Here is a 115,343-nt window from a genome sequence, read left to right as displayed (position 1 = left end):
CGCGCCGCTGCTGGCGCAGGAGGCGTCGTATTTCGCGGCGTCGGCGAGGATCGTGAGTTTCTCGATCAGTTGCATGCAGAAAACTCGAACACTGTTTTTATATACAGTAATCTGCAGGCCTCGTGGCAGGCAAGCGCTTTACCCCACTTGAGCGTGGAGCGGCACCATGAAACCCTGCCTGAAGCGCAGCGTCATATGCGCAGATTGATCAAGGAGATCGCTATGCAACGACATGACACACACAGCAAGCTGATTGGTTATCTGTTGTGGATTTTCGGTTTCCTCGGCTCGCACCGCTTCTACTACGGCAAGCCGGTGACCGGTACCATCTGGTTCTTCACCCTGGGATTGCTCTTCATCGGATGGATCATCGACCTGTTCCTGATCCCGGCGATGGATCGCGAGGCCGATTTGCGCTTCACGGCGGGTGACACCGACTACAACGTCGCCTGGATTCTGTTGACCTTCCTCGGCGTGTTCGGCGTGCACCGGATGTATCAGGGCAAGTGGATCACCGGGATCATCTACCTGTTCACCGGCGGCCTGTTTCTGGTCGGCGTCCTCTATGACTTCTGGACGCTGAACACGCAGATCTCGATCAAGAACGCGCAACGCGGTTGAGCCTGTCTCAATAGGCGCTGCGCGCAGCGCACCCTACGGTTTGCTCGTCGTCCCGTAGCCCGGATGCAATCCGGGGACATTATCCGAGAAACGAAAAGGGCATCCCATGGGATGCCCTTTTTCATAACGCTGGCTGGATCAGTCGTCGCTGTCGTCGTCGTCCGCGCCGTCGACCTTCATGCCCAGTTCCTTGATCTTGCGCGTCAGGGTATTGCGACCCCAGCCGAGCAACAGCGCGGCGTCGCGGCGGCGACCGGCAGTGTGCTTGAGGGCCGTCTCGATCATGATGCGTTCGAAGGCCGGTACGGCAGTATCGAGCAGGTTGGATTGGCCGCGTGCCAGGGCCTGGTCGGCCCACAGGCGCAGGGCCTGCTCCCAGTTGGTCACCGGTGCGGCGTCCTGCGGTTGGGTCAGCAGCTCTGGCGGCAGGTCGTCGACGTGCACTTCGCGCCCGGAGGCCATGACGGTGATCCAGCGGCAGGTGTTCTCCAACTGGCGCACGTTGCCCGGCCACGGCAGGTGCTTGAGGTAATCCTCGGTCTCGCTCTTGAGCAGCTTGGGCTCCACTGCCAGCTCTTGCGCAGCACGGGCGAGGAAGTGGTGGGCCAGGGTCGGAATATCCTCGCGACGGTCGGCCAGGCGCGGGATGTGGATGCGGATGACGTTGAGACGATGGAACAAGTCCTCACGGAACTTGCCGGCCTGCACCAGGGTTTCCAGATTCTGGTGGGTGGCGGCGATGATGCGCACGTCCACTTTCACCGGGGTGTGGCCGCCAACGCGGTAGAACTCGCCATCAGCCAGCACACGCAGCAGTCGGGTCTGGGTGTCGGCCGGCATGTCGCCGATCTCGTCGAGGAACAGGGTGCCGCCATCGGCCTGCTCGAAGCGACCGCGACGCTGGTTGGCCGCGCCGGTGAAGGCGCCTTTCTCGTGGCCGAACAGCTCGGATTCCATCAGATCCTTGGGGATTGCCGCCATGTTCAGGGCGATGAACGGCGCCGCCGCGCGCGGGCTGTGGCGGTGCAGGGCGTGCGCCACCAGCTCTTTACCCGTGCCGGATTCACCATTGATCAGCACGGTGATATTGGAATGCGAAAGCCGGCCAATGGCGCGGAACACCTCCTGCATTGCCGGCGCTTCGCCGATGATTTCCGGGGTGCGGGCCTGCGCGGCGGGCGCAGCCAGGCTCTGTTGCTCCTGGGCATGCTGGAAGGCGCGCTTGACCAGGGAGACGGCCTCGTCGACGTCGAATGGCTTGGGCAGGTATTCGAAGGCGCCGCCCTGGTAGCTGGCTACCGCGCTGTCCAGGTCGGAATGCGCGGTCATGATGATCACCGGCAGGCGCGGATACAGCTCGCGGATACGTGCCAGCAGGTCGAGGCCGCTGGCGCCTGGCATGCGGATGTCGGAGATGATCACGTCCGGTTGTTGGCGGGTCAGGCGGGCGAGTACACCGTCTGCACTGTCGAAACTCTGGGTGGTCATGCCTTCCTGTTGTAGGGCCTTTTCCAGTACCCAGCGGATGGAACGATCGTCGTCGACAATCCAGACGGTTTCACTGCGGCTCATGGCGTGGGCGCTCCTTGTTCCAGCGGTAGGAAGATCGAGAACACGGTGTGGCCGGGGTGGCTCTCGCATTCGATCAGACCCTGGTGCTGGCTGATGATGTTCTGGGTGATGGCCAGGCCCAGGCCGGTGCCGTCGGCACGACCACTGACCATGGGGTAGAAGATGGTTTCCTGCAGCTCCGGCGGAATACCGGGGCCGTTGTCGATGATCTCGACCTTGACCACCAGGCGATGGCGGGTGTGACCGATGGTGAACTGGCGAATGGTGCGCGTGCGCAGGCTGATGCGGCCCAGGCCCATGTCGTGCCTCTGCCCGGCGATGGCCTGCATGGCGTTGCGCACGATATTGAGCACGGCCTGGATCATCTGCTCGCGGTCGATCAGTACATCGGGAATGCTCGGATCGTAGTCACGCACCAGGGTAATGCTGCCCTGGCTTTCCGCCTCGATGAGGTTGGCGACACGTTCGAGCACTTCGTGCACGTTGGTCATCGCCAGTGACGGCAGCTTGTTCGAACCGAGCATGCGGTCGACCAGGTTACGCAGACGGTCGGCCTCCTCGATGATGACGTTGGTGTAGTCCTTGAGGTCTTCGTTGGGCAGCTCGCGCGAAAGCAGCTGTGCCGCGCCACGAATACCACCGAGCGGGTTCTTGATCTCGTGAGCCAGGCCGCGCACCAGCAGTTTGGTGGTCTCCTGCTTGGACAGCTGAGCCTCCTCCTTGGTAATACGCAATAGGCGGTCGCGCGGGTGCACCTCCAGCAGCAGCAGGGTCTCGCCCTTGCTGTACAGCGGGGTGACGGCGTAGTCGACGGTGAGCGTCTGGCCGGTGACCGAGGTCAGTACGGCTTCGCGCTTGTTGAACGGGTGCGCCTGCTCCACCGCCTGGCGCAGAGACGATAGTGCCTCGGGCGATTCGGTGAACAGTTCGCTGATGAACTGACCATGGCTGCGCTGACCGCTGACGGCCAGGAGCATTTCCGCCGCCGGGTTCATGTACTCAAGGCACAGTTGGCTATTGAGCAGCAGGGTGGCGGTGGTCAGGTTGTCGAGTAGCAGGCGGTGCAGAGCGTCGTTGATAGTCATAGGCAGTGCGTTCCGGCAATGGGCAGGAAAATGCAAGAAGCAAACCAAAGCCCCGAAAAGACGCATGTTTTGTGCGCTTTGCCAGGTTTTGGCCGCCTAGCGGCGCTGCTGGGCGAGGAGCTGCGACCCAAAACAGGGACAGCTTAGGATGTGGTGCGTTTTATTGCACCATTATGGTGCTATGTGATCAGAAGAAGGGCAGGATGCTGACGTCTTCCTTGGGCTTGTCCTTCAGTGGGCATTCGGGGCGAACGCCGTATTCATCCTTCTTGCAGGGGTTGACCTTGCGTTTCTGCGCCAATGTCATGCGATGCATGTGGAAAGGCTGTGCGGGCGTGCGCTCGACGATGAGCCCGGCGCTGTCGATGATTTCTGCCACCAACTGGTGCGTACCGCGGTCGATGTGCTGCAGAGAGAAGACCGGGCTGCGGCTCGCCTCGCCCTGAATCTCGCCGTCGAGCAACAGGCGATAGCTGTGGCCGGGGAGCAGGCTGGGCTCGCTGTTGAGCGTGACGATCATGTCGCCTGAGCCATTGTGGATCGAGGCATCCGGCTCCGGCACGATGATGCGCAGCAACTGATAGTGCACGGTCTGTTTGGTGACCGCGGGTGGGGCCATGCGCACCGTGCTGGCGGGCGGGGTCGTCTGCATGTTGTTGGACGGTGCCAGGATCACCCGCTCGGCACTGCTGCTGCGCGGTTTGTCGGTGAATACACGGTTTCCCTCGGCGTCGATATAGGTATAGACCTGGGCGAGGGCACCTTGAGTCATGAACAGCAGGCAGAGCAGCAGTGCGCGCATCGTAATCAGTTCGCAGGTCTTGGAGTGGGGCGTGGCGGCGTTGCGGGTTGACGGGCAGGGCTGTTGACGCTAATGCGCTGCACGGTGAAGGTCTCGGTGTTGCTTTGCTGGATGATGCGCTCGCCAGCCACGACGGCCACTGCCAGGCTGTGCTCGCCCCGGTCGACGTTGGTCAGTTGCAGGCTCGGCACGTTGCTCGCCTGGCTATAGGGTTCACCATCGAGAATCAGGCGCAGGCGGTGGCCTGGCTGCAGGCGTGGTTGGATGTTCACGCCGACGATGAAGGTGCCGTTGTTGGCGCGCATGGCTTCTTCGTCCGGGATACCGGTCAGGCTCAGCACGGCGTAGGGTGCCTCGTTCTGTACGGAGGTGTTGCTGCTATCGACCGGCACGCTGGGTGTCTGCATCTCGACCGTATTGGTTGGTGGCAGCTCTACCGTCTCGGCTGTGGTGCCATCCGGCGGCTGATTGGTGAAGACCGTGTTGCCGTTGGAATCGATGTATTTGTAGATCTGTGCGCTGGCCGGCAAGGTCAGGGCAAGTAGCAGGCAGGCGATTAGCGGGCGCATGGGCCAATCCTTCCTCGAATGATGCGCTAAGCCTTGCACTGCTGTTGGTTCCTGGCAAGCGCAGGGCGCTATGGCTGTGACGTTTGGCTACAAATCGGCTCGGGATGGGTATCGGTTGTGTAGGGTGCGCATCATCGACCCTGAGCCGATACCGCAGGTAGTGCGCACGGCGCACCCTACCGGGAAATGAAAAGCCCCGCCAGGCAGTGCCGGGCGGGGCTTTCGAAACGCGCCACACGAAGGCGGCGCGAGACTGGCTTAGACGCTGTAGTACAGGTCGTATTCCAGCGGGTGCACGAAGGTGCGCACCTTGATTTCTTCTTCCGATTTCAGCTCGATGTAGGCATCGATGAAGTCGTCGGAGAATACGCCGCCCTTGGTCAGGAACGCGCGGCCCTTGTCCAGCTCTTCCAGGGCTTCTTTCAGGCTGCCGCACACTTGCGGGATCAGCTTGCCTTCTTCCGGCGGCAGGTCGTACAGGTTCTTGTCGGCTGCATCGCCAGGGTGGATCTTGTTCTGGATACCGTCGATACCAGCCATCAGCAGGGCAGCGAAGGCCAGGTACGGGTTGGCAGCCGGATCCGGGAAGCGCGCTTCGATGCGGCGGGCTTTCGGGCTGGAAACGTACGGGATACGGATCGAGGCGGAGCGGTTGCGAGCCGAGTAGGCCAGCATGACCGGTGCTTCGAAGCCCGGAACCAGACGCTTGTAGGAGTTGGTCGACGGGTTGGTGAAGCCGTTCAGGGCCTTACCGTGCTTGATGATACCGCCGATGAAGTACAGAGCGGTTTCCGACAGACCGGCATAGCCTTCGCCAGCGAAGGTGTTCTTGCCGTCTTTGGAGATCGACATGTGCACGTGCATACCCGAACCGTTGTCGCCGTACAGCGGCTTCGGCATGAAGGTCGCGGTCTTGCCGTAGGCGTCGGCTACGTTGTGCACGCAGTACTTCAGGGTCTGAACTTCGTCAGCCTTGGCGACCAGGGTGTTGAACTTCACACCGATTTCGTTTTGGCCAGCGGTGGCCACTTCGTGGTGGTGAACTTCGACGACCAGACCCATTTCTTCCATGGCGTTGCACATGGCAGTACGGATTTCGTGGTCGTGGTCGCACGGCGGAACCGGGAAGTAACCGCCTTTGACGGCCGGACGGTGGCCTTTGTTGCCGCCTTCGATGTCGGCGTCGGTGTTCCAGGAACCTTGCTCGGAGAAGATCTTGAACATGGAACCGGAGATATCGGACTTGAACTTCACTTCGTCGAAGATGAAGAACTCAGGCTCCGGGCCGACGAATACGGTGTCACCGATACCGGTGGACTTCAGGAACTCTTCAGCGCGCTTGGCGATGGAGCGCGGGTCGCGATCGTAGCCTTGCATGGTGCTCGGCTCGATGATGTCGCAGACGATGATCAGGGTCGGCTCTTCGGTGAACGGATCCAGTACGGAGGTCTCGTCGACCGGCAGCAGGATCATGTCGGAGGCTTCGATGCCTTTCCAGCCATGGATGGACGAACCGTCGAACATCTTGCCGTGCTCGAAGAAGTCTTCGTCCAGGGCGTCACGGGCCGGCATGGTCACGTGGTGCTGCTTGCCCTTGGTGTCGGTGAAGCGCAGGTCTACCCACTTCACGTCGTGTTCTTTGATCAGTTGAACAGCCTTAGACATGTTGTCCTCCAGGTGGAAAAGGCTCTTATCGATAAGCCTTGAAGATGCGGTGAAGCCCGGCGGGATAGTCCTTCAGGGCGACCTGCCTCACAAGGGAGCAAATTGCATGCCAGTGCCCTGTAATGGGCAGAGTGCCCGAAACTCAGGCGTTCCGCTGCTTGCGGCGGTTTTTCAGGAGGATATTTGCACCATTAAGGTGCTGTTAAATGCGGGCGCGCATGTTTTTGGTGCGTAGAGCTGAGGTCGCAGTATTTTTGGTCAAAGCTTGAGCAATTTCCGCTATAATCCGCGCCCCTGTTTTTTCGTCCCGTCGAGCGGGCGCTCTATTCATGAAGCTGATCGTCAAAGTTTTCCCGGAAATCACCATCAAGAGCCGCCCGGTGCGCAAGCAGTTCATCCGCCAGTTGGGGAAGAACATTCGCTCCGTGCTGCGCGATCTCGACCCTGAGTTGAAGGTCACGGGTGTTTGGGACAACCTCGAGGTGGAAACGCTGGTCGACGATCCCAAGCTGCTCGCCGAAATGACCGAGCGCCTGCGCTGCACACCGGGCATCGGCCTGTTCCTCGAAGTGAACGAGTACCCGTTGGGCGACCTGGACGACATCACCGAACACTGCAAGCGTCATTACGCCGATCAGTTGCCGGGCAAGATCTTCGCCGTGCGCTGCAAACGTGGCGGTAAGCAGTCGTTCAGCTCCATGGATGTCGAGCGCCATGTCGGCAGCCGTCTGCGTCTGGAGTGCGGCGCCGCCGGCATCGACCTGAAGAAGCCGGAAGTCGAAGTGCGCATGGAGATTCGCGACCAGCGCCTGTTCGTCGTGCACCATCGCCATGAAGGTCTCGGCGGTTACCCGCTGGGCTCGCTGGAGCAGACCCTGGTCTTGATGAGCGGTGGCTTCGATTCCACCGTCGCCGCCTACCAGATGATGCGTCGCGGCCTGGTTACTCACTTCTGCTTCTTCAACCTCGGCGGCCGTGCCCACGAGTTGGGTGTAATGGAAGTGGCCCACTATCTATGGCAGAAGTTCGGTCGCTCGCAGCGCGTGCTGTTCGTCAGCGTGCCGTTTGAGGAAGTGGTCGGCGAGATCCTCGGTAAGGTCGATAACAGCCAGATGGGCGTTATTCTCAAACGCATGATGTTGCGCGCCGCTACCCGTGTTGCCGAGCGCCTGGAGATCGAAGCGCTGGTGACCGGCGAGGCGATCAGCCAGGTGTCGAGCCAGACGCTGACCAACCTCGCGGTGATCGACTCGGCCACCGACATGCTGGTGATGCGTCCGCTGATCGCCAGCCATAAGCAGGACATCATCGACACCGCCACGCAGATCGGCACCGCCGAGTTTGCCAAGAACATGCCCGAATACTGCGGTGTGATTTCGGTCAACCCGACCACCCGTGCCCGTGGCTACCGCGTTGAGAGAGAAGAGGCCCAGTTCGACATGGCCGTTCTCGAACGTGCCCTGGAGCGTGCCACCCAATTGCCGATCGATCGCGTGATCGACGAGCTGGGCAAGGACATTCAGGTCGAAACGGTCGCCGAGGCATTGGCTGGGCAGATCGTTATCGATATCCGTCACCCCGATGCCGCCGAAGATGAGCCGCTGGCCATCCCGGGGGTCGAGGTACAGGCGCTGCCGTTCTACGCGCTGAACAACAAATTCAAGGAACTGGATGAGAACCGCCAGTACCTGCTGTATTGCGACAAGGGCGTTATGAGCCGCCTGCATGCCCATCACCTGCTGAGCGAGGGACATGCCAATGTGCGCGTTTATCGTCCGGCATAGAACGCCGGGGCTTAATGGTGGAAGTATCCGCCATCGCCCTCCCGACCGTTCAGCTCGCTGATCCCCTTTTCTTCATATTCGTCGTCCAGGCTGGGCGACACACCGAATCCTCTGATCGAGATACACACAGTGATCGAAAATCTGCGCAACATCGCCATCATCGCCCACGTCGACCATGGCAAAACCACCCTCGTCGACGCCCTGCTGCGTCAGTCCGGCACCCTGGAACGTAACGAGCTCAACGACGAGCGCGTGATGGACAGCAACGACCAGGAAAAAGAACGCGGCATTACCATTCTGGCCAAGAACACTGCCATCAAGTGGAACGACTACCGCATCAACATCGTCGACACCCCCGGCCACGCCGACTTCGGTGGCGAAGTCGAGCGCGTGATGTCCATGGTCGACTCCGTACTGCTGGTCGTCGACGCCCAGGACGGCCCGATGCCGCAAACCCGCTTCGTGACCAAGAAGGCCTTCGAAGCCGGCCTGCGTCCGATCGTCGTGATCAACAAGATCGACCGTCCGGGCGCGCGTCCTGACTGGGTCATGGATCAGATCTTCGACCTGTTCGACAACCTCGGCGCTACCGATGAGCAGCTCGACTTCCAGGTCGTTTACGCCAGCGCCCTGAACGGCATCGCCGGTCTCGACCACACCGACATGGCCGAAGACCTGACCCCACTGTACCAGGCCATCGTCGACCACGTGCCGGCGCCGAACGTCGACCTCGACGGCCCGTTCCAGATGCAGATTTCCGCGCTGGACTACAACAGCTTCCTCGGCATCATCGGCGTTGGCCGTATCGCTCGTGGCAAGGTCAAGCCGAACACTCCGGTCACTGCCATCGACGTCGACGGCAAGAAGCGTAACGGCCGTATCCTCAAGCTGATGGGCCACCATGGTCTGCACCGCGTTGACGTTGAAGAAGCCACCGCTGGTGACATCGTCTGTGTCAGCGGTATGGATCAGCTGTTCATCTCCGACACCCTGTGCGACATCAACCACGTCGAAGCGATGAAGCCGCTGACCGTCGACGAGCCGACCGTATCGATGACCTTCCAGGTCAACGACTCGCCGTTCTGCGGCAAGGAAGGCAAGTTCGTCACCAGCCGCAACATCAAGGAGCGTCTGGACAAGGAGCTGCTGTACAACGTGGCCCTGCGCGTTGAAGAAGGCGACAGCGCCGACAAGTTCAAGGTCTCCGGCCGTGGTGAGCTGCACCTGTCGGTACTGATCGAAACCATGCGTCGCGAAGGCTTCGAAATGGGTGTTGGTCGTCCGGAAGTGATCATCCGTGAAGTCGACGGCGTCAAGCAGGAGCCGTTCGAGAACGTCACCATCGACATCCCTGAGGAATCCCAGGGCAAGGTCATGGAAGAAATGGGTCTGCGTAAGGGCGACCTGACCAACATGTCGCCGGACGGCAAGGGCCGTGTGCGCCTGGAGTACAACATCCCGGCTCGCGGTCTGATCGGTTTCCGTAACCAGTTCCTGACCCTGACCAACGGCGCTGGCATCCTGACCTCGATCTTCGACCGTTACGACACCGTCAAGCCGGGCAGCATGTCTGGCCGCCAGAACGGCGTACTGGTGTCGATCGACACCGGCAAGGCGCTGACCTACTCCCTGGAAACCCTGCAGGCGCGCGGCAAGCTGTTCGTCGAGCACGGCCAGGAAATCTACAACGGTCAGATCGTCGGCCTGAACAGCCGCGACAACGACCTGGGCGTGAACCCGACCAAGGGCAAGAAGCTCGACAACATGCGCGCTTCGGGCAAGGACGAAACCATCGCCCTGGTACCGCCGGTTCGCTTCACCCTGGAGCAGGCTCTGGAGTTCATCCAGGATGACGAGCTGTGCGAAGTGACACCGAAGTCGATCCGTCTGCGCAAGAAGATCCTCGACGAAGGCGAGCGCACCCGCGCTGCCAAGAAAGCCAAGGCCTAATCGCCATCGGATAGCGTCGAGTTGTAAATGAAAAGCCCCGCCAGAGCGATCTGGCGGGGCTTTTTGTTTCTTGTCGGAGCCCGCTTGCGGGCGATCCTGCCGGTGTGAGGCTGATAGGCCGTAGCTTGGGTTGAGCGTAGCGATACCAGAGATCTAGCCCCTGCAATAACTACATCTGTTATGCCGGTCTGCCTTCGCGTTCCTCCCGCTCGCGCTTCAGCTCGCGATATTCGCAATAGTGTTCATAAGCAGCTTTGGCCACGACCGCGAGGCCAATGGTGGCGAGGATGTTTTTCAGCATAAGGCTCTCCAGTTATCTCAGGCAGGATGGGCTTATTTCCAGGCCATATCCTTTCCCATCGCTGTTCCTACCAGGCCGAACGACAGCTGTTTTCCGGGCTGTCGAGTGGCGCTAGAACGTTGCTGATATTGGTTGTCGGCAGATTGATCGTGTGTCCGCCGGCCACCAGTTGCAGGCGATTGGCCTGGCGCAGTGCCTTCCAGAAGCCGGGGAAGTTGGCAGCACAGGCGCGGCAGTCGGTGAAGAAGGGGTTGCTGTAATGCTCGCCATCGACGATCACGTCGAAGCTGCGCTCGCCCGACATCGCACCTTCTTCCGAACTGTACTGTTTGCCGGCGATGGTGGCGTAGGCGCGCACGGCACCATCTTCCTCGTAGTCCGGGCAGGAAATGTTCAACTCATTACCATTGCCGTCATCGACCAGATGCTCGCTGACGCCCATGCCCCAGCCGGATGTCCATTCGTAGGTTCCTGCGTTGGTCGTGCTGCAGACGAACAGGCTGCACAGCAGCAGTGTGATCTTCCCTTGCATGATGTTTCTCTCCGTTGTGTTGAATCAGGCGTGGCGGGGGCGCAGAAAGTCGCTCAGGCGCTTCTTCATGATTTCACTGCGCGTTGCGGTTCGGGAGTCGAGAGCGTCGCTATGGCACTTGGGGCAGGTGCTGTGCCAGTCGATGCCGATCATGAGGCAGTCGCTCAATGGAATCGTGGTGCCTTGCCAGTTGCAGGCAGGGCAGCGGAATGTGCGTGGCTGAGGTGGTATTGGCATGAAGCGACTTCCCTTGCTCGTTATGGGAAGTACTCTGCGCCGGGGGCGCGACAGATCGTGTCGCTGTTGTCGCGTCGCTGAAATCAGTGCCGCCTGCACGGCTTCCTTTGATATGGTTTGGCCATCAGTCAAAGGAGGCAACATGTCGTTTCAGGAGCTCAAACAGCGCCATCGTCAGGAGCGTGACGCTCAACATTCCAACCTGCGTTTACGTGTACATCGTGCCTTGAGTTGGCTCGACCGCGCCGAACAGGCTGACGATCTCGATGGCCGCTTCATCTTCCTGTGGATCGCCTTCAATGCGGCTTACGCCACCGAGATCGACGATCATCTGCGGCTCTCCGAGCAGGAAACCTTCAAGGCCTTCCTGCAGAAGCTTTGCACGCTGGACAAGGCCAAACGCATCGACGCACTGGTTTGGCAGGAGTTTTCCGGCAGCATCCGCGTGCTGCTGGACAACCCCTATGTGTTCCAGAGCTTCTGGGAACACCAGAGTGGCAAGATCGATGAGGCTACCTGGAAGAACCGTTTCGCTAGCGGCAAACGTGCAGCGCAACAGGCACTGGCCAGTGGCAACACACCGGCATTGCTCGGCGTGCTGTTCAACCGGTTGTACACCTTGCGCAACCAACTTATCCACGGCGGCGCCACCTGGAACGGCTCGGTAAACCGCGACCAGCTACGCGACTGCACGAGCCTGCTGAGCAAGCTCGTACCGCTGATTATCGAGTTGATGATGGATAGTGCGGATACCTTGTGGGGGGATGCTTGTTATCCGGTGGTGAAGTGAGGGTGGAGCGCTAAATACCGCAACCTTGGTGATCATTCCTGTGCGGCTACCCACTCAAACGAGCCCCGTCATGCGATTGCGAAGTCTGAATTGTTAAGATGTAAAATCAACCACATATATGGTGTAATTTCATCCACTAACTGGGTGGATTTACATCTATGTATCCGCGGAATATTCAATCCTTCGCTCTTGAGGCCCTGACCGACTCGCCCGTGCTACTGGTCAATGGTGCCCGGCAGACGGGCAAGAGTACGCTGGTGCGCAGCTTGCGCCCCGATGTGCGCTATCTCACCTTCGATGATCCAGCTGTGCTGGCGGCTGCGCAGGCTGATCCCTTCGGTTTTATTGCCGGGCTCGATGGCCCGGTTTGCCTCGACGAAGTACAGCGAGCCCCCGGCATCTTCCTGGCGATCAAGGCGGCGGTTGATCAGCAGCGCAGTGCTGGGCGCTTTCTCCTGACCGGCTCGGCCAATGTTCTGCTGTTGCCGCAAATAGCCGACTCCCTCGCTGGACGCATGGAAGTGCTGGAGCTTTGGCCGTTGGCGCAATGCGAGATAGCCAGGCAGCCGTTCAGCCTGATCGAGCGTCTGTTCTCGGGAGATTTTGCCGATCACTATCCATTCGAGCGTGGCGATTTTATTGGGCGCCTGTTGGCCGGTGGGTACCCCGAAGCGCTGGGACGTAGCAGTGGACGTCGCCGGGAGGCCTGGTTCGACAGCTACCTGGCGACCATCCTGCAACGAGACGTGCGCGACCTGGCGCAGATCGAAGGTTTGACCGAGTTGCCGCGTCTGCTGCAACTGCTTGCAGCGCGCAGTGGTGGTCTGATGAATGCCGCCGAATTGTCACGTAGCTCCGGTATCCCTCAGACCACGCTCAAGCGTTACCTGGCGCTGCTGGAAACCCTGTTTCTGATTCGCCAAGTGCCAGCCTGGTCGTCCAACCTGGGCAAACGCCTGCAGAAATCGCCCAAGCTATTCCTCTCCGACCACGGCCTGATGGCGCATCTGCAAGGGCTGGGGGAGGTCAGTCTGAAGGCGGGCCTGGGCTTGCCCGGCGATTTGGTGGAGGCTTTCATCCATGCTGAACTGGCCAAGCACCAGAGCTGGGCTGAGGCGCGTACGCGGTTGATGCATTACCGAACGTCCACGGGCGTTGAAGTGGACTTCGTGCTGGAGAACCGTCGCAATGAACTGGTCGGTATCGAAGTAAAAGCCGCCACCAGTATCAGCAGCAAAGACTTCAATGGCCTGCGCCACCTGCGTGAAACCGCGCCCGAGCAATTCAAGCGCGGCGTGCTGTTTTATACCGGGGAGCAGGTTGTGCGCTTCGATGAGCAGTTGGTAGCGGTGCCGATGGGGGGGGTGTGGGGGGCTAGATAAGTTCGGGTAATTTGGTTCAGGCCACGGTTCTCGACGCAGAATATCGTGGTCTGTCCCGGTTCTGCCGGTTCTGCATGTGTTCCAGAGTTTCTGGGAGCACCAGAGTGGCAAGATCGATGAGGCTACCTGGAAGAACCGTTTCGCCAGTGGCAAACGCGCGGCGCAACAGGCACTGGCCAGTGGCAACACACCGGCATTGCTCGGCGTGCTGTTCAACCGCTTGTACACCCTGCGCAACCAGCTCATCCACGGCGGTGCCACCTGGAACGGCTCGGTCAACCGCGACCAGCTACGCGACTGCACGAGCCTGCTGAGCAAGCTCGTGCAGCTGATCATCGAGTTGATGATGGATAGTGCGGATACCTTGTGGGGGGATGCTTGTTATCCGGTGGTGGTTCGGTAGGGAGTCGTGGAGTGCTTGATGCTCGGCCGAACGATCAGCAACTACCAGCACGATTGCGTGCTGGTAGTTGCTGATGACGGATTGTGATCCGTCGGCGGATCTATCTTCGATTGATGATCTGCTCGAGCGTGGAGGCAATATCCTGTATCCGCTCTTTTTTGCTGCGGGGGATGACGTGGTCGGTATCGCAGTTGTCTCGCAGCAAGTCATGCCCGCGTTTACGCATGTTCTCCAGTTTATCTTGGGCGTCATCGCTGGAGGTCTCGGCGAGGGCTGTTTTCAACTGGCCGAGCCTTTCCCGTGCCGTCTGGAAAATCTTTGCTTCGGAGCCGACCATTTGCATGAAGTCGAGTTCCAGTGAGTGGAGCAAGTCGTGGGCTTCTTGGCCTTTGCGATGCTGTTGGCTGAATGCCTGATCCAGTGCTGTCACTACGGCGTCGAACTCCTTGTGCAGTTCTTTCTCTGCGGAGGATGGGCGATCCCACTCCTGCATGATTTCGTTCAGGCTTTTGCCGTAGTAGAGGATTTCTTCGCGGTTTTCCGAGCTGTAGGCGCTGATGCCTTCGTAGGGCAGGTCGTAGTCTTCAAGGTGTTGCTGGATTTCGTCGAGCACGTCCCGTAGGGCTGACAGCGGACGTAGATCTGCTTTGTTGAGTACCACGTACAGAGGGCGGTTATCGGCGTGGTTAACCAGAAACTCCAGATCGTTGGCTGGCAGGGTGCCGTTGCTGTCGAGGGCGACGAGCCAGATAACGGCGTGTGCCTCGCTTAGGGCGGCACTGGCAGTGCCTCGGTCGGCAAGAGTGTCGGCCGAGGCTGAGGCCGCGGGATCGTAGCCGGGCATATCGACAAAGGCCAGGTGCTCGAGGCTTGGCATGGACGACTCAATAACTACATGGGGCATGACGTCCTTGACGTTGAAACCCATGTTGGAAATGAAATCGTGGGTCAGCTCGGCATATTCCTCCCTAGACAGTTCAACATGTGCACCCTTGCTGGTATGTCCCTGGATGGAGAGCGCCGAGCCTGGCATCACATAGGTTGGTATAGCGGTCACCGGCTGGATACCTTTTGCCAGGAGCTGGGACTCTTCCTTACGCATGAAACTGGTGACGAAGGACGACTTGCCACTGCTGAATCCGCCGGCCACGGCGACCAGGAATTTGTTGCGCAGGGCCGGGGAGTGGCTCAGCAGCTCTACGTGCAGACCGATGGATTGACCCTGTTGCAGGGCCGCGGTAGTGATATCGGCGGGCAGTTCAAGGCGTTGTACGTCTTGGGCGAAACTCTCTGCTAGCCAGGTTTTTAGCTCCGCCAGCGCTGGGTTTTCTGCAGGTTTGCTGTTGAGGATGTTGCAGACCAGGCTGTAGCGCTTTTTGACCAGCTCGGCGTCTTCGCTCAGCTTACGGTGATCGCCACGCAGTTGCTCGTGATCCTCTTGCAGACTGAGTTGTGCTTCGAGTAAGGCGTTATGTGCTTGCTGAAGTTGTGCATGTTGTTCTTGCAGCGCGCCGAGGCAGGCAAGGGTCTGTTGCAGTTTGGTCAGGTGCTGTTCGGCTTGTTGGCGCAACTGTTCATGTTCGGTTTGCAACTGTTCATAAGCATTGTTGCGTGTGGCCAGGCGCTGCCCCAGCTCTGAATGGTCGTGACGTAACTGGCCGTGGGTTTCTTCCAGAGTGCTATGCAGGGCTTGTAGTTGGGTATGTGCGGCATCCAGTTGAGCGTGGATGGCTTGCAGTTTCTCAAGCTCGGCCTGCTGCTTTGCGTGTGTCTGAATCAGCAGATTGTGTTCGTTAGTGCGTTCGAGCAATTGCTGGGTCTGGTCGGTATGTTCCGTCTGCAACTTCGCTAGCGTGGCTTGCTGCTCTGTGTGCGCCTGAGTCAGCAGGTTGTGCTCGTGAGTGCGTTCGAACAATTGCCGGGTCTGCTCGGCATGTTCTGTTTGCAACTGCTGGTGAGAGGACTGCAACTGCCCCAGCTGCGTATTGGCAAGGCCCAGTTCGCCATTGATCTTCAGCAGTTCGGCCTCGCTGGCCTGAAGGTGAAGACGCATGCGAACACTGTGTTCGTCCGATTCTGCAACCTGCTGCTGTATGTCCAGCACCAGCGCCTTGCGGCCCCAGGGCCAGAGGCTTTTAAGGCGTTCCAGGCTCGGTGCAAGTTGGGGGAACAGCAGTTGCTCAGACATGCTGCAACTCCTTCAATTCGGCCAGGAGTTGGTCGTAGCGTTGCAGAGTCTGATCCCGGTGCTGAATCTGTTGCTTGATGCCGTTGAGATGGCTTTCGTAGTGAGCGAACAGCTTGCTGCCAATATCTGCATTTTCCAGGCGCGTACAAAACTCTCTGGTAATTCTTCCCGACTGCTCTCGGGCGTCGGCTTTGAGCTTACCGTTGTAGTAGCTCAGTGCCATTTCTTCGAACTCTCGTGCCTCGCTGCCTTTGAGCGTGCCGTTTTGCATAAGTGCTGATGGCAGTGGCGGCAGTGTCGGGGTGTCGAAGTATCTGAGATTCTTCACCGCCGCATGGACAGATTCGGCTAGACGCAGGCTGTCGATGTCTTTGTCTATCTTCTCTTCGGCGTTGCGCAGAGCTTCCAGAATGGCTTTTTCTAAGGTTGTAGTCAGTCCCTCGCGAGCATTGTTGACCTCTACTGTCAGAATTTCGGAAAATTCCGAGTGAACTTTTTGCAGGACATTACGGATTTCTGTGGCATTGATAGTTTTGACTGTCTCGCTGCGACTCTCTTTTCCGCCTACTCCAAAAAGCCTAGCCCCCCAGGCGACTAGCCCATCGCGGTCTACTTCATATGAGCGGGTATAGCTGCTCTTGGCGCTTGCCGTTGTCTGTTCAAGAACATTAATCCGTTTCTGTATCTCGCCGCCTATTCTGTTGGAAAGGCCGTCGGCGACTTTTTCGGCCGTAGTATCAACAGCTAGGTTGGTGACCCTGACGGCCCTAGAGCGGATTTTCTGGAGTTGCTCAAGCTGTGCTTCGAGGCTATCCGCCTTGGCATTTAGCAACTCGTCACGATTCTCTCCGACCACTTGCGGTGCTTGGGTGAGGCAGCGCTGCAAAGCTTGGCTCTGGCCTACGAGAAATGCGTCGATCTTCTCTTCGGTAATGCTCTGTTTGCGGTCAAGGACTAGCTCGAGCGTGTGTCGGCTCTGGCTGATACCGGCCATGGCTCCGAGCTGCTGGCTGGCTGCGCTCAGTGTTGTGCATTCCTCCGGGTAGTTGCGGCTCAGCAGGCCGCCGACATGGCGGGTGTTTTCGTCCCAGGATGCTTCTGGCTGGGTGGCGAGTGCGTAGGCGACGCTGGAGGTAACGACCAGACGTTTGCTCAACTGACGCTTCAGGGTATCCAGGCCGTGGTTACCGCTGGGAAGGGCTTCCAGGGTGTTTCTTGCCTGTTCCGCGAGCGTCCGGTGCAATCCCTCCAGTACGCTGTTCAGACGGCCGCCGTGTTTTTCCCGCTCGCTACCGAACATCTGCCCGTCTATCTGGCTGGCGACCAGAAACACCTCGCGTACGCCGTCTTTGTAGGCCAGGCGGCCCATTAGCTCCATGTCTTGCTGGTTGAGGAACTGACCGGAAGGGCTGACCACGAATACCACGTCGCAGCGATGCAACTCCTCCATGGTGCGCTCTTCACGGGAGCGGATGGGATCGTTGACGCCGGGGGTGTCCACGACATCCACGCCTTGCAGGGCGGGGAGCGGTAGATAGAGCGACAGGCATTTGGTGAAGGGGGTGAATTTGCCCTCTGCGCCGACGTAATCGCTCAGTCGTTGTTGCAGGTCGTCGATGTCATGCCCGTCGATGCGTTGTGGCTGGTTGTCGTGGGTGAGCAAGCCGCCAGCGGCCTCGATGCGTGCGTACATATCCTTGGCCCCACCCAGGCGCGGATCTGCGTTCAGCTCGTTGGTGATTTTCTTCTTGATCCGCTCGGGGTCGCTGACAGTAGTGGCCCTGGTTCCGGGCCGAGCCGCTTTCTCCTGAGCCTCTTTGACGGCTTTTTCAAGTAGCTGCTGGAAGCGCGCGTCGTATTCCTCGGCCAGTAGGTGCATATCTTCGACATCGGCCTGGGTGAAGTACTCCACCTCGGCATAGGGCTGCTCTTGCTGCGTATGCCGGAGTACGGTCAGCGAGGCGGTCATGGGCGTGGCAGCTTTGGGCAGTACATCCTTACCCTCGAACATCAGGGCATTGAGCAGAGATGACTTGCCCGCCTTGACCCGTCCGATAATACCGACGCGCAGATTGCGGCCTTCCTCGGCCATGGCCAGAGCGTCGTGGCGTAGGGTTTCAGGTTTGATCGGAGCCGCTTCGCTGTCAAAGATGCCGTCGGTGAAGCCGGGGCCGGGGTATCTGGCCACTATGTCGTTGAGCTTCTGCATGCGGCTGGTGAGTTGTTCGATGCGTTGTTCCAGAGTCATAGCGTGGCCTTGAGCGAAGGAGGGTACGGCTGGCAAAGGGCTACGAGCCGTACGAATGGTTCAAAGATGGGTTTGCGCCAGTGCTCGTAGTTCTGCGGTGGAGTCTTTCAGAAGGGCGATAAGGGCTTCCCGGTTGGCAGCACTGGCCTCCTGATTGAGCTGTTCGAGCACGTCTTTCTGTGCCTTGATCTGTTTGTCGAAGGCATCCGCGAGCATGCCCAAAGCCTGCTCCTGGGCTTGGCTCAGGAAAGTGGCGATCTCTGGGCGCAGCCGGCGTTCTACATCCGGTAGGAGTTGATCACGGATGGTTGTTTTGGCCTGTTCCAGCTTCTGCCCTTCACTGATACGTCCGAAGATGCCCCCAAGAATACTGGGTAGGAGGGCTGTTGCGACTTGAAGGATCGGGATAGGAATGAACCGGCCGGCAGCGATGGAGATCGTAGTCAAGGCACCTGTCGGCAGCCTGCTCTGCTTGCTATCGAGCATCGACAACAAGTTGGGTAGTAACTGTGCCTGTAAAGTACTCAGCAGGCTGTCCGTCCAGTTCTGTGACAGGTGCAGTTGGCAGTCCAGCGTGTTGTTGGTGCGTTGGCAGAAGTCCTGCACCATCTGCGCAGAGATGCCGTCGGTGGCAAGTTTCAGGCTGCTGGTCAGGCTGCTGCGTACCTCGTCGGAGATGATGCGGGAGAGATCGTCCTGGCTACGCAGGGCCGCTCGCGCCATATCGTCGATGGCACCTGCCAACTGGTTGCGAACATGATGCAGTACGTTGTTTACCTGCTCATCCAGGTTACCGTTGCGGGCTGCCTGATGTTGACGGTCGCGCTCTTTTTCCAAGCCATGTAGGGCTTGTTCCAGATCATTTATTTTGCGGGTGTTGCTGGCTTGATCATTTTGCAAGCTGCCAAGAGCGGTGCTCAGCAAGTTGTCCAGCGCGAGATTGTGTTGCTGTAGTACGGGTAGGAACAGTGAGCGAAACAGCTCGTCAGGTTCGATGTCGCTGAGCATATGTTCTATGTCGGCGTTATCGCTTTGGCTGACGGTGCAGACAATGCTGGGCAAACCTTCGTCTTCCAGTTGTTCGATGATGTAGTCACTGATGCCTTGCACATCGCTAAGCGGTTTCAGATCGGTCTTGTTGAGGCAAACGGAGAAGCTACGGCCGAGATGGCTGACCTCATCCATGTTGCGAAGGATTTGTTTGTGCAGTGATCCTTCTTCCACGCTGACCACGAACAGGTAATGGCAACCTTTACCGATGTAGTGAGCGATGGCTTTGTTGTGTGCGTCCAGTGGCGAGTTGAAACCTGGCATATCGACCAGCACTAAAGGGTGGAGCACCTTCAATGAGGGGCTGTCGATATACACGCGAACCAATTGAAGCTCGGCTGCCCGAGATTGGATCATTGATAGCTGATCAAGAGGAAATTCTTCACTATGGCCATCGTTGAATAGAGCTTCTAATCGTTCAGTGCTGGCATAGCGTAGCTCGCTGGGAATAGCAGTTTCCGGTCGAATATCTGTAGGCAGGATTTTGCGACCAATGATGGTGTTGAGCAGAGTAGACTTCCCTGCGCTAAATGCACCAACCACGGGTATCAATAGTTCTCGATTTTGAATTGCTTCCTGTAGTTCTAGAGTGCTTTGGGGCTCGTCAGGAATGCTCACGCTATTTGCTTTGATTTTTTCAGTTAGCTCTCGGGTGTTATGCAAGAGGTTTAGAAGGTGTTTTTGTGCTTTGAGCATGGAGATTCCGTATGCCAATCGGTTAGTAGAGCAGTGAGGGGCGGATCACGATTATCCCCAGCTCAGTAGGCGTGGGATGACCTATGGATGTTTGGGGCGAAGAAAGGGGCAGGCCGCCCCCTAACCAGCTATCGCTAAAATTCGACAACGATAGAGAGCTTCAATGCGGTTTGAGACTTCTCAAGAGATTTATTCACAACGCTTGCGTCAATACCGCCTTTGCATATTTTGCTCATGACTTTTAGTTTGGCCTTAGTGGACGCATCAAACATACGTTTCATATCCTGAGTAAGGTCAAGTGTAAAATCATGCCTGAGGAGCGTGTTTGATTTGATTCTGCGCATTTCGTACATGCTCCGGAACATGTCATCTTTGTGCAGGTCGTAGAACGTCAAGATTTCTTCGGCTGCAGCGAGATCAGGTTCGCCGCCAGTTGCTTCGGCTGCCAGGCTGAGGATCTTCTCGTTAATCGCGTTTTCTTCCTCACTTGTTTTCCGTTTGAATGAGGCATCGGCAGACACTACGGGTGCTTTTAGGCTTCCATCGACGTTGATGTCGGATTGATCCTGATTTTGAATGTGGATCTTTTCAATGTTCTTGACTGCTACCTTTTTTGCGCCCAATGCGATGCATAATTGAACCCAGATCCTGAATTTACGGGTTGCATGGTCACCAGCAAACTCGTCCAGAGGGCCAAATTGATTGGTGTAACCAGTTTTGGCGAGAACATTGCCTACGCGTATCTCGGTAGCTGGTACGTAGGTGATTAGCTCATTGATCTGTTGCGCAGAAAGATCAGGAATGACGATCATCCTACTGTCTATCTGTGGTGTCATGAAATTTTTGTATTCCACAATCGAGTCTTGTTTTAGATCTGCAAGCAGTTCATTGTCAACGAAGAATATTTTCTGCGTGTACGGCTCAATCATGGGATGTTCTCCGAGAGAAAATCAGGGTGTGAAGTGCTATTAACAATGACGGCCAGCGCATGACCTGCTTTAGGCGAGTAATGTCGTGCAATTGATCGGCAGAAAGTTCACGCCTCATCAGCTTGCTGCCGTCCTCTAGTGCGGCGGGGGCAAGCCGACGTTGATCGTCCCAAATATTGAATATCAAAATGACGGGGGCTAGGCGCCCGCTGTGATCTCGTGTCAAAGGCCTTACGGTTATAAGGCAGTCACCGTGATGACCTATTCGGCAATCGAGGCTGCTGGTACCAAGTCTCCAGTGCCGGCCATAGTTCGACAGACTATCATTGATTCGCAATAACGTAGCGCGTTCTGGTGCGTCGGTTTCTAATTCGCGGTATTCGCCGGGATCCTTGCTGCTCAAACATGGATTTTTTCCCGAGTTATCCAGGCTCTGCGCATACAAATAGACGTTGTTACGGCAGTTGTGCTGCGCAGTCATCGATAATGTCCTCAATCAAACGAGTAGCGCTGCTCGGATCTAGCAGGTTGGCAGCATAAAAATAGCCGGCCACCTTCCCGAGGTGCTCCCGGATTTCGCGCATACCGTCGTCCTGAAGGATTTTTTCTCTTACACGCGAGGGCTCGAAGTCTTTCCATTTCGAGTTATCCAAGTGTGCTCCAATTATATGGATGCGCTTACTTTCTTTATTGGATATTTTCAGTCTTTCCACCGTGTGTGCGATATCGGTTCTGACCTTGCGGAAATATTCTGTATCGTCAAATTTGGCCAGCGTTATTATGTAGAAAATGTGCTTCCTGGTCTCTATTTCGGTTAGCCAGTTATTTAGGCGGTCATCTCCTGCGGGCATGTCTAGCAGCTCCTGGATTTCATGGGGCTGTCCGTCGCGACTGGTAACTTTAAATTTGCTATAGCGCCTGATAGAAGATGTTTGTTCTTTTTTGTCAGAGGTCGGAGGGGCTCCACGTAAACAGGCAATGAATGTGGTCTTGCCTGCGTCTTGTTGGCCCCATATTGCGATATCTCCGAGGGATGCTTTAGTAGGCTTGTCTTCTTTGTCTCCGCTGCGTTTGTAGTAGGCGGTTGCCGCAGCGGCTAGGCTGGTTAATGCGACCCCGGCGATGATGAACGGAAGCATAATGTTTGCCTTTATCTAGGTTATGTTGCTGGCTGTAGTGGTAACACTGGTGGGCTCAGAGATTGCGTATGGTGTGTAAAGCTGCTCTAGCTTGGCCAATCGTCCCTGGATGGTGTCAACCCAGCTTTTCGGCTCCAGCACCCGCACGTTCTCCCCCAACCCAAACACCCACCAAAGCGTCTCCTGATCATCCGGCACCCTGGCGCGCAGGCGTTGCCAGTCGCTGCCTTCCAGTGGTTCCAGGCTTTGTTCCGGGCTCAGTGGGGTTTCTCCGAGTAACCAGGCGATCTGCGGGGAGACGTCGGCGATCAGTTCAACCTGCTCGATGGGGGCTGCGCTGTTGAGGTCCTGGCGGATGTAGTGGCTGATCTCGAAGTCAGGGCGTTCGCGTGCTGGCTCGCTTAAGGCTTCGGCCTGCTGGATGCGGTGCAGGGCGAATTGGCGCAGGTCGTCGTAGCCGTCGACGCTGGCGATCAGGTAGCTGATGGAGTGGCGCGAGATCAGGCCGGCTGGGTGCAGTAACAGCGGTTTGGTAGCGCCCTTGCTGCGGCTCAGGTAGTGAACGCGTAACTGCTTGCCTTCAAGTAGGGCGTTGGAGGCGTGTTGCCAGACGGTGTTGTCGATTTCGGCCGGCAACAGGGCTTTGCTGTTGGGTAGGGCACGCACGCGTTGTGCCCAGTGCGCGAGGCTGTTTTCGCTGTGGCTATTCAGGCTGTTGCGTGCCCTGTTGAATTGCGGTGCGAGCAGGTCGAGGACGCTTTGCGGCAGCAGGTTTTGCAGGTGGCTTTCGGCCAGGTACAGTGCCAGCGCTGTAGAGGGCTCCATGTCGCGCAGATCGATGGGCGCGTCTGGCGAGTGGCACCAGTGTTTGGCGCCGTGCTCTTTTTCGTCTTCGTTTTTGACCAGTAGGTTGAAGGGCGTGGAGAGTTTTTGCAGGTCGCGCTGAACTGTGCGCAAGTCGACCGAGAAGCCACGCTCGCAGAGTTTTTCATGCAGTGTGGAGGTGCTGTGGTAGCGGGGAAACTCAGGTATCAGACGCAGCAGATTGAAGAGTCTGAGCAGCGTGTCTTTTGCTTCTGGCATGACCAACGGCCTTGTCTTATTGATCCTTTCGCCGGTAATCCGGCGTCATGCTAGTGGCACTTTAACCCTGATTGATGGCTATGTGCTAGTTGGCTTTGCCAGGGGGCAGATAAGGATCGGTTGGCGATTAGCTGATTTTGCAGGGCATGCGCGACAAGCTGTGTCGCGCATGAGTGAGGACGGTATGGCGGGGTGCCTCTGGCAGCATCGAATCAGGTTCTGAATACACCCAACCCGCTTTTCAGGTTGCGTGCGGTGTTGCCCAGTTCGGCGGCGGAGTCGTTGATCGCGTCGACGTCCTGGCGGGTGTGTTCGAAGGCACTGCGCATCTCGCCCAGGCGCCCGGACATGTCGGCCACGGCGTGCTGGATGTGCGCGCTGCTGGTCAGCGCCTGTTCGACGTTGAGGTTCACTTCGGCCATCTGCCGCACCAGGGTGTCGAGGGCGTCCAAGGCTTCGTCGGCGTTGCCTGCCAGGACACGCGAGCGCTCGGCGGTGCTGCCCATGCGTTGGGCGATCTGGCGGATGGCGCCGGTGACCTGATCGATCACCTTGTGCGCGTCGGCCAGTACGCTCTGGGTCTGGCTGGCCAGCTTGCGCACTTCATCGGCGACCACGGCGAAGCCTCTGCCGGCCTCACCCGCACGTGCGGCTTCGATGGCTGCGTTGAGGGCCAGCAGGTTGGTCTGCTCGGAAATGCCGGCAATCATCTGCAGCACCTGGCCGATCTGCTGCGCTTCCTGGCTGAGGCGGTCGAGGTCGCCGGCCAGCTCGATGCTGGAGTGGGTGCTGCCGTGCACGTCGGCAATCAGCTTCTGCAGCTCCTGGTGGGCGCGGCTCAGTTCGGTACTGGTGCGCTCCAGATTCTGTCGCACCGCGCCAGCATGGCTGGAGGATTCGCCAGCAGCCTGCTGGATCGAGTGACCGTGTTGGTCGACATCGGCCAGTTGCTGGGCTGCCTGCTGGATCTGTTGGGTGATGTCGTCGGCTCGGTGCAGGAATGTCTCGGCCAGTTGCTGGTTGCTGTCTGCCATGCCCAACGCCCCGGACAGGGTTTGTCGCAGATCCTGCAGCAGGCCGGACAGACGAGTGCCCATCTGGCCGAGTTCGTCATTGTTGGTCACTGCCAGGGGGCGTGACAGGTCGCGGTTCTGCGCGATCTGGTTGAGCTGACCAGTGAGCTGGCGGATCGCCTGAACCAGCATTCGTGTGGCCAGCCAGGACAGCAGCAGGCCGACAGCCAATGTCACGGCACCGATCAGCAGCAGGCTGTGCAGGCTGTCGGTGATGGCTTGCTCGAGGCTGGTGAGCGTGACGTCCACGCCCACTACATAGGGCTGTCCGCTGGCGGTGCGCATCGGTAGGAAGATCGAGCGGAAGGTGCCGTAGCTGTCGGTGTATTCATCGAACTGTGCCTGGCCACTGCGTGCAGCCTGTATCACCGCGGGGCTGGCATCGGTGTATTGCTCCAGGTGCTCGCCGTAGATGCCGCCGGCGAGCTCCTGCTCGCTGGCGGCATCGGACAGGTAGAACACCTTGCCGGAGGCGTCGACCATCATGGTGTAGGCGAACTTCAGGTCGACTTCCTGAACGTACTGGCCCAGGTTGCGCACCTGTGCCATGTACTCGCCGTCCCGCAGGCCGTCGGTCGTACGCGCGCGTTCCAGATAGTCATTGCCAAGTAGGCGCGGTACCGCATGGGCCGCTGCGCGCAGGCGGTTGTCCATCTGCGCGCGAATGTCCTGGGATTTCACATACTGGGCGTAGCTGATGAAGGTGGCGATGCTAATCAGGTTGACCAGAGTGAAAGCCAGCAGAATCTTCGTCTGCAAGCTCAGGGAGCGCGGCGACAGCATGAAGTCAGTTCCATCTAGAGAAGTGTCTGGCCGTTCTTGCGACAGCCCCATCATTGTTTCGGAACAATCTGACACAACTTGAATGGCGAGTGGCCATGTCGCGAGAGAATTCTTGCTGCCTCCCTGTGGCTGCAATGGTCATGAAAAAGCCCCGGCGCTCGATGAGCGGCGGGGCTTTCTTCACTGCCCGGTGGGGCGACAGGCCAGCAGGCCGTAGGCTGCCAGCCCGATCACCAGCAGCAGGCTGAGCGTCATTACTCGCCCGCTACCTGGCGCAGCGCTTGTGCCGGGGTGTCGTCGAGGTTGTTGAGCATGCGCTCGCTGTACCAGTCGAGGAAGTTGATCACGCCGAACTCGTAGGTCTTGGAGTACGGGCCAGGCTGGTAGGCGGTAGAGTTGATACCACGCTGGTTTTCCTCGCCCAGACGGCGATCCTGATCGTTGGTGGCATCCCACACCTGGCGCAGGCGCGCCACATCATAGTCAACGCCCTCCACCGCATCCTTGTGTACCAGCCACTTGGTGATGACGATCGTCTCCTGGGCGCTGATCGGCCACACGGTGAAGTTGATCAGGTGATCGCCCATGCAGTGGTTCCACGAGTGCGGCAGGTGCAGGATGCGCATCGAGCCTAGATCCGGGTCGGTGATGCGGCCCATCAACTTCTTGCTGCCCTGCTTACCGTCCATGGTCATGGATACGGTGCCTTTGAGCAGCGGCATGCGCACGATGCGGTTACGCAGGCCGAAGCTGGCGTGGGCGTAGGGGATCTTGTCCCTATCCCAGCGGGTGGTGCACTCGGCGACCTGATCCTTGAACGCCTGGCTGGCACGCGGGTCGGTGACGTCGTCCCATTCCAGCAGGGTGTTGAGCAGCTCCGGGTGCGAGCCGTTGCAGTGGTAGCACTCGCGGTTGTTCTCGATCACCAGTTTCCAGTTGGCCTTCTCGTGCATGGTGCTCTGCACCGCGACCTTGGTGTTCTCCATGTCGTACGGCTCCATGTAGTGAGCCAGGGTCGCGAGGAACTCGTCGATGGCCGGCGGGTTTTCCGCCAGGCTGATGAAGATGAAGCCGCCAGCGGTCTTGCACTGCACGGGTTTCAGGCTGTAGTCCTTGAGGTCGAAGTCGGCGCCCATTTCGGTGCCGGCGAACAGCAGGCGGCCGTCCAGCTCATAGGTCCACTGGTGGTAGGGGCAGACCAACTTGGCCACTTTGCCCTTGTCGGAGACGCACAGGCGCGAGCCGCGGTGGCGGCAGACGTTGTGGAAGGCGTGAATCTGGCCTTCGGCGCCACGGATGACCAGGATCGGGTTGTCGCCGATCTGCAGGGTGAGGAAGTTGCCCTTGGCCGGGATCTCGCAGGTCATGCCGGCGATCAGCCATTCCTTATGGAAGATCTCTTGCATGTCGACCTGGAACAGGCGCTCGTCGTTGTAGAAGGGCTGCGGCAGCGAGAACGTATGGTCGCGTTCATGCAGCATCTGCGCAGTGGCCTTGCGGACGGGCTCCAGCGGGTCGCCCAGGCTCAGGTTTTGGGTGCAGTCCATGGTGGCTCCTCATTGGCGGGCGCTGTGCGCCTGCCGGAAAAAGTGGCTGTTACGGTTGTGCCGCAAGGTCTCGATCGTTCGCTGTCGCCTGCAATGGGCGAGCATGCTTGGTGAGGCGGAGTGTGGAGCCGGCAGAGGGGCAAACCTTATCCATGGGCGACATGGCCGAATGCGTTTCCGACGCGTCAGGCCCCGTGCTATCAGGCAGGTCGCGATAAGCATGCGGATGTCGCTGGCAGATAAATGACGAGCAGCTGCCTTTCGCACAATCCGTGACATATGGGCCGATATCCGGCCGCGTGGAGAGCCGTTCATGACCACCAACGCCTTCCTCAACCCGGTTACCACTCAGACCTGGACCAACGGCCGCCACCTGGTGCGTTGCGTCAAGGTGATCCAGGAAACCTGGGATGTGCGCACCTTCTGCTTCATGGCCGATCAGCCAGTGCTGTTCTTCTTCAAGCCGGGGCAGTTCGTCACCCTGGAACTGGAGATCGACGGCCAGCCGATCATGCGTTCCTACACAATTTCCAGTTCGCCTTCGGTGCCCTACAGCTTTTCCATCACCATCAAGCGGGTGCCGGGTGGCAAGGTATCGAACTGGCTGCACGACAACCTCAAGGAAGGCGACGAGGTGCCGGTGCACGGTCCGGTCGGGCTGTTCAACGCCATCGACTTCCCGTCCGACAAAGTGCTGTTCCTCTCCGGTGGGGTCGGCATCACGCCAGTGATGTCGATGGCGCGCTGGTTCTACGACACCAACGCCAATGTCGACATGGTCTTCGTGCACAGCGCCCGTTCGCCGAAGGACATCATCTACCAGCGCGAGCTGGAACACATGGCGGCGCGTATCAATAACTTCAGCTTGCACGTGATCTGTGAGAAGCATGGTCTGGGCGAAGCCTGGGCGGGCTATCGCGGCTATCTGAACAAGCCGATGCTGGAGTTGATCGCGCCGGACTACTTGGATCGGGAAATCTTCTGCTGCGGTCCGACGCCCTACATGAGCGCGGTCAAGCGCCTGCTCGAAGCCGCCGGCTACGACATGGCGCGTTATCACGAAGAGGCGTTCGGCCCGACGCCGCCGGAGATTCGTGCCGAGGTCAAGGAGCTGGCCGCCGAGGCTGCTGACGCACCGGAAGTCCCGATTGGTGAACTCAATCAGGTGGAATTCACCAGCACCGGCAAGAGCATCCGCGTGGTGCCCGGCGAGACCGTGCACGCAGCCGCCGCCAAACTTGGCCTGCATATTCCCAAGGCCTGTGGCATGGGCATTTGCGGCACCTGCAAGGTGATGAAAACCGCTGGCGAGGTGGAGATGGAGCACAACGGCGGCATCACCGACGAGGATGTGGCCGAGGGCTACATCCTGTCGTGCTGCAGCGTGCCAAAAGGGGATGTAGCGATCGATTATTGATCGCCATGGGATCTGTTTCCCCGGATTGAATCCGGGGTACGTCGCGGCTAGAGCTCCTTCCATGGAGCCCTATGCTGTGGGTCAGGCGCTCATCACCTCGCGGATATCGGCTGCCAACTGACGCACACGCGCTTCGTCGGTATCCCAGCTACACATGAAGCGCGCGCCACCGGCACCGATGAAGGTGTAGAAGCGCCAGCCGCGGGCGGTCAGGGCGGCGATGGCCGGCTCCGACAGTTGCAGGAACACGCCGTTGGCTTCTACCGGGAACATCAGGCTGACGCCCGGCACGTCCGCCACCAGGTTGGCCAGCAACTGCGCGCAGTGGTTGGCATGGTTGGCGTAGTTGAGCCAGACATCGTTCTGCAGGATGCCAACCCAGGGCGCGGACAGGTAACGCATTTTCGACGCCAGCTGGCCGGCCTGCTTGCAGCGATAGTCGAAGTCTTCGGCCAGATCCTTGTTGAAGAATACGATGGCCTCACCGACGGCCATGCCGTTCTTGGTGCCGCCGAAGCACAGCACGTCGACGCCGGCCTTCCAGGTCAGATCGGCCGGGCTACAGCCGAGGAAGGCGCAGGCATTGGAGAAGCGCGCACCGTCCATATGCAGGTGCAGGCCCAGCTCTTCGCAGACCTGGCTGATGGCGCGAACTTCTTCCGGACGGTACACGGTACCGACCTCGGTGGCCTGGGTGAGGGTGACTACGCGTGGTTTCGGGTAGTGGATGTCCTGGCGCTTGAGGGCGATTTCGCGGATCGCCTGCGGGGTCAGCTTGCCGTTCTCGGTCTTGGCCAGCAGCAATTTGGAACCGTTGGAGAAGAATTCCGGTGCACCGCACTCGTCGGTCTCGACGTGGGCGGTCTCCGAGCAGATCACGCTGTGGTAGCTCTGGCACAGCGAGGCCAGGGCCAGGGAGTTGGCGGCGGTGCCGTTGAAGGCGAAGAACACCTCGCAATCGGTCTCGAACAGGCGACGGAAGTGATCGGCGGCGCGCGCCGTCCACTCGTCATCGCCATAGGCGCGCTGGTGGCCCTGGTTGGCCTCGGCCATGGCGGCCCAGGCTTCGGGACAGATGCCGGAGTAGTTGTCGCTGGCAAATTGCTGGGCATTGTCGGGCATTGGCGCGTTCCTTCTGAAAAGCCTGCCGGCGGAGCTGCCGGCGAAAGGCGACACTTTACCCCCGGAGCGTTGCGCTGAACCTCCGTAGCGGCGACGAGTTGTTGTGTCGATGCGTACTGTCGGGTCGAAGTGTGGCCAACCGTTCGGCCTGCAGATGGAACTTGAGCTGTCTTGAGGGGTTCACACCTACCAGAGGGCGGCACTCGATCCGCCCTCCGCAATCAAGAGAAGGAGTTTCATATGACCTATCGTCACCTGCTCGCCCTTGCCCTGCCGCTGGCCGTGGCGCTGCCCGTTTCCGCCGCCGAGTGGTCGGCGCAGGCCAAGAACGAGTTCGTCCAGCAGTGCGTGGCTGGTGCCCCAGCAGGCTACGAAGATGCGCAACTGAAAGCCTATTGCGATTGTGCGGCCGACAAGGTTAGCGCTGAGTTCAGCGAGGCCGAGTTGCAGGAAATGAGTCGCCAGTCTCCGCCTGACCCTGCCATGCAGCAGCGCCTGGTGAATGCCTCCAGCAGCTGCGGAGAGAAACTCAAGCCATAAGTGGCTGAGTAAATAACGTGCGCTTGCGCCGGAGCCCCGCGGGCTCTGGCCTGGCGCCGGGTTTCCACAGGCAGTGCACAGTGGCGCCCACAGTATTTGTGCACAAGCCACGTCTATCTATTTGATCCTGTTCGATTTTTAGCCTTTTCCCTATAGGCCGCGGCAGCCCTGGCCGCAAGCGTTCGTCGAACAGCCTATGCACAGTTTCATCCACATCTTCTGTGCATATCCCCAAGCGGTTTTCCTTTCTTGCTCGTGTCGCTGGTGGATAAGCCAGGGTGGTGGTGCGGGTGTATGGATATTGAACGCAGCCCTGCATCGCAGTGAATGCAGGGCCGGCAGCAATCTGCTGACAGTTTTTCCACAGGCTAGTCCACGGCTTCTGTGTATGGCTGATGTTGTTAACTGGTTGATATCGATCAGGAAATAACCTTGTTGCGGGAGCCCCTGCCATTCCTGGGATCGGGCGTTGTATGCACGGCTTATCCACAGCTTGATCCCCGTGATTTGTGCGCAAACCGACGAGCTGATGTCGGTGCGCCTGATTGCGACAGGGGCATGTCGCAAACGAATGCTCTCGCGGCGTTGGCAGGCATTTGAGCGGGCAGGTGCGGCCCTACCATCGCTGCACAGGGCCTTGCTGGCCCGCCCGTCCAAGACCGCCGCCCACAGGCGCCGCAGGAGAACCGAGATGTTCAGCAAGCAGGATCAGATTCAGGGTTACGACGACGAGTTGCTCGCGGCGATCAATCAGGAAGAGCGCCGTCAGGAAGAGCATATCGAGCTGATCGCCTCGGAGAACTACTGCAGCCAGCGCGTGATGGAAGCGCAAGGCAGCGGCCTGACCAACAAGTACGCCGAAGGCTATCCGGGCAAGCGTTATTACGGTGGTTGCGAATATGTCGACAAGGTCGAGCAGTTGGCCATCGACCGCGCCAAGGCCCTGTTCGGCGCCGACTACGCCAACGTCCAGCCGCACTCCGGTTCCTCGGCCAACAGTGCCGTTTACCTGGCGCTGCTCAACGCCGGTGACACCATCCTCGGCATGAGCCTGGCCCACGGCGGTCACCTGACCCACGGTGCCAAGGTGTCGTCCTCGGGCAAGCTGTACAACGCCGTGCAGTACGGCCTGGACACCGCCACCGGCCTGATCGATTACGACGAGGTCGAGCGTCTGGCCGTGGAGCACAAGCCGAAGATCATCGTCGCCGGCTTCTCCGCCTACTCCAAGACCCTCGACTTCCCGCGTTTCCGCGCCATCGCCGACAAGGTCGGAGCGCTGCTGTTCGTCGACATGGCGCACGTCGCTGGCCTGGTCGCCGCCGGTCTGTACCCGAACCCGATTCCCTTCGCCGATGTGGTCACCACCACCACGCACAAAACCCTGCGCGGCCCGCGTGGCGGCCTGATCCTGGCCAAGGCCAACGAAGAGATCGAGAAGAAGCTCAACTCCGCGGTGTTCCCGGGTGCCCAGGGCGGCCCGCTGATGCACGTCATCGCCGCCAAGGCGGTGTGCTTCAAGGAAGCCATGGAGCCTGAGTTCAAGGCCTACCAGCAGCAGGTCATCGACAACGCCCAGGCCATGGCCAAGGTGTTCATCGAGCGCGGCTACGAGGTGGTCTCTGGCGGTACCGACAACCACCTGTTCCTGCTCAGCCTGATCAAGCAGGGCCTGACCGGCAAGGAGGCCGACGCTGCCCTGGGGCGTGCCGGCATCACCGTGAACAAGAACGCCGTGCCGAACGACCCGCAGTCGCCGTTCGTGACCTCGGGCATCCGTATCGGCACGCCGGCCGTCACCACCCGTGGCTTCAAGGTTGCCCAATGCCAGGCGCTGGCAGGCTGGATCTGCGACATCCTCGATCACCTCGGCGATGCCGATGTCGAGGCGCAGGTGGCCAAGCTGGTGGCCGGGCTGTGCGCGGACTACCCGGTGTATCGCTAAGCCAACCCTTTCTCTCGGCCCCTCTCGCGTAACGCTGAGAGGGGAGTAGAACCCTGGAGCATGCCCATGCAACGTTATTCCGGCTTCGGCCTGTTCAAGCACTCGTTCAGCCACCATGAGAACTGGCAGCGCATGTGGCGTAACCCGACGCCCAAGCCGGTGTACGACGTGGTCATCGTCGGCGGTGGCGGCCACGGCCTGGCCACCGCCTATTACCTAGCCAAGGAATTCGGCGTGAAGAACGTCGCGGTGGTGGAAAAGGGCTGGCTCGGCGGCGGTAACACCGCGCGCAACACCACCATCGTGCGTTCCAACTACCTGTGGGACGAGTCCGCGCAGCTCTACGAGCACGCCATGAAGCTGTGGGAAGGGTTGTCGCAGGACATCAACTACAACGTCATGTTCTCCCAGCGTGGCGTCTACAACCTCTGCCACACCCTGCAGGACATGCGTGATGCCGAGCGTCGCGTCAGCGCCAACCGCCTCAACGGCGTGGACGGCGAGCTGCTCGATGCCAAGCAGGTCGAGGCGGAGATTCCCTACCTCGACTGCAGCAAGAACACCCGCTACCCGATCATGGGCTCCACCGTGCAGCGTCGCGGTGGCGTTGCCCGTCACGACGCCGTGGCCTGGGGCTACGCACGTGCCGCCGATGCTTTGGGCGTCGACCTGATCCAGAACACCGAGGTGATCGGTTTCCGCAAGCAGAACGGCGCGGTGATCGGTGTGGAAACCAACAAGGGCTTCATCGGCGCCAAGCGCGTCGGCGTGGTCACCGCCGGTAATTCCGGGCACATGGCGGGGCTTGCCGGCTTCCGTCTGCCGCTGGAATCCCACCCGCTGCAGGCGCTGGTGTCCGAACCGATCAAGCCGATCATCGACAGCGTGATCATGTCCAACGCCGTGCATGGCTACATCAGCCAGTCGGACAAGGGCGACCTGGTCATCGGTGCCGGTATCGACGGCTACAACGGCTATGGCCAGCGCGGTTCCTACCCGACCATCGAGCACACCCTGCAGGCCATCGTCGAGATGTTCCCGGTGCTCTCGCGGGTACGCATGAACCGCCAGTGGGGCGGCATCGTCGACACCTGCCCGGACGCCTGCCCGATCATCTCCAAGACCCCGGTGGACAACCTGTTCTTCAACTGCGGCTGGGGCACCGGTGGTTTCAAGGCCACGCCGGGTTCGGGTCATGTGTTCGCCGCCAGCCTGGCCAAGGGCGAGATGCACCCGCTGGCCAAGCCGTTCTCCATCGACCGTTTCCACACTGGCGCACTGATCGACGAGCACGGCGCCGCTGCCGTGGCTCACTAAAAGCGCGCGTAGCGCAAAGCTGATGACCCTCTCCCGCTTGCGGGAGAGGGTGCCCGAAGGGCGGGAGAGGGTGCTGAGTTCGGCACCGCAGCTCCCAGTAACTGACTCGGGGGATGGCGTGCATAGAGCAGCCCTCTCCCCCAGCCCCTCTCCCGCAAGCGGGAGAGGGGAGTAAAGCAAGCGGAGGCTCCACCATGCTGCACATCTTCTGCCCCTACTGTGGCGAATTGCGCTCCGAAGAGGAATTCCACGCCAAGGGCCAGGCGCACATCGCCCGCCCGCTCGACCCCGATGCCTGCAGTGATGCCGAGTGGGGCGAGTACATGTTCTTCCGCGACAACCCGCGCGGCATCCATCATGAGCTGTGGGTGCACGCGGCCGGTTGCCGCAAGTATTTCAACGTCACCCGCCACACCGTGACCTACGAGATCCTCGAGACCTACAAGGTCGGCGAGAAGCCCTCGGTCACTGCCGCCGCGGCCACCGACAAGCAAGCCGTGGTAGAAGGAGTAACGGCATGAGCCAGGTCAATCGTCTTGCCAAGGGCGGTCGCATCGACCGCAGCCAGCCGCTGAGTTTCACCTTCAACGGCCAGACCTATCAGGGCTTCGCCGGCGACAGCCTGGCCGCCGCTCTGCTGGCCAATGGTGTGGATATCGTCGGTCGCAGCTTCAAGTATTCGCGGCCGCGCGGCATCGTCGCCGCAGGTGCGGAAGAGCCCAACGCCGTGCTGCAGATCGGTTCCACCGAAGCCGCGCAGATCCCCAACGTGCGTGCCACCCAGCAGGCGCTGTACAGCGGCCTGGTGGCCAGCAGCACCAACGGCTGGCCGAGCGTCAACACCGACCTGATGGGCATTCTTGGCAAGGTCGGCGGCGGCATGATGCCGCCCGGTTTCTACTACAAGACCTTCATGTATCCGCAGAACCTGTGGATGACCTACGAGAAGTACATCCGCAAGGCCGCAGGCCTGGGTCGTTCGCCCACCGAGGTCGACCCGGACATCTACGACCAGCTCAACCAGCACTGCGACGTATTGATCGTCGGTGCCGGCCCTGCCGGTCTCGCCGCTGCGCTGGCTGCCGGTCGTAGCGGTGCGCGGGTGATCCTCGCCGATGAACAGGAAGAGTTCGGCGGCAGCCTGCTCGATACCCGCGAAACCCTCGATGGCAAGCCCGCCGCCGACTGGGTGGCGCAGGCCATCGCCGAGTTGAAGACGCTGCCGGAAGTGACCCTGCTGCCGCGCGCCACGGTCAACGGTTACCACGACCACAACTTCCTCACCATCCACCAGCGTCTGACCGATCACCTCGGTGAAGTCGCACCGATGGGCCAGGCCCGCCAGCGTATGCACCGCGTCCGCGCCAAGCGCGTGGTATTGGCCAGCGGTGCCCATGAGCGGCCGCTGGTGTACGCCAACAACGATGTGCCCGGCAACATGCTGGCTGGCGCCGTGTCGACCTACGTACGCCGTTATGGTGTGGCGCCAGGGCAGGAACTGGTGCTGTCGACCAACAACGATTATGCCTACCGCGTAGTACTCGACTGGCTCGATGCCGGCCGCAAGGTCGTGGCTGTCGCCGATGCGCGCAGCAATCCGCGTGGCGCCTGGGTCGAGGAAGCACGTGCACGTGGCGTGCGCATTCTCACCGGCAGTGCGGTGATCGAGGCGCGCGGCAGCAAGCGCGTGACTGGCGCGCGTATCTGCGCCATCGACGTCAAGGCTCACAAGGTCACCAGCCCCGGTGAAGTGGTCGACTGCGACCTGATCGTCAGCTCCGGTGGTTACAGCCCGGTGGTGCACCTGGCTTCGCACCTGGGCGGTCGCCCAGAGTGGCGCGAGGACATCCTTGGCTTCGTGCCGGGCCCTGGCAACGGCATTCAGCAACGTGTCGATGCCGGCGCGGTGAACGGTGTGTTCACCCTCGGTGACGTGCTCGCCAATGGTTTCGAGGCAGGCGCCAAGGCGGCTGCCGATACCGGTTACAAGGCCGTCAGTGGCAGCCTGCCGAAGGTCGAAGCGCGTCAGGAGGAGGCGACTCTGGCGCTGTTCCAAGTGCCGCACGACAAGCCCACGGCACGTGCACCCAAGCAGTTCGTCGACCTGCAGAACGACGTCACCGCCGCCGGTATCGAGCTGGCGACGCGTGAAGGCTTCGAGTCGGTCGAGCACGTCAAACGCTACACCGCACTGGGCTTCGGCACCGACCAGGGCAAGCTGGGCAATATCAACGGCCTGGCCATCGCCGCGCGCTCGATGGGCATCAGCATCGTGCAGATGGGCACCACCATGTTCCGTCCGAACTACACGCCGGTGACTTTCGGCGCCGTGGCTGGGCGGCACTGTGGCGCACTTTTCGATGCCAAGCGCTACACCGCGATGCAGGCCTGGCATGTGAAGAACGGCGCCGAGTTCGAGGACGTTGGCCAGTGGAAGCGCCCCTGGTACTTCCCGAAAAAGGGTGAGGATCTGCATGCCGCCGTGGCGCGTGAGTGCCTGGCCGTGCGCAACAGCGTGGGTATCCTCGATGCTTCCACCCTGGGCAAGATCGACATTCAGGGCCCGGATGCGCGTGAGTTCCTCAACCGCGTCTACACCAACGCTTGGACCAAGCTGGACGTAGGCAAGGCGCGCTACGGCCTGATGTGCAAGGAAGACGGCATGGTCTTCGACGACGGCGTCACCGCCTGCCTGGCCGACAACCATTTCGTCATGACCACCACCACCGGCGGCGCTGCCCGCGTGATGGAGTGGCTGGAGATCTACCACCAGACCGAATGGCCGGAGTTGAAGGTGTACTTCACCTCGGTCACCGACCACTGGGCGACCATGACCCTGTCCGGCCCCAACAGCCGCAAGCTGCTGGCCAAGGTCACCGATATCGACCTGGACAAGGACGCCTTCCCCTTCATGAGCTGGAAGGAAGGTCTGGTCGGTGGCGTACCGGCGCGGGTGTTCCGCATCTCCTTCACTGGTGAGCTGAGCTACGAGGTCAACGTGCAGGCCGACTACGCTCTGGGCGTGTGGGAGCAGATCATCGAAGCCGGCAAGGAGTTCGACCTGACGCCCTACGGCACCGAGACCATGCACGTACTGCGTGCCGAGAAAGGCTTCATCATCGTTGGCCAGGACACCGATGCCTCGGTGACCCCGGACGACCTCAACATGGGCTGGTGCGTTGGTCGCACTAAACCTTTCTCCTGGATCGGCAAGCGCGGCATGAACCGCGACGACTGCCTGCGCGAAGACCGCAAGCAGCTGGTGGGGCTCAAGCCAATCGACCCGAACAAGGTGCTGCCGGAAGGTGCGCAACTGGTGTTCGACCCGAAACAAACCATCCCGATGCAGATGGTCGGTCACGTCACCTCCAGCTACATGAGCGCGGCGATGGGTTACAGCTTCGCCATGGCGGTGGTCAAGGGTGGCCTCAAGCGCATGGGCGAGCGTGTATTCGCGCCGCTGGCCGATGGCAGTCTGATCGAAGCCGAAATCTGCAGCTCCGTGTTCTATGACCCGAAAGGGGATCGCCAGAATGTCTAACGTCAACGTCTACCAACAACGCCCCGTCGATATCGCCGGGCAGTCTCCGCTGCACCATGCCGGCCTGCACGAGCTGGTCGGCAAGGGCCGCAAGAACGCCGGCATCACCCTGCGCGAGAAGAAGCTGCGCGGGCACCTGGTGATCCGTGGCGATGCCAGGGATGCCGCCTTCTCCGGTGCTGTACACAAGGCCCTGGGCCTGGAGCTGCCGGTGGCGCTGACCCTGGTAGCCGACGGTGATACCTCGTTGCAGTGGCTGGGTCCGGATGAATGGCTGCTGATCGTGCCCGGTGGCAGTGAATTCGAGGTCGAGCGCCGACTGCGCGCGGCGCTGGATGGTCAGCATATCTCGGTGGTCAACGTCAGCGGCGGGCAGACCCTGCTGGAGTTGTCCGGGCCGAAAGTGCGCGAGCTGCTGATGAAGTCCACCAGCTATGACGTGCATCCGAGCAACTTCCCGGTCGGCAAGGCGGTGGGCACCGTGTTCGCCAAGTCGCAGCTGGTGATTCGCCATACCGGCGAAGACACCTGGGAGCTGGTGATCCGCCGCAGCTTCTCCGACTACTTCTGGCTGTGGCTGCAGGACGCCAGCGCCGAGTACGGCCTCGCCGTCGAGGCCTGATACCCGTAGGGCGGACGACGCTGTTTTCGTCCGCCATGACGCGGGGGCCGCGAGGCGAAGCGTCATCCACCCTACGCCCGAAGACTCAGATCACCGAGGGCCCGAGCATGAGCCGCACCCCCGATACCTGGATTCTCACCGCCCACTGCCCGAGCGTGCTCGGTACCGTGGATGCGGTGACGCGCTTTCTCTTCGAGCAGCGCTGCTACGTCACCGAGCACCACAGTTTCGATGACCGGCTGTCGTCGCGTTTCTTCATTCGCGTCGAGTTTCGCCAGCCTGACGGATTCGACGAGGCGGCCTTCCGCGCCGGCGTGGCCGAGCGCCTGGCCCCCTTCGACATGCAGGTCGAACTGACCCCGCCGGGCTACTGCGCCAAGGTGGTGCTGATGGTGTCCAAGGCCGACCATTGCCTTAATGATCTGCTTTATCGCCAGCGCATCGGCCAGTTGGCCATGGACGTGGTGGCGGTGGTGTCCAACCACCCGGATCTCGAACCGCTGGCGCGTTGGCACGGCATTCCCTACCACCATTTCCCGCTCGATCCGGCCGACAAGCCGGCGCAGGAGCGCAAGGTGCTGCAGGTGATCGAGGACACCGGCGCGGAGCTGGTGGTGCTCGCTCGCTACATGCAGGTGCTGTCGCCCGAGCTGTGCCGCCGGCTGGACGGCTGGGCGATCAATATCCACCACTCGCTGCTGCCTGGCTTCAAAGGCGCCAAGCCTTATCACCAGGCCTACCAGAAGGGCGTCAAGCTGGTCGGCGCCACGGCGCACTACATCAACAACGACCTCGACGAGGGGCCGATCATCGCCCAGGGCGTGGAGGCGGTGGATCACGCGCACTACCCGGAAGACCTGATCGCCAAGGGTCGTGACATCGAGTGTCTGACCCTGGCCCGCGCGGTCGGTTATCACATCGAGCGTCGGGTGTTCCTCAACGCCAACCGTACGGTGGTGCTTAACGCCTGAATGCATCGTCCACTCGAGAATTGGTGGGCTAAAGCGGAACGCCGCTCGGCCCACCCTACGGTAATCACCTCACTCGTAGGGTGCGCCGCGCGCACCAGGGATCAACGCAAGAACATCGGTGCGCATGGCGCACCCTACGGGAACCGCCCTGCCAGGCTTTACCGGCGGTGACCGGCAACAGACGAAAGAAGCTCCAGTGCAAGGCCGCGCGGCCCATCGGTCGCGTCTTGTGTCCACAACAAGAAAGGAGAGTTACGTATGTCTGGTAATCGTGGTGTGGTTTATCTCGGTACGGGCAAGGTCGAAGTACAGAAGATCGACTACCCGAAAATGCAGGACCCGCGCGGCAAAAAGATCGAGCACGGGGTCATCCTGAAAGTCGTCTCCACCAACATCTGCGGCTCCGATCAGCACATGGTGCGCGGTCGTACCACCGCACAGGTCGGCCTGGTGCTGGGTCACGAGATCACCGGTGAGGTGATCGAGAAGGGCCGCGATGTCGAGCGCCTGCAGATCGGCGATCTGGTTTCCGTTCCCTTCAACGTCGCCTGTGGCCGCTGCCGCTCCTGCAAGGAACAGCACACCGGTGTGTGCCTGACCGTCAACCCGGCGCGCGCCGGCGGTGCCTACGGCTACGTCGATATGGGTGACTGGACCGGCGGCCAGGCCGAATACGTGCTGGTGCCCTACGCCGACTTCAACCTGCTCAAGCTGCCGGATCGCGACAAGGCCATGGAGAAGATCCGCGACCTGACCTGCCTGTCCGACATTCTGCCCACCGGTTATCACGGTGCGGTCACTGCAGGCGTTGGCCCTGGCAGCACGGTGTATATCGCCGGTGCCGGCCCGGTCGGTTTGGCCGCCGCTGCGTCGGCGCGTCTGCTCGGTGCTGCGGTGGTGATCGTCGGTGACGTCAACCCAACGCGCCTGGCGCATGCCAAGGCTCAGGGTTTCGAAATCGCCGACCTGTCCAAGGACACCCCGCTGCACGAGCAGATCGCCGAACTGCTGGGCGAGCCGGAAGTGGATTGCGCAGTCGATGCCGTGGGCTTCGAAGCCCGTGGCCACGGCCATGCCGGTGCCCAGCAGGAAGCGCCTGCCACGGTGCTCAACTCGCTGATGGGTGTCGTACGCGTAGCCGGCAAGATCGGTATTCCCGGCCTCTACGTGACCGAAGATCCGGGCGCGGTGGATGCGGCGGCGAAGATCGGCTCCCTGAGCATCCGCTTCGGCCTCGGCTGGGCCAAGTCGCACAGCTTCCACACCGGCCAGACCCCGGTGATGAAGTACAACCGTGCGCTGATGCAGGCCATCATGTGGGATCGCATCAACATCGCCGAAGTGGTCGGTGTGCAGGTCATCAGCCTGGACGACGCGCCGCGCGGTTACGGCGAGTTCGATGCCGGTGTGCCGAAGAAATTCGTTATCGACCCGCACAAGACCTTCATCGCTGCATGAGTGTAAAGCGCAGCCCAGGTGGCTCCGGGCTGCGTTCGTTTCACGGCATGGGCGCAGTGCTTGCGCCTCTTTTTGGGGAGCCTGCGGGTTCCCCTTTTCTTTGCCTGGTGAAGTTGCGAGGCGTTCTGCAGGGTGTTCTGGGGGCGCTTAGGCTGTGCGCATCGATCCATCAATTATGAGCATGGCGCCATCCCGGATTGCATCCGGGCTACAGGTGAGCATCACGGCTGAAGCCACCCCCACAATGGCATTTCCGTGTTCACCTCCAGGCACGCATGCGCCAGGTTATTGCAGCCCGTACTTCTTCACCTTGTCGAACAGCGTGGTCTTGGCCAGGCCCAGTGCCTGGGCTGCCTGGCTGAGGTTGCCAGCGTGACGCTCCAGCGCTGCGCCCAGCAGGTTGCGCTCGAAGGCTTCCACCGCTTCGTTGAAACCCAGTGCGTGGCTGTCAGCCTGGCCGCTTTTCTTGAATACCGGCAGGCCCAGGGCGAAACGCTCGGCAACGTTGCGCAGCTCACGCACGTTGCCCGGCCAGTCGTGTGCGGTCAGGGCCGCCAGGGTGTGGCGATCCAGTTCCGGCACTGCGCGGTCGAAGCGCAGCGCGGCCAGTTGCAGGAAGTGTTCGAACAGCAGGGCGATGTCTTCGCGACGTTCGCGCAGCGGCGGCAGCTCCAGGGTCACCACGTTGAGCCGGTAGTACAGGTCGCTGCGAAACTCGCCGCGCTTGCCCAGCTCGTCGAGGTCGGACTTGGTGGCGGCGATCACCCGGCAGTCGACCTCGATCGACTGGTTCGAGCCGAGGCGTTCCAGGCTGTGTTCCTGCAGCACGCGCAGCAGTTTGATCTGCAGGCCCAGCGGCATGCTCTCGATCTCGTCGAGAAACAGGCTGCCACCGTCGGCGTGTTCGATCTTGCCGATGCGCCGCTTGCCGGCGCCGGTGAAGGCATGTGCCTCGTGGCCGAAAATCTCGCTTTCGAACAGGCTCTCCGGCAGGCCGCCGCAGTTGAGGGCGACGAACTGCTTGCTCTGCCGGCGGCTGAAATCGTGCAGGCAGCGGGCGACCAGCTCCTTGCCGGTGCCGGTCTCGCCTTCGATCAGCACGTTGGCGTTGGTGTCGGCGACGTTGGCGATCAGCTCGCGCAGTTGCTGCATGGCCGGCGAGCGGCCGATGATGCGCTGCTCCAGTGCCTGACGCCCGGCCAACTGGCGGCGCAGGGCACTGACCTCGCGGGCCAGGCTGCGTTGCTCCAGGGCGCGGCGGGCGACGTCGACCAGGCGCTCGGGGGAGAAGGGCTTTTCCATGAAGTCGTAGGCCCCGTCGCGCATCGCGCCAACGGCCATGCCGATATCGCCGTGGCCGGTGATCAGCACTACCGGCAGGCGTGCGTCGCGCTGCTTGAGGCGGGTCAGCAGTTCCAGGCCATCGATGCCGGGCAGGCGAATGTCGCTGATGACGATGCCGGCGAAATCTTCGTCGACCCGTTGCAGAGCTTCTTCGGCGCTGCCCACGCCGATGCTGTCGATGTCTTCCAGAGCCAGCGCCTGCTGGCAGCCGAGCAGCACATGGGGATCGTCTTCGACGATCAGGACGGTCAGGCTGTCGCTCATGGTTGCGGCTCTCGTGGGTAGGGCAGGGTGAGCACGAATGCGGTGCCGCCTTCGTCGGGATGGCGCACGGTCAGGCTGCCACCGGCGGCGGCTGCCAGGCTGGCGGAAAGGGTCAGGCCGAGGCCGAGGCCTTGCTCACCGGGTTTGGTGGTGAAGAACGGCTCGAACAGGTGTGCGCGGGTTTCCGGGGCAATGCCAGGGCCATTGTCGCGCACTTCCAGGCGATAGCAATCGGCTTCGGCGCTGCCACTCAGCCACAGCTGGCGGTCGACCTGATCGCGCATGGCATCGAGGGCGTTGGAGATCAGGTTGACCAGAATCTGCTCCAGACGAATCTGTTCGATGGCCAGGCGCACGTCGTCCTGCTCGGGGTGCAGATAGTCACGATGGATCGTCATGCTGGTGCGTTGCAGGCGCGGGTGCAGGAGCAGCACCGCCGCGTCCACGGCCTGGCCCAACGAGGCCTCGCCACTATCTCCCGCGCGGCGGGCGAAGGCGCGCAGGCTGCCGGTGATCTTGCCCATGCGATCGACCAGTTCGCCGATGTTCTGCAGGTTGCTGCTGGCGACATCCAGCGCGCCACGCTGGAGGAAGCGCACGGTGTTGCCGGACAGCGTACGCAGCGCCGCCAGCGGCTGGTTCAGTTCATGGGCGATGCTGGTCGACATCTGCCCGATCACTGCCAGTTTGCCAGCTTGCACCAGTTCATCCTGGGCCTTGCGCAGGGTGGTCTCGGCCTGCTCGCGTTCGCGCACCTCGGCTTGCAGGCGCTCGTTGCTGGCCTGCAGGTCGGCGGTGCGCTCGGCGATCTTGCGTTCCAGCTCGTCGTTGGCGGCCTGCAGTGCTTCGCGGGCGGCCAGGCGCGTGGCGATGACCTTGCGCCGCTCGTTCCAGGCAATCAGCAGGAACGCCAGCAGCGCCGCCGCCACGGCCGCCAGCATGCCGTGAATCATGGCGGCGCTGCGTTGTTCCTGTAGCGGGCTGAGCAGGGTCAGGTGCCAGGGCGTGTCTTCCAGGCGGCGAGTTTGCAGCAGGTAATTGGTTGGCGTGCCAGCGGTGGCGAAGCTGACCTGCTCGATGCCGTCGTCCAGTGGCGAGCGGTTGAACAGCTGCAGTTCCTCCAGCGCGGCCCAGTGGTATTGCAGGCTGCGTGCCAGGCGCTCCTTGGTCGCATCATCGAGTGGGCGTACGGCCTTGAGGCGCACCATCGGATCACTGGCGAGGATGATGATGCCGTTCTCGTCGCTGACGTAGGCTTCCAGCAGGGCGCGCTGCCAGCGCTCTTCGAGGGCATCGAGGCGTACCTTGACCACCGCCACGCCGATGATGCGCTTGCCGTCGCGCAAACCGTGGGCCAGGTAGTAGCCAGGCTCGCCCGTGGTGCTGCCGATACCGTAGAAGCGGCCGGGGCGACCTTCGATGGCGTCCTGGTAGTAGGCACGGAACGACAGGTCTTCGCCGAGGTAGCTGTCGGCTTGCTCCCAGTTGCTGGTGGCGATCACCCGGCCATCCGGGTCGAGCACGTAGATGGCCAGGCTGCCGCTGCGTTCGTTGAGGCCGGCCAGGTACTGGTTGACGTGATGCCGACGATAGGCCGTGGGCGCCAGCAGCAGGCGCGAGACGTTGCCTTCCAGCTCCAGCAGGCTGGGCAGGTAGGTGTATTTGGTGATTTCGCTTTCGACGGCGCGGGCGTTGAGCTCCAGTTGGCGCTCACCGTTTTCGGCCAGGGCGCGGATACCGGCGCGGTCGCTGATGTGGTAGCCGGCGTAGCCACAGCCGAGCACCAGCAGCAGGAACAGGAGGATCAGTGACAGATGGCGGAGCAGGCGCGGTTTCACGATCAGGTCGGCGCGAGGGCTGATGGACAGGCATTGCATCATAGTCCTCCCCAGGCTGACCAGTTGCTCGACGCGTAGGGTGCGCCATGTGCACCGGCTGTGGTGCGTTGGCATTGGTGCGCACGGCGCACCCTAGCTGTGCGGTCAGTGCTGGAGGATTTTCGCCAGGAACTGCTGAGCACGATCGGAGCGGGCGTTGATGTCGCCGAAGAATTCCTCCTTCGGGCAGTCTTCGACGATCTGTCCGGCGTCCATGAAGATCACCCGGTCGGCGACCTTGCGTGCGAAGCCCATCTCGTGGGTCACGCACATCATGGTCATGCCTTCATGAGCCAGTTGCACCATGACGTCGAGCACTTCGTTGACCATCTCCGGGTCGAGCGCCGAGGTCGGCTCATCGAACAGCATCACCACCGGATCCATGGCCAGGGCACGGGCGATGGCCACGCGCTGCTGCTGACCGCCGGAGAGCTGGCCCGGGTGCTTGTGCGCGTGGGCGGACAGGCCAACGCGGTCGAGCAGAGCCAGACCCTTCTTGGTGGCTTCTTCCTTGCTGCGGCCGAGCACCTTGATCTGGGCGATGGTCAGGTTCTCGGTGATGGTCAGGTGCGGGAACAGCTCGAAGTGCTGGAACACCATGCCGACGCGCGAACGCAGCTTGGGCAGGTTGGTCTTCTTGTCGGCAATCGAGGTGCCGTCGACCACGATGTCGCCCTTCTGGAAGGGCTCCAACGCGTTGACGCACTTGATCAGAGTCGACTTGCCCGAGCCGGACGGCCCGCACACCACGACCACTTCGCCCTTCTTCACCTCGGTGCTGCAATCGGTCAGCACCTGGAAGTCCCCGTACCACTTGTTGACGTTCTGGATGGAAATCATACGGCTAACCTTTTTTGCAGGAGCTTGACCAGGCGCGAGGCGGCGAAGCTGATGGTGAAGTAGACCAAACCGGCGAAAATCAGAAACTCATGGGGCTGGCCCAGAATGTCGCCACGCGAGCGTGCGGCATTGAGGAAGTCCATCAGGCCCACGGTGTACACCAGCGAGGTGTCCTGGAACAGGATGATGCTCTGTTGCAGCAGCAGCGGGGTCATCTTGCGGAAGGCCTGCGGCAGGATGATCATGCGCATGCTCTGCCCATAGGTCATGCCGAGAGCCGAGGCAGCGCCCATCTGGCCCTTGGGAATGGCCTGGATGCCGGCCCGCACGATCTCGCAGAAGTAGGCCGCCTCGAACATCACGAAGGCCACCAGGCACGAGCTGAACGCGCCTACGGGCGTGTCCTCGCCGGTGATCCAGCGCAGGATGAACGGCACCGCGAAGTAGAACCAGGTGATCACCAGCAGCAGCGGGATCGAGCGGAAGTAGTTGACGTAAGTGGCGGCGATGTTCGACAGCAGCTTGCTGTGCGACAGGCGCATCAGGGCCAGCACGGTGCCCAGGGCCATGCCGCCGATGATGCCCAGGGCCATCAGCTGCAGGGTCATCGCCATGCCTTCCCACAGGCCCGGCAGGGCGGGGATGATTTCGCTGAAATCCATCATTTACCCCCTACGGAGATCAGGCCGGGCACGGCGACTTTCTTCTCGATCATGCGCATGATCATCATCAGGCTCATGTTCAAGGTGAAGTAGATCAGCGTGGCCAGGGTGAAGGCTTCGAACAGGTTGGCGCTGAACTCGGCGGTCTGCTTGGTTTGCGCCAGCAGTTCCATCAGGCCGATCAGCGATGCCACCGAGGAGTTCTTGAAGATATTGAGGAACTCGCTGGTAAGCGGCGGAATGATGATGCGAAACGCCTGCGGCAACAGCACGTTCTTGTAGATCTGCGGCAGGCGGAAGCCCATGGCGTAGGCCGCGGCGGTCTGACCCTTGGGCAGCGCCTCGATACCGGTGCGCACCTGCTCGCAGACCCGCGCCGCGGTGAACAGGCCGAGGCACACCACCACCGACAGGTAGGCCGAGGTGGCCGGGTTGAGATCCTGCTTGAACCACAGCTCCAGCGGCTCGGGCAGCAGATCCGGCACCAGGAAGTACCAGAGGAACAGCTGCACCAGCAACGGTACGTTGCGGAAGATTTCCACGTAGGCGGTCGCCAGGCCGGACAGCCAGCGGTTCGGCAGGGTACGCATGACGCCGAGCAGCGAGCCCAGCGCCAGGGCGATGATCCAGCCAGCCAGGGCGATGGCGATGGTCCAGCCCAGGCCGGTGATAAACCAGTCCAGGTAGGTCTCGCTGCCGATGCCGGTGGACTTGAAGTAGATACCCCAGTCCCAGTTGTAATTCATTACGGTCTTCCCCTCTGCTGAGGAAAGGATCTGCTGCGCGTCGGCCCTGCTGCGTTGCTACGACCAACGGGAATAACAGCCGTAGGCTGGCCCGGAGGGTGAACAACGCGAGTCAAGCAGGCTCTGGTTCGCAAGATCTTGAATACGTTTACGGTGGCGAAGGCTGAGAGCGGGCAATGGTTGCCCATATCCGCCTGGGCGGACGGTCTCGGCTTCGTCAGGAATTAGGTTGGGGAAGCCGCTGACTTCCCCGGAGTCCCCGCGCCGTCACGCCTTGTGAGCGTGGCGGCGCATCACCGTCAAATCTGTTCTGCGGATTTGTCGGTCGGGTTGGCGATCAGCTTCTTCAGCTCGTCGCTCATGGGGAAATTCAGGTTCAGGCCCTTCGGTGGGACGGGCTGCTGGAACCACTTGGTGTAGATGTCGTTGATCTCGCCGGAAGCGAAGGTGTCGCTGATGGCCTTGTCGACCACTTTCTTGAAGCCGGCGTCACCCTTGCGCACCATGCAGCCGTAGATCTCGAAGGACTGCGGCGTGCCGACCACGGCCCAGTCGTCCGGCTTCTTGGCCTTGGCCATTTCGCCGGCGAGCAGGGCGTCGTCCATCATGAAGGCGACGGCGCGGTTGGATTCGAGCATCAGGAAGGACTCGCCGTGATCCTTGGCGGAAATCACGTTCATGCCCATCTTCTTCTCGGCGTTCATCGACTTGATCAGGCGCTCGGAAGTGGTGCCAGCGGTGGTCACCACGTTCTTGCCCTTCAGGTCTTCGAAATCGTTGATGCCGCTGGTCTTCTTGGCCAGCAGGCGGGTGCCCACCTCGAAGATGCCAACGGAGAAATCGACCTGCTGCTGGCGCTCGATGTTGTTGGTGGTGGAGCCGCACTCCAGATCGACGGTGCCGTTCTGCACCAGCGGAATACGGGTCTGCGAGGTGACCAGGTTGTAGCGCACCTTGAGGTCGGGCATGCCCAGTTCCTGCTTCAGCGCTTCGACCACTTTCAGTTGCAGGTCGTGGGAATAACCGATCGGCTGACGGGAGTTGTCGCCGTAGTAGGAGAAGGGGATGGAGGAGTCGCGGTGGCCCAGGGTGATGGTGCCGGAGTCCTTGATCTTCTTCAGGGTGCCGGTCAGTTCTTCGGCCATGGTCGGGGTGGAGATGATGGCGGCGGCAATGGCGGCGCCCAGTACACGGTGGAGAGTACGCATCTGTCGAATCCTCGATGTTGTTGTTTTCTGCGGGCGCTCGCTGGCGCTTTGCGTCTTCGGAAGTCTTTCGCATTCCTGTCGAGGTAAGAGCAGGTTGTGTGCCAGCCTTTATTTTTGATTTAAGTAATTGATTTATAAGGATTTAATTTTAATTTGAGAAGAGAGTTTGTTCGGCCTAGCGAATGCCGCCCGGTGTGGCGTTCGGAAACCCGAACGAGATGCCCGCTCGTAGGGTGCGCTGTGCGCACCGCCTCACGATCACAGGTGGCAATGGCCGGCCAAAGGCAGAAATGGCCAGTCGCGCTGTGGATCTGCAGTCTGCTCAATTGGTGGGCTGGCGGCGCTCCGCTTCATCCCACCATTGCAACTGCCATTGCCAGAAAGGCTGATCGCGCTTGCCCGTTACCGCTCAGTCTGTCCGCGCAGCTGTTCGATACGCGCATCCTTGTCCCGCCACAACTGGCTGACCCAGTCCTGCATCTGCTGGCGGAACGCCGGGTCGTTCTGGTAATCGCCCTGCCACAACGTCGGGTCGAGTTCGCGTGTCTGGATATCGATGATCACCTTGGGCACCTGGCCGCTGAGCAACGCCCAGAAGCCCGGCACATGCTTGTCGGGGTAAACCAGGGTGACGTCCAGTACCGCGTCGATCTGCTCGCCCAGGGCGGCCAGAACGAAAGCCACACCGCCGGCTTTGGGCTTGAGCAGGTAGCGGTAGGGGGATTGCTGCTGAGCCTGCTTGGCGGGCGTGAAGCGAGTGCCTTCGAGGAAGTTGACCACGGTTACCGGCAAGCGCTTGAATTTCTCGCAGGCGGCCTTGGTGATTTCCAGATCCTTGCCTTGCATATGCGGGTTCTTTTTCAGGAAGGCTTTGGAGTAGCGCTTCATGAAGGGGTAATCCAGCGCCCAGAACGCCAGGCCGAGAAAGGGCACCCAGATCAGTTCCTGCTTGAGGAAGAACTTGAAGTAGGGCGTCTTGCGATTGAACGCCTGCACCAGGGCCGGAATGTCGACCCATGACTGGTGATTGCTGATCACCAGGTAGGAGCTGTCGCTGCGCAGTTCGGCGTTACCACGGATGTCCCAGCGCGTTGGCGTGAGCAGGGCGAAGATGCGCTTGCAGTTCTCGGCCCAGAACTCGGCCACCCACATCACGCCGCGTGAGCAGGCATCGCGTGCGCCTTGCCCGGGCAGGATGAACTTGCCGAGGGCGATCAGCAGCAGCGGCCCGATCAGGATCAGGGTATTGGCGAGCAGTAGAACGATGTTGGCAAGGCCGGTCAGCAGAGGGCGCATGTCGACTCCATGGCGGGCGGTGAAGCGTCATCTTATGCAAGCGCGGCGCTTTGCTCAAAACACCAGGGGCTGGCCTATTGCCAGGTTAAGGTCTATATGCCAATGATCGTCGCCACGGACACCTGTCCAGGGAAGGCGCTCTCACCTGCCGGTATACATCATGCTCAAGCGGATCGCCGTCGCTGATCTACGCGTCGGAATGTTCATTCAGGAGTTTTGCGGATCCTGGATGGATCATCCTTTCTGGAAGTCCAAATTTCTCCTCAACTCCGAAAAAGATCTCGCTCGTATTCGCGACAGTGCAATCAGTGAATTGTGGATCGACGTCAGCAAGGGCAGCGATGTCGCCGCCGGTGTGCAGGCTGCCAGCGAGGCCGAGGTTGAGTGCGAGGCGCAGGCGCGACTGTTGGCTGCCATCGAGCCACCCAAGGTCAAGACATTATCGCTGGAGCAGGAACTGCAGCAGGCTGTGAAGCTCTGTGCCCGCTCCAAGCAGGCGGTAATGGCCATGTTCAGCGATGCGCGCATGGGCCAGGCGCTGCAGTTCGAACAGGCCGAGTCGCTGGTCGAGGAGATTTCCGATTCGGTAATGCGCCATCCCAATGCGCTGATCAGCCTGGCACGGCTCAAGCACGCCAACGAATACACCTACATGCACTCGGTGGCAGTCTGCGCCTTGATGATCGCTCTGGCGCGTCAGCTCGGCCTGCCCGAGGCGGCAGTGCGCGAGGCCGGATTGGCCGGGCTGCTGCATGACATCGGCAAGATGGCGGTGCCGCAAGCGCTGCTGGACAAGCCAGGCAAACTCACCGATACCGAGTTCGCCACGGTGCGCCGCCACCCGGAAGAGGGCGGCAGCATTCTCATCGCCAGCAAGCAGGTCAGTGCGCTGGTGCTGGACGTCTGCCTGCACCATCACGAGAAAGTCGATGGCAGTGGTTATCCGCATCACCTGCAGGGTGACCAGATCAGCCTGCTGGCGAAGATGGGCGCGGTCTGCGACGTGTACGACGCCATCACTTCCAATCGCCCGTACAAGCAGGGCTGGGATCCGGCCGAGTCGATCCGCAAGATGGCCGAATGGAAAGGCCATTTCGACGAGCTGGTGTTCCAGGCCTTCGTCAAGACCGTCGGCATCTATCCGGTCGGGGCGCTGGTGCGCCTGCAAAGTGGTCGCCTGGCGGTGGTGCTGGAGCAGAATCCCAAGGCGTTGCTGGCACCGAGGGTCAAGGTGTTCTTCTCGGCCAAGTCACGCATGCCGTTACCGCAGGCGGTGGTCGACCTGAGCAAGCCAGGTATCGAGGATCGCATCGTCGGCCGCGAGCCGGCAGAGGAGTGGGGGTTCGAGCGGCTCGATGAGTTGTGGAGCGGGCTTTCCCTGGAGGGGCAGGGGCGTTAGCCACGCAGCACCCTGTAATCCTTTTTCGGGAACATGCCGCGCTCGCCACAGTCGGAAGTGCGGTCAACCTGAGCATGAGGATTCTTCCGTGAAATACGCCCTGCTTCTACTGGCCGCCGCTATCAGTATGCCGACGTTGGCCGATGAGCAGCCCGACCTGTATGGCCGCTACGAATTGATCAAACTCCCCGCCCTGGGGCAGACCCTCAAGGCCAAGATGGATACTGGCGCCATGACCGCTTCGTTGTCGGCCAAGGACATCGAACCGTTCAAACGCGATGGCGAGGATTGGGTGCGCTTCCGCCTGGCTGTCGAGGGTGCCGAAGACACGCTTTACGAACACCCGCTGGTGCGCATCGCCGAAATCAAGAAACGCGCCGAAGAGGCGGGTGACTCGGCCCCGCAGGAAGTGGCCTATTCACAGCGTCCGGTGATCGAGATGCCGATCTGCCTGGGTGATGAGGAGCGCACGATCGAGGTCAACCTGACCGACCGCAGTACGTTCAGCTATCCCCTGCTGATTGGCGCCAGCGCCATGCGCGATCTTGGTGCGGCGGTGAACCCCGCCGAGCGCTACACCCGCGACCGTCCCCAATGCTGAGTTAATTGTCGCATTTCGGAAAAGGCTGATACTCATTGGCCATTACACTCGACGAGAGTGTCCCGTAGCGACTTCCCTGACTCTGGGGGCGACGGGCCTGCTTTTTGCTTTTAGCAATTCTTTGTTGCCTGCCATCCCTGGCGGCAACCCTACGGGCCGTCGCGGAGCGACGTCAAAAATTGCTCCAGGCAATTTTTTGCCAGGCCAGTAGGCCCAACAGGTCGCTGAGGTGTCGCCATGACAGGAGTACTCAAGCCGGGTGTACGGCTGCTCCAGCGTTTCGGTTTTGCCCACAAATTCCAGCTGGTGTTTCTGCTGTTCGCATTGCCGCTTGGCTATGCCTTGTGGGTGATCAGCAACGATTACCTGGCGCGGCTGCAGTCCGTCGACCAGGAGGTCGAGGGCGCCCAGGCGCTCGAGCGGATGGCCCAGGTGCAGCAGGAGCTGATTGCCCAGCGCACCCTGCTGGCGCGCTGGAAGGGCACCGAGAAAGCTGCAGAGGGGCTGCTGCAGCAGCGCGAAGCGCAGCTCGACGAAGCCTTGCAGAAGGCCGCCGAACCGCTGCAGAGCAAGCTGGTCAGTGACGAGGCGCGCCAGCATTTCCAGGCGCTGCAAGGTGAGCGTGACAGTCTGCGCGCGGCCGGCCTGGCCAAGGTGGCACTGCCCGATGCGCTGGAGCGTTACCAGAAAGCACTGCTCTATCTGATCGCACTGCGTGAGCAGGTGGCGACCGACAGCGCGCTGATTCTCGATCCGCGCCTCGATACCTACCTGATGATGGAGCAGATCACCTACATCATGCCGCGTCTGCTCGAGCAGCTCGGCACGTTCGCCGCCCAGGGCCATGGTGCGGTTGTCTCGCAGCATTTCACCCTGCAAAGTCGGGTGCTGATCCGCGACCTGCGTCGCAGCCTCGATGAGCAGCGGGCGCAACTGGTCAAGGCGCAGACCACCCTGTCGCGCGAGGCACCGCAGGCCATGCGCCAGCTGAGTGCGCCGTTCGAGGCCTCGCTCAAGGCTTTCGACGAATTTCTCCAGCAGATCGATCGCGACATGTTCGAAGCCAGCCCCATGGCGCTGACCCCCGAGCAGTTCGTGCAGCGGGTCGAGACCCTGGAGACGCAGTTGCAGGCGCTGCAACAGGCGCTCTATCAGCAGTTCTCCGCCAGCCTCGGGCACTACCGGCAGCAGGCGTTGCAATCGATGACCGAGGTGATCGGTGCCTTCGTCGTGCTGGCCCTGCTGGCGATGTACCTGCTGATGTGCCTGAATGCCTCGATCCGCATCAGCACCAGCAACATCATCGAAGCTGCGCGAGGGCTACTTGACGGTGACCTGCGTGTGCGCATGGAAGTCAGCGGCCGCGATGATCTGGCCGCCATCGCCCAGGCACTGAATACCGCGGTCGAGCAGATGCGCCAGTCGCTGCAGGGCGTCAATCAGGAAAGCCAGCAGCTCGATGGCACGGTAAAACTGCTCGGTGGCCAGGCGCGCGATGCGCTGGATGCGGTCGAGCAGCAACAGGCGCAGATGAGCCAGATCGCTACCGCGGCCACGCAGATGGCGGCCACCGCGCAAAGCGTGGCGCAGAGCTGCGAGCAGGCTGCCGTCGAAGCGCAGCAGACTCGCGAGGTGGCGCTGGGCAGCAACCAGCGTAGCGAGCGCACCAGTGCCAGCATGCGCCAGCTCAGCAGTCGCCTGAGCGACAGTGCCGAAGCGTTGCAGCAGTTGCGCGAACAAACCCAGCAGATCAACCGAGTGGTCGAAGTGATCAAGGGCATCGCCGAGCAGACCAACCTGCTGGCGCTCAATGCCGCCATCGAAGCGGCGCGTGCCGGCGAGGCCGGGCGTGGTTTTGCCGTGGTTGCCGACGAGGTGCGCTCGCTGTCCAAGCGCACCCAGGATTCCACTCAGGAAATCGCCCAGACCGTGGACGATCTGCAGCGCGTGGTTGGCCAGTCGGTGACCTTGATGGAGAGTGCCTGCAAGCAGGCTGATGGCGATATCGGTAGCGTGCTGGCCATGAGTGATGACCTGCAGGCCATCGTCGACTCGGTGCAACGCGTCACCGATCGCCTGGCGCAGATCGCTACTGCCGCCGAGCAGCAGGCAGCCACGGCCGATGAGGTCAGTGGCAATATCCAGCAGGTGGATCAGGCTGCCGGACAATTGCTCGACGGTGCCCAGGCGGTGAGCAGCGCTGCCGAGCAGTTGCGTCGGGGCAGTGAGGGGCTGGCGCAGAATACCCGGCGCTTCAGGCTGGACTGAAAGGTTGCTGGCCAGTGACCACGCTGGGTTGAGGCCGGGTTGGCCAAATCGGTTGCCTTGGCGTCGCTCCAAGGCTGACCGTTCGGCGTAACTCTGCTATAGCTCTGTCCTGCGTTCGTCCGTTGTTTGTCGAAGGCCTCACCTTAAAAGAACAAGCAGGAACCCCAGTATGAAGACCGTCGCCGAGATTCTCCGTAACAAGCCAAACGCCTATGTCTACAGCGTCGACATCGATGATTCCCTGCTGGTGGGGTTGCAGGTCATGGCCGAGAAGGGCGTGGGGGCTCTGGTGGTGTTGTCCGGCGGTCGCCTGGCGGGGATCGTCAGCGAGCGCGACTACGTGCGTAAGGTCGCCCTGGCCGAGCGCTCGATGCTCAGTGCCAAGGTCAGCGAAATCATGACCCGCGAGGTCATCAGCGTCGGCCCGCGTGACACCCTGCAGAGCTGCCTGGAACTGATGACCGAACGTCGCCTGCGCCACCTGCCGGTGCTGGCCGAGGGCGAACTGATCGGCCTGCTGTCCATTGGTGACCTGGTCAAGGAAACCATCGCCGAACAGGCCGACCTGATTCGCCAGCTGGAGCAGTACATCCGCGGCGAGATTCCGTAAGGCCTGTTCTCAGTGAGTAGTCCGGATGCAATCCGGGAAATCGCGCCACCTATTCCCCGGATTGCATCCGGGCTACGAGGCCAGCCACTGTAGGAGCGGATTTATCCGCGAAATCGCGGTGTAACTGCGGGCGACTACTGCGTGCAGGCACGCTTAGGCCGGTTTGACGTCAGTGTCCCGTAGGGCGGGTGAAACCCGCCAATACCTCACTGGCGGGTTTCACCCGCCCTACGGCTATCCCTCGCTTGACGCTGGCCCCCGTGCTCGGCAGTCTCCCGCAGTCGAATTCCAGGTGCAGGACGCCCGATGCCGCAGATACTGATAGTCGAAGACGAAGCCGCGATTGCCGATACGCTGGTCTATGCCCTGCAGGCCGAAGGCTTCGTCACGCAGTGGACGAGCCTCGGCGGCGAGGCGCTGACGCTATTGGAGAACGGCGCTTTCGACCTGGCCATCCTCGACGTTGGCCTGCCCGATATCAGCGGCTTCGAAGTCTGCAAGCGCCTGCGCCGTTTTTCCGAGGTGCCGGTGATCTTCCTTACCGCGCGCAGCGAGGAGATCGACCGCGTGGTGGGCCTGGAAATCGGGGCCGACGACTACGTGGTCAAACCTTTCAGCCCGCGTGAGGTGGCCGCTCGGGTCAAGGCCATCCTCAAGCGCGTCGCACCACGTGAAACGCCGGCCGCCAGCGCGCCGAGCGTCTTCCAGATCGACGATGCGGCCTTTCGCATTCACTACCACGGTCAGGCACTGAGCCTGACCCGTCACGAATTTCGCCTGCTGCGCACGCTGCTCGGCCAGCCGCGCCGGGTCTATTCCCGTGAGCAGTTGCTCGATGCCCTCGGTGTGGCCAGCGAGGCCGGCTACGAGCGCAATATCGACAGCCATATCAAGAGCCTGCGCGCCAAGCTGCGCGTCATCGCCCCTGCCGAAGAGCCGATCCAGACCCATCGTGGTCTCGGCTACAGCTACGAGCCGGAGATCTGAGTCATGCCGCTTGGCGTGCGCATCTTCCTCGTCTACTTCCTCTTCGTCGGCCTGGCCGGCTGGTTCGTGCTGAGCACGGTGATGGACGAGATTCGTCCCGGCGTACGCCAGAGCACCGAGGAAACCCTGGTCGATACCGCCAACCTGCTGGCCGAGATTCTGCGCGACGAGGTCAAGGCCGGCACGCTTGGCCAGGGCCGCCTGCACGAGGCGCTGGAGGCTTATGGCCGGCGTCAGCCGCAGGCCAGTATCTGGGGGCTGACCAAGGCCGAGGTCAACCACCGCATCTACGTCACCGACGCCCAGGGCATCGTCCTGCTCGACTCCACCGGGCTGGCGGTCGGCCAGGACTACTCGCGCTGGAACGATGTGCTGCTGACCCTGCGTGGCCAGTACGGCGCCCGTTCGACCCGTGAAGACCCGAACGACTCCGATTCTTCGGTGATGTATGTCGCTGCGCCGATCAAGGATGGCGAGCAGATCATCGGCGTGGTGTCGGTGGCCAAGCCCAATCGCACTCTGCAGCCCTATATCGAGCGTTCGCAGACGCGCCTGGGTTGGCTCGGCGCGGGGCTGATCGGTCTTGGCCTGCTGATCGGTGCGCTGCTGTCCTGGTGGCTGAGTGCGGCGCTGGGCAAGCTGACTCGCTATGCCCAGGCGGTCAGTGAGGGACAACGTGCCGAGGCACCGAACGTGCGCGGCGGTGAGCTGGGCCAGTTGGCCAAGGCGGTGGAACGCATGCGCACCGAGCTGGAAGGCAAGGCCTATGTGGAGCGCTACGTACACACCCTGACCCACGAACTGAAGAGCCCGCTGGCGGCCATTCGCGGTGCCGCCGAACTGCTCGAAGGCGATATGCCGGCCGAGCAGCGCCAGCGCTTCGTGGGCAATATCCAGCAGGAAAGCGCGCGTCTGCAGAACCTGATCGAGCGGTTGCTGCACCTGGCCCAGGTGGAGCAACGCCAGGGCCTGGAAGAGCGCATCGCCGTGCCCTTGGCACCCTTGGTCGAGGAACTGCTGGAGGCGCAACAGGCACGGATCACGGCGGGTGCTCTGCAGATCGAGCAGGCTCTACCGGCAGGGCTGAAGGTTCTGGGCGAGCGCTTTCTGCTACGCCAGGCGCTGGCCAATCTGCTGGATAACGCACTGGATTTCACGCCTACTGGCGGCTTGATCCGTATCACCGCCGAGCGCCAGGGCGAGCAGGTGCTGCTGCGCCTGTTCAACCAGGGCGAAGCCATTCCCGACTATGCGCTGGCCCGTCTGACCGAACGCTTCTATTCCCTGGCCCGACCCCATGGCGGGCGCAAGAGCACCGGGTTGGGGCTCAACTTTGTGCAGGAGGTGGTTGATCTGCATGGTGGTGAATTTCAGATCGGGAATGTCGAGGGTGGTGTGGAAGTGCGGCTGACGTTGCCAGGTACATAAGCAACGTAGGATGGGTAGAGCAGAGCGAAACCCGTTGGTGTTTGTTGTCCTGGGTATCGCTTAAATCAATCCTGGCTATTCGCTTGAGCGTCTTATTAAGTTGCGTGTGGCAACTACTTCGATAAGGTTGGGTAGCTGTTTTGCGTACCTGATCATAAATTTAATGTGGTCTTTATAGAGGCTCAGCTTTTCCTTGTAAAAGTCACCTGCAATAATCGACCTTCCCGAAGGTAGCATTAATGAGCCCATTGCTATTATTGATGCGTGGCTATAGCCATTGTAGAAATTCTTTGCTTGCTTGAGCCATTCTTTCCCCTCAATTAGTCCTAGGGTGTCTGCGTTAAGTAGAACGTTATCGATTGCTTTGTGAGGTCTTGTGTTGTTCCTGTTTTGCTGATAGGCATCGTAAAAATTAACTGGCTTTGCCTCTTTGCTCTTATCAATTATGATGTTGCGATCAGCGCTCAGAAGTATCGCTAGGCATAATGATTCATAGGAAATTCTCATGGTGTTTCCTGATGAATTTACATGTCCTTCAATCAAAAGCCTTGTGGCTGTTGCAAGGGACTCTATAGCCATAAAAGCGAATTCTTTTACCCATTTATGTTTTTGATTTTCAGAGTCGCTGAAATAGTGCTCAAAGCATGAATTGCTTTGTTCAAGAAGGTTGGCAATTATTGTTATTTCTGAGTCGAACTCTGAGCAAAATTCTGCTACTGAGCGATCAGTTACTAGAATGTCGCGGATACTCAAGTCTCCATTAATGGTTGTTATCCCGGGTTTCGCTACGCTCTACCCAGGCTACTTTCTTGGCTGTATTCGTGGTGGTTTCTGAAAGCTGCTGAAGTTTCTACTTTCGGACATCTATGGTGAGAAAGTCGAGCGGCTTGATCCATTTTAGGTAGTGTCCGACAAAATACTACGCACGCCGGTTTTATTAATTAATGATTTCTTATCTGACCAGCCCAGAAGGTAGTTGCCTCCATGGGAAACTGACACCTTCGTTATTAGGTCTCGGTCGGGGAGTTCCGGGAAAATAGCTGAAGGGTCGTTTGTTGCTACTGCGATCACTGAATTTGTTGCGGTTGGCGGTTTGAGCCAAAATCTACTGTCGTAGGCAAACGATAAGGCTACGCCGAGTACTGGTGCTTTTTTGCAAATGTAGTTATTTAAAGCGCCATCTATTTTCTTTGTGCCTAGCTTGGTGTCGACGGATGTGGCGTTTGGTGAGTAATTGGATAATGGGTTGTTGGAATTTATTTGCGTTACAATCAGGCAGCCATTTTTTGAACGCACGATTATGGAGGGAAGCTCTTTTATGTGAAACACGGTGCCTTGTGTTCTTCGGTTTTCTGCGTATTTTTTTGCTAGCTCTAGGCTTGCATGCATACAGCCTTCAGAGTAGCGGGTTATCCATGTAGAGTGCCATGCATTTCTGCCGGTGAATACATAGTAAAGCAGTGTGGTAGATAAGCTTTCTACTTCTGAATTCGCAAGTTCAGGAAAATTACTTTCTTTGAAGCTTAGGAGTTCTGTCATTTTCAAGAGCCTAGTTGCAAATAGGCACCAAATGATGCATGGCTATCGAACGGGTGTGGTGGATAACATTCCTTGTCATTCTTCTGTTCCCTTTTCCATCTTGTTGGCTGACGCTAGGACGGAGCTATTGGCTGGTTATACACCAAGTGCGATGCGTAATGGCAAGTGGCTTTTAGGTGCATGTGGGAATGACGACACTATGGAGCCTTGGGCTCCCGCCTTCGCGGGAGTGACGGTAAGTGGTTTTGCAGGATTGCTGCGCTTCACGGGCGGCAATGATCGCGGATAAATCCGCTCCTACGGGTTGGTGGCGTATTTAGCGGTTGGCAGGCGGTCAGGTGGGGTGCGGTTAGGTGGATGAAAGAGCGTCATCCACTCTGCGAGGGCGATGGATTTGTAGGGTGGGCAACGCGAAGCTTGCCCATCGATGCGGGGGCAGACGTTCGGCCGCTTATATTTCCAGCGACGGCGCTTTTAGTGGCAAACGCAACAACTCCACCTGCCACCAGGTCGGCAGCAGACGGCGTACGTCCGGGCGGGCGAAGCGGTCGTCGATCAGATAGAGCACGCCCTGGTCTTCTGGCGTGCGAATCACCCGTCCCGCCGCCTGCACCACCTTCTGCATGCCGGGGAACAGGTAGGTGTAGTCATAGCCATTGCCGAACAGGGCATCCATGCGCTGGCGGATTTCTTCGTTGATCGGGTTGAGCTGGGCCAGGCCGAGGGTGGCGACGAAGGCGCCGATCAGGCGTTCGCCGGGCAGGTCGACGCCCTCACCAAATACCCCACCGAGCACGGCGAAGCCGATGCCGCGTCCGCCGATCTGGAAGCGTTCGATAAAGCCCTGACGCGCCGCTTCGTCCATCTGCCGTGATTGCGTCCACACCGGGATCTGTGGGTGATCGCGGCGTAGTTCCTGTAGTACCTGTTCCAGATACTGATAGCTGCTGAAGAAGGCCAGGTAGTTGCCGGGGCGTTCGGCGTATTGGCGCGCCATCAACTGGCAGATCGGCGCCAGCGAGGCGTCGCGGTGCTGGTAGCGGGTGGACAGGTTGCGTACCACCTGTACGTGCAGTTGTTCGGCGCTGAAGGGCGAGGCCACATCCAGACACTGGGTCTCTTCCGGCAGGCCGAGCAGGTCGAGGTAGTAGTGGCTGGGGCTGAGGGTGGCGGAGAACAGCGTGGCGCTGTGGGCGTCCTCGAAGCGCGGGCCGAGGAAGGGCGCCGGTAGGATATTGCGGATGCACAGGGTGGAATAGCTGCGCCCATTACCGAATTCATCGCGGTTGATATCGAACAGCGAGTGGGGGCCGAAGCTTTCCGCCAGGCGGCAGAACAGCATGGCGTCCATGTAGAAGCTGAGCAGCTCACCACCATTGCCTTCGGGCTGGTCGGTGAGCAGGTCGGTAATGGCGCTCACTGCCTTGCCCAGCGCGGCGAGCAACAAGTCCGGCGCCAGCGGATAGACCTGATAGGGCACCTCTTGCTCGCGGTGTAGTTGATCCCAGTGGCGGTCGACCCGTTCCAGCACGCTCTTCAGGCGCTTCGGTGCGTCGCGGCACATGGCCTTGAAACGCGCCTGATCCAGCTCGGCGCTGTACATGCCGCGCCCGCGCTCCACCAGGTTGTGCGCTTCGTCCACCAGCAGGCAGACGCGCCACTGGTTGATCAGGGTGAGGCTGTGCAGCAGGGCGCCGAGGTCGAAGTAGTAGTTGTAGTCACACACCAGCACGTCGCTCCAGCGGCACAGCTCCTGGCTCAGGTAGTAGGGGCATACGCCATGGGCGATGGCGATATTGCGTACCGCCTGCTGATCCAGCCAGCGTTCCTTGAGTGCCGCGCTGCGTGCTGCCGGCAGGCGGTCGTAGAAGCCCTTGGCCAGTGGGCAGGAGTCGCCATGGCAGGCTTTGCTCGGGTGCTCGCAGGCCTTGTCGCGAGCGACGTGCTCCAGCACACGTAGTGGGGTTTCCGGTTCACGCAGGCGTTGTAGGGCATCGAGTGCCAGGCGCCGGCCTGGCGTCTTGGCACTGAGGAAGAACAGGCGGTCGAGCTGCTGGCCGGGCATGGCCTTGAGCTGCGGGAACAAGGTGCCGAGGGTCTTGCCGATGCCCGTGGTGGCCTGCGCCAGCAGGTAGTGACCGTCGCGTGCGGCGCGGTACACGGCTTCGGCCAGTTGCCGCTGGCCATGGCGAAATTCACCGTAGGGGAAATTGAGGTTTTCCAGCGCCTGGTTGCGTGCCTGCTGGTGCGCCTGTTCCTGCCGCGCCCAGTGAATGTAGCGGCGGCAGTGCAGGGCGAAGAACTCGCCCAGCGACGCAGCGCTGTAGCGCTCGCGAAATACCGTTTCCTGCTGGGTCATGACGTTGAAGTACACCACCGCCAGATCCAGTTCCTCGAAGCCCTGCTCCTGGCATAGCAGCCAGCCGTAGATCTTGACCTGCGCCCAGTGCAGCAGGCGGTGGTTGGCCGGGATGCGCGCGACGTCGCCTCGGTGGGTCTTGATCTCTTCCAGCAGGCGAAACTCGGGGTCGAAGCCATCGGCGCGGCCGCTGACCGTCAGCCCCTCGAACTCGCCGATCAGTGGCAGCTCGGCCACGTAATCCGGACCGCGCCGGCCGACCACGGTGGCGTGCCCGGCCATGCCTTCGGCTGCGGTGGGCGAGGGGGTGAAGCGCAGGTCGAGGTCACCTTCCTTGGCGGTGAACTCGCACAGCTCGCGCACGGCGATGCGCAGGCTCACTCGCTCCACTCCACGTAGCAGACGCTGACCGGCATGCCGTGCTCGGCGCAGAAGGCCAGCCAGCGTTTCTGGTTGTCCTGCAGGCGGTCGCCGGGGCCTTTCACCTCGATCATCCGGTAGCGTCCCTCGGCGGGCCAGAACTGGATCAGGTCAGGCATGCCAGCGCGGTTCTCGCGGATGTCGGCCAGCAGGCGACGGAACCAGGCGGCCAGGTGCTGCGGAGGCAGGCAGGCCAATGCCTGTTCCAGGCGCTCGGCGTCGAGCAGCTCCCAGAACACGAAGGGTGACTGGATGCCGAACTTCTCGGCGTGCGTGCGGCGCATGGCCTCGATGTAGCTACCGTCGTCCAGACGTGCCAGACAGGCGGCGAATAGATCACTGCGCCGTGCATGGAAGTCGGCGCGGTGCAGATCCACCGGGCCGGTATGAAAGGGGTGGAAGAAGGCGCCGGGTAGCGGGGCGAAGATCGCCTCCCAACAGAGCAGGCCGAACAGCCCGCAGATCAATGTGTTCTCCACGTAATGCACGGGCGCATCCGGTTCGGCCAGGTGCATGGCCACGGCCAGCTCGACGCTGGCGGCGCGCGGCAGGCGCAGGTCGAGGCGATCCTCGATCAGTTTCGCCACCTTGGTCGCAGGCGGTAGGCCGAGGCGTTTGTTCAGGCGCGTACGTGCCCGTTCGGCCAGTTGCACTTCCTCACCATTGAGCGGTGCTTTGAGCACCTGATCGACCAGGGCCAGCGCTTCGGCATCGCGGCCGAGCCGCTCCAGCACGCGAATCTGTCGCTGGCGCGAGCCGGGGGCGTGGGTATCGCGGTACAGCATCAACGCCGAATCCAGCTCGCCGGCGCGCTCCAGGTGCTGTGCCAGCTGTAGCAGCAGGCGTTGATGGCGGTTGCCGATATGGGGGTTGTCGGTGCTGAACTCGCCCAGTTGCCGCAGTACCTCAGGCACGCTTGCGCCAGCGTCGAACGCCTCGCGGCAGACACGCAAGTGCAGATAGTCATCCACGTCCTGACGGTGGCGAAAGCCGCGCGAGCCCGGTTTGATCGGCACTTGCTCGTAGCGGAAGATGCCCAGGTCAGCCAGCACGAACTCTGACCAGTCCTGCGCCAGGTTGCCGAAGAACATCAGGCGCAGGCGGTCGCACAGCGGGCCGATGGCCAGGCTCAGCAGGCGCTCGTGCAGTTGCGGGCACCAGTCGACCAGGTTGCGCGGTTCGGTATGCAGCTCGCGCAGATGGTCGAGCACTTCGCTTTTCTTCAGGTTGCCGCCTGGCAGGTCGCGAGCGAAATGCACGGCCAGTTCATCCTTGAGCAGCAGCGCGCCGAGCTCGTCGAAACTCAGTGCGGCGCAGTCGATCAGCCAGCTCCGCTCCAGCAAGGGCGCGGCTGCGCTGGGGATGTCGCCGATCTCGGCATAGCGCAGTTTGCTCACGCGAAAGTGCACGCCCTTGCGCATCACCAGGCGCACCAGCAACGACTGGGCGGGCAGTGGTAGCTGGGGGAAATCCGCGACGAAGGCGTGCTCGGCTTCATCCATCAGGTCACGGTGATGGGCGTCGAGCCAGGCGAGGGCCTTGCGGAAGTTGGCCAGGTAATAGAGTTCGGGGGCATCGAGGGTGAGCATGGAACGGATTTTTACTGGTTTTTTATACAGATTCCAGCTGTTGCGATGACGACGAGACGGAAGGCGATAGGCTCATGCCGCTTGAGTGGTCTCTGCCCGCAGGTACTACGGCTCTGCCACAGGCGAGCATGTAGCGTAAAAGCAGTCGTCTGGAGCCAGGCAGAGCGGTATTGGATGGTGTCGTCACAGGCAGGTTGACGACCTTGGCCATGACTGCGGCTGATTATCGAGTCGAGGTGATTTGGCAATTCTCTTGCCGGATGGGTAACGTATCGCGCTATCGATTGGTCATGCGTTGCACCGAGTATTTTCGCTCAACGCTACACTCTGCGATTCAGGTGCGACCCACCTGCTCCTGCCGCCTGCCCACAAGGCCAGATCGGCATACCGACGCCCAATTGGTGTCCCCGCTACATGCGCCTATCCGGCGCAACCTGGTGACTGACCCGGTCGCCGCTGGATCAACCATGCCGTAGCGATTGCCGGCGTGGACTAACAATCACAATGATCCCACAAGGACGCCCCATGAAACTGTCCCGCTGCTTCACTGCGCTGGCTGCTGCCGCCGCGCTCACCGCTGCCTGTGCCTCGGCCCAGGCGCGCGAATACTCCGTGTCCACCGTTCTGTCCGATGCCTTCCCCTGGGGGCAGGCGGCGCAAAAGTGGGCCGATCTGGTCAACGAGCGCTCCGAAGGACGCATCACCCTGCGCGTCTACCCCAATGCGCAACTGGTCACCGGTGACCAGACCAAGGAATTCTCCGCCATGCGTTCCGGCCTGATCGACATGGCCGTGGGCTCGACCATCAACTGGTCGCCGCAGGTGCCGGAGCTCAACCTGTTCTCCCTGCCGTTCCTGATGAACGATAACGCCGACCTGGATGCCATCACCCAGGGCGAAGCCGGCAAGCTGGCCTTCGCTGCCATCGAGAAGCGCGGCATCGTCCCGCTGGCCTGGGGCGAGAATGGCTTCCGCCAACTGTCCAACTCGGCCAAGCCGGTGCGTGCGCCAGCTGATCTCAAGGGTTTGAAAATCCGCGTGGTGGGTTCGCCTTTGTTCCAGGACACCTTCACTGCCCTGGGTGCCAACCCGACGCAGATGAGCTGGGCAGACGCCAAGCCGGCGCTGACCACCGGTGCGGTGGACGGTCAGGAGAACCCGCTGTCGGTGTTCGACGTGGCGCGCATCGACCAGGCCGGGCAGAAGTACCTGACCCAGTGGAACTACATGGCCGACCCGCTGATTTTCGCCGTCAACCAGCGTATCTGGAAGGAGCTGCCGGAGGCCGACCGCGAGTTGCTGGCCCAGGCTGCCCGTGATGCCGGTGAGTGGGAAGTGGCGCTGTCGCGCGAGGCGGAAGTCAAGCGCCTGGCTGACATCCGCGAGCGGGGTGTCGAGCTGATCGAACTCAACGATGCCGAGCGTCAGGCGTTCGTCGATGCCACCCGCAGCGTGCATGAGAAGTGGGCACCGCGTATTGGCAAGGAGCTGATGGAGGCGGCGCAGAGCGCCATCGCCCAGCCCTGAGTCTTCGTTAGCTGCTTATCGGGAGCCCTCCAGATTGCGTGCAAACCACTGCGCTCGGCTCCCGTTTCTCCGAGGTTTCCATGAGCAATAAACCGGACGCGCCTATCGAGCGCGTGCTGGCGACCCTGGCGTTGGTGCTGATCAGTCTGATCAGCCTGGCCAACGTGGTGGTGCGCTATTTCACCAATGTGTCGTTCGCTTTCACCGAGGAACTCTCGGTGTTCCTGCTGGTGGTGCTGACCTTCGCCGGTGCTTCGGTGGCGCTGCGTCGTAACGGCCATATTCGCATCAGCATGATCGAGCAGATGTTCCCTCGTCTGCGCACCCCGCTGGTCTGGTTGCAGTGGCTGGCCGGCGTGCTGGTGCTGGGCCTGGTCAGCTGGTACGGCGGTCAGTTCGCCTGGGAAGAGTTTCAGTGGGAGTCGGAGTCGCCGGGCATGGGCCTGCCGAATTGGTGGTACGTGGTCTGGCTGCCGCTGCTGAGCCTGTTCATGCTGGTACGCCTGACCCAGATGACCCTGGATCGCCTGCGCGGGAGGATCAGCGATGAGCCCTGATCTGCTGCTGGTCATCAGCTTTCTCGTTCTGCTGATTCTGGGCGTGCCGGTGGCCTTCGCCCTTGGCCTGTCCGGTGCCATCGGCATCATCGCCGGGCTATCGCCGGACATGCTCGCTACCCTCGGCACCAACACCTACAACAGCGTGGCCAAGTATCCGCTGATCGCCATTCCGCTGTTCATCCTCACCGGCCTGGTGTTCGAGAAGGCCGGCGTGGCGATTCGCCTGGTGCGCTTCGCTCAGGCCTTGATCGGCCCACGCCACGGTGGTCTGGGCATGGTCGCGGTGCTGGTGTGCATGATCATGGGCGGCATGAGCGGTTCCGGCCCGGCGGACGCTGCGGCAGTGGCCATGGTGATGTTGCCGAGCATGACCAAGGCTGGCTATCCCAAGCCGTTCTCGGCCACGGTGATCGCCGCGTCGGCGTCCACAGCGATCCTGATTCCGCCGTCGATTGCGCTGATTCTGTATTCCATCGTGGTGCCCGGCGTGGATCTGCGCGCGCTGTTCGCCGCCGGCTTGTTCCCCGGCATCCTCGCCGGTCTGACCTTGCTGCTGCCGGTATGGCTGATATCCCGTTATTACGGCTGGGAAGCGCCGCAGGGCGAGGAACGTCCGCCGCTGTGGGCGAGCTTCAAGGAAGCACTGCCGGCGTTGTTCGCGCCGATCCTGATCCTCGGTGGCCTGCGTAGCGGCCTGTTCACGCCGACCGAAGCGGCCGTGGCGGCAGTGGCCTACGGCATCGTCATCGGTCTGTTCGTCACCCGCGAGCTGGACTGGCGCAGCCTGTGGCGCCTGTGTGGCGAGGCGGCGGTGATTTCCGGCGTGGTCATGCTGATCATCGCCCTGGCCGGTATCTTCGCCTGGGCCGGCACCATGCTTGGTACCTTCCGCCATCTGGCCGAGTGGATGATCTCGCTGTCGGATGACGGCACTACCTTGCTGATTCTGGTGATGCTCGCGGTGCTGCTGGTGGGCATGCTGCTCGATGCGATTTCCATCTACCTGATCCTCATGCCGATCCTGATTCCGGTGATGCAGCACTTCGGCTGGAACCCGGTGTGGTTCGGCATCCTGTTGGCGATGAACATCGCCATCGGCCAGTTCACCCCACCGGTGGCGGTCAACCTGCTGGTGACCACCGAAGTGGCGAAGATCAGGCTGGAGCAGACGGTCGGCTGGGCGCTGCTGTTCGTGGTGATCATGGGCAGTGCGCTGGTGTTGGTGGCGATCTTCCCGGAAATCGCCCTATGGCTGCCGCGTAAGCTCGGCTATACGGTGTAACCCGTTGCGGGAGCGGTACCCACCGCTCCCGCATCGCCGCTTAAGCCCCACCCATTCTCCACACAATCTCCACGCTCGCCCCACACGCCTCCCATCGTCGCTGCCCAGACTCTGCCGTACCTTCACTCGCTACGGAGAGCCGTACCATGACCCGAACCCTGGGCTTCAAGCTGGGCGCCATTGCCCTGCTGATCCTGCTGCTGATGATTCCCCTGCTGATGATCGACGGCCTGGTCGATGAGCGCCAAGGCCTGCGCTATCAGGTGTTGCAGGATATCGCCCGCAGTTCCAGCTACCGCCAGCAGATCACCGGGCCGATCCTGGTGCTGCCTTACGTCAAGACCACCCACGAGTGGAAGACCAACGAGAAGACCGGTGAGCGCTACACCGAGGAGCGCCAGCGGCGTGGTCGCCTGTACTTCCTGCCGGAACGCTTCGTGCTCGAAGGGCAGGTCAATACCGAGCTGCGTGCCCGTGGCATCTACGAGGCACGCCTGTACCGCAGTGATAGCCAGGTCAGTGGCCAGTTCCGCCTGCCTGCGCGTTTTGGTCTGGGCGATGAGCTGGGCTTCTATCGCTTCGACGCGCCCTTTCTCGCGGTGGGGATCAGCGATATCCGTGGGATCAGCAATGACCTCAAACTGCGTCTGAATGGCCAGACCCTGAGCTTTGCACCCGGTACCAACGACAACCGTTTTGGCGATGGCGTGCATGTGATGCTGCCGTCGCTGGACAGCCAGGGCGGGCAGTCGCTCGACTTCGCCTTCGACCTCAAATTGCAGGGCACCGAACAGCTCGGTGTGGTGCCGGTGGGGCGCGACAGTCGCGTCAGCCTGAAATCCGACTGGCCGCACCCGAGCTTCGTCGGCGAGTACCTGCCGAGTCGTCGTGAGATCACCACTCAGGGTTTCAACGCCGAGTGGCAGACCAGCTTCTTCGCCACCAACCTCGAGGAGGCACTGCGCAGCTGCGCCAGCGAAAACCAGTGCCAGAGCCTGTTCGGCCGCAGCTTCGGCGTCAGTTTCGTCGACCCGGTGGATCAGTACCTGAAGACCGACCGCGCGATCAAATACGCACTGCTGTTCATCGCCCTGACCTTCGCCACCTTCTTCCTCTTCGAGGTACTCAAGCGCCTGGCCGTGCACCCGGTGCAATACGCCCTGGTCGGTCTGTCGCTGGCGCTGTTCTACCTGCTGCTGCTGTCGCTGGCAGAGCACCTGCCATTCACCCTGGCCTATGGCATATCGGCAGGAGCCTGCGTGGGCCTGATCGGCTTCTACGTCAGCTTCGTGCTGCACAGCTGGCAGCGTGGTCTGGGCTTTGGCGCCTTGCTGGCGGCGCTGTACGGGATGCTGTTCGGCCTGCTCAGCGCGGAGGACTACGCGCTGTTGATGGGCTCGCTGCTGGTGTTCGGCGTGCTCGGTAGCGTGATGGTACTGACCCGCAAACTCGACTGGTACGGCGTCGGTCGCACCGCTGCCTGAATCTGATCGGCGCGGCGCTGGCCGCGCCGCCTTTCTGGAGAAAATTCCATGCGTCTTCTCATGCAGTTTTCCGCTTGCCTGGGGCTTGGCCTGGTGGTGGCGGTGATGATCCTCATCGGCCTGATGTTCTGCGGCTGGTTCAACCTGATCGACGGCCTGTTGCTGACCGGAAAACCGCTGGCCAGCCTGAGCCTGGTGGTGCTGCCGGAGGGCTTCTGGAGTGCCCTGACCGGCATACAGGATGCAGCCAACAACGGCACGCTGCGCTCCTTCCTGTCGCTGTGCGCGGCGCTCGGCCAGGTCGGCCTGCTGCTGGCGCTGGGCTTCATGCGCCTGTGGTACCGGGCATGAGCGGGCATATCGGTTTGCGCGAAGAAGCACGCGCCGGACGCCTGCTGGCGGCGCGTATCGACTGCCTGTTTCGTGACGCCTGGCATGGGCAGGTTGTCGGTGCTGACGTAGACTCGCGGCCCGATGACTCGGAGGAACTCAAGGATGAAACCCACGCTCTTCATGGCGCTCGCGGGCCTGCTGTTGGCCACTGCAGCGCAGGCCGATGATTGCCGCCTGCAACTGCCTGGCTGGATCGAGCAGGCGCATCCCGGCCAGGCGCAGGGGAGGGCGCTGGAAGATGAGCGCGGCCGCTATCGGGTGGCTGCTGAGCAGAGCATCTGCAAGGTCTGGCCGGCGCGTCCGCACTTGACGCTGGTGGCATTACTGCTGGTACGCGAAGAGGAAGACGATCACGGCGATGTCGATCTGGAAGTGTTGGTGCTCGACAGCGTCAGACAGACCTTCGTAGCGCGCATGGTCGAGCCACAACGACTAGATTGGGATGTCGTCCAGGTCGACTCGATGATCTTCGACACTGCCCTCTATCGCCTGCGTGGCGATGACCTGGCCTTCGGCGTACGCATCTCGCGCAGCGCCGATTCGAGCGCCAAAGCCTCTCGTGAAACCCGGCTCGCGCTTTACGAACTCGATGGCGAGCGAGTACGCCTACTACTGAGTGAACTGCCCGTCGCCACCTTCTGGGGGGAATGGGATGCCCAATGTGCCGGAATGTTCAGCGACTCGACGCGCGTGCTGATCGTGACCGAGCGAGTAGGTAACAACGGTTATCGTGACCTGTTGTTCAAGCAGACGCGGGTGGAGAGTCGCAAAGCGCAGGTGGCGGGTGAGTGCAAGACTGTCGAACAGAGCACGCATCGGGCGGAATTTCCCATCGAGTACGACGAAGACCGCTATCTGCTGCCGATAGAGTTCGTGTCGGAGCCTGGCGTGCCATAGATACAGATCAATAAAACAGCCCCGGAGCCCTCCTAGAATCGCCGGCTTTGCCTTGCAAGCAGGTGCTCCATGCTTTCCCGTCCAGAACTGCTGTCGCCGGCCGGCAGCCTGAAGAACATGCGCTACGCCTTCGCCTACGGCGCCGACGCGGTGTACGCCGGCCAGCCGCGCTACAGCCTGCGCGTGCGCAACAACGAATTCGACCACGCCAACCTGGCCCTCGGCATCGCCGAGGCACATGCCCAGGGCAAGCAATTCTACGTGGTGGTCAACATCGCCCCGCACAACGCCAAGCTCAAGACCTTCCTCAAGGATCTGGAGCCGGTGATCGCCATGGCGCCAGATGCACTGATCATGTCCGACCCCGGCCTGATCATGCTGGTGCGCGAGCACTTCCCGCAGATGCCGATTCACCTGTCGGTGCAGGCCAATGCGGTGAACTGGGCCAGCGTCGAGTTCTGGCGTCGCCTGGGCCTGACGCGGGTGATCCTCTCGCGCGAGCTGGCGCTGGAGGAAATCGAGGAAATCCGTCAGGCCGTGCCGCAGATGGAGCTGGAAGTGTTCGTCCATGGCGCGCTGTGCATGGCCTATTCCGGGCGCTGCCTGCTGTCGGGCTATATCAATCGCCGTGATCCCAACCAGGGCACCTGCACCAACGCCTGCCGTTGGAAGTACGACGCCACGCCGGCCAGGGAGAACGAGACCGGCGATATCGTGCAGGTAATCGAGCCGACGCTGGGACAGGGTGCACCGACCAGCCAGGCGTTCCTGCTGGAAGAGGCGAGTCGGCCTGGTGAGCAGATGGCGGCCTTCGAGGATGAGCACGGCACCTACATCATGAACTCCAAGGATTTGCGCGCGTTGCAACATGTGCCGCGCCTGGTCGCCATGGGCGTGCATTCGCTGAAGATCGAGGGGCGCACCAAGAGCCACTTCTACTGCGCACGGACGGCACAGGCTTATCGCCGTGCCATCGATGATGCGGTGGCCGGGCGCGCGTTCGACATGAACCTGATGGGTGACCTCGAGTCACTGGCCAATCGTGGCTACACCGAGGGCTTCCTGCGTCGTCATGTGCATGACGAGTACCAGAACTACCAGCGCGGCAACTCGCAGGCCGAGCGGCAACAGTTCGTCGGCGAGCTGACCGGAGAACGGCGTGGGGAGTTGGCGGAAGTGCTGGTGAAGAATCGCTTCGAGGTGGGGGACGGCATCGAGCTGATGACGCCGCAGGGCAATCGCCGATTCACGCTCGAGCATATGGAAAACACCCGTGGTGAACGCAGCACCGTCGCGCCAGGTGATGGCCATCGGGTCTACCTGCCTGTGCCAATAACCGGTGACCTGCGTCATGCACTGATTTTGCGTGATCTCTAGCCCCCGACATTGGTCGTATATTTTGTTACAACCCCCTTGATAACGCTGGATAGGCCTGTTCTAGAGGTGTTCGCGTAATACTAAAGTCGTCTGTCGCGTGTGCATGGCAAGCCTAGAGTACGGCTCACCAGCCCCCCTCTGTCGAGGATAAAAATAAAATGCACGACGATACTTACGCGCGGATTCAGGCGAATCCGCATTTCAAGGATCTGGTAGCCAAGCGCGATCGTTTCGCTTGGACACTGTCCGCCATCATGTTGAGCCTGTACGTGGCTTTCATCCTGCTGATCGCCTTCGAGCCGCAAGTGCTCGGTGCGCGTATCAACCCCGACTCACCGATCACCTGGGGCATCCCCATGGGCGTAGGGCTGATTCTCTCCGCCTTCGTCCTGACCGGTATCTACGTGTTCCGCGCCAATGGTGAGTTCGACGCCCTCAACCAGGCCGTGCTCGATGAGGTGCAGAAATGATCGCCCGTCTCCTGACTTTCGCAGTTCTGCTGCTCACCAGCTCGGCCCTCTGGGCGGCTGGCGCCATCGAAGGCGACGTGCAGCGTCAGCCGATGAACACCTCGGCCATCATGATGTTCCTGGCCTTCGTTGGCGGCACCCTGTACATCACCTACTGGGCATCCAAACGCAACACCTCCACCTCCGACTTCTACACCGCTGGCGGTAGCATCACCGGTTTCCAGAACGGTCTGGCGATTGCCGGTGACTACATGTCCGCGGCGTCCTTCCTGGGCATTTCCGCCCTGGTTTTCACCAGCGGCTACGACGGTCTGATCTATTCGATCGGCTTCCTGGTCGGCTGGCCGGTGATCCTGTTCCTGATCGCCGAGCGCCTGCGCAACCTGGGCAAATACACCTTCGCCGACGTGGCCTCCTACCGCCTCAAGCAGAAGGAAATCCGCACCCTGTCCGCCAGCGGCTCGCTGGTGGTGGTGGCCTTCTACCTGATCGCGCAGATGGTCGGCGCCGGCAAGCTGATCGAGCTGCTGTTCGGCCTCGACTATCACGTTGCCGTGATCATGGTCGGCGTACTGATGGTGCTCTACGTGCTGTTCGGCGGCATGCTTGCCACCACCTGGGTACAGATCATCAAGGCGGTGATCCTGCTGTCCGGTGCCTCGTTCATGGCCCTGATGGTGATGAAGCATGTCAACTTCGACTTCTCCATGCTGTTCTCCGAAGCCATCAAGGTGCACGAGAAGGGTGAGGCGATCATGAGCCCTGGCGGCCTGGTGAAAGACCCGATCTCGGCGATCTCCCTCGGCCTGGCGCTGATGTTCGGTACCGCTGGTCTGCCGCACATCCTCATGCGCTTCTTCACCGTGAGCAACGCCAAGGAAGCCCGCAAGTCGGTGTTCTACGCGACAGGCTTCATCGGTTACTTCTACATCCTGACCTTCATCATCGGCTTCGGCGCGATCCTGCTGGTCGGCACCAACCCGGACTTCCGCGATGCAGCGGGCGGCCTGATCGGTGGCAACAACATGGCGGCGGTGCACCTGGCCAACGCCGTGGGCGGCAGCATCTTCCTGGGCTTCATCTCGGCCGTGGCCTTCGCCACCATCCTCGCGGTGGTTGCCGGTCTGACCCTGGCAGGCGCCTCTGCCGTGTCGCACGACCTGTACGCCAGCGTGTACAAGAAGGGCAAAGCCAACGAGAAGGATGAGCTGCGCGTATCGAAGATCACCACCCTGTGCCTTGGCGTTCTGGCCATCGTGCTGGGCATCGCCTTCGAGAAGCAGAACATCGCCTTCATGGTTGGCCTGGCCTTCTCCATCGCGGCGAGCTGCAACTTCCCGGTGCTGTTCCTCTCCATGTACTGGAAGAACCTGACCACCCGTGGCGCCATGATCGGCGGCTGGCTGGGCCTGATCACCGCGGTCACCCTGATGATCCTCGGCCCGACCGTCTGGGTCTCGGTACTGGGTAACGCCAAGGCGATCTTCCCGTACGAGTACCCGGCGCTGTTCTCTATCACCGTTGCCTTCATCGGTATCTGGTTCTTCTCGATCACCGACAAGTCGACGGCTGCCAACGACGAGCGTGCACGCTTCCTGCCGCAGTTCGTTCGTTCGCAAACCGGCCTGGGTGCCAGTGGTGCAGCTGCTCACTGATTCCTGACGCGGTAACCACAAGGGCAGCCCTCGGGCTGCCCTTGTTCGTTGTGGGTACAAAAGCGTGTTGTGTTTATCGGGGAATGCGTGGGATTCGGTGCGCACGGCGCACCCTACGTGTGGTGATCAACTTGCGAGCAGAAGGTAGGGTGCGCCGCGCGCACCGAGCGGTGACAGGAAGGCCGGTCAGCTGGGTGAGTTTGCTCGCACCTGGTGGGGAAATAGAGTCAGAGCGACATTGCCTGCTGGCGCCGACGGCGGCTGGAGAGACGACGCTCCAGCTCGATCAAACTGTCCACGCCCTGGCGGCGAGCCTTGCTGAACAGCATCAGGCTCAGCTCGGCGGTGACCAGAGCATCGGCGCTGGCATGGTGGCGTTGCTGCACCTGCAGGCCGAACTCGGCGATCCACTCGTCCAGGCCGCCTTGGCGAATCCGCGATTGCGGGCAGAGCAGTGGGGCGATTTCGGCGACGTCGAAGAAGCGATGCTGCAGGCGATAGCCCAGGCTTTGCTTCAGGGCGCCGGCCAGCATGCGTCGGTCGAACTCGGCATGAAAGGCCAGCAGTGGGCTGTCGCCGACGAACTCCATGAAATCCAGCAGCGCTTCGGCAGGGTCGACGCCGCGGGCCACTTCGCCCGGGGCGATGCCGTGAATCAGGGTGCTGGCGCTGGCATGGTGATCCGGGCGATGCAGGGTGCGTTCGAACTGCTGGCTGAGCTCGATGGCGCCGTTCTCGATAACCACCGCGCCAATCGATAACACCTGATCGCGGCGCATGTTGAGACCGGTGGTTTCCAGGTCGAGGACGACGAAGCGTTGCTCGCGCAGCGGACGCTCGTCGAGCGCTGCGGGTTCGGCCAGGGCCTGGCGGCGCTCCAGCTGCTGCTGGGTCAGGGCTGGGCCGCGGCCGCTGAACCAGTTGAACTTGCTCATAACTGATACCTCAGTGCCAGGCTGCTTTGCAGGCGCTGTGCCTGGCGGAAGGACTCGCGCAGGATACGTCGATCCAGCAGGTTCAGGCTGTCCGGGTCGAGACGGTTGGAGTAGGGGCGTTCGTCGCGCGCCTGCAACTGGTGCTGCTGCATGCGCGTCTGTTGAATGAAGTGATAGGCCTCTTCGAAAGCCGCGCCGTCCTGGGCGTCGATAATACCCTTGGCGATCAATGCGCGCAGGCGTTCCAGGGTGCCGACCGCGCCAATGCCATTGGCCAGGGCGAGCAGGCGCGCGCCATCGACGAAGGGCGTCAGGCCCTGCACCTTGAGATCCAGAGTGTCCTTGTCGGCCCCGGAGCGGGCTACCACGAAATCGCGGAAGCGTCCGACCGGTGGGCGCTGGCGTAGCGCATTCTCGGCCAGCATGCGCTGGAACAGGTTGTTGTCGCCCACATGCAGGAGCAATTCATGGCGCAGTTGTTCGCAGCCATCGAGCGGCCCCCAGATCGCCCGCAGGTCGAAGTAGATCGACGAACCCAGCAGGTTTTCCGGAGTGGCTTCCAGCACGAAGCGACTGAAGCGGCGTGACCACTCCTGACGCGACAGACACAGCTCGGGGTTGCCAGCCATGATGTTGCCCTTGCACAGGGTGAAGCCACAGCGGCCCAGGCGCTGGTTGATTTCCGCCGCCAGGGGCAGCAGGCGTCCACGGATGAGGGCCGCCTCCGCGGCGTCGGCCGCTTCGAAGAGGATGCCGTTGTCCTGGTCGGTATGCAGCGTCTGCTCGCGACGCCCTTCGCTGCCGAAGCACAGCCAGGTGAACGGAATGCCGGGGTCGCCCATTTCTTCGAGCGTCAGTTCGATCACCCGGCACACGGTGTGGTCGTTGAGCAGGGTGACGATGTGGGTGATCTGCGTCGAACTGGCGCCGTGGGCCAGCATGCGGTCGACCAGCAGGCGGATGTCGCTGCGCAGCCCGGCCAGGGTCTCGATCTTGCCGGCATGGCGAATGGTGCGCGCCAGGTGCACCAGATCCACGCGCTGCAGGCTGAACAGGTCGCGTTCGGAAATCACCCCGCACAGTTGTTCGTTCTCTACCAGGCAGACATGGGCGATATGCCGCTCGGTCATGGCGATGGCGGCATCGAATGCGCTGGCGTCCGGTGCCAGGTAGAACGGGCGATGGGTCATCAGGTTGACGATGGGCTGGGCCAGGTCGATGCCGTCTGCCACGACCCGGCGCAGGTCGCGCAGGGTGAAGATGCCGAGCGGATGGCGCTTGGCGTCGAGAATCACGATGCTGCCGACATGCTGCTCGTGCATCAGGCGTACGGCATCGCGCAGCGGCGTGTCCGGCGTGCAGCCGATGGGCTGACGCATGGCCAGCTCACCCAGGCGCGTGTCCAGCGAATACTGCGCGCCGAGGGTTTCCACGGCGCGCAATTGCACTTGCTGGTTGACCTGATCGAGCAGGCTGCTGACGCCACGCAGGGCGAAGTCGCGCAACGGGTTGGAGATGGCGAACAGCTTGATGAAGGCGTGCTTGGCCAGCAGCAGGCAGAAGGTTTCTTCGGCGGCCAGGTGCTCGGTGCGCGTGGCACGTTCGCCGATCAGCGCCGCCAGGGGGAAGCACTCGCCGGCAGTGATCTCGAAGGTGGTCTCGGTGCCGCGCCTGGCCGAGTGAGGGCGTTCGCCGTGCACCCGGCCCTGTTTGACGATGTAGAAATGCTCGACCACGCCGTCACTCGGCTTGATGATCGATTCGCCTTCGTCGTAGAAGCGCAGCTGGCAATTCTCGACCAGGTAGGCCAGATGGGCCGTGTCCATCTGGTTGAACGGCGGAAATTTCTGCAGGAATTCCATGGTGCCATGGATGTTCTGCAGCACAGCCGTTTTGCCGGCCTGGGAGAGCGCGTCCGCTTTGCTCATGGAGCGGCCTCGTGGTTTGGGGAGAATGCCAGTGTGGCCAGCGTTAAGTGCCTTGCCCATTGCACATAAGTAGTAGGGGTATTACTTGAGACGAAAATCTTTCTCATTTGACGAAATTTTTACGTCTGCGGGTGCACACTGGTAATCCCTGATGCCGTTTCGCTTACATCGCGCGGCAGGCCAGGCTCCCCGCAGAATCGCAAGGCAGTCCCATGCAGTCATCCCCATCCGCAGGCAGACCGGCTACACCCATCAGTATCGGCAGTCATCTGGCATTCATTCTGGGCAGCGCCCTGTGCATGTTGCTGCTCTTCGCCCTGGCCCGTGCCGGGCTGCTGGCCTACAACCACGCATTGATCGCCGATACACCGGCCAGCACGTTCGTCGAGGCCTTTCTCAATGGTGCGCGTTTCGACCTGCGCCTGATCGTCTACCTGTGCGTTCCGCTCAGCCTGTCGCTGCTCAGTGTGCGGGCGATGCGCGCGCGGCGTCTGCACGTGACCTGGCTGACCGTTGCCAGTAGCCTGTGCCTGTTCCTGGCCGTGACCGAGCTGAATTTCTATCGTGAATTCCACCAGCGCCTGAACAGCCTGGTGTTCCAGTACATGCAGGAAGACCTGGGTACCGTGACCAGCATGATCTGGAACGGCTTTCCCGTGCTGCGTCTGTTGCTGGTCTGGGCATTGGCGACGCTGTTGCTGGCCTGGTTGTTCCGACGTATCGAGCGCGCCACGCGGGCTCCTGAGCATGCCGCGGCCCCACGTTGGCCGGCGCGTACGGCGGTATTCGTACTGTTTCTGCTGGTCTGCGTGGTGGCTGCGCGCGGCACCCTGCGCTCCGGCCCGCCGCTGCGCTGGGGCGACGCCTATACCACCGATTCGATGTTCGCCAATCACCTGGGCCTCAACGGCACGCTGACCTTGGTGGACGCAGCCTCGAACTATTTCTCCGATCACCGCGACAACAGCTGGAAGGCGACCCTGCCGGCTGCCGAAGCACTGCAGGTCACCCGCGACATGCTGCTGACCCCGCGCGACCAGTTGATCGACGCCGATCGGGCCGCTGTGCGCCGTATCTATACGCCGCCGGCCGAGGGACAGCTGCCGCAGGTGCGCAATGTGGTGGTGATTCTCATGGAGAGCATGGCTGGTCGTTACATTGGCGCCATGGGCAACCAGGACGGCATCACGCCGAACTTCGATGCGCTGGCCAAGCAGGGTTTGTTGTTCCAGCGCGTATTCTCCAATGGCACGCACACGCATCAGGGCATGTTCGCCACCATGGCCTGTTTCCCCAACCTGCCGGCGTTCGAATACCTGATGCGCATGCCTGAGGGCAGCCACCAGTTCTCCGGGTTGCCACAGCTACTCAGCGCTCGCGGTTACGACGACATCTACGTCTACAACGGCAGCTTCTCCTGGGATAACCAGTCTGGCTTCTTCGGCAACCAGGGCATGCGCAACTTCGTTGGGCGCGAAGATTTCGTCGATCCGGTGTTCATCGATCCAACTTGGGGGGTGTCCGATCAGGACATGTTCGCCCGTGGTGCCGATGAGCTGGCGCGCCTGGGGCGCCAGGGCAAACCGTTCTATGCGCTGCTGCAGACACTCTCCAACCACACGCCTTATGCCTTGCCGGAGGATCTGCCGGTCGAGCGCGTCACCGGCCACGGCTCGCTGGACGAACACCTGACCGCCATGCGCTATGCCGATTGGTCGCTCGGCCAGTTCTTCGCCAAGGCGCGCCAGGAGCCCTATTTCAAGGACACCCTGTTCGTGGTGCTGGGTGATCATGGTTTCGGTAACGATGAACAGATCACTGAGATGGATCTGTCGCGCTTCAGTATCCCGCTGCTGTTGATCGGCCCCGGTGTGCAGGAAACCTTCGGCGGCAGCAGTGTCATCGTTGGTAGCCAGATCGATGTGGTGCCGACCATCATGGGCCGCCTTGGCCAGCCGGTGCAGCAGCAGTGCTGGGGCCGCGACCTGCTGGCGTTGCCGCCAGGCGATGAGGGGGTGGCGGTGATCAAGCCGTCCGGCAGCGACCAGACCGTTGGCCTGGTGACAGGCGAACGGATTCTGATCAAGCCGCGTGATCGCGACGCGCGTCTGTATCGCTACCAGTTGGGCCATGACGCCCGCGCGGAGGTGATCGACGATGCGCAGGCGCGCAGCGAACTGGAGCGCAAGCTGTCGGCTTTCGTGCAGACGGCGACTTCCAGCCTGCTGGGCAACACCACGGGGGCAACGGCGGAGAAGGCGGCACAATAGTGGCGTACTGCTTCGCGCACGGATCGCCGCCCGAGCCAAGTAGGGCGGATCGGAACGCCGGCCGCTCGTAGCGCCAGCGAACAGCCCGCCGGGCCATACTACCCAATAAAAAACCGCCCCTGAGGGCGGTTTTTTCATGCTCGGGCACTACGTTTGTAGTGCCTTGGCGCGCGACTTACAGGCCGTTCTTGGCCTTGAATTCGCGACGACGGCGGTGCAGCACTGGCTCGGTGTAGCCGTTGGGCTGCTTGGTGCCTTCGACCACCAGTTCCAGGGCGGCCTGGAACGCGATGTTGTTATCGAAGTCCGGCGCCAGTGGGCGGTACAGCGGGTCGTTTTCGTTCTGACGGTCGACCACCGGGGCCATGCGCTTGAGGCTCTCGACCACCTGCGCTTCGGTGACGATACCGTGACGCAGCCAGTTGGCCAGCAGTTGGCTGGAGATACGCAGGGTGGCGCGGTCTTCCATCAGGCCGACATCATTGATGTCCGGCACCTTGGAGCAGCCGACACCCTGGTCGATCCAGCGCACCACGTAGCCGAGAATACCTTGCGAGTTGTTGTCCAGCTCGTTGCGGATCTCTTCCTGGCTCCAGTTGGTGTCCTTGGCCAGCGGGATGGTCAGGATGTCATCCACCGACGCCGGGGTGCGCTTGGCCAGCTCGGCCTGACGCGCGAACACGTCGACCTTGTGGTAGTGCAGGGCGTGCAGGGCGGCGGCGGTCGGCGACGGTACCCAGGCGGTGTTGGCGCCGGACAGCGGGTGAGCGATCTTCTGCTCGAGCATGGCGGCCATCAGATCCGGCATGGCCCACATGCCCTTGCCGATCTGTGCACGACCTTGCAGGCCGGTGGCCAGGCCGACGTCGACGTTGTTGTTCTCGTAGGCGCCGATCCAGGTCTCGCTCTTCATGGCGGCCTTGCGCACCACGGCGCCAGCTTCCATGGAGGTGTGGATTTCGTCACCGGTACGGTCGAGGAAACCGGTGTTGATGAACACCACGCGCTCGCTGGCAGCCTTGATGCACGCCTTGAGGTTGACGGTGGTGCGACGTTCCTCGTCCATGATGCCGACTTTCAGGGTGTTGCGCGGCAGGCCCAGGGCATCTTCGACGCGGGAGAAAATTTCGCTGGCGAAGGCCACTTCTTCCGGGCCATGCATCTTCGGCTTGACGATGTACACGCTGCCGGTACGGGTGTTCTTGCGCGTGGTGTTGCCATTGAGGTTGTGGATGGCAATCAGGCTGGTGAACAGCGCGTCCTGGATGCCTTCCGGAATCTCGTTGCCTTCGGCGTCGAGGATGGCCGGGTTGGTCATCAGGTGGCCGACGTTACGCACGAACAGCAGCGAACGGCCATGCAGGGTCAACTCGGAACCGTCGACCTTGGTGTAGACACGATCCGGATTCATGGTACGGGTGAAGGTCTTGCCGCCCTTGGAAACTTCCTCGGCCAGGTCGCCTTTCATCAGGCCCAGCCAGTTGCGATAGACCACGACCTTGTCGTCGGCATCGACGGCAGCCACGGAGTCTTCGCAGTCCATGATGGTGGTCAGCGCGGCTTCCATCAGCACGTCTTTGACACCAGCGGCATCGGTGCTGCCGATCGGGCTGTTCGGGTCGATCTGGATTTCGAAGTGCAGGCCGTTGTGCTTGAGCAGCACGGCGATCGGCGCGTTGGCGTCGCCCTGGTAGCCGACCAGTTGCGCGTCGTCACGCAGACCGCTGTTGCTGCCGCCCTTGAGGGCGACGACCAGGCGGCCGCCGACGATGGCGTAGCCGGTGGCGTCGACGTGCGAGCCAGCGGCCAGCGGCGCGGCTTCGTCGAGGAAGGCGCGGGCGAAGGCGATGACCTTGTCGCCACGTACCTTGTTGTAACCCTTGCCTTTCTCGGCGCCGCCTTCTTCGCTGATCACATCGGTGCCGTAGAGGGCGTCGTACAGCGAGCCCCAGCGGGCGTTGGAGGCGTTGAGGGCGAAGCGCGCGTTCATCACCGGCACGACCAGCTGTGGGCCGGCCAGACGAGCGATCTCTTCGTCGACATTGCTGGTGGTGGCCTGGAAATCAGCGGGCTCGGGCAGCAGGTAGCCGATCTCTTGCAAGAAGGCCTTGTAGGCAGCGGCGTCATGGGCCTGGCCCTTGCGCGCCTGGTGCCAGGCATCGATCTGCGCCTGCAGTTCGTCACGCTTGGCCAGCAGTGCCCGGTTCTTCGGTGCCAGGTCCTTGATGACCGCAGCGGCACCGGCCCAGAACTTGTCGGCAGCGATGCCGGTACCGGGGATGGCTTCGTTGTTCACGAAGTCGTACAGGGCTTTGGCGACCTGCAGGCCACCGACTTGAACGCGTTCAGTCATCACTTGCCTCACTCTCTGAGCTTTACTCGATAGCCGCTTCGGGCACCTCTAAAAACCACCTCGGCTTTGCCTTCCTGTGTCGCCTTACCGCCTGCATCCATGCAGTCGTGCGTCGCCAGTGCTGCACTGACGACGGCCCTGGAGCGCCTGTGAAATCCGCTTCCTGGCCTGCTTTCGCCATGCGCCGAGCGCCTCGCCAACCTTCGTAGAAGGCCCGGCGGAGACGGAGTCGCCGTCTTGTAGTCCGAGGCGCGGCATACTACATCAAGATTCTGGGGAAATGCAGTGGGGTTGCGTCAGTCTGCGACCAAAAGACTATTTGCAGTCACGTTCGATACGTCATGTGTGCAAAATAGTGATCTATTGTTTCATAAAATTCGTAAAAACGTACACGATTAATTGATCGGGCAACTGACAACCCGCCGAATATGGCCTACGCGACCTCGCCTATACTGCGCTGAACCATTCAGGAGCCTGCCATGCCCGTATCCGCTGTCGTTGCCGATGATCTGGCCGATCTCACCCGCTTGTTCGCGGGTTATCTGCGTTTCTACGAGGTACCACGCGACGAGGCGGACATCGCCGCCTTCCTGGGCCAGCGCCTGCAGCGCGGCGATTCGCAACTGCTCATCGCCCGCGACGAGCAGGGCGTGGCGCAGGGCTTCGTTCAGCTCTATCCCTTTCAGTCCTCGCTGGCACTGGAACCGGCCTGGTTGCTCAGTGATCTGTATGTCGACGAAACGGCTCGGCGTGGTGGCGTCGGCGAGGCGCTGATGAACGCGGCACGTGCCCATGCCGAAGCCTCTGGCGCCTGCGGCCTGCAACTGGAGACGGCGAAAACCAATCTGGCCGGGCAGCGGCTGTACGAACGCCTGGGTTATGTGCGCGACGAGCAGTTCTACACCTACTGGCTGGCGCTGAGTCGCTGACCTTTCCGAGTCCTGTGAACGAGTGAGGTAGTACATGGATCATCTGGTACTGACGGTGATTGCCGAGGATCAACCGGGGTTGGTCGAGCGTCTGGCTGGCAGCGTCGCCGCCCATGGTGGTAACTGGCTGGAAAGTCGCATGGCGCGTATGGCAGGCCAGTTCGCCGGGATCGTACGGGTGGACGTGCCGGCCGAAGCGCAGGGCGCTCTGATCAAGGAGCTGGAGGCACTCAGCGCGCAGGGTATTCGCGTGCAACTGGCGGCCAGCGGTGCCGAGCCGGGGCGACGCTTCACGTCGATTCGATTGGAACTGGTAGGCAACGACCGCCCCGGCATCGTGCGCGATATCACCCGTGTGCTGGCCGAGCAGGGCGTTAATCTGGAGAACCTGCTCACCGAGGTGACGCCGGCGCCGATGAGTGGTGAGTTGCTGTTCACTGCCGAGGCTTTACTGGCGGTGCCGGAGACCCTGGCGCTGGAGCAGTTGCAGGCGCGCCTGGAAACCCTGGCCGATGACCTGATGGTGGAGTTGAATCTGCGTCAGGAAGACTGACGCAGCGGATATCCACGACTTGCGTGGATCACCCTGTGGATAAACTGGGGAGCCCCGGCGCACTGCCTAGTGTGCCGGGGCTTTTCGTTGGACGGTTAAAAAATCAACAGGATCAAAGGCTTGTGCACAAATGCCGGGGATGGTTCTGTGGATAAACCGGGGGTGGAAGGCGCCATGCCAAGCGTGACGCGGCTTGGCGGCCGGTGAGCGTTTTCTGTTCAATCACGTGGTAAAGCCGGTGCGCGTGGTGAGCCCTACAGGGCGTCGCGCGCACCGGTCGTTCACTCGGCCGGGCGTTTGCGCAGATTCAGCCAGATATCCAGGCTGTACACCGCCAGGCCGGCCCAGATGAAGGCGAAGGCCATCAGCTTGGCCGGGTCGAAGTGCTCGCCGAACAGGAAGATCGCCTGCAGCATCACCAGGGTCGGTGCGATGTACTGCAGAAAGCCCAGGGTGGTGTAGGGCAGGTGGCGCGCCGCGGCGTTGAAGCACACCAGCGGGATCAGCGTGATCGGGCCGGCAGCGGCCAGCCACAGCCACTGCGAGCTGCTCCAGAACTCCGCTTGGCTGCTCATCGCCGCCGGATGCAGAGCCAGCCAGGCCAGGGCCACGGGCAACAGCAGCCAGGTTTCCACCACTAGGCCGGGCAGGGCGGCGACGGGCGCCTTCTTGCGGATCAGCCCGTAGAAACCGAAGGTCAACGCCAGCACCAGCGACACCCAGGGCAGGCTACCCACTTGCCACACCTGCTGTGCCACACCGATCGCAGCCAGACCTACGGCGACCCACTGCAGACGACGCAGCCGCTCGCCGAGGATCAACAGGCCGAGCAGCACGTTGATCAGCGGGTTGATGTAGTAACCCAGGCTGGCCTCGAGCATGCGCTCGTTGTTCACCGCCCACACGTACACCAGCCAGTTGCTGGCGATCAGCAGGCCGCAACCGGCCAGTACGAGCAGGCGCTTGGGATGTTCGCGCAATTCACGCCACCAGCCCGGATGCTTCCACAGCATCAACAGGATGGCACCGAACAGTGCTGACCAGATGGCGCGGTGGACGATGATCTCCAGTGACGGGATGTGCTGGATGGCTTTGAAGTAGATGGGGAACAGTCCCCAGATGACATAGGCGGTAAGGCCCAGAATGTACCCGCGTTGCGGGTTGGCGGTGGCCATTGAGGATCCTTGGTCAAGGCAGCTGAGGGGGGCGTGAGATTTTAAGCGTCGTGCTCTGCTGTTGTCTGTTCGTTCGGTTTTTTCCGTATACCGAAGCGTCGGGGAAGTCGTAAGGCAAACTTTACACGGTGTGCACAACTGTATCGGTCATGCCCGGACTACGCCTCAGAACCTGTTCATTACCTTTAGGCTCATTTTCTCTGGCTTTATCTGCGAACTGGTGTAGATCCCAACGAGCGGGTGGCTAAAGCCACCCTTGAGAATTTCGCGCTACGGTAGGGTGGGCCGGGCGGCGATCCGCTTCAGCCCACCAATTTCGTAAGCAGCAGAGAAAGATCGTGAGCAGGCTCTCAGAAAAGCCGCAAGGGCTCTTCATCCAGTGCTGCCATCTGCTCACGCAGGGCGAGAATCTGGTCGCCCCAGTAGCGTTCGCCGGCGAACCAGGGGAAGGCCAGGGGGAACGCTGGGTCGTCCCAGCGCCGCGCGATCCAGGCGCTGTGATGCATCAGGCGCAAGGCGCGCAGGCCTTCGATCAGCGGCAGCTCGCGGGCGGCGAAATCGTGGAACTCCTGATAACCGTCGACCAGTTCGGCCAACTGAGCGAGGCGTTCATGGCGTTCGCCGGCCAGCATCATCCACAGATCCTGTACCGCCGGGCCCATGCGGCAGTCGTCGAGGTCGACGACATGGAAGGCGTCGTCGCGGTGCAACAGGTTGCCGGGGTGGCAGTCGCCGTGCAGCCGAATCGCCGTGTAGCGCACGCGGGCGAACAATTCATCCAGACGCGTGAGCAGATCGCGGGCTACCGACTCGTAAGCCGGCAACAGACTTTTCGGTACGAAGCCGCCATCGAGTAAGGAGGCCAGGGCGGCGTGGCCGAAGTTATCCACCGTCAGGGTTTCGCGATGGGCGAAGGGGCGGCTGGCGCCGATGGCATGCATGCGTCCGAGCAACTGGCCCAGGCGGTACAGTTGCTCGAGGTTGCCGGGCTCGGGCGCACGGCCGCCACGACGTGGAAACAGGGCGAAGCGAAAGCCACCGTGTTCGAACAGCGTTTCGCCATCACGTGCCAACGGCGCCACTACCGGCACCTCATGTTCGGCCAGCTCCAGGCTGAAGGCATGTTCTTCGTGGATCGCGACATCACTCCAGCGATCCGGCCGGTAGAACTTGGCGATCAGCGGCGTTTCGCCCTCGATACCCACCTGATAGACGCGGTTCTCGTAACTGTTGAGCGCCAATACGCGGGCGTCGCTGAGATAGCCGAGGCTCTCCACGGCATCGAGCACCAGATCCGGGGTGAGGGTGGAAAAGGGGTGGCTCATGAGCGGCTCCGTATGGCTGGATGCACAGTCTAACGGCTTGCGCGTGGCGTAGGGCGGGGCAATCCGCCGCTGAACTCGCTGGCGGGGTACGCCTGCCCTACAGTTGCGTGCCGAGCAGTACCTGGCTGGCGGCGAACTGCGCGTTCACCGGGGCGCCAACGTCCAGTCCCAGACGGTGCAGATGTTCGGCGTCAGCCAGTGCGCACAACGTCTGGCCGTTGGCCAGGGCGATACGGACTTCGCTGGGGCCGTCGCTGGCGGGCAGGATTTTTTCGATCTGCCCTTCCAGGCTGTTATCGAAATCTGCGCAGGCAGACGAGGCGGGGTGCAAGTTCAGCCAACCCGCCTTGATCAGCGCGACCACTGGGCTGCCGATGTCCAGTTGCAGCCGCTCGGTACTGTCACGGGTGATCTGTGCCTGCAGGCGTACACCGCCGGGCAACTCGATGGCGATGAGATCGTTGTGGCCCTGCGCGACGATGGCGCAGACGCGGCCGGCCAGTTGATTGCGTGCGCTGGTGCGCAGCATCAGGCGGCCAAGCAATTGCAGGTCGGCATCGTCATCGGCGGCCTGCAGTACCTGCGCCTGTAGTGCCTGCAGGCGTTGGTGCAATGCCAGCAGCCGCTCGCCTGCGGCTGTCAGCCGTGCACCGCCGCCGCCCTTGCCGCCAACACTGCGGCTGACCAGCGGTTGTTCGGAGAGGTTGTTCAACTCGTCGATGGCGTCCCAGGCGGCCTTGTAACTGAGGCCGGCGGCCTTGGCGGCGCGGGTGATGGAGCCCTGTTCGGCGATCTGCTCCAGCAGGGCCAGACGTTTCGGTCGGCGGCTGAGCAATTGGGCTAGGGGATCGAGTTGCGACATGGTTTCCGAGCGGTTGAGGGCAGTGCCGGGCACGGTGCGTGACTGCGCTTGGCACGTCAAGTCAGCCATCGCCCGGTCGTGGTGTGCGGGCCAGGCAGTAGACATCGACGCGCAGGGCGCCTGCTCGGCGCAGCAGGTTGGCAAGAATGCCAGCAGTCGCGCCGGTGGTGAACACATCATCGATCAGCGCCAGGTGGCAGCCGGTGATCCTGGCGTTGCTCTCCAGGGTAAAGGCCTGGCGCAGGTTGCGCTTGCGCGTAGCAGCGTCCAATCCCTGCTGTGCGGGAGTGTCCACGCGGCGTTGCAGCCAGTCATCGCGAACCGGCAGGTTCAGGCTGGTGCCAAGCCAGTCGGCAAGCATCTGCGCCTGGTTGAAACCACGGCGGCGCTGACGCTGACGTGCCAGGGGCACGGGTAGCAGCGTGTGCGGGCGCGGCAGGCCCTCGTCGTAGGCATGTGTCAGATGTTCGGCCAATAGCTCGGCGAGCAGGCGGCCGTATGGCCATTGCGCCTGGTGCTTGAAGCGAGTGATCAGGTTGTCGACCGGGAAGGCATAGCGCCAGGGCGCTTCCACGCGGGTGAAACTCGGCGGCTTTGATTGGCAGGCGCCGCAGATCAGGTCGTGAGCGGGTAGCGGAACCGCACAGACCTGACACTGCGCACCGAGCCAGGGCAGTTCGGATTCGCAAGCCGTGCAGATGTTGTGCGTGGGGTGATCGGTGGCTTCGTCGCAAAGCTGGCAGTGGCGGCGCTGACGTAGCCAGACAGGGCGTTGCAGCGATGACAGATCGAGTGGAGGCATGGCAGCTCGTCCGTGAGCGAAAGCCCTGAGCCTAGTTGGCCATCAGCGAATCAGCCAACCCATCACTACCAACCCGAGAAACAGCCAGATCACCCCGCCGATGATCGAGCCGCGCAACAACGAGCGAGCGCCGCTGAAAAGAAACAGCAGGCCGATGATAAGCAGGATGATGCTGAAAATCGATACGTCCATACCGATGGCCCTGGCCAGGCCATGGAGAAAATCATCAATGGCATCGGCCATGGCACCCAGCACGCCGGACAGCATGTCGACGATGAAGCGGATGGCGCGGCCCAGCGCTTCGCCGAGCCCTTCGAAAAAACCTTCTACCTGCATGCAGAACATCCTGTTGGAGGGGTAAGCATTTGGCCTTGTGCCATGACATAAGTTCTATTGGTTGATAAGTGATCAAATGTAAACCTGTGTCTTAATCATGGTTGACAGCATCCAATCGCCACTTATGATGGCCAAAGCCTGAATGCCCCCTGTGGGCCTGACAACAGATGCCACCAAGCGTCGAAGGACTTCTCTGATGAGCGCAACCGCTGAAATCACCACCCGCCACGACTGGAGCCTCACCGAGGTTCGCGCGCTGTTCGAGCAGCCTTTCAACGACCTGCTGTTCCAGGCGCAGACCGTCCATCGCCAGCACTTCGACGCCAATCGCGTTCAGGTCTCGACGCTGCTATCGATCAAGACCGGCGCCTGTCCGGAAGACTGCAAGTACTGCCCGCAGTCAGGCCACTACAACACCGGCCTGGACAAGGAAAAGCTGATGGAGGTGCAGAAGGTGCTGGAGGCCGCCGCCGAGGCCAAGGCCATCGGCTCGACCCGCTTCTGCATGGGCGCGGCGTGGAAGCACCCGTCCGCCAAGGACATGCCCTACGTGCTGGAGATGGTCAAGGGCGTGAAGAAGCTCGGCCTGGAAACCTGCATGACCTTGGGGCGTCTGGATCAGGAGCAGACCGTTGCCCTGGCCGAGGCGGGGCTGGACTACTACAACCACAACCTCGATACCTCGCCGGAGTTCTACGGCAACATCATCACCACCCGTACCTATGGCGAGCGCCTGCAGACCCTGGCCTACGTGCGCGAGGCGGGGATGAAGATCTGCTCGGGCGGTATCCTCGGCATGGGCGAGTCAGTGGACGATCGCGCCGGGCTGCTGATTCAGCTGGCCAACCTGCCGGAGCACCCGGAGAGCGTGCCGATCAACATGCTGGTCAAGGTCAAAGGCACCCCGTTGGCCGAGGAGAAGGATGTCGACCCGTTCGACTTCATCCGCACCCTGGCCGTGGCGCGGATCATGATGCCCAAGTCCCATGTGCGCCTGTCCGCTGGTCGCGAGGCGATGAACGAGCAGATGCAGGCCCTGGCCTTCATGGCTGGCGCCAACTCGATCTTCTATGGCGAGAAGCTGCTGACCACCGCCAACCCGCAGGCGGACAAGGACATGGCCCTGTTCAAGCGACTCGGCATCAAGCCGGAAGAGCGCGAAGAGCACGCCGACGAAGTGCACCAGGCTGCCATCGAGCAGGCGCTGGTCGAGCAGCGCGACTCCAAGCTGTTCTACAACGCCGCCTCGGCCTGACATCTCTCAATGTAGGCGCGAGCCCTGCTTTGCGAACGTCGCCCATCGTCGTTCGCGGCACTTGCTCCTACGGACACTGCCTATGTCTTTCAATCTCACCGCCCGCCTGGCCGAACGCCAGGCCGCCGACCTGTACCGTCGTCGTCCGCTATTGCAGACCCCACAAAGGCCGCAGATCAGGGCGGACGATCAGGAACTGCTGGCGTTCTGTTCCAACGACTATCTCGGTCTGGCCAACCACCCCGAGGTGATTCGCGCGATGCAGCAGGGCGCGGAGCAATGGGGCGTCGGCGGTGGTGCATCGCACCTGGTCATTGGCCACAGCACCCCACACCATGAACTGGAGGAGGCGCTGGCGGCATTCACCGGTCGGTCGCGTGCACTGCTGTTCTCCACTGGCTACATGGCCAACCTGGCCGTCGTCACCGCACTGCTGGGACAGGGCGACAGCGTGCTGGAAGATCGCCTCAACCACGCCTCGCTGCTCGATGCTGGCCTGCTCTCCGGCGCGCGATTTTCCCGTTACCTGCACAACGATACGGTGAGCCTGGCCAACCGCTTGCGCAAGGCCACGGGCAACAGCTTGGTAGTCACCGATGGCGTGTTCAGCATGGACGGCGATCTGGCCGACCTGCCTGCGTTGTGCGCCGAGGCGCGCGCCGCCGGGGCCTGGGTGATGGTCGACGATGCCCATGGCTTTGGCCCGCTGGGCGCCACCGGTGGCGGTATCGTCGAGCACTTCGGTCTGGGGCCGGATGACGTGCAGGTACTGGTCGGTACCCTGGGCAAGGCCTTTGGCACCGCCGGTGCGTTCGTCGCCGGCAGCGAGGAGCTGATCGAGACCCTGATCCAGTTCGCCCGTCCCTACATCTACACCACCAGTCAGCCGCCGGCGGTGGCCTGCGCCACGCTGAAAAGCCTGGAGTTGCTGCGTAGCGAAAACTGGCGCCGGGAACATCTGAACCGGCTGATCGCGCGCTTCCGTCAGGGCGCCGCCGAGATTGGTCTGAGCCTGATGGATAGTCCCACGCCGATTCAACCGGTTCTGGTGGGCGACAGCGCGCGTGCGCTGAAACTTTCGGCGCTGCTCAAGGCGCGCGGTCTTCTGGTCGGCGCGATTCGCCCACCAACCGTACCGGCTGGCAGCGCCCGCTTGCGTGTGACGCTGTCCGCTGCGCACAGCGATGCACAGCTCGAACGCTTGCTGGACGCGTTGGCCGAATGCTGGCCGCAGGTGCAGGCCGATGCGTGAGCAGTTGATCCTGCTGCCGGGTTGGGGCCTGGAGGGTGCCGTGCTGCAACCGCTGGCCGAGGCGCTGGGCGGCGAAATTCAGGTGCAGGTGCCGGCCCTGCCGCGACTGAGCAGTGCAGCCGCTGCCGATTGGCTAGATGAGCTGGATACGCGCCTGTCGCATGACTGCTGGTTGGCCGGCTGGTCGCTCGGCGGCATGCTGGCCAGCGCCCTGGCTGCCCGTTGCGGCGAGCGCTGCCGTGGCCTGATCACCCTGGCCAGCAATGCCTGTTTCGTCGCCAGCGATGCCTGGTCGACGGCAATGCCGGCGCAGACCTATGCAGCTTTCTATCAGGGTTGTCAGGAGAACGCCGGCGCTACCCTCAAGCGCTTCGCCATGCTCTGTGCCCAGGGCTGCGCCGACACGCGTGGCCTGTCACGACAGCTGCAAGGCAATCTGGCGTGCAGCGATGAAGCCTCTTTGCTGGCCGGGTTGCGCCTGCTGGCGAACCTCGACAATCGCGCCACGCTGGCCAGTTTTGCCGGGCCCCAACTGCACCTGCTGGCCGAGCAGGACGCGCTGGTGCCGGTTGCTGTCGCTGATGCACTGCTGGCGCTTTTGCCAACTGGCGAAGTGGACGTGGTGGAAGATTGCGGTCATGCCTTCGTGCTCGACCAGGCGGACACCTTGGCAATGTTGATGCTCGACTTTATCCGCGAGACTAACGATGCCTGAACATCCCGGGGTGCTACAGGGGCGTGGTGCGCACGGCACCCCTTACGGTGACGCGGCGTTGCCGGATAAACGTCAGGTCGCGGCGTCCTTCTCCCGGGCGGCCGCGAGCTACGACGCGGTGGCCGAGTTGCAGCGCAACGTCGGCATGCAGCTGCTGGCGCGCTTGCCGGCTGCGCTGCAAGCACATCGTTGGCTGGATCTGGGCTGCGGCACGGGCTATTTCACGCGCGCGTTGGCTGAGCGCTACGTTCAGGGCGAAGGGCTGGCTGTGGATATCGCCGAAGGCATGTTGCAGCACGCCAGGCCGCGAGCTGGCGCCGTGCACTTTATTGCCGGCGACGCCGAATTTCTGCCCTTGCAGAACGCTAGCGTCGATCTGCTGTTCTCCAGCCTGGCGCTGCAATGGTGCTCGGACTTCCCGCGTGTATTGAACGAGGCAAGTCGCGTGCTGCGTCCCGGCGGTGTGCTGGCCTTTTCCAGTCTGTGCGTGGGCACGTTGCAGGAGCTGCGTGACAGCTGGCTGGCGGTCGATGGCTTCGTCCATGTCAATCGCTTCCGCCATTTCCAGGACTATCAGCACATGTGCACGGTCAGTAGCCTGCAGGTGCTGGCGCTGCAACGTGAAGCGCAAGTTCTGCACTTCCCCGATTTGCGTAGCCTGACCACCTCGCTGAAGGATCTCGGCGCGCACAACCTCAACCCGGGGCGTCCGGGCGGGCTGACGGGGCGCTCGCGCATTCGTGCGTTGATCGAGGCCTACGAGCGCTTCCGTCAACCCGATGGGCTGCCGGCTACCTATCAGGTGGTGTACGGCGTTTTGCAAAAGCCGCTATTAGTTGTTCGCGCATAGCGTGCATTGATCAAGGAGTTGCCATGGCCCATGCCTACTTTGTGACTGGCACCGATACAGAGGTCGGCAAGACCACCATCGCCGCTGGCCTGCTGTATGCGGCGCGCCTGCGAGGTCTGAGCACTGCGGCGGCCAAGCCGGTAGCCTCTGGTTGCATGCGAACTGCCGAAGGGCTGCGCAACGACGACGCGCTGGCACTGCTCGCGCAGTGTTCGCTGCCGCTGCGTTATGAAGAGGTCAACCCGCTGGCCTTCGAACCAGCCATAGCCCCGCATCTGGCCGCGCGTGAGGTAGGCGTGACGCTGAATGTCGCGGGCCTGCTGGAGCCTGTCCGAAGCGTTCTCGCCCAGGAGGCTGATTTTTCTCTGGTGGAAGGCGCCGGTGGCTGGCGCGTACCGCTAGCCGGCGCAGAAAACCTTTCGGATCTGGCCATTGCTCTGGGCTTGCCGGTGATCCTCGTGATTGGCGTGCGCCTCGGTTGCATCAACCACGCGTTGCTCAGTGCCGAGGCCATCGAACGTGACGGTCTGAAATTGGCCGGATGGGTCGCCAATATCGTCGACCCGCACACTGCACGCCTTGAAGAGAATCTGGCGACCCTTGCCGAACGTATGCCGGCGCCCTGTGTGGGGCGCGTGCCTCGTCTGCCGAGTGCATCGGCCGAAGCGGTTGCGAAGCACCTCGATCTCGCGCGGTTGGCAGGCTGGTAATAAACAGAAACGCGACCATAGCCTTTTGTCTGTACGTTTTTTAGCCGATTTCTGCTTCAATGGTGACTATCAGGTTCTAATTCCCGCTGGGAGCCATAGATGGAAATCTCCACCAGTGCATTCAATTCGGGGTTGAGCGGCATCCAGGCCGGCCAGCGTCGTGTCGATCAGGCTGCCAGTGATATCGCCAGCAACACCATCAATCCGTCGCAGCAAGTCAGCCAGACTCCGCCGCAGAATCAGGTCAATGCCAGTTCGCAAGTCACGGAGCGTGATCGCCCTGACCTGACGGAAAGCCTCGTGGCATTACGCGTGGGCGAGAACGAAGTGCGCGCCAATGCCCGCGTCGTCGATACTGCCGACGAGGTTCTGGGAACGCTGATCGACACTCGCGCATAAGCCGTTTCACCCTGGCCGCGCGGAGGCGGCCCGCAGCAGGGCAGGAGGACGCTCATGCAGATCGGCAACAGCCTGCCGTCTTTCACTCCTGCACCCTCTTTTGCGCCGGCCAGGCCGCTGTCGCCTGATGTTTCCCCCGATATTGCCCGTGCTGATCAGGCACCTGTTGCTGCGCCACAGGAGCAGCAAGCGGATTCCCCTGCGTCCGAACGTGAAGAGGCTGATCGAGCGCCGACCGATGGCGCCGGTGGCAATGGCGAACCGAGTCCGCAGGAGTTGCGTCGGCAACAACTGGAAATCGCTGATCTGGTGCAGCGTGATCGCGAAGTAAGGACTCACGAGCAGGCGCATGCCGCTGTTGGCGGGCAATATGCCGGCGCGCCCACCTACGGATTCAAGCGTGGGCCGGATGGTCAGAGTTACGCCGTCTCCGGTGAAGTTAGCATCGATACCGCGCCCGTCCCCAACGACCCCGAGGCGACGCTGCGCAAGATGGAAATCGTCTTGCGCGCTGCGCTCGCGCCCATCGAGCCCTCGCCACAGGACTTGCGTGTAGCCGCTCTGGCCCAGGCGCAGGCGGCTCAGGCACGCGTCGAACTGGCCGAGCAGCGTCGCGAAGAGGCCACCGCTGCAGTCGACGCGCGCAAGGCGCGTGACGACTCCGAACAGGTCGAGAAGGAACCCACCTCGTCGACGCAGCAGCCTCTGCCGTCAGCGCCTAATCTTGATCTGTATCGGCGTCTGGGTGAGTCGTCCGCGCCGCAGCCGAGCATCGATCTGGTCGCGTAGTCGGCCGATTGGCAGTGCTTGACAAGGGGGTGGCGTAAACGTATGTTTCAAACGCCTGTTTGACTGCTTTGGCCGCAACCTGCTGGCCAGGCAACTGGGAGTGATCCCAAAAGCGACCGACAAGCCGGTCCCCCTAACAACTAGGAATCCACCGCAGAGGTTTACCGTTATGCCTGACTACAAGGCCCCCTTGCGTGACATTCGTTTCGTTCGCGACGAACTGCTGGGTTACGAAGCGCACTACCAGAGCCTCCCTGGCTGCCAGGACGCCACTCCAGACATGGTCGATGCCATCCTTGAGGAAGGCGCCAAGTTCTGTGAGCAGGTTCTGGCACCGCTGAACCGTGTGGGTGACACCGAGGGCTGCACCTGGAGCGAATCCGGCGTGAAAACCCCGACCGGCTTCAAAGAGGCCTATCAGCAGTTCGTGGAAGGCGGCTGGCCGAGCCTGGCTCACGACGTCGAGCACGGCGGCCAAGGCCTGCCGGAATCGCTCGGTCTGGCTGTCAGCGAGATGGTCGGTTCGGCCAACTGGTCCTGGGGCATGTACCCCGGCCTGAGCCACGGCGCGATGAACACCATCGGCGCCCACGGTACTGACGAGCAGAAGCACACCTACCTGACCAAGCTGGTTTCCGGCGAGTGGACCGGCACCATGTGCCTGACCGAGCCGCATTGCGGCACCGACCTGGGCATGCTGCGCACCAAGGCCGAGCCGCAGGCCGACGGTAGCTACAAGGTCACCGGTACCAAGATCTTCATTTCCGCTGGTGAGCACGACATGGCCGATAACATCGTCCACATCGTTCTGGCCCGCCTGCCCGATGCACCGGCCGGTACCAAAGGTATCTCGCTGTTCATCGTGCCGAAGTTCCTGCCCAACGCCGACGGTGGCGTAGGCGAGCGCAACGCCGTTTCCTGTGGCTCCATCGAACACAAGATGGGCATCCACGGCAACGCTACCTGCGTGATGAACTTCGACGGTGCGACCGGCTTCCTGATCGGCCCGGCCAACAAAGGCCTGAACTGCATGTTCACCTTCATGAATACCGCTCGCCTGGGTACCGCGCTGCAAGGCCTGGCCCACGCCGAGGTCGGTTTCCAGGGTGGCATCAAGTACGCTCGCGAGCGTCTGCAGATGCGTTCGCTGACTGGCCCGAAAGCGCCGGAAAAAGCCGCTGACCCGATCATCGTGCATCCGGACGTACGTCGCATGCTGCTGACCATGAAGGCGTTCGCCGAAGGCAACCGCGCCATGGTCTACTTCACCGCCAAGCAGGTGGACATCGTTCAGCACAGCCAGAACGAAGAAGAGAAGAAAGCTGCCGACGAGCTGCTGGCTTTCCTGACGCCGATCGCCAAGGCCTTCATGACCGAAGTGGGCTTCGAAGCCGCTTCCCATGGCATGCAGATCTACGGTGGCCACGGCTTCATCAGCGAGTGGGGCATGGAGCAGAACCTGCGTGACTGCCGCATCTCCATGATGTACGAAGGCACCACTGGCGTTCAGGCGCTCGACCTGCTGGGTCGCAAGGTGTTGATGACTCAGGGCGGCGCTCTGAAGAACTTCACCAAGATCGTCCACAAGTTCTGCCAGGCCAACGAAGGCAACGACGCCGTCAAGGAATTCGTCGAGCCGCTGGCCAAGCTGAACAAGGAGTGGGGCGACGTCACCATGAAGATCGGCATGGCCGCGATGAAAGATCGTGAGGAAGTCGGTGCCGCCTCCGTGGATTACCTGATGTACTCCGGCTACGCCTGCCTGGCCTACTTCTGGGCCGACATGGCGCGTCTGGCTGCCGAGAAGCTGGCTGCCGGCACTGGCGACGAGGCTTTCTACAAGGCCAAGCTGCAGACCGCTCGCTTCTACTTCGCGCGCATCCTGCCGCGTACCCGCACGCATGTCGAAGCCATGCTGTCCGGTGCCAACAACCTGATGGATATGGAAGAAGAGCATTTCGCTCTGGGCTTCTGAGTCCTGATCGGTTGAACCACAACGCCGCCCTTAGGGGCGGCGTTGTCGTTTTTGCACTGGGCATTGAAGTGAATGTCGCATCCTGTCGCTGTTTTCAAGAGTCGAAGCAGGCAGAATGCCTTCATCTCTCGTTCGGGATGCCAGCGTGATCCGTCCGGCCAATCTGCGCCTCAGTCATTTCTACTCGTCGTTGCCTTTGCTGGTCGGCGGGTTGGTGGCTGCACGCTTGCCGGTACTGAGCGAGTTCTTCATCTCTCTGTTCAATGTCTTGCCGACCCTGCTGTTGCTGCTCGGCGGCGCGTTCTGTCTGGTCTATGGCCGCCAGCGTGAAGTCTTTCTGCTGCTGGTGTTGTATGTCGGCTACTTTCTGCTGGATATCCAGATCGACCATTTTCGCGATAGCGGGCAGGTACGTGACGACGCGGCGCTGGTTTTCCATCTGATCTGCCTGCTGCTGCCTTTGCTCTACGCGCTCTATGGCTGCTGGGAGGAGCGCTCGCATCTGCTGCAGGACATCTTCGCCCGCGCGCTGGTGCTGTTGGCGGTCAGCGCGGTGGCTTTCGGCCTGGGGCGGCGTTATCCACAGGGGATCGCCGACTGGCTGGCGCAGATTCACTGGCCGTCGCTGCACGGCGCCTGGATGAGCCTGGCACAGTTGGTGTACCTGGCATTTCTTGTCGCGTTCATCGCTCTGTTGGTGCAGTACCTACGTCGCCCGCGGCCCTTACATGCTGCGCAACTGGTGGGGCTTGTCGGGCTGCTGTGGATGCTGCCGCAGGTATTCATCCTGGCCAATGCGCTGCAGGTGATGGTCAGCATAGTGATGCTCATGTTGGTCGCTGCGGTTGCACACGAGGCCTACCAGATGGCCTTCCGTGACGAGCTGACCGGTTTGCCAGGGCGACGTGCGCTCAATGAGCGCCTGCAGCGCCTGGGCCGCGATTATGTGATCGCCATGGTCGACGTCGACCACTTCAAGAAGTTCAACGATACCCACGGCCATGATGTCGGCGATCAGGTGCTGCGCCTGGTCGCCAGCCAACTGCGCAAGGTCGCTGGTGGCGGCAAGGCGTATCGCTATGGCGGCGAGGAGTTCACTCTGCTGTTTCCAGGCAAGAGCCTGGAGCAGTGTTTGCCACACCTGGAGGCGGTACGCCTGGCCATCGAGCAGTACCGCATGCAGCTGCGTGACAAGCAGAGTCGACCGCGCGATGACCAGGAGGGTAAGCAGCGCCGCGCCGGCAAGGCGGCTAGCGAAGTCTCGGTGACCGTGAGCATGGGCGTTGCCGAACGTCAGGTTGAGCAGCGCAACCCGCAGGCAGTGATCAAGGAAGCAGACAAGGCGCTGTACAGCGCCAAGGCAGCTGGGCGTAATTGCATTCGCAGTGCCGGGCAGCGGCGGGGTGCCGTCAAGCTGGCACCGGGGCGTGAATAGACACCTGGCAGACGAATGGTTACGGTCATTTTCGGCCTTTTGTCAGGGTGTTTTCAGGTCAAGCACTTGGTGACCTTTCGTGAATTGTTGGTCACAACACGACCCTATGTGTCTATAAAGTTGTTCCAGTAAACTCGGCCACCTCACGTAAGTCCGTTTTCTGAGGATGTGTCATGGCCGATTACAAAGCCCCCCTGCGCGACATGCGCTTCGTGCTCAATGAAGTATTCGAAGTATCCAAGCTCTGGGCCGAGCTACCGGCCCTGGCCGAGGTGGTCGATGCCGATACCGCCAGCGCCATCCTGGAAGAAGCTGGCAAGGTCACCGCGGGCAGCATCGCACCGTTGAATCGTAGTGGCGACGAGGAAGGCTGCTCCTGGGACAACGGCGCGGTGAAAACCCCGGCCGGTTTCCCCGAGGCCTACCAGACCTATGCCGAAGGTGGCTGGGTCGGCGTGGGTGGCTCGCCCGAGTTCGGCGGCATGGGCATGCCCAAGGTGATCGGCGCCCAGGTCGAGGAGATGGTCAACTCGGCCAACCTGTCTTTCGGCCTGTACCCGATGCTGACTGCCGGTGCCTGCCTGTCGATCCTTAACCACGCCAGCGAAGAGCTGAAGGCGCAGTACCTGCCGAACATGTACGCCGGTGTCTGGGCTGGTTCCATGTGCCTGACCGAGCCACACGCCGGTACCGACCTGGGCATCATCCGCACCAAGGCCGAACCTCAGGCCGATGGCAGCTACAAGATCAGCGGCACCAAGATCTTCATCACTGGCGGTGAGCACGACCTGACCGAGAACATCATCCATCTGGTGCTGGCCAAGCTGCCGGACGCACCGGCTGGCCCGAAAGGCATCTCGTTGTTCATCGTGCCGAAAGTGATGGTCAATGCCGATGGTTCACTGGGCGAGAACAACTCGCTGGGTTGCGGCTCCATCGAGCACAAGATGGGCATCAAGGCTTCGGCCACCTGCGTGATGAACTTCGACGGTGCCACCGGTTATCTGGTTGGCGAGGTGAATAAGGGGCTCAATGCCATGTTCACCATGATGAACTACGAGCGCCTGGGCGTCGGCATTCAGGGTCTGGCTCTGGGCGAGCGCAGCTACCAGAGCGCCATCGAATATGCTCGCGAGCGTATCCAGAGCCGCGCGCCGACCGGCCCGGTAGCCAAGGACAAAGCGGCTGACCCGATCATCGTGCATCCGGACGTGCGCCGTATGCTGCTGACCATGAAAGCGCTGAACGAGGGCGGCCGTGCCTTCTCCAGCTACGTCGCCATGCAGCTCGATACCGCCAAGTACAGCGAGGACAAGGCAACTGCCAAGCGCGCCGACGAGTTGGTGGCGCTGCTGACCCCGGTGGCTAAGGCCTTTCTCACCGACATGGCGCTGGAAACCACCGTGCACGGCCAGCAGATTTTCGGCGGCCACGGCTTCATTCGCGAGTGGGGTCAGGAACAACTTGTTCGGGATTGCCGTATCACCCAGATCTACGAAGGCACCAATGGCATCCAGTCGCTGGATCTGATGGGGCGCAAGATCGTCGGCAGTGGTGGCAGCTTCTACGCACACCTGGCTGACGAGATCAAAGCCTTTATCGCTTCGGCCGATGCCAACCTCGGTGAGTTCACCAGGCCGCTGGCCGCTGCCGTGCAGAACCTCGACGAGCTGACCGCCTGGGTGCTGGATCGTGCCAAGGGCAACCCCAACGAAATCGGTGCCGCGTCGGTCGAGTACCTGCACGTGTTCGGCTATACCGCCTACGCCTACATGTGGGCGTTGATGGCGCGTGCTGCACTGGGCAAGGAAGGTCAGGACGAGTTCTACGCCAGCAAGTTGGGTACTGCGCGCTTCTACTTCGCTCGCCTGTTGCCGCGTATTCACTCGCTGAGTGCGTCGGTCAAGGCTGGCAGTGAAAGCCTGTACCTGCTGAACGCCGAGCAGTTCTAAGTACCGCGCAAAACAAAAGCCCCGGCCATAATGCCGGGGCTTTTGCATTTACAGGTGACTCAGAAAATTTCGTAGGGATACTCGAGGATCACCCGTACCTGATCGGCGTCGCCGTCCCAGCCGGCTGCGCCAGAGATGCGGTGGGTCGCCCAACGCACGCGGGTGGCAAGGTTCTTGGCCGGGCCGCTCTGCACCACATACTTGATGTCGACGTCGCGCTCCCAGTGCTCTTCGCCATCGGCGCCTGCGTAGAGCCCTGCATAGGCACTGCCACTGCCGGCCAGTTTGCTGCCATCGATGTCGGTGCCTTTGATGTAGCGAATGCCAAAGGACAGACCGGGGATGCCGTAGCTGGCGAAGTCGAGGTTGTAGAATGCTCCGTAAGACTTCTCGTTCGGGCCGTTGAAGTCCACCAACTGCGAGGAGTTGGCCAGGTAGATGGAGTCGTGGAAGGTGCCAGGGCCGAGGCCGAGGTAATCGAATGGCTGGTCGCCGTCGATTTCCTGGTAGGTCAGCTTGAAGGTGTGCGCGCCGAGGGTATAGGCCGCGGCTAGCGAGTAAGCGGTGGTGTCGATCTTGCCTGCTTTCTTCTTGCCGTCATCATCGGTCTGATAGATGTTGAAGTCGAAGTTCAGCTTCTGGTCATCGCTGATCGGGAAGGTGTAGTTGAGGTTACCGTAGTACTGGCGCCAGATGTCCGTGTACTCGGAGCCGTAAAGGCTGGCTGTCAGGTTGTCGGTAATGGTGAAGTTGCCACCGATGAAATCGACGGTGTCGGTACTCACGCCCGCATAGGCTGCCCAGAAATCATCGTCACTGTTGGTGCTGTTGAAGTCCTTGGCGGCGGTCAGGTGAGCGGCCTCGAAGTTGGCTTTCGAGAATTCGTTGCTGGTCAGCCAGAGACCGGTCGCGGTGCCAGGCACCAGGCGTGCATCGGCGGCAGCAAATACCGGGTTGTACGGTCGCAGGTTGTTGCCGTATTTCAGCTCGGTGTTGGAGATGCGCATTTTGACGTTGGCACCAACCGAACCTGCGGTGTCGGAAGCCCCTTCGCCATCGGGAACCAGAACCCCGGCAGTGCCCGCGTGACCACGACCGCCGTCGAGTTTTATCAACCCATAAGCACTGGCATCGACGCCGAAGCCGACAGTGCCCTGGGTGTAGCCCGAGGTGTAATCCAGACGCAGACCCTGACCCCACTCACGGCGGTCGGCATCCCATTGCGGGCTGTTTTTGTAGGTGTGGTAGTCATGGTGCCAATACATGTTGCGTGCCAGAAAGCTCAGATGGCTGTCTTCGATGAAGCCCTGGCTTTCGGCTTGGCTGGCCAGTGCCAACGGCGCGGCAGTTGCGGCGCTGATGGCCAGGGCCAGGAGTGATTTTCTGCTCAATGACATTGCTTGCTCTCCGTATGTTTTTATACATCGTTGGCGGCAGAGAAAGGGGTGTCGCGTCCTCCCTTGCATCAGGCGAGAGTGTTGAAAGGGCCGATGTGCTGGCCGAAAAGCAGCGAGATCCCCCAATGGCTCGTCAGAAACGAACCTCGGCGGAGGTTACGTAGCCAAGGGCAGGGCTGGCTGGCGGGAGCGACACTCATTGGTCAGAAACCGACCATATGGCGCATAGACATCTGATGGTGTCGCTTCCAGATTCGTGCCTTTTGTGGCGCAGTCCAATTGCACGAGGAGGCGTTGGCAGATCAGGCCAAGCCCGGAGCTTTACGTTGCCCGGGATTTCCAGATGTATGTATATACATTTCTGGGCGGAGAAGCTCCAGAATGGCGCTCGTCCATAATGACCTGATGACAGCTTTCACCTAGCAGACGCACTTTCCTCTGCCTGAAGCCTGAGTTCCCGTATTCCCTTAGAAAACATATTCGTCTTAGCTGCTGCAGATTCATTCAGCGAGCATGGCTTGACGCAATTAATACCGCCTCATATTGTATATACAAATTGATCGCGGAGAATCCCATGTCGACTGAATCGATGCCTAGGCAGCTCTGGCGCGACGTGCAGGTTTTCGATGGTCTGGCGCAGTTGGGCGAAACGATGACCGTACTGGTAGCCGAGGGGCGCATCGCCGGGCTATGGCCGGCGCGTGAGTTCGACGAAGCGCATGCCCGGGGCGCAGTCGAAGCCGGACGAGGTGGAGTGATGACCCCCGGCCTGGTCGATTGCCATACCCACCTGGTCTATGCCGGGAATCGTGCCGGCGAATTCGAGCAGCGCCTGGAAGGGGTGAGCTACGAGGAAATTGCCCGTGCCGGTGGTGGCATCCTCAGCAGCGTGCGCGCTACTCGTTCCGCCAGCGAAGACGAACTGATCGCCGCCAGCCTGCCGCGTCTCGATGCACTGTTGGCCGACGGTGTGACCACGGTGGAGATCAAGTCCGGCTATGGCCTGACGGTAGCTGACGAACTGAAGATGCTGCGCGTGGCGCGCCGCCTCGGCGAGCTGCGTCCTGTGCGTGTGATCACCACGCTGCTTGGCGCCCATGCCTTGCCGCCGGAATATGCCGGTCGCGCCGACGACTACGTGAGCCTGGTCTGCGATGAGATGATCCCGGCTGCCGTCGCTGAGGGGCTGGCCGATGCAGTGGACGTGTTCTGCGAGGGCATCGGTTTTTCCCCGGCGCAATGTGAGCGTATCTATCGAGCGGCCAAGGTGCATGGTCTGGCGATCAAGGCCCATGTCGAGCAGTTGTCCAACCTTGGGGGTAGCGCTCTAGCTGCACGCTATGGTGCGTTGTCCGCCGACCATATCGAATACCTCGACGAAGCTGGTGTGCGCGCCATGGCCGAAGCCGGCACTGTCGCCGTGCTGCTGCCTGGGGCTTTTCAGGTATTGCGCGAAACCCAGTTGCCGCCCATCGCTCTGCTGCGCCAATACGGCGTACCCATGGCCGTGGCCAGCGATGCCAACCCCGGCACTTCGCCGATCTGCCAGCCCACGCTGATGGCGCATCTGGCTTGCACGCTGTTCCGCCTGACCCCGCGCGAAGCGCTGGCCGGCATGACCGCAAACGGCGCCCGCGCACTTGGCCTATCCGAGCTGGGGCGTATCGCTGTCGATGCGCCTGCTGATCTCTGCGTCTGGGACATCCAGCAACCGGCCGAGCTGGCCTATGCGGTGCAGGCCGGACGCCTGCGTCAGCGCGTGTTCAACGGAGCCATCACCCATGCTTGCTGATCGTCATTCGATGGAAGTCTGGGGCGGGCGCATTGATCCAGAAGCTGACAGTGCTCGCTGGCATCAGCGTATCCAGGCGCTGGCCGAGGGCGGCGCATCGGGCTTGGTGCTGCTGGGCTTTGCCTGCGATGAAGGCGTGCGTCGCAATCAGGGACGCGTGGGCGCCGCAGGCGGGCCATTGGCGCTGCGCAAGGCACTGGCCAATCTGGCCTGGCACCGTCTGGCGCCGGCTTATGACGCTGGCGATGTCTGTTGCGAGGATGGCGACTTGGAGGCGGCGCAGGCGCGCCTCGCTCATAACGTTTGCGCGCTGCTGGACGCCGGTCACCTGCCGCTGGTACTCGGCGGCGGGCACGAAGTGGCGTTCGGCAGTTGGTCAGGCCTGGCAGAGCACCTCGGTGGTCAAGCGCAACCACGAATCGGTATCGTCAATTTCGACGCCCATTTCGATCTGCGTGACCCCGCCCATGTGCATTCCTCCGGCACGCCGTTTGCGCAGATCGCCGAGCAGAGCGCGGCGCGCGGCTGGCCGTTCCGCTACGCCTGCCTTGGCGTCAGCCGCGCCAGCAATACCCGGGCGCTGTTTACCCGCGCCGCCGAACTGAACGTGCTGGTGCGTGAGGATCACGAGATTCGCGAGTCGACCCTTGATGCTATCGGTACCGAGCTCGACGCCTTTGCTGCCGACTGCGATGCGCTCTACCTGACCATCGATATCGACGTGTTGCCCGCCTGCGAGGCGCCCGGTGTCAGCGCTCCTGCCGCGCGTGGTGTGCGCCTGGAACTGCTCGAGCCACTGCTCGAACGCCTCAAGGCCAGCGGCAAGCTGCGGCTGGTCGACTTCGCCGAGCTCAACCCCGAATACGACATTGACAACCGCACCGCCAAGGCGGCAGCGCGCCTGATCCATCTGCTCAGCCTCTGAGCGCCGAACAACAAGAGGAAACCGCTGTGACCACAGGCTATCGCGACATCGAAGTCCGCGCCCCGCGCGGCACTCAGCTCAACGCCAAGAGTTGGCTGACCGAGGCGCCGCTGCGCATGCTGATGAACAACCTCGACCCGGACGTGGCCGAGAACCCCAAGGAACTGGTGGTCTATGGCGGCATCGGCCGGGCCGCACGCAACTGGGAGTGTTTCGACAAGATCGTCGAGACGCTCAAGCAGCTCAACGATGACGAGACCCTGCTGGTGCAGTCCGGCAAGCCGGTCGGTGTATTTCGCACCCACACGGATGCACCGCGTGTACTGATCGCCAACTCCAACCTGGTGCCGCACTGGGCGAGCTGGGAACACTTCAACGAACTGGATGCCAAGGGCCTGGCCATGTACGGCCAGATGACCGCCGGCAGCTGGATCTATATCGGCAGCCAGGGCATCGTCCAGGGCACCTATGAAACCTTCGTCGAGGCCGGCCGCCAGCACTACGCTGGCAATCTCAAGGGCCGTTGGGTGCTGACTGCCGGTCTCGGCGGCATGGGCGGCGCCCAGCCGCTGGCCGCGACCCTGGCCGGGGCTTGCTCGCTGAACATCGAGTGCCAGCAGTCGCGTATCGACTTCCGTCTGCGCAGCCGTTACGTCGACGAGCAGGCCACCGATCTCGACGATGCGCTGGCGCGTATAGCCAAGTACACCGGCGAAGGCCAGGCCATCTCCGTCGCCCTGTTGGGCAACGCCGCCGAGATACTGCCGGAACTGGTACGCCGTGGCGTGCGCCCGGACATGGTCACCGACCAGACCAGCGCCCACGACCCGCTCAACGGCTATCTGCCGATCGGTTGGAGCTGGGAGCAATACCGCGATCGCGCGCAGACCGACCCGCAAGCGGTGGTCAAGGCCGCCAAGCAGTCGATGGCGGTGCACGTGCAGGCCATGCTCGATTTCCAGAAGAGCGGCGTGCCGACCTTCGACTACGGCAACAACATCCGCCAGATGGCCTTGGAGGAGGGCGTGAGCAATGCTTTCGACTTCCCCGGTTTTGTCCCGGCCTATATTCGTCCGCTGTTCTGCCGCGGCGTCGGCCCGTTCCGTTGGGCGGCGTTGTCCGGTAACCCCGAAGACATCTACAAGACCGATGCCAAGGTCAAGGAGCTGATCGCGGATGACGCCCACCTGCATCACTGGCTGGACATGGCCCGTGAACGCATCGCCTTCCAGGGCTTGCCGGCGCGAATCTGCTGGGTCGGCCTGGGCCAGCGTGCCAAGCTCGGCCTGGCCTTTAACGAGATGGTTCGAGCGGGCGAACTGTCGGCGCCGGTGGTGATTGGTCGTGACCATCTCGACTCCGGTTCAGTCGCCAGCCCCAACCGCGAGACCGAGGCAATGATGGATGGCTCCGATGCCGTGTCCGACTGGCCGCTGCTCAATGCCCTGCTCAATACCGCCAGTGGCGCTACCTGGGTATCCCTGCATCATGGCGGTGGTGTGGGCATGGGCTTTTCCCAGCACTCCGGCGTGGTGATCGTTTGTGACGGTAGCGACGAGGCAGCGGCGCGTATCGCTCGCGTGCTGACCAACGATCCGGCCACTGGTGTAATGCGCCACGCCGATGCTGGTTATCCGATCGCCATCGATTGCGCTCGCGAACAAGGCCTGAACCTGCCGATGATCGGTTGAGGAAAGAAATTTCATGAACACGCTGAACCTGAAGCCCGGCCAACTGACCCTGGTCGACCTGCGCGCCGTCTACCAGGCGCCGGTGTATCTGAGTCTGGATGCCAGTGCCTATGAGGCCATCGATGCCAGCGTTGCCTGCGTCGAAGCGATCATTGCCGAGGGCCGCACGGCCTATGGCATCAACACCGGATTCGGCCTGCTGGCCTCGACCCGCATTGCCAGCCATGATCTGGAAAAACTGCAGCGCTCGCTGGTGCTGTCGCACGCGGCCGGCATTGGCGAGCCATTGGATGACGCCATGGTGCGGCTGATCATGCTGCTGAAGATCAACAGCCTGGCGCGCGGTTTCTCCGGTATCCGCCGCAAGGTGATCGAGGCGCTAATCGCCCTGGTCAATGCCGAGGTCTATCCGCATATCCCGCTCAAGGGCTCGGTGGGTGCTTCCGGTGACCTGGCGCCGCTGGCGCATATGTCGCTGGTTCTGCTTGGGGAAAGTCAGGCGCGTCATGACGGTGAGTGGTTGCCGGCCAGCGAGGCGCTGGCCATCGCTGGCCTGGAGCCGATGACCCTGGCAGCCAAGGAGGGCCTGGCTCTGCTCAATGGCACCCAGGTGTCGACGGCCTACGCGCTGCGCGGGTTGTTCGAGGGTGAAGATCTGTACGCTGCTGCCAGCGTCTGTGGCGCGCTGAGCGTCGAGGCGCTGCTGGGTTCGCGCTCGCCCTTTGATGCGCGTATTCATGCCGCTCGCGGTCAGCGTGGACAGATCGATGCCGCTGCGGCCTATCGTCATCTGCTCGGTGATAGTAGCGAGATCGGCCGTTCCCACGCCGCCTGTGACAAGGTGCAGGATCCCTATTCGCTGCGCTGCCAGCCGCAGGTGATGGGTGCCTGCCTGACCCAATTGCGCCAGGCCGCCGAAGTGCTCGGCGTCGAGGCCAACGCGGTGTCGGATAACCCGCTGGTGTTCGCCGCCGAAGGCGAGGTGATTTCCGGTGGCAACTTCCACGCAGAGCCCGTGGCCATGGCTGCCGACAATATTGCCTTGGCCATCGCCGAGATCGGCTCGCTGTCCGAGCGGCGTATCTCACTGATGATGGACAAACACATGTCGCAGTTGCCGCCGTTTCTGGTGGCCAATGGTGGGGTCAACTCTGGCTTCATGATCGCTCAGGTCACCGCCGCTGCACTGGCCAGCGACAACAAGGCGCTGGCTCACCCGCATAGCGTCGACAGCCTGCCCACCTCGGCCAACCAGGAAGACCATGTGTCCATGGCGCCTAACGCCGGCAAGCGCCTGTGGGACATGGCCGAAAACACCCGTGGCGTTCTCGCCGTGGAATGGCTTGGGGCTTGCCAGGGCCTGGATTTTCGTGAGGGTCTGAAGAGCACCCCGGTACTGGAGCAGGCTCGCCAGGCGCTGCGTGCCAAGGTGCCGTACTACGTCGAGGATCGCTTCTTCGCCCCGGACATCGCCGCGGCCAACGCATTGCTCGCCGAGCGTGTGCTGACCCCGCTGCTGCCGGGCGGCATGTTGCCGTCGGTGGGGTGATTCGCGTAGCCCGGATTGCATCCGGGTGCCAGGAACGTAGGGCGTACTCGCGAAGCAGTACGCCGTAGGATGTGTGGGACTCTGAACGGCGGACTGTTCGCTGTCGCTCCTTAGTCCGCCCTACGCGCTGTACCGCGACCAGCCTCCATGCAGTCGTTTTCCACAAGTGAGAGAGGGGACAAGCTCCGCTATCATCCGCGCACCGGGCATTTCCAAGGAGCTTCCGTGACCAGCACCACCCCGCGCTACAAGGCCATCGAGGAGTTTCTGCTCGAGCGTATCCATGACGGCGTCTACCCGGTCAATCACCAGATTCCGCCCGAGGAACAACTGGCGCGTGACTTCGCTGTCAGTCGCATGACTGCCAACAAGGCGATTCAGAATCTGGTGCAGAGGGGCTATCTGGTGCGTCAGGCCGGCCTTGGGACATTCGTCACCGACCGCAAGGCCGAGTCGCCCCTGCATGAAGTGATGAACATCGCCAGTGAAGTGCGCGGTCGCGGTCACGTCTATGGCAATCGCGTGGTGCGCTGCGAGGCCATCGCCGCCGATGACGAGGTGGCGCTGCGCCTAGGGCTGCGCCTGGGCTCGGAGGTGTTTCACAGCATTCTCGTGCACTTGCAGGACGATTTGCCGATCCAGCTCGAGGATCGCTTCGTCAACCCGCGCTGGGTGCCGCATTATCTGGAAAGCGATTTCACCCGGCAGACGCCCAATGAAGTATTGGTCGCCAGTTGCCCGATCTCGGATGTCGAGCATGTGGTCGAGGCTGTGCTGGTGGATGCGCAAACCGCAGAGCATCTGCAGATTGACCCGGCCATGCCCTGTCTGAGCGTGATCCGCCGCACCTGGTCGGACGATCATCTGATCAGCTACGCGCGGCTGATCCATCCCGGTGACCGCTACAAGCTGCGTTCGCTTCATAAACGCAGAGTGTAGGGTGCGCCATGTGTTCAGCCGGGGGACATGGTAAACACCTGTCGGGAGACATGGGTAACAGGTTGATGATCATGTTGCCCGTTGCCTCAGGTCTATTTGACGCAGCGTTTTGCGGATGAATACCACATCGTAGACACCCTCTTCAGCGGTTGAGCGTATGGCGACCTTCTCTCCATACAGACCTCCGCTTACGAAGACGTTGAGCCCTTTGAAATACACCTGCCCGGTCTGACGTACGTTTACAACGTGATCTCCCGGTTCATATTCGATGGCTGGCAGTTGCTCCGGGTAGTTTCGTGGACTTGGCCGATAGCGCTCTATGGGCGGCCGTTGATCAAGTGCTTCATGCGGACGGTAATGGTTGTACTCGTCTCGCCAACGGCTCATCACTTGCTGACAATGCTGCAAGTCGCTGAACGCGCGATGCAGCACTTCGCGTTTGAGTGTCTGGTGGAAGCGCTCCAGCTTGCCCTGAGTCTGTGGATGATGAGGTCGGCTATGGCTGACTTCGATCCCCAGCCGCATCAGCCAAACCTCCAGCTTCGATAGCCCACCGGCAATATTCGAACCCCAAGGCGGCCCATTGTCGGCGGTGATACGCAGCGGCAAGCCGTACTGACGGAAAACCTCGATCAGATGTGGTTTGACCAGTTCCAGTCGCTCTCCCTGGCAGGCTTGCAAGCAGAGCGAAAAGCGCGAGTGATCGTCCAGCAGGGTCAAGGGATGACAACAAGGCGAACGGCGATCATTGAGGGGGACGTTACCCTTGAAGTCGATCTGCCAGAGGTCGTTCGGGTTGGGATGCTCGAAACGGCGGTTAGCCGGCGCTTGCGACTGTTCATTGTGGTAGAGGACGTGGCAATCGTAGCGCTTGAGGATTGCGTCGATGGTGCTGTGGTGAGGCGGATCAATAGCTGCAGTCATCAACAAGCTTCGCAGTTTGCGAGCGCCCCAATAGGGATAGCGGTGGTGCAATTGCACCACCGTTTGTTCCAGCTTCGGATCGCTACGCCCTGGACTGCTCAGAGGACGCCGAGATCGATCCTGCAAGCCTGCATCGCCTTGCTCACGGTACCGAGCCAGCCACTTGTAGCCAGTTCTGGGACTGATGCCATACCGCCGACAGAGCTCCCGCACATTACTTTGGGGCTGCCCCGCCAGCAGAACAAACTCTCGCCTTATCGACATAGTGCTTCGCTCCAGCCACGGCATCATTCGATCTCCCAATTCGATGAACACCGTAAGCCTAAATGCGTTACCTATGTCTCCCGACACCCGTTACCTATGTCCCCCGGCTGAACACCATGCGCACCGAGTATGTGCCAGGGGATATGAACCGACGAAAGCCTTGTGGCGCGCGGCGCACCCTACGTCAATCGCTGATCAACTGATCCACCAGCGAAGGGTCGTCGATAAAGCGATTGCGGGTGCCCTGCAGTGCCTCGATCTTGTCGTTGCGCGCCTTTTCCTCGGCATCCGGCGGATCCATCCGGTGCCAGGCCTTGTACATCGGCACCAGGCCGACGATGGGCAGGCCGTATTCGATGTGCATGTAGAAGATGGCGCGGGCGATATTGCCCTTGGCTTCGTCACGCGGCTCCACCAACTGGAAGCTGGTTTTCATGTCGCAGCCGATATCGGCGAATTTGCTCGGCACATCGTCGGCCAGGTCGGCGAACTGCGCATTGCGCCGTACCAACTCAACGCGCGCCAGGGCCGGATAGTAGTTGTGCAGATCCGCAACGATGTAGGGGTAGCGTGGATTCATGATCGTGCACTGGCGGTCGGTGACGCAGCGCAATGCGCTCTTGAGCTGCTTGCTGCTGTAGATCGGGCTGGCGGTCAGAGTGCCGCTCTCGCGCTGGAAGGCCTGGCCACAGTAGAGGGTCGTACCGCCATTACCGTAGAGATCCTGCCAGAAGGCCTGTTCGATGGCCTGTTTGACGTCGCCGAGCTGGTTCTGGCCGTTGGCGAGGGAAGGAAGGCTGATGCAGGTTGCCAGGCAACCGAGAAGCAGTGTGACCACGCGCATGTTCGAGCCCCAGTGACCGCCGTTGTCGGGGGTCTGTTGTTTTTGTAGGACAAGCTGGAGTCTAGCAAGACGTGCGTCACAAAAAACCACCGGGAGCAGTTTTTGCCATCGCTTGCCAAGGCCGGTGGGTGACGACAAACCCGCGCGAACGCCGTTTCGCTTGTCGAAACATGGGTAATGAGTCGTGTAAGCCATGGCTTACACGATGTCCCGATTATCGCCACTGTCGGCCGTTCGGGTACGAGCGTACTCTTTCTTCCATGGATTCAGCGCAGGAAGCGCATCGACGAACAGGGACACGCTGGACAGCCACCGGGATGGTGAGCAGATCAAGGATGTCAGGACAACAGTCTGCAGAACCCCGCAATCGCGGGGTTTTCTTTTTTGGGCGTTCGCCCGCTCATGCAGGGCGTGCCGCGCGCGCCGGTTCTTCTTCTTGCGGCGTTTCGTCTATCTCTCTCAAGCCGCCTGCTGTTCGACGCGCAATTGCTCGAACCAGTCCAGCGTCTCGTCCCACAGGCGCTGCGCCGCAGGGCGGAAATACCCCATATGACCAATATTGCCCAGGCCTTCAGCCTGCGAGTCGAGCGTGCGCGCCTGGTAGGGCGCGTTGACGTAGGCGGCCATGAAGGCATCGCGCGAGGCGGGCGGTGCCCACAGGTCATCCAGGGTGTTGAGCGCCACCATCGGGGTCTTCACCTTGGCGAAGCGTTCGGCCAGCCCCGCCATCTGCGGATCGTCGAAGAAGTAACGCGGAAAGCGGCACCAGCGCTTCCACTGTCGGTAGACACCCAGCGGCAGATCCTCGCCCATACCCAGTTTGCTCCAGGCCAGGTAGCCCTTGTAGCGGGTGATCAGCGGGCCGATCACCCGCCACATGGCCAGTACCCGCACCTGCTCGGCTTTGGGCATCCAGCCATGCCAACCAGCGCCAGTACCGAAGGTGTAGAAGCCGGACACCTCGGCATGGTTGGGCAGCAGGCCGAAGGCATGGCCGCCGAACGAATGGCCGATCATGAACAGCGGGCGCTCGGCATGCCGATGTTGATCGACCGCGGCCGCCAGATCGAGGTGTGCCCAGTCCAGATAGTCCATGTCGAAGCCGCGCAGACTGGCCGGTTTGGATTGGCCAACGCCTCGATAGTCCAGGGTCATGGTGTCGAAACCACGAGCAGCGGCATGTTCGGCGAAACGTCGGTAGAAGCCCTGAGGTACGCCGGTGGCACCAGCGATCAGCAGCTGCGCGTTTGGCCGCTCGGCGTGATAGCGCGTGGCGGTGAGTTGGTAGTCGTCGAGGGCGAGTAGAGGCTGGGTTTCGCTGCGAATCGGCGCGTTCATGCTGGCTTGGACTCCGTACGGTGCTGGCGGGTTAGAAGGAGGAGGGTATCGACGGCCTGCTTCAATGGCTCGCTACTGCCGGCGACACGGGCTTGCAGCAAGCCGCCTTCATAGAGGGCGACGAACAGTGCGGCCAGGCCTTCTGGCTGCGGATAGCCGTGGCGTTGCAACTGCTGCTGCAATGCCCGGCGGATATCGGCGAAAGCGTTGGCCAGTGCTGCGCGGATTTCGCCGTCTTCGGGGCCACTTTCCAGAGCGATGGCGGCCAGAGGGCAACCGCGTTCGAAGGCACTGCCTTGCAACTGGCCTAGAGCGGTCTGCAACCAGGTACTGAGTGCATCGAGCGGATCGGGCTGACGCTCGAAGAGCGTGGCGAAAGCCTGCTCGGCACGTGAGCCGACACGTTCGATGGCGGCTACCGCCAACTCGGTCTTGCCGCCCGGGAAGTGGTGATAAAGGCTGCCTTTGGGTGCACCGGCATTGGCCAGCAGTTCGCTCAGGCCGACACCGTGCAGGCCTTTGCGCTGCAGGGCATCGATCATGGTGTCGATCAGGTTGTCGCGAGTGCTCTTGGTCATGGCCCGGATTATGTAGACCGATCGGTCTAGTGGCGAGTGCCATTCAGGCCGTGGATCGCGGCATATCGGCAATCGAGGCTTAGGAATGTCTCATTCCTCGAATGGCTTTTCTCGCGCAGCAGGTGATTACCTAGGGCGTTTCCCAGGCGCCATCGAGCGCCGTACGCAGCAAGTCGATCATCGCCTGCTGGCGCTGTGCGTCGCGGTAGACCAGGCCGATATGCAGCGGGATACGTGGCTCGCTCAACGGCTTCCAGAGCAGGCCGCGATGAGCGTGCATCTGCCGCGCGCGACCGGGCAACACGCTGGCCAGGGTGGTGTGTGGCAGGCTGTCGAGAATGCCGTTCATATGGTTCAGTTCGGCCTGCGCCTGTGGTCTGCGCCCAAGCAGGGCGAGTTGTTCCTGCCAGATCTGGCGAATGCGGAACTCTTCGCCGAGCAGCAGCATCGGCAGCTCTGCGGCCTGGCTCAGCGATACCTTGCGAAATTCGCGTAACGGATGGTTCTCCGGTATCACCAGTTGCAGCTCGTCCTCATACAGCGCCAGGCTGTGCAGGCCCGGTTGACGCGGCGGCAGAAAGCCGATGCCGATGTCCAGACCGCCGCTGAGCAGGCGTCGCTCGATATCCACCCCGGACAGTTCGTAGAGCTTGACCACCAGTTGTGGCTGCGCCTGCTGAAGGCGTTCCAGCAGCAGCGGCACCAGGCTGGCATTGACCGTCTGCAACACGCCAATGGACAGGCTGCGCGGCCCCGGGCCACGGAAGCTGCGCAGTGCTTCGCGCGCCCGTTCCATACCGTCGAGCAGGGGCAGCGCATGGTTGTACAACGTATGCGCGGCCAGCGTTGGGAGCAGGCGCCGGCCACTGCGCTGGAACAGGCCGACATCCAGATCGCTTTCCAGTTGGCGGATCTGCTGCGACAGCGCCGGCTGGGAGATGCTCAGGCGCTCGGCGGCGCGGCCGACATGACCTTCTTCGTAGAGTGCGACGAAGTAGCGGAGCTGACGAAAGTCCATAAGTTCAGGTTATGAATCAAGCAGGGAAATCGAAATGTCAAAATAACCCGAAGCTCCCTAGTCTAGCCACATGATCAACAGCCGATAAGGCCGGAGCGGTCGGTGAGTCAGGTCGAGATTCAGGGCGTTTTCATAGGTAAAGCCGAAGATATAGGTGGCGGCCTCAGTTGTGCGCGACGCAAGCAACGGGTCGACCACCGTTTGTGGTTATGGCCGCAAGGGTTGGGACAGGACGAACAGGGCGACGCGCGTTTCCATGGCGGTCCCGAGCGGGCATTGCATCATTACCCGGCCGAGCATTACGCCTATTGGCAGGCGCTGTATCCGGCGTTGTCCTGGCCGCTGGCGAGCTTCGCTGAGAACCTCTCCAGCCGCGGTCTGACCGAGGAGCAGGTGTGCATCGGCGATATCTTCCGGTGGGGCGATGTGCTGCTGCAGGTCAGCCAGCCGCGCTCGCCCTGCTATCGCCTGAATCGGCTGGGCGCTCACCCTGAGTTAGCCCAAGTGGTGCAGGACAGTGGCCGCTGTGGCTGGTTCTATCGGGTGCTCAAGCCCGGTTTCGTCAGCGCCGAGAATTCTTTCGAGCTGGTACAGCGCAGTTATCCGAGCCTCAGCGTGGCGCAGGCGCTGCATCATTTCTATCACTTCCCCATGGAGCGGGCGGGCCTGCAGCAGTTGCAGTTGTGTCCGGCACTCTCGGCTCGTTGGCGTGAGGCTGCGGCGCAGCGCTTGAGAACGGGCCGTCTGGAAGATTGGTCGGCCCGTCTGCAGGGCTTGCCGCTGGAAGGGGCGTTGGCCAGGGAGGGGCTTCGTTATGCGTGATGCCATGGCACGTCTGCACCTGATGGGCGAGCGCTCGGGGCCGTTGTGCGTGCGCGGCCAGGGCTCCTGGCTGTGGGATGCCGAGGGGCGCGCCTATCTCGACTTCGACCAGAACCTGGGAGCCAACAGCCTTGGCCATAGCCCGACCCTGTTGCTGGATACCCTGCGTCGGCAAGCGGAGTTGCTGATCAGCCCCGGGCTTGAGCAATGCAGTCGTGGTCAGCTGAAGCTGGCTGCGCAGTTGTGTCAGGCCGCTGGCAGTGAGCGTACGGCCTTCAGCAGCGATAGTGTGCGGGCCAATGCACTGGCGGTGCGTCTGGCCCTGCAATGGGCCGGCGCACAGAATCCAGCCGCCGAGCGCCTGGTTCTGCTCGAAGGCAGCCATCTTGACCCCGCCGTATTCGGTGCGGCGAGCCAGGTGCTGCGGGTGCCCTTCAATGACCTCGAGGCGCTTGCTGCAGCCATCGACTCGCGTTGCGCTGCAGTGCTGATCGAACCCTTACAACAGTCCGCCGGTGTGGTGCCGGCGACACTGGAATACCTGCAAGGCGCGCAGCGGCTATGCCGTGAGCAGGGCGCCGTACTGATCCTCGATGAAACCAGCAGCGGCATGGGACGTTGTGGGACGCTGCTGGTCGAGGAGCTGTACGGCGTGCGCGCCGACCTATTGACCCTGGGCGGTGCACTGGCGGGCGGCTTGCCGCTGGCTGCCGTACTGGCCCGAGGGAGCATCGCCGCGCAGGCGGATGCCGAGTTGCCGGCGAGTTTCCCTGGCGAGGCGCTGCTGACCTGCGCCGGTGTCGCGGTGCTGGCGACGGTGCTCGAAAGCAGTTTTCTCGGCCAGGTGCGCGAGGTGGCCGAACACCTGCGCGAAGGCCTGGCGCAACTGGCGCGGCGCCATGGGCACGGCCCCTTGCGGGGCCACGGTCTGTTGATGGGGTTGCCGCTGATCGGGCAGGCGGCCAGTGCGGTGCAGCGTGCGGCGCGTGAGCAGGGGCTGCTGGTCGGTGTGGCCCGTGGTGATTGTCTGCGCTTGAGCCCGGCACTGACGGTCAGCCATGGCAACGTCGAGGAAATGCTACGGCGCTTGGGGCGAGCGCTGCAGCGTGTCGAGCAACCGCGCGTGGAGGTGGCTTGATGCGTATCGCAGTGATTCAACACAGCGCGGCCACCGGATCGGCGGCGCTCGAACGCTGGCTTGGCGAACATCAGGTGAGCGTGTACCAGCCTTATGCTGGCGCGGCTCTGCCAACGTTGGAGGAATTCGAGTTGCTGGTGCTGCTCGGCGGCTCGTTGAGCGTTCACGATGAGCGCAGCCATGCCTGGCTGGCCGAAGAGAAACGCCTGATCCATCGGGCGCTGTTGGCTCGCAAGCGGGTCTTCGGTACGGAATTCGGGGCTCAGCTACTGGCCGAGGCGCTGGGCGCGCGCGTCAGCTCGTGTGCGGATGGTGTGCGCATCGGTTGGTGGCAGTTGGAGAAAGACCCGCAATCGCGCTTGTCTCCGCTTGGCCGCATGTTGCCGCAGCGTCTGCTGGCGCTGCACTGGCAGCGAGAGACTTGCAACCTGCCGCACGGTGCTATCGCCTTGTACGGATCAGCCGCGGGCGAGTTGCAGGGTTTCGTCTGGCAGGAACGTGCCATCGGTTTGCTCTGCCCGTTGGAGTGCGATGCGCAGAGCCTGGACGAGCGCCTGCAGCATGATGCTGCCGATTTGCGCTTGCCTGGCCGGGTTCAGGATGCAGCCAGCATTCGTGATGCCGCACCCCATTCGGCATCGGCCAACGCGACGCTGCTGCGCATGCTCGATTACCTCTCGGATGCCCACGCCCACATGACCTGAACACCCTTTGGCGAGCCTTTCGCAGTGCCCCGTTCACCGGGGCGTTTTTTATGGCCTGCCATCCCTGGCGGCCACTGCGTGACGTCGGAAATCAGCCGGCGTGCTTGGTCACCCACGCCGCGTAGGCGTCGATGAATTTCTGCAGGAACGGTTTGATGCTGTCGCTGAGCACGCCGTTCTCGTCGAAAAAGTTACCGGCGCCGCCGAGGTAAGCCTCCGGCTGCTGCAGCACGTAAACGTCGAGGAATACCAGGCACTGGCGCAGGTGGTGGTTGGCGCCGAAGCCGCCAATGGCGCCTGGCGAGGCGCTCAGTACGGCGCCGGGTTTGCCGCTGAAGCCGCTCTTGCCATAAGGGCGCGAGCCGACGTCGATGGCGTTCTTCATCGCGCCGGGGATCGAGCGGTTGTACTCGGGGGTGATGAACAGCACTGCGTCGGCGGCGTTGAGTTTGCTGCGGAAGGGCGCATAGGCGGCCGGTGCGTTCTCGCCATCGGCGTCTTCGTTGTACAGCGGCAGGTCGCCGATCTCGACGATTTCCAGGTTCAGCGAGGCGGGTGCCAGATCGGCCAGCGCCAGGGCCAGCTTGCGGTTGATGGAGGCCTTGCGCAGGCTGCCGACCAGCACGGCGACATTGTAGGTCTTGCTCATGTGTACTCCCGAAGGTGTGGTGAGGAAGGAATCACCACTATAGACCCCGGATGTTTCCACGGGTGCTCTGCTTCGGCGTTCTTATCCCGTATTCGTGTTGCCGAAGCCGCTCAGCAGATCTTCGGTGAAGGCTTTCTGCGCTTCGCTGGCGGGATGGCCGCGATGGCTGGCCAGGCGAAACTGCACGGTGAAATCCCACTCGCCGGGCAGGGCGTGCAGGCTGCCACGGGCGACCCAAGGTTCAGCGACATGCTCGGGCAGGTAACCCAGGTGTGCACCGGAGAGGATGAACGCCAGGCTGCCCTCGACCTGCTCGCAACGCGCGCTGCTGATGCCGCCCTGCCAGGGTTCGTCGGCAGAGATGAAACGGTAGGGATGCACGACCCGGTCGCAGTCCTGCAGATCCTCGACGGTCAGTGCTTTGCGCCCGAACAGCGGATGCTGGCGGCTGCAGTACAGGCGCTGGCGCTCATCGAACAACGGCTGATAATCCAGCGCCGTCTGGTTGCCGGAAAAATAACCGATGGCGAGCTGCAATTGATCCTGCAGCAGGCGCCGCTCCAGCTCGGCGGGCATGGCGCTGAGCAGTTCGATCTGCACCGCCTGGTTGCGCTGACGAAAACGTCCGATGGCCTCGCCGATACGTTCCAGCACCTCATCCGACAGCGCTTCGGAAATACCGATGCGCAGCTCGCCGAGCAGCTTGTCGGCCATGCCCTGGGCTTCGTCCTTGAAGGTCTCGATGGCAGCGAACAGCTTGCGCGTGGCACTCAGCACCTGCTCGCCTTTGGGCGTCAGACGAAAGCCGGCCTTGCCACGCTCGCACAGGCGAAAGCCCAGGCGCGTCTCCAGCTTGGCCATCTGCGTACTGATGGTCGACTGGCCGATGCCTAATTCGCCCTGCGCGGCACTGAAGCCGCCGCTCTCCACTACGGTGACGAACAGCCGCAGCAGTTGCAGGTCGAGGTCGCGTAGTTGGCTGAGCATGGTGGCTCCATACATTGATGAGCGTCGATGTTGGAGTAGAACACTTCGTATTTATCCGAAGCAACGGCGGGCGCAGGATGCAGATATCCCAGCCTCCATAAGAGAGGCACGGTCAACCGAATCTGCCAGAGGATCGAACCATGCGTCTTGCTGCAAGCCTGCTGCTTCTGGTCATCGCCACGCCTCTGGTGGCGGATACCAAGCAGCTCAATCTGTACAACTGGGCCGACTACGTGGCGCCGCAGGCGCTCAAGCGTTTTCAGGACGAAAGCGGAATCCGCGTCAAATACGACACCTTCGACAGCACCGACGTGCTGGAGAGCAAGTTGATGACCGGTGGCAGCGGCTACGACGTCGTCTTCCCGGCTTCCAGCGGCCTGTCGCGTGCCATCCAGGCCAAGGCGCTGCAGCCGGTCGGCGCGTTGCAAAATGCCGGCAACCTCGACCCGGAACTGCTGGCCAAGCTGGCCAGCGTCGACCCCGGCAATCGCTACGGCGTGCCCTATACCTGGGGCACGGTGGGCCTTGCCATCAACAAGCAGGCCGTCGAACAGCGCCTGCCCGGCGTGGCGTTGAACAGCCTCGACCTGCTGTTCAAGCCTGAATACGCCAGCCAATTGAAGGACTGCGGCATCTCCGTGCTCGACTCGCCGCAGGAGGTGATCGCCATCGCTCTCAACTACCTGGGCAAGCCGCCATACAGCGCGGATGCCGCTGATCTGCAAGCGGCCAGCGCGCTGCTCGCAGCGTTGCAACCGAGCCTGCGCTATATCGGCAATGCCCGGCAGATCGATGATCTGGCCAAGGGCGAAACCTGCCTGGCGCTGACCTATACCGGCGACGCCGGCATGGCCGCCGCTCGCGCCGCCGAGGCAGAGCAGCCGTTCGAGGTGCTCTATCGCATTCCGCGTGAAGGCACGCTGATCTGGTTCGACACCATGGCCATTCCGGCCGATGCGCCACATCCGCAGGCGGCGCGTGCCTTCATCGATTTCATGCTGCAGCCCGAGGCCATCGCCGAGCTGACCAACGAGCTGTTCTTCGCCAACGCCAACCGCGCGGCCACGCCGCTGCTGGACGAGGCGGTGAGCAGCGACCCGGATATCTACCCGCCCGACGCGGTACGCGAGCGCCTGTTCGCCGAACAAGTGTTGAGCTTGCGTGAGCAGCGCCAGCGCACCCGTCTGTGGACGGCCTTCCGCAGCCAGTACTGACCGACTTTCCTGAGAGATCGAGAACCGCCATGGATCAAGCCTTCGACAACGACCAGGCCATCACCCGCGACAGCCTCTACGGCACCGCCGCCGAGCCGACCTACGCCGGCATCACCAGCTTCATGCGCCGGCGCTATAGCCGCGACCTCAGCGGGGTGGATCTGGCCATCAGTGGCGTGCCGTTCGACACCGCTACCACTAACCGCCCCGGCAGCCGTTTTGGTCCGCGGGCGATCCGCGCAGCTTCGATCCAGTCAGCTTGGGCGCGACATTTCCCCTGGGAGTTCGACCCCTTCGATGTGCTCGCCTGCGTCGACTATGGCGACTGCCATTTCGACCACGGCACGCCGCAGGACACCCCGGCGGTGATCGAGGCGCACGCCACGCGCATTCTCGATGCCGGCAGCGCGTTGCTGACTCTCGGCGGCGATCACTTCATCAGCTATCCGCTGCTCAAGGCCCATGCGAAGAAGCACGGCACGTTGGCGCTGATCCACTTCGACGCGCACAGCGATACCTGGCCGGACGAAGAGGTCAAACGCATCGACCACGGCACCATGTTCTATCACGCCGCGCGCGAAGGCCTGGTCGACCCGGCGCGCTCGGTGCAGGTCGGCCTGCGCACCACCAATGATGATGTGATGGGGTTTCAGGTACTCGATGCGCGTGAGGTGCATCGCAGTACGCCAGAGCAGATCGCCGAGCGTATTCGCGCGCGTGTCGGTGACCATCCGGTGTACCTGACCTTCGATATCGATTGTCTCGACCCGGCTTTCGCGCCCGGTACCGGTACGCCTGTCTGTGGCGGGCTATCCAGCCACCAGGCGCTGGAAATCCTGCGTGGCCTGCGCGGCATCAACCTGGTTGGCATGGACGTGGTGGAAGTGGCGCCGCCCTACGACCACGCCGAGGTCACCGCGCTGGCTGGCGCCACCCTGGCGATGGAGATGATCTGCCTGTATGCCGCCAGGCATAAGATCGACGCTGCGCAGTGATCCAGAGCTTCAGGCGGTCGCGATCACCCGGCGCAGGGTGATCGGGATCGACTTGGCCGCGGGCACCTTGGCCTTCTTCTCATGGTGCCAGAGCGGCACCAGTGGGTTGCACTCGGGGTAGTAGGCAGCGCAACAGCCTTCGGGGATGTCATGTGGGGTGACACGCAGTGGCCCGACCGAGCGTTGTACGCCGTCGTCCACCGCAGTGCTCACCTGCACCTGATCACCTTCTTTCAGGCCCAGCCGTGCCATGTCGTTGCAGTGCATGAAAATCACCGAGCGGGTGCCGTACACGCCGCGAAAACGGTCGTCGTAACCGTACACCGTGGTG

98 protein-coding genes and 1 pseudogene (2 of these 99 only partly in view) are annotated in these 115,343 nt (G+C 61.7%); 53 read left to right on the top strand and 46 right to left on the bottom strand.

Annotation, left to right across the window (positions count from 1 at the left end; translation table 11 throughout):
- Positions 1–75: the 5' end (the start) of a putative DNA modification/repair radical SAM protein gene (locus tag HS968_RS23380; protein ID WP_182368890.1), read on the bottom strand. It extends 1,137 nt beyond the left edge of the window; only the first 75 of its 1,212 coding nucleotides appear in the window; the start codon lies at positions 73–75; its stop codon lies off the left edge, out of view.
- 147 nt (positions 76–222) lie between these two features.
- Here HS968_RS23380 and HS968_RS23375 point away from each other — a divergent pair, with 147 nt between their 5' ends.
- On the top strand, positions 223–621 hold the full coding sequence (locus HS968_RS23375; protein WP_182368889.1) for an NINE protein: 399 nt from the start codon (positions 223–225) through the stop codon (positions 619–621).
- Between the two features lie 138 nt (positions 622–759).
- On the opposite strand, the gene ntrC is transcribed toward HS968_RS23375, so the two are convergent.
- From ntrC to glnA, 5 genes are all read right to left on the bottom strand, one after another.
- Positions 760–2,193, bottom strand: coding sequence for a nitrogen regulation protein NR(I) (ntrC, locus tag HS968_RS23370; protein ID WP_125879694.1), 1,434 nt, complete (start codon positions 2,191–2,193; stop codon positions 760–762).
- Entirely contained in the window at positions 2,190–3,278 is a 1,089-nt protein-coding gene (glnL, locus tag HS968_RS23365; protein WP_182368888.1) for a nitrogen regulation protein NR(II), read from the bottom strand. Before glnL ends, ntrC begins: the two co-directional genes overlap by 4 nt.
- 187 nt (positions 3,279–3,465) lie before the next feature.
- Positions 3,466–4,080 (bottom strand): DUF4124 domain-containing protein, encoded by a 615-nt coding sequence (locus tag HS968_RS23360; RefSeq protein ID WP_182368887.1) that lies wholly within the window; start codon positions 4,078–4,080, stop codon positions 3,466–3,468.
- Between the two features lie 5 nt (positions 4,081–4,085).
- On the bottom strand, positions 4,086–4,649 hold the full coding sequence (locus HS968_RS23355) for a DUF4124 domain-containing protein (protein WP_182368886.1): 564 nt from the start codon (positions 4,647–4,649) through the stop codon (positions 4,086–4,088).
- Positions 4,650–4,907: 258 nt separating this feature from the next.
- The gene (gene glnA / locus HS968_RS23350) at positions 4,908–6,314 is read right to left on the bottom strand and encodes a glutamate--ammonia ligase (RefSeq protein WP_106738492.1); all 1,407 of its coding nucleotides are present in this window, start codon (positions 6,312–6,314) and stop codon (positions 4,908–4,910) included.
- Between the two features lie 329 nt (positions 6,315–6,643).
- Between glnA and thiI the strand changes: the two genes are divergently transcribed.
- Together thiI and typA are read left to right on the top strand one after the other, a co-directional pair.
- On the top strand, positions 6,644–8,098 hold the full coding sequence (gene thiI / locus HS968_RS23345; protein ID WP_119694228.1) for a tRNA uracil 4-sulfurtransferase ThiI: 1,455 nt from the start codon (positions 6,644–6,646) through the stop codon (positions 8,096–8,098).
- Between the two features lie 129 nt (positions 8,099–8,227).
- Complete coding sequence (typA, locus tag HS968_RS23340) at positions 8,228–10,048, top strand: translational GTPase TypA (protein ID WP_179622826.1); 1,821 nt, start codon at positions 8,228–8,230, stop codon at positions 10,046–10,048.
- Positions 10,049–10,226: 178 nt separating this feature from the next.
- Here the strand turns inward: typA and HS968_RS26550 are convergent, their stop codons facing one another.
- Both HS968_RS26550 and HS968_RS23335 read right to left on the bottom strand, forming a co-directional pair.
- Positions 10,227–10,349: a hypothetical protein gene (locus HS968_RS26550; protein ID WP_257786986.1), complete on the bottom strand. Its 123-nt coding sequence runs from the start codon at positions 10,347–10,349 to the stop codon at positions 10,227–10,229.
- 67 nt (positions 10,350–10,416) lie between these two features.
- Positions 10,417–10,881 carry a hypothetical protein gene (locus HS968_RS23335; protein WP_182368885.1) on the bottom strand — a complete coding sequence of 155 codons (465 nt, stop codon included), beginning with the start codon at positions 10,879–10,881 and terminating at the stop codon, positions 10,417–10,419.
- Positions 10,882–11,260: 379 nt separating this feature from the next.
- Between HS968_RS23335 and HS968_RS23330 the strand changes: the two genes are divergently transcribed.
- From HS968_RS23330 to HS968_RS23320, 3 genes and pseudogenes are all read left to right on the top strand, one after another.
- Entirely contained in the window at positions 11,261–11,908 is a 648-nt protein-coding gene (locus tag HS968_RS23330; RefSeq protein WP_182368884.1) for a HEPN domain-containing protein, read from the top strand.
- A 158-nt stretch (positions 11,909–12,066) separates the two neighbouring features.
- Positions 12,067–13,290: an ATP-binding protein gene (locus HS968_RS23325; protein ID WP_182368883.1), complete on the top strand. Its 1,224-nt coding sequence runs from the start codon at positions 12,067–12,069 to the stop codon at positions 13,288–13,290.
- Positions 13,291–13,363: 73 nt separating this feature from the next.
- A pseudogene (locus tag HS968_RS23320) lies at positions 13,364–13,693 on the top strand (hypothetical protein); the annotation flags it as partial.
- A 100-nt stretch (positions 13,694–13,793) separates the two neighbouring features.
- Here HS968_RS23320 and HS968_RS23315 read toward each other — a convergent pair.
- The 9 genes from HS968_RS23315 to gbcA all read right to left on the bottom strand — a co-directional run bounded on the left by HS968_RS23315 (position 13,794) and on the right by gbcA (position 26,429).
- Positions 13,794–15,881 (bottom strand): dynamin family protein, encoded by a 2,088-nt coding sequence (locus HS968_RS23315; protein WP_182368882.1) that lies wholly within the window; start codon positions 15,879–15,881, stop codon positions 13,794–13,796.
- On the bottom strand, positions 15,874–18,129 hold the full coding sequence (locus HS968_RS23310; RefSeq protein ID WP_182368881.1) for a dynamin family protein: 2,256 nt from the start codon (positions 18,127–18,129) through the stop codon (positions 15,874–15,876). The genes HS968_RS23315 and HS968_RS23310 overlap by 8 nt, the downstream gene beginning before the upstream one ends.
- A gap of 60 nt (positions 18,130–18,189) precedes the next feature.
- Positions 18,190–19,875 carry a dynamin family protein gene (locus HS968_RS23305; protein ID WP_182368879.1) on the bottom strand — a complete coding sequence of 562 codons (1,686 nt, stop codon included), beginning with the start codon at positions 19,873–19,875 and terminating at the stop codon, positions 18,190–18,192.
- A 134-nt stretch (positions 19,876–20,009) separates the two neighbouring features.
- Positions 20,010–20,804 carry a hypothetical protein gene (locus tag HS968_RS23300; protein ID WP_182368878.1) on the bottom strand — a complete coding sequence of 265 codons (795 nt, stop codon included), beginning with the start codon at positions 20,802–20,804 and terminating at the stop codon, positions 20,010–20,012.
- Positions 20,797–21,285: a hypothetical protein gene (locus tag HS968_RS23295; RefSeq protein WP_182368877.1), complete on the bottom strand. Its 489-nt coding sequence runs from the start codon at positions 21,283–21,285 to the stop codon at positions 20,797–20,799. Before HS968_RS23295 ends, HS968_RS23300 begins: the two co-directional genes overlap by 8 nt.
- Complete coding sequence (locus HS968_RS23290) at positions 21,260–21,943, bottom strand: P-loop NTPase family protein (RefSeq protein ID WP_182368876.1); 684 nt, start codon at positions 21,941–21,943, stop codon at positions 21,260–21,262. Before HS968_RS23290 ends, HS968_RS23295 begins: the two co-directional genes overlap by 26 nt.
- 15 nt (positions 21,944–21,958) lie before the next feature.
- A complete protein-coding gene (locus tag HS968_RS23285) occupies positions 21,959–23,026 on the bottom strand; it encodes a helix-turn-helix transcriptional regulator (RefSeq protein ID WP_182368874.1) in 1,068 nt (355 codons plus the stop codon).
- Positions 23,027–23,238: 212 nt separating this feature from the next.
- Positions 23,239–24,882 carry a methyl-accepting chemotaxis protein gene (locus HS968_RS23280; RefSeq protein ID WP_182368873.1) on the bottom strand — a complete coding sequence of 548 codons (1,644 nt, stop codon included), beginning with the start codon at positions 24,880–24,882 and terminating at the stop codon, positions 23,239–23,241.
- A 254-nt stretch (positions 24,883–25,136) separates the two neighbouring features.
- Positions 25,137–26,429 (bottom strand): glycine-betaine demethylase subunit GbcA, encoded by a 1,293-nt coding sequence (gene gbcA, locus HS968_RS23275; protein ID WP_119694237.1) that lies wholly within the window; start codon positions 26,427–26,429, stop codon positions 25,137–25,139.
- A gap of 313 nt (positions 26,430–26,742) precedes the next feature.
- Between gbcA and gbcB the strand changes: the two genes are divergently transcribed.
- Positions 26,743–27,846: a glycine-betaine demethylase subunit GbcB gene (gene gbcB / locus HS968_RS23270; protein WP_182368872.1), complete on the top strand. Its 1,104-nt coding sequence runs from the start codon at positions 26,743–26,745 to the stop codon at positions 27,844–27,846.
- A gap of 81 nt (positions 27,847–27,927) precedes the next feature.
- Here the strand turns inward: gbcB and HS968_RS23265 are convergent, their stop codons facing one another.
- The gene (locus HS968_RS23265; protein WP_106738502.1) at positions 27,928–28,968 is read right to left on the bottom strand and encodes a threonine aldolase family protein; all 1,041 of its coding nucleotides are present in this window, start codon (positions 28,966–28,968) and stop codon (positions 27,928–27,930) included.
- Between the two features lie 240 nt (positions 28,969–29,208).
- On the opposite strand from HS968_RS23265, the gene HS968_RS23260 reads away from it, so the two are divergent.
- The 8 genes from HS968_RS23260 to fdhA all read left to right on the top strand — a co-directional run bounded on the left by HS968_RS23260 (position 29,209) and on the right by fdhA (position 39,362).
- Positions 29,209–29,508, top strand: coding sequence for a hypothetical protein (locus HS968_RS23260; protein ID WP_179622818.1), 300 nt, complete (start codon positions 29,209–29,211; stop codon positions 29,506–29,508).
- A gap of 691 nt (positions 29,509–30,199) precedes the next feature.
- The gene (glyA, locus tag HS968_RS23255; protein WP_059392327.1) at positions 30,200–31,453 is read left to right on the top strand and encodes a serine hydroxymethyltransferase; all 1,254 of its coding nucleotides are present in this window, start codon (positions 30,200–30,202) and stop codon (positions 31,451–31,453) included.
- 66 nt (positions 31,454–31,519) lie between these two features.
- A complete protein-coding gene (locus HS968_RS23250; protein WP_119694241.1) occupies positions 31,520–32,770 on the top strand; it encodes a sarcosine oxidase subunit beta family protein in 1,251 nt (416 codons plus the stop codon).
- A gap of 194 nt (positions 32,771–32,964) precedes the next feature.
- On the top strand, positions 32,965–33,291 hold the full coding sequence (locus tag HS968_RS23245) for a sarcosine oxidase subunit delta (RefSeq protein ID WP_064495107.1): 327 nt from the start codon (positions 32,965–32,967) through the stop codon (positions 33,289–33,291).
- Entirely contained in the window at positions 33,288–36,311 is a 3,024-nt protein-coding gene (locus HS968_RS23240) for a sarcosine oxidase subunit alpha (RefSeq protein WP_182368871.1), read from the top strand. The genes HS968_RS23245 and HS968_RS23240 overlap by 4 nt, the downstream gene beginning before the upstream one ends.
- On the top strand, positions 36,304–36,933 hold the full coding sequence (locus tag HS968_RS23235) for a sarcosine oxidase subunit gamma (protein ID WP_182368869.1): 630 nt from the start codon (positions 36,304–36,306) through the stop codon (positions 36,931–36,933). Before HS968_RS23240 ends, HS968_RS23235 begins: the two co-directional genes overlap by 8 nt.
- 107 nt (positions 36,934–37,040) lie before the next feature.
- A complete protein-coding gene (gene purU / locus HS968_RS23230; RefSeq protein ID WP_182368868.1) occupies positions 37,041–37,904 on the top strand; it encodes a formyltetrahydrofolate deformylase in 864 nt (287 codons plus the stop codon).
- Positions 37,905–38,162: 258 nt separating this feature from the next.
- Complete coding sequence (gene fdhA, locus HS968_RS23225; RefSeq protein WP_182368867.1) at positions 38,163–39,362, top strand: formaldehyde dehydrogenase, glutathione-independent; 1,200 nt, start codon at positions 38,163–38,165, stop codon at positions 39,360–39,362.
- Positions 39,363–39,647: 285 nt separating this feature from the next.
- Here the strand turns inward: fdhA and aauR are convergent, their stop codons facing one another.
- The 7 genes from aauR to HS968_RS23190 form a co-directional block, all read right to left on the bottom strand.
- A complete protein-coding gene (gene aauR / locus HS968_RS23220) occupies positions 39,648–40,922 on the bottom strand; it encodes a two-component response regulator AauR (protein WP_238338979.1) in 1,275 nt (424 codons plus the stop codon).
- Between the two features lie 44 nt (positions 40,923–40,966).
- Complete coding sequence (locus HS968_RS23215; RefSeq protein WP_182368864.1) at positions 40,967–42,850, bottom strand: sensor histidine kinase; 1,884 nt, start codon at positions 42,848–42,850, stop codon at positions 40,967–40,969.
- A gap of 102 nt (positions 42,851–42,952) precedes the next feature.
- Complete coding sequence (locus HS968_RS23210) at positions 42,953–43,687, bottom strand: amino acid ABC transporter ATP-binding protein (protein WP_106738512.1); 735 nt, start codon at positions 43,685–43,687, stop codon at positions 42,953–42,955.
- The gene (locus HS968_RS23205) at positions 43,684–44,352 is read right to left on the bottom strand and encodes an amino acid ABC transporter permease (protein WP_182368863.1); all 669 of its coding nucleotides are present in this window, start codon (positions 44,350–44,352) and stop codon (positions 43,684–43,686) included. Before HS968_RS23205 ends, HS968_RS23210 begins: the two co-directional genes overlap by 4 nt.
- Positions 44,349–45,095, bottom strand: a complete 747-nt coding sequence (locus tag HS968_RS23200) for an amino acid ABC transporter permease (protein WP_119694248.1) — start codon at positions 45,093–45,095, stop codon at positions 44,349–44,351. Before HS968_RS23200 ends, HS968_RS23205 begins: the two co-directional genes overlap by 4 nt.
- A 299-nt stretch (positions 45,096–45,394) precedes the next feature.
- Positions 45,395–46,303 (bottom strand): glutamate/aspartate ABC transporter substrate-binding protein, encoded by a 909-nt coding sequence (locus HS968_RS23195; RefSeq protein WP_182368862.1) that lies wholly within the window; start codon positions 46,301–46,303, stop codon positions 45,395–45,397.
- Positions 46,304–46,705: 402 nt separating this feature from the next.
- Positions 46,706–47,599, bottom strand: a complete 894-nt coding sequence (locus tag HS968_RS23190) for an acyltransferase (RefSeq protein WP_182368860.1) — start codon at positions 47,597–47,599, stop codon at positions 46,706–46,708.
- A 160-nt stretch (positions 47,600–47,759) separates the two neighbouring features.
- Between HS968_RS23190 and HS968_RS23185 the strand changes: the two genes are divergently transcribed.
- The 6 genes from HS968_RS23185 to creC all read left to right on the top strand — a co-directional run bounded on the left by HS968_RS23185 (position 47,760) and on the right by creC (position 54,892).
- A complete protein-coding gene (locus tag HS968_RS23185) occupies positions 47,760–48,998 on the top strand; it encodes an HD-GYP domain-containing protein (RefSeq protein ID WP_182368859.1) in 1,239 nt (412 codons plus the stop codon).
- A gap of 88 nt (positions 48,999–49,086) precedes the next feature.
- On the top strand, positions 49,087–49,599 hold the full coding sequence (gene rloA2 / locus HS968_RS23180; RefSeq protein ID WP_179622812.1) for a retropepsin-like aspartic peptidase RloA2: 513 nt from the start codon (positions 49,087–49,089) through the stop codon (positions 49,597–49,599).
- 237 nt (positions 49,600–49,836) lie between these two features.
- Positions 49,837–51,867, top strand: coding sequence for a methyl-accepting chemotaxis protein (locus tag HS968_RS23175; protein WP_182368858.1), 2,031 nt, complete (start codon positions 49,837–49,839; stop codon positions 51,865–51,867).
- 169 nt (positions 51,868–52,036) lie between these two features.
- On the top strand, positions 52,037–52,477 hold the full coding sequence (locus HS968_RS23170; protein WP_106738520.1) for a CBS domain-containing protein: 441 nt from the start codon (positions 52,037–52,039) through the stop codon (positions 52,475–52,477).
- 306 nt (positions 52,478–52,783) lie between these two features.
- The gene (gene creB / locus HS968_RS23165; protein ID WP_182368857.1) at positions 52,784–53,464 is read left to right on the top strand and encodes a two-component system response regulator CreB; all 681 of its coding nucleotides are present in this window, start codon (positions 52,784–52,786) and stop codon (positions 53,462–53,464) included.
- Between the two features lie 3 nt (positions 53,465–53,467).
- Positions 53,468–54,892, top strand: coding sequence for a two-component system sensor histidine kinase CreC (gene creC / locus HS968_RS23160; RefSeq protein WP_182368855.1), 1,425 nt, complete (start codon positions 53,468–53,470; stop codon positions 54,890–54,892).
- Between the two features lie 75 nt (positions 54,893–54,967).
- On the opposite strand, the gene HS968_RS23155 is transcribed toward creC, so the two are convergent.
- The 4 genes from HS968_RS23155 to HS968_RS23140 form a co-directional block, all read right to left on the bottom strand.
- Positions 54,968–55,645, bottom strand: coding sequence for a hypothetical protein (locus HS968_RS23155; protein WP_182368854.1), 678 nt, complete (start codon positions 55,643–55,645; stop codon positions 54,968–54,970).
- Between the two features lie 144 nt (positions 55,646–55,789).
- Positions 55,790–56,431 (bottom strand): hypothetical protein, encoded by a 642-nt coding sequence (locus tag HS968_RS23150; RefSeq protein ID WP_182368853.1) that lies wholly within the window; start codon positions 56,429–56,431, stop codon positions 55,790–55,792.
- Between the two features lie 451 nt (positions 56,432–56,882).
- A complete protein-coding gene (locus HS968_RS23145; protein WP_182368852.1) occupies positions 56,883–59,171 on the bottom strand; it encodes an ATP-dependent DNA helicase in 2,289 nt (762 codons plus the stop codon).
- Positions 59,168–60,799, bottom strand: a complete 1,632-nt coding sequence (locus HS968_RS23140; RefSeq protein ID WP_182368850.1) for a VRR-NUC domain-containing protein — start codon at positions 60,797–60,799, stop codon at positions 59,168–59,170. The genes HS968_RS23145 and HS968_RS23140 overlap by 4 nt, the downstream gene beginning before the upstream one ends.
- Positions 60,800–61,324: 525 nt before the next feature.
- On the opposite strand from HS968_RS23140, the gene HS968_RS23135 reads away from it, so the two are divergent.
- From HS968_RS23135 to HS968_RS23095, 9 genes are all read left to right on the top strand, one after another.
- A complete protein-coding gene (locus HS968_RS23135; RefSeq protein ID WP_179622806.1) occupies positions 61,325–62,326 on the top strand; it encodes a DctP family TRAP transporter solute-binding subunit in 1,002 nt (333 codons plus the stop codon).
- Between the two features lie 80 nt (positions 62,327–62,406).
- Positions 62,407–62,883 carry a TRAP transporter small permease gene (locus tag HS968_RS23130; protein ID WP_182368849.1) on the top strand — a complete coding sequence of 159 codons (477 nt, stop codon included), beginning with the start codon at positions 62,407–62,409 and terminating at the stop codon, positions 62,881–62,883.
- Positions 62,873–64,168, top strand: a complete 1,296-nt coding sequence (locus HS968_RS23125) for a TRAP transporter large permease (RefSeq protein WP_182368848.1) — start codon at positions 62,873–62,875, stop codon at positions 64,166–64,168. Before HS968_RS23130 ends, HS968_RS23125 begins: the two co-directional genes overlap by 11 nt.
- Before the next feature lie 146 nt (positions 64,169–64,314).
- Positions 64,315–65,652, top strand: coding sequence for a cell envelope integrity protein CreD (gene creD / locus HS968_RS23120; protein ID WP_182368847.1), 1,338 nt, complete (start codon positions 64,315–64,317; stop codon positions 65,650–65,652).
- A 48-nt stretch (positions 65,653–65,700) separates the two neighbouring features.
- Positions 65,701–66,003 carry a hypothetical protein gene (locus tag HS968_RS23115; RefSeq protein ID WP_182368846.1) on the top strand — a complete coding sequence of 101 codons (303 nt, stop codon included), beginning with the start codon at positions 65,701–65,703 and terminating at the stop codon, positions 66,001–66,003.
- A 144-nt stretch (positions 66,004–66,147) separates the two neighbouring features.
- Complete coding sequence (locus tag HS968_RS23110; RefSeq protein WP_182368845.1) at positions 66,148–66,942, top strand: PA3715 family protein; 795 nt, start codon at positions 66,148–66,150, stop codon at positions 66,940–66,942.
- A 69-nt stretch (positions 66,943–67,011) separates the two neighbouring features.
- Entirely contained in the window at positions 67,012–68,319 is a 1,308-nt protein-coding gene (gene trhP, locus HS968_RS23105) for a prephenate-dependent tRNA uridine(34) hydroxylase TrhP (protein ID WP_182368844.1), read from the top strand.
- 158 nt (positions 68,320–68,477) lie between these two features.
- The gene (locus tag HS968_RS23100) at positions 68,478–68,789 is read left to right on the top strand and encodes a DUF485 domain-containing protein (protein WP_182368843.1); all 312 of its coding nucleotides are present in this window, start codon (positions 68,478–68,480) and stop codon (positions 68,787–68,789) included.
- Positions 68,786–70,444, top strand: a complete 1,659-nt coding sequence (locus HS968_RS23095) for a cation acetate symporter (RefSeq protein ID WP_106738534.1) — start codon at positions 68,786–68,788, stop codon at positions 70,442–70,444. The genes HS968_RS23100 and HS968_RS23095 overlap by 4 nt, the downstream gene beginning before the upstream one ends.
- A 227-nt stretch (positions 70,445–70,671) precedes the next feature.
- On the opposite strand, the gene HS968_RS23090 is transcribed toward HS968_RS23095, so the two are convergent.
- Both HS968_RS23090 and HS968_RS23085 read right to left on the bottom strand, forming a co-directional pair.
- Positions 70,672–71,379: a 3'-5' exonuclease gene (locus tag HS968_RS23090; protein ID WP_179622801.1), complete on the bottom strand. Its 708-nt coding sequence runs from the start codon at positions 71,377–71,379 to the stop codon at positions 70,672–70,674.
- Positions 71,376–73,307 carry a putative nucleotidyltransferase substrate binding domain-containing protein gene (locus HS968_RS23085; RefSeq protein WP_179622800.1) on the bottom strand — a complete coding sequence of 644 codons (1,932 nt, stop codon included), beginning with the start codon at positions 73,305–73,307 and terminating at the stop codon, positions 71,376–71,378. Before HS968_RS23085 ends, HS968_RS23090 begins: the two co-directional genes overlap by 4 nt.
- Positions 73,308–73,519: 212 nt before the next feature.
- Here HS968_RS23085 and HS968_RS23080 point away from each other — a divergent pair, with 212 nt between their 5' ends.
- Positions 73,520–75,577 (top strand): LTA synthase family protein, encoded by a 2,058-nt coding sequence (locus HS968_RS23080; protein WP_182368842.1) that lies wholly within the window; start codon positions 73,520–73,522, stop codon positions 75,575–75,577.
- A gap of 175 nt (positions 75,578–75,752) precedes the next feature.
- Here the strand turns inward: HS968_RS23080 and HS968_RS23075 are convergent, their stop codons facing one another.
- A complete protein-coding gene (locus HS968_RS23075; protein WP_182368840.1) occupies positions 75,753–77,930 on the bottom strand; it encodes a malate synthase G in 2,178 nt (725 codons plus the stop codon).
- 479 nt (positions 77,931–78,409) lie between these two features.
- On the opposite strand from HS968_RS23075, the gene HS968_RS23070 reads away from it, so the two are divergent.
- Both HS968_RS23070 and HS968_RS23065 read left to right on the top strand, forming a co-directional pair.
- Complete coding sequence (locus HS968_RS23070; RefSeq protein ID WP_119694272.1) at positions 78,410–78,859, top strand: GNAT family N-acetyltransferase; 450 nt, start codon at positions 78,410–78,412, stop codon at positions 78,857–78,859.
- Positions 78,860–78,893: 34 nt separating this feature from the next.
- On the top strand, positions 78,894–79,412 hold the full coding sequence (locus HS968_RS23065) for a glycine cleavage system protein R (RefSeq protein WP_182368839.1): 519 nt from the start codon (positions 78,894–78,896) through the stop codon (positions 79,410–79,412).
- A gap of 281 nt (positions 79,413–79,693) precedes the next feature.
- Here the strand turns inward: HS968_RS23065 and rarD are convergent, their stop codons facing one another.
- From rarD to HS968_RS23040, 5 genes are all read right to left on the bottom strand, one after another.
- A complete protein-coding gene (rarD, locus tag HS968_RS23060; RefSeq protein ID WP_106738541.1) occupies positions 79,694–80,587 on the bottom strand; it encodes an EamA family transporter RarD in 894 nt (297 codons plus the stop codon).
- Positions 80,588–80,937: 350 nt separating this feature from the next.
- The gene (locus tag HS968_RS23055) at positions 80,938–81,912 is read right to left on the bottom strand and encodes a serine/threonine protein kinase (protein WP_182368838.1); all 975 of its coding nucleotides are present in this window, start codon (positions 81,910–81,912) and stop codon (positions 80,938–80,940) included.
- Between the two features lie 97 nt (positions 81,913–82,009).
- Positions 82,010–82,774: a TOBE domain-containing protein gene (locus tag HS968_RS23050; protein ID WP_182371676.1), complete on the bottom strand. Its 765-nt coding sequence runs from the start codon at positions 82,772–82,774 to the stop codon at positions 82,010–82,012.
- 61 nt (positions 82,775–82,835) lie between these two features.
- Positions 82,836–83,576: a ComF family protein gene (locus HS968_RS23045; RefSeq protein WP_182368836.1), complete on the bottom strand. Its 741-nt coding sequence runs from the start codon at positions 83,574–83,576 to the stop codon at positions 82,836–82,838.
- A gap of 42 nt (positions 83,577–83,618) precedes the next feature.
- Complete coding sequence (locus HS968_RS23040) at positions 83,619–83,912, bottom strand: hypothetical protein (protein ID WP_119694277.1); 294 nt, start codon at positions 83,910–83,912, stop codon at positions 83,619–83,621.
- A 196-nt stretch (positions 83,913–84,108) separates the two neighbouring features.
- On the opposite strand from HS968_RS23040, the gene bioB reads away from it, so the two are divergent.
- The 10 genes from bioB to HS968_RS22990 all read left to right on the top strand — a co-directional run bounded on the left by bioB (position 84,109) and on the right by HS968_RS22990 (position 95,244).
- Positions 84,109–85,167, top strand: coding sequence for a biotin synthase BioB (gene bioB / locus HS968_RS23035; RefSeq protein WP_182368835.1), 1,059 nt, complete (start codon positions 84,109–84,111; stop codon positions 85,165–85,167).
- Positions 85,168–85,249: 82 nt separating this feature from the next.
- Complete coding sequence (gene bioF, locus HS968_RS23030; RefSeq protein WP_182368834.1) at positions 85,250–86,419, top strand: 8-amino-7-oxononanoate synthase; 1,170 nt, start codon at positions 85,250–85,252, stop codon at positions 86,417–86,419.
- Positions 86,412–87,134 (top strand): alpha/beta fold hydrolase, encoded by a 723-nt coding sequence (locus HS968_RS23025; protein ID WP_182368833.1) that lies wholly within the window; start codon positions 86,412–86,414, stop codon positions 87,132–87,134. The genes bioF and HS968_RS23025 overlap by 8 nt, the downstream gene beginning before the upstream one ends.
- A complete protein-coding gene (gene bioC, locus HS968_RS23020) occupies positions 87,127–87,984 on the top strand; it encodes a malonyl-ACP O-methyltransferase BioC (RefSeq protein WP_182368831.1) in 858 nt (285 codons plus the stop codon). The genes HS968_RS23025 and bioC overlap by 8 nt, the downstream gene beginning before the upstream one ends.
- Before the next feature lie 23 nt (positions 87,985–88,007).
- Entirely contained in the window at positions 88,008–88,694 is a 687-nt protein-coding gene (gene bioD / locus HS968_RS23015; RefSeq protein ID WP_182368830.1) for a dethiobiotin synthase, read from the top strand.
- Positions 88,695–88,793: 99 nt separating this feature from the next.
- Positions 88,794–89,093 carry a hypothetical protein gene (locus HS968_RS23010; protein WP_119694283.1) on the top strand — a complete coding sequence of 100 codons (300 nt, stop codon included), beginning with the start codon at positions 88,794–88,796 and terminating at the stop codon, positions 89,091–89,093.
- A 54-nt stretch (positions 89,094–89,147) separates the two neighbouring features.
- Positions 89,148–89,882, top strand: a complete 735-nt coding sequence (locus HS968_RS23005) for a putative metalloprotease CJM1_0395 family protein (RefSeq protein ID WP_182368829.1) — start codon at positions 89,148–89,150, stop codon at positions 89,880–89,882.
- Positions 89,883–90,051: 169 nt separating this feature from the next.
- Positions 90,052–91,857: a phenylacyl-CoA dehydrogenase gene (locus tag HS968_RS23000; protein WP_182368828.1), complete on the top strand. Its 1,806-nt coding sequence runs from the start codon at positions 90,052–90,054 to the stop codon at positions 91,855–91,857.
- A 115-nt stretch (positions 91,858–91,972) separates the two neighbouring features.
- Positions 91,973–93,292, top strand: a complete 1,320-nt coding sequence (locus HS968_RS22995) for a GGDEF domain-containing protein (protein ID WP_218886646.1) — start codon at positions 91,973–91,975, stop codon at positions 93,290–93,292.
- Positions 93,293–93,465: 173 nt separating this feature from the next.
- Complete coding sequence (locus HS968_RS22990; RefSeq protein ID WP_182368826.1) at positions 93,466–95,244, top strand: acyl-CoA dehydrogenase C-terminal domain-containing protein; 1,779 nt, start codon at positions 93,466–93,468, stop codon at positions 95,242–95,244.
- 59 nt (positions 95,245–95,303) lie between these two features.
- Here HS968_RS22990 and HS968_RS22985 read toward each other — a convergent pair whose 3' ends face one another.
- Positions 95,304–96,641, bottom strand: coding sequence for an OprD family porin (locus HS968_RS22985; RefSeq protein ID WP_182368825.1), 1,338 nt, complete (start codon positions 96,639–96,641; stop codon positions 95,304–95,306).
- A gap of 574 nt (positions 96,642–97,215) precedes the next feature.
- Between HS968_RS22985 and hutI the strand changes: the two genes are divergently transcribed.
- The 5 genes from hutI to hutC all read left to right on the top strand — a co-directional run bounded on the left by hutI (position 97,216) and on the right by hutC (position 103,537).
- The gene (gene hutI, locus HS968_RS22980) at positions 97,216–98,433 is read left to right on the top strand and encodes an imidazolonepropionase (RefSeq protein ID WP_182368824.1); all 1,218 of its coding nucleotides are present in this window, start codon (positions 97,216–97,218) and stop codon (positions 98,431–98,433) included.
- The gene (gene hutG, locus HS968_RS22975; protein WP_182368823.1) at positions 98,423–99,358 is read left to right on the top strand and encodes a formimidoylglutamase; all 936 of its coding nucleotides are present in this window, start codon (positions 98,423–98,425) and stop codon (positions 99,356–99,358) included. The genes hutI and hutG overlap by 11 nt, the downstream gene beginning before the upstream one ends.
- Before the next feature lie 26 nt (positions 99,359–99,384).
- The gene (hutU, locus tag HS968_RS22970; RefSeq protein ID WP_182368822.1) at positions 99,385–101,049 is read left to right on the top strand and encodes a urocanate hydratase; all 1,665 of its coding nucleotides are present in this window, start codon (positions 99,385–99,387) and stop codon (positions 101,047–101,049) included.
- A 13-nt stretch (positions 101,050–101,062) separates the two neighbouring features.
- A complete protein-coding gene (gene hutH, locus HS968_RS22965) occupies positions 101,063–102,598 on the top strand; it encodes a histidine ammonia-lyase (protein ID WP_182368820.1) in 1,536 nt (511 codons plus the stop codon).
- A gap of 225 nt (positions 102,599–102,823) precedes the next feature.
- Positions 102,824–103,537, top strand: a complete 714-nt coding sequence (gene hutC, locus HS968_RS22960) for a histidine utilization repressor (RefSeq protein WP_182368819.1) — start codon at positions 102,824–102,826, stop codon at positions 103,535–103,537.
- 69 nt (positions 103,538–103,606) lie between these two features.
- Here hutC and HS968_RS22955 read toward each other — a convergent pair whose 3' ends face one another.
- The 5 genes from HS968_RS22955 to HS968_RS22935 form a co-directional block, all read right to left on the bottom strand.
- Positions 103,607–104,749, bottom strand: coding sequence for an IS481 family transposase (locus tag HS968_RS22955; RefSeq protein WP_182371612.1), 1,143 nt, complete (start codon positions 104,747–104,749; stop codon positions 103,607–103,609).
- Positions 104,750–104,909: 160 nt separating this feature from the next.
- Positions 104,910–105,569 (bottom strand): endonuclease, encoded by a 660-nt coding sequence (locus HS968_RS22950; protein WP_182368818.1) that lies wholly within the window; start codon positions 105,567–105,569, stop codon positions 104,910–104,912.
- A 459-nt stretch (positions 105,570–106,028) separates the two neighbouring features.
- A complete protein-coding gene (locus HS968_RS22945; protein ID WP_182368817.1) occupies positions 106,029–106,907 on the bottom strand; it encodes an alpha/beta hydrolase family protein in 879 nt (292 codons plus the stop codon).
- A complete protein-coding gene (locus HS968_RS22940; protein WP_182368815.1) occupies positions 106,904–107,485 on the bottom strand; it encodes a TetR/AcrR family transcriptional regulator in 582 nt (193 codons plus the stop codon). Before HS968_RS22940 ends, HS968_RS22945 begins: the two co-directional genes overlap by 4 nt.
- Positions 107,486–107,615: 130 nt before the next feature.
- Entirely contained in the window at positions 107,616–108,503 is an 888-nt protein-coding gene (locus HS968_RS22935) for a LysR family transcriptional regulator (protein WP_182368814.1), read from the bottom strand.
- 102 nt (positions 108,504–108,605) lie between these two features.
- Here HS968_RS22935 and HS968_RS22930 point away from each other — a divergent pair, with 102 nt between their 5' ends.
- The 3 genes from HS968_RS22930 to HS968_RS22920 are packed head-to-tail and all read left to right on the top strand — an operon-like array spanning position 108,606 to position 111,167.
- Complete coding sequence (locus HS968_RS22930) at positions 108,606–109,325, top strand: MOSC domain-containing protein (protein ID WP_182368813.1); 720 nt, start codon at positions 108,606–108,608, stop codon at positions 109,323–109,325.
- Positions 109,318–110,463 carry an aspartate aminotransferase family protein gene (locus HS968_RS22925; RefSeq protein WP_182368812.1) on the top strand — a complete coding sequence of 382 codons (1,146 nt, stop codon included), beginning with the start codon at positions 109,318–109,320 and terminating at the stop codon, positions 110,461–110,463. The genes HS968_RS22930 and HS968_RS22925 overlap by 8 nt, the downstream gene beginning before the upstream one ends.
- The gene (locus tag HS968_RS22920) at positions 110,463–111,167 is read left to right on the top strand and encodes a type 1 glutamine amidotransferase family protein (protein WP_182368810.1); all 705 of its coding nucleotides are present in this window, start codon (positions 110,463–110,465) and stop codon (positions 111,165–111,167) included. The genes HS968_RS22925 and HS968_RS22920 overlap by 1 nt, the downstream gene beginning before the upstream one ends.
- Before the next feature lie 91 nt (positions 111,168–111,258).
- Here HS968_RS22920 and HS968_RS22915 read toward each other — a convergent pair whose 3' ends face one another.
- Positions 111,259–111,816, bottom strand: coding sequence for an NADPH-dependent FMN reductase (locus tag HS968_RS22915; protein ID WP_182368809.1), 558 nt, complete (start codon positions 111,814–111,816; stop codon positions 111,259–111,261).
- Positions 111,817–111,897: 81 nt separating this feature from the next.
- Positions 111,898–112,803: a LysR family transcriptional regulator gene (locus tag HS968_RS22910; RefSeq protein WP_182368808.1), complete on the bottom strand. Its 906-nt coding sequence runs from the start codon at positions 112,801–112,803 to the stop codon at positions 111,898–111,900.
- A gap of 140 nt (positions 112,804–112,943) precedes the next feature.
- Here HS968_RS22910 and HS968_RS22905 point away from each other — a divergent pair, with 140 nt between their 5' ends.
- Together HS968_RS22905 and speB are read left to right on the top strand one after the other, a co-directional pair.
- Positions 112,944–114,017: an extracellular solute-binding protein gene (locus HS968_RS22905; RefSeq protein WP_182368807.1), complete on the top strand. Its 1,074-nt coding sequence runs from the start codon at positions 112,944–112,946 to the stop codon at positions 114,015–114,017.
- 29 nt (positions 114,018–114,046) lie between these two features.
- Complete coding sequence (speB, locus tag HS968_RS22900; RefSeq protein ID WP_182368805.1) at positions 114,047–115,012, top strand: agmatinase; 966 nt, start codon at positions 114,047–114,049, stop codon at positions 115,010–115,012.
- 9 nt (positions 115,013–115,021) lie between these two features.
- Here the strand turns inward: speB and HS968_RS22895 are convergent, their stop codons facing one another.
- Positions 115,022–115,343 carry the end of an FdhF/YdeP family oxidoreductase gene (locus tag HS968_RS22895; RefSeq protein ID WP_182368804.1) on the bottom strand. Its footprint extends 1,982 nt past the window's final position, so the window shows 322 of its 2,304 coding nt (coding positions 1,983–2,304); its start codon lies off the right edge, out of view; the stop codon is at positions 115,022–115,024.

This window comes from Pseudomonas berkeleyensis, assembly GCF_014109765.1.
Lineage (GTDB): Bacteria > Pseudomonadota > Gammaproteobacteria > Pseudomonadales > Pseudomonadaceae > Aquipseudomonas > Aquipseudomonas berkeleyensis.
This window is presented reverse-complemented; position numbering and strand designations above follow the sequence as displayed.

Coding starts and splice junctions, on each gene's coding strand:
- HS968_RS23355 (WP_182368886.1), bottom strand. CDS start 4,649: ATGCGCCCGCTAATCGCCTGCCTGCTACTTGCCCTGACCTTGCCGGCC.
- HS968_RS23265 (WP_106738502.1), bottom strand. CDS start 28,968: ATGCCCGACAATGCCCAGCAATTTGCCAGCGACAACTACTCCGGCATC.
- gbcA (WP_119694237.1), bottom strand. CDS start 26,429: ATGGACTGCACCCAAAACCTGAGCCTGGGCGACCCGCTGGAGCCCGTC.
- HS968_RS23245 (WP_064495107.1), top strand. CDS start 32,965: ATGCTGCACATCTTCTGCCCCTACTGTGGCGAATTGCGCTCCGAAGAG.
- hutG (WP_182368823.1), top strand. CDS start 98,423: ATGCTTGCTGATCGTCATTCGATGGAAGTCTGGGGCGGGCGCATTGAT.
- HS968_RS23150 (WP_182368853.1), bottom strand. CDS start 56,431: ATGACAGAACTCCTAAGCTTCAAAGAAAGTAATTTTCCTGAACTTGCG.
- rarD (WP_106738541.1), bottom strand. CDS start 80,587: ATGGCCACCGCCAACCCGCAACGCGGGTACATTCTGGGCCTTACCGCC.
- HS968_RS23000 (WP_182368828.1), top strand. CDS start 90,052: ATGCCTGACTACAAGGCCCCCTTGCGTGACATTCGTTTCGTTCGCGAC.
- speB (WP_182368805.1), top strand. CDS start 114,047: ATGGATCAAGCCTTCGACAACGACCAGGCCATCACCCGCGACAGCCTC.
- HS968_RS22995 (WP_218886646.1), top strand. CDS start 91,973: ATGCCTTCATCTCTCGTTCGGGATGCCAGCGTGATCCGTCCGGCCAAT.
- HS968_RS22935 (WP_182368814.1), bottom strand. CDS start 108,503: ATGGACTTTCGTCAGCTCCGCTACTTCGTCGCACTCTACGAAGAAGGT.
- HS968_RS23305 (WP_182368879.1), bottom strand. CDS start 19,875: ATGCTCAAAGCACAAAAACACCTTCTAAACCTCTTGCATAACACCCGA.
- HS968_RS26550 (WP_257786986.1), bottom strand. CDS start 10,349: ATGCTGAAAAACATCCTCGCCACCATTGGCCTCGCGGTCGTGGCCAAA.
- creB (WP_182368857.1), top strand. CDS start 52,784: ATGCCGCAGATACTGATAGTCGAAGACGAAGCCGCGATTGCCGATACG.
- HS968_RS23290 (WP_182368876.1), bottom strand. CDS start 21,943: ATGCTTCCGTTCATCATCGCCGGGGTCGCATTAACCAGCCTAGCCGCT.
- HS968_RS23070 (WP_119694272.1), top strand. CDS start 78,410: ATGCCCGTATCCGCTGTCGTTGCCGATGATCTGGCCGATCTCACCCGC.
- HS968_RS23040 (WP_119694277.1), bottom strand. CDS start 83,912: ATGCAGGTAGAAGGTTTTTTCGAAGGGCTCGGCGAAGCGCTGGGCCGC.
- creC (WP_182368855.1), top strand. CDS start 53,468: ATGCCGCTTGGCGTGCGCATCTTCCTCGTCTACTTCCTCTTCGTCGGC.
- HS968_RS23315 (WP_182368882.1), bottom strand. CDS start 15,881: ATGTCTGAGCAACTGCTGTTCCCCCAACTTGCACCGAGCCTGGAACGC.
- glnL (WP_182368888.1), bottom strand. CDS start 3,278: ATGACTATCAACGACGCTCTGCACCGCCTGCTACTCGACAACCTGACC.
- HS968_RS23005 (WP_182368829.1), top strand. CDS start 89,148: ATGCAGATCGGCAACAGCCTGCCGTCTTTCACTCCTGCACCCTCTTTT.
- HS968_RS23085 (WP_179622800.1), bottom strand. CDS start 73,307: ATGAGCAAAGCGGACGCGCTCTCCCAGGCCGGCAAAACGGCTGTGCTG.
- glnA (WP_106738492.1), bottom strand. CDS start 6,314: ATGTCTAAGGCTGTTCAACTGATCAAAGAACACGACGTGAAGTGGGTA.
- HS968_RS23335 (WP_182368885.1), bottom strand. CDS start 10,881: ATGCAAGGGAAGATCACACTGCTGCTGTGCAGCCTGTTCGTCTGCAGC.
- HS968_RS23125 (WP_182368848.1), top strand. CDS start 62,873: ATGAGCCCTGATCTGCTGCTGGTCATCAGCTTTCTCGTTCTGCTGATT.
- HS968_RS23065 (WP_182368839.1), top strand. CDS start 78,894: ATGGATCATCTGGTACTGACGGTGATTGCCGAGGATCAACCGGGGTTG.
- bioB (WP_182368835.1), top strand. CDS start 84,109: ATGAGCGCAACCGCTGAAATCACCACCCGCCACGACTGGAGCCTCACC.
- HS968_RS23285 (WP_182368874.1), bottom strand. CDS start 23,026: ATGCCAGAAGCAAAAGACACGCTGCTCAGACTCTTCAATCTGCTGCGT.
- HS968_RS23050 (WP_182371676.1), bottom strand. CDS start 82,774: ATGTCGCAACTCGATCCCCTAGCCCAATTGCTCAGCCGCCGACCGAAA.
- hutI (WP_182368824.1), top strand. CDS start 97,216: ATGTCGACTGAATCGATGCCTAGGCAGCTCTGGCGCGACGTGCAGGTT.
- glyA (WP_059392327.1), top strand. CDS start 30,200: ATGTTCAGCAAGCAGGATCAGATTCAGGGTTACGACGACGAGTTGCTC.
- trhP (WP_182368844.1), top strand. CDS start 67,012: ATGCTTTCCCGTCCAGAACTGCTGTCGCCGGCCGGCAGCCTGAAGAAC.
- HS968_RS23325 (WP_182368883.1), top strand. CDS start 12,067: ATGTATCCGCGGAATATTCAATCCTTCGCTCTTGAGGCCCTGACCGAC.
- HS968_RS23300 (WP_182368878.1), bottom strand. CDS start 20,804: ATGATTGAGCCGTACACGCAGAAAATATTCTTCGTTGACAATGAACTG.
- HS968_RS23045 (WP_182368836.1), bottom strand. CDS start 83,576: ATGCCTCCACTCGATCTGTCATCGCTGCAACGCCCTGTCTGGCTACGT.
- HS968_RS23080 (WP_182368842.1), top strand. CDS start 73,520: ATGCAGTCATCCCCATCCGCAGGCAGACCGGCTACACCCATCAGTATC.
- HS968_RS22905 (WP_182368807.1), top strand. CDS start 112,944: ATGCGTCTTGCTGCAAGCCTGCTGCTTCTGGTCATCGCCACGCCTCTG.
- HS968_RS22955 (WP_182371612.1), bottom strand. CDS start 104,749: ATGCCGTGGCTGGAGCGAAGCACTATGTCGATAAGGCGAGAGTTTGTT.
- HS968_RS23260 (WP_179622818.1), top strand. CDS start 29,209: ATGACCTATCGTCACCTGCTCGCCCTTGCCCTGCCGCTGGCCGTGGCG.
- HS968_RS23250 (WP_119694241.1), top strand. CDS start 31,520: ATGCAACGTTATTCCGGCTTCGGCCTGTTCAAGCACTCGTTCAGCCAC.
- HS968_RS23215 (WP_182368864.1), bottom strand. CDS start 42,850: ATGATGCAATGCCTGTCCATCAGCCCTCGCGCCGACCTGATCGTGAAA.
- HS968_RS23025 (WP_182368833.1), top strand. CDS start 86,412: ATGCGTGAGCAGTTGATCCTGCTGCCGGGTTGGGGCCTGGAGGGTGCC.
- HS968_RS23330 (WP_182368884.1), top strand. CDS start 11,261: ATGTCGTTTCAGGAGCTCAAACAGCGCCATCGTCAGGAGCGTGACGCT.
- HS968_RS23175 (WP_182368858.1), top strand. CDS start 49,837: ATGACAGGAGTACTCAAGCCGGGTGTACGGCTGCTCCAGCGTTTCGGT.
- thiI (WP_119694228.1), top strand. CDS start 6,644: ATGAAGCTGATCGTCAAAGTTTTCCCGGAAATCACCATCAAGAGCCGC.
- HS968_RS23135 (WP_179622806.1), top strand. CDS start 61,325: ATGAAACTGTCCCGCTGCTTCACTGCGCTGGCTGCTGCCGCCGCGCTC.
- HS968_RS23090 (WP_179622801.1), bottom strand. CDS start 71,379: ATGAGCAAGTTCAACTGGTTCAGCGGCCGCGGCCCAGCCCTGACCCAG.
- HS968_RS23310 (WP_182368881.1), bottom strand. CDS start 18,129: ATGACTCTGGAACAACGCATCGAACAACTCACCAGCCGCATGCAGAAG.
- purU (WP_182368868.1), top strand. CDS start 37,041: ATGAGCCGCACCCCCGATACCTGGATTCTCACCGCCCACTGCCCGAGC.
- bioD (WP_182368830.1), top strand. CDS start 88,008: ATGGCCCATGCCTACTTTGTGACTGGCACCGATACAGAGGTCGGCAAG.
- HS968_RS23140 (WP_182368850.1), bottom strand. CDS start 60,799: ATGCTCACCCTCGATGCCCCCGAACTCTATTACCTGGCCAACTTCCGC.
- HS968_RS22950 (WP_182368818.1), bottom strand. CDS start 105,569: ATGCGCGTGGTCACACTGCTTCTCGGTTGCCTGGCAACCTGCATCAGC.
- HS968_RS22940 (WP_182368815.1), bottom strand. CDS start 107,485: ATGACCAAGAGCACTCGCGACAACCTGATCGACACCATGATCGATGCC.
- HS968_RS22925 (WP_182368812.1), top strand. CDS start 109,318: ATGCGTGATGCCATGGCACGTCTGCACCTGATGGGCGAGCGCTCGGGG.
- HS968_RS22915 (WP_182368809.1), bottom strand. CDS start 111,816: ATGAGCAAGACCTACAATGTCGCCGTGCTGGTCGGCAGCCTGCGCAAG.
- HS968_RS23130 (WP_182368849.1), top strand. CDS start 62,407: ATGAGCAATAAACCGGACGCGCCTATCGAGCGCGTGCTGGCGACCCTG.
- bioF (WP_182368834.1), top strand. CDS start 85,250: ATGTCTTTCAATCTCACCGCCCGCCTGGCCGAACGCCAGGCCGCCGAC.
- HS968_RS23075 (WP_182368840.1), bottom strand. CDS start 77,930: ATGACTGAACGCGTTCAAGTCGGTGGCCTGCAGGTCGCCAAAGCCCTG.
- HS968_RS23240 (WP_182368871.1), top strand. CDS start 33,288: ATGAGCCAGGTCAATCGTCTTGCCAAGGGCGGTCGCATCGACCGCAGC.
- HS968_RS23110 (WP_182368845.1), top strand. CDS start 66,148: ATGAAACCCACGCTCTTCATGGCGCTCGCGGGCCTGCTGTTGGCCACT.
- ntrC (WP_125879694.1), bottom strand. CDS start 2,193: ATGAGCCGCAGTGAAACCGTCTGGATTGTCGACGACGATCGTTCCATC.
- HS968_RS23200 (WP_119694248.1), bottom strand. CDS start 45,095: ATGAATTACAACTGGGACTGGGGTATCTACTTCAAGTCCACCGGCATC.
- gbcB (WP_182368872.1), top strand. CDS start 26,743: ATGACCACCAACGCCTTCCTCAACCCGGTTACCACTCAGACCTGGACC.
- HS968_RS22985 (WP_182368825.1), bottom strand. CDS start 96,641: ATGTCATTGAGCAGAAAATCACTCCTGGCCCTGGCCATCAGCGCCGCA.
- creD (WP_182368847.1), top strand. CDS start 64,315: ATGACCCGAACCCTGGGCTTCAAGCTGGGCGCCATTGCCCTGCTGATC.
- HS968_RS23100 (WP_182368843.1), top strand. CDS start 68,478: ATGCACGACGATACTTACGCGCGGATTCAGGCGAATCCGCATTTCAAG.
- HS968_RS22990 (WP_182368826.1), top strand. CDS start 93,466: ATGGCCGATTACAAAGCCCCCCTGCGCGACATGCGCTTCGTGCTCAAT.
- HS968_RS23295 (WP_182368877.1), bottom strand. CDS start 21,285: ATGACTGCGCAGCACAACTGCCGTAACAACGTCTATTTGTATGCGCAG.
- HS968_RS23055 (WP_182368838.1), bottom strand. CDS start 81,912: ATGAGCCACCCCTTTTCCACCCTCACCCCGGATCTGGTGCTCGATGCC.
- HS968_RS23205 (WP_182368863.1), bottom strand. CDS start 44,352: ATGATGGATTTCAGCGAAATCATCCCCGCCCTGCCGGGCCTGTGGGAA.
- HS968_RS23280 (WP_182368873.1), bottom strand. CDS start 24,882: ATGCTGTCGCCGCGCTCCCTGAGCTTGCAGACGAAGATTCTGCTGGCT.
- HS968_RS22920 (WP_182368810.1), top strand. CDS start 110,463: ATGCGTATCGCAGTGATTCAACACAGCGCGGCCACCGGATCGGCGGCG.
- HS968_RS23115 (WP_182368846.1), top strand. CDS start 65,701: ATGCGTCTTCTCATGCAGTTTTCCGCTTGCCTGGGGCTTGGCCTGGTG.
- HS968_RS23195 (WP_182368862.1), bottom strand. CDS start 46,303: ATGCGTACTCTCCACCGTGTACTGGGCGCCGCCATTGCCGCCGCCATC.
- HS968_RS23010 (WP_119694283.1), top strand. CDS start 88,794: ATGGAAATCTCCACCAGTGCATTCAATTCGGGGTTGAGCGGCATCCAG.
- hutH (WP_182368820.1), top strand. CDS start 101,063: ATGAACACGCTGAACCTGAAGCCCGGCCAACTGACCCTGGTCGACCTG.
- HS968_RS23360 (WP_182368887.1), bottom strand. CDS start 4,080: ATGCGCGCACTGCTGCTCTGCCTGCTGTTCATGACTCAAGGTGCCCTC.
- HS968_RS23185 (WP_182368859.1), top strand. CDS start 47,760: ATGCTCAAGCGGATCGCCGTCGCTGATCTACGCGTCGGAATGTTCATT.
- bioC (WP_182368831.1), top strand. CDS start 87,127: ATGCCTGAACATCCCGGGGTGCTACAGGGGCGTGGTGCGCACGGCACC.
- HS968_RS23375 (WP_182368889.1), top strand. CDS start 223: ATGCAACGACATGACACACACAGCAAGCTGATTGGTTATCTGTTGTGG.
- HS968_RS23170 (WP_106738520.1), top strand. CDS start 52,037: ATGAAGACCGTCGCCGAGATTCTCCGTAACAAGCCAAACGCCTATGTC.
- HS968_RS22945 (WP_182368817.1), bottom strand. CDS start 106,907: ATGAACGCGCCGATTCGCAGCGAAACCCAGCCTCTACTCGCCCTCGAC.
- HS968_RS23190 (WP_182368860.1), bottom strand. CDS start 47,599: ATGCGCCCTCTGCTGACCGGCCTTGCCAACATCGTTCTACTGCTCGCC.
- HS968_RS23210 (WP_106738512.1), bottom strand. CDS start 43,687: ATGATTTCCATCCAGAACGTCAACAAGTGGTACGGGGACTTCCAGGTG.
- HS968_RS23095 (WP_106738534.1), top strand. CDS start 68,786: ATGATCGCCCGTCTCCTGACTTTCGCAGTTCTGCTGCTCACCAGCTCG.
- HS968_RS23235 (WP_182368869.1), top strand. CDS start 36,304: ATGTCTAACGTCAACGTCTACCAACAACGCCCCGTCGATATCGCCGGG.
- HS968_RS22910 (WP_182368808.1), bottom strand. CDS start 112,803: ATGCTCAGCCAACTACGCGACCTCGACCTGCAACTGCTGCGGCTGTTC.
- fdhA (WP_182368867.1), top strand. CDS start 38,163: ATGTCTGGTAATCGTGGTGTGGTTTATCTCGGTACGGGCAAGGTCGAA.